General features: G+C 68.0%; 74 protein-coding genes and 3 tRNA genes. 48 read left to right on the top strand and 29 right to left on the bottom strand.

Features of this window, described 5'->3' with window-relative positions:
* On the top strand, positions 1 to 317 hold a 317-nt coding region (locus A5706_RS20200; protein ID WP_068134268.1), incomplete at its 5' end, for a lipopolysaccharide assembly LapA domain-containing protein.
* Between the two features lie 102 nt (positions 318 to 419).
* Here A5706_RS20200 and A5706_RS20195 read toward each other — a convergent pair.
* Both A5706_RS20195 and A5706_RS20190 read right to left on the bottom strand, forming a co-directional pair.
* A complete protein-coding gene (locus A5706_RS20195) occupies positions 420 to 1,466 on the bottom strand; it encodes a phosphotransferase family protein (protein WP_068134305.1) in 1,047 nt (348 codons plus the stop codon).
* Positions 1,467 to 1,564: 98 nt separating this feature from the next.
* A complete protein-coding gene (locus A5706_RS20190; RefSeq protein ID WP_068134265.1) occupies positions 1,565 to 2,203 on the bottom strand; it encodes a histidine phosphatase family protein in 639 nt (212 codons plus the stop codon).
* Between the two features lie 77 nt (positions 2,204 to 2,280).
* Here A5706_RS20190 and A5706_RS20185 point away from each other — a divergent pair, with 77 nt between their 5' ends.
* From A5706_RS20185 to A5706_RS20160, 6 genes are all read left to right on the top strand, one after another.
* The gene (locus A5706_RS20185) at positions 2,281 to 2,952 is read left to right on the top strand and encodes a class I SAM-dependent methyltransferase (RefSeq protein WP_068134262.1); all 672 of its coding nucleotides are present in this window, start codon (positions 2,281 to 2,283) and stop codon (positions 2,950 to 2,952) included.
* 67 nt (positions 2,953 to 3,019) lie between these two features.
* A complete protein-coding gene (locus A5706_RS20180; RefSeq protein ID WP_068134258.1) occupies positions 3,020 to 4,051 on the top strand; it encodes a phosphotransferase family protein in 1,032 nt (343 codons plus the stop codon).
* Position 4,052: 1 nt separating this feature from the next.
* Positions 4,053 to 4,817 carry an SDR family NAD(P)-dependent oxidoreductase gene (locus A5706_RS20175; RefSeq protein WP_068134253.1) on the top strand — a complete coding sequence of 255 codons (765 nt, stop codon included), beginning with the start codon at positions 4,053 to 4,055 and terminating at the stop codon, positions 4,815 to 4,817.
* Positions 4,818 to 4,892: 75 nt separating this feature from the next.
* Entirely contained in the window at positions 4,893 to 6,176 is a 1,284-nt protein-coding gene (locus A5706_RS20170) for an acyl-CoA dehydrogenase family protein (RefSeq protein ID WP_068134249.1), read from the top strand.
* Complete coding sequence (locus A5706_RS20165; protein WP_068134246.1) at positions 6,157 to 6,777, top strand: TetR/AcrR family transcriptional regulator; 621 nt, start codon at positions 6,157 to 6,159, stop codon at positions 6,775 to 6,777. Before A5706_RS20170 ends, A5706_RS20165 begins: the two co-directional genes overlap by 20 nt.
* The gene (locus tag A5706_RS20160) at positions 6,777 to 7,751 is read left to right on the top strand and encodes an NADPH:quinone oxidoreductase family protein (protein WP_068134243.1); all 975 of its coding nucleotides are present in this window, start codon (positions 6,777 to 6,779) and stop codon (positions 7,749 to 7,751) included. The genes A5706_RS20165 and A5706_RS20160 overlap by 1 nt, the downstream gene beginning before the upstream one ends.
* A 96-nt stretch (positions 7,752 to 7,847) precedes the next feature.
* Here the strand turns inward: A5706_RS20160 and A5706_RS20155 are convergent, their stop codons facing one another.
* On the bottom strand, positions 7,848 to 9,722 hold the full coding sequence (locus tag A5706_RS20155) for an alkyl/aryl-sulfatase (RefSeq protein ID WP_068134241.1): 1,875 nt from the start codon (positions 9,720 to 9,722) through the stop codon (positions 7,848 to 7,850).
* 172 nt (positions 9,723 to 9,894) lie between these two features.
* Between A5706_RS20155 and A5706_RS20150 the strand changes: the two genes are divergently transcribed.
* Entirely contained in the window at positions 9,895 to 10,368 is a 474-nt protein-coding gene (locus A5706_RS20150) for a lipoprotein LpqH (protein WP_068134238.1), read from the top strand.
* 165 nt (positions 10,369 to 10,533) lie between these two features.
* Here the strand turns inward: A5706_RS20150 and A5706_RS20145 are convergent, their stop codons facing one another.
* From A5706_RS20145 to A5706_RS20135, 5 genes are all read right to left on the bottom strand, one after another.
* Entirely contained in the window at positions 10,534 to 12,048 is a 1,515-nt protein-coding gene (locus tag A5706_RS20145; protein WP_068134235.1) for a cell wall metabolism sensor histidine kinase WalK, read from the bottom strand.
* Entirely contained in the window at positions 12,026 to 12,730 is a 705-nt protein-coding gene (locus A5706_RS20140; protein ID WP_067154759.1) for a response regulator transcription factor, read from the bottom strand. Before A5706_RS20140 ends, A5706_RS20145 begins: the two co-directional genes overlap by 23 nt.
* Positions 12,731 to 12,878: 148 nt before the next feature.
* On the bottom strand, positions 12,879 to 13,034 hold the full coding sequence (locus A5706_RS33740) for a hypothetical protein (protein WP_173817459.1): 156 nt from the start codon (positions 13,032 to 13,034) through the stop codon (positions 12,879 to 12,881).
* A 46-nt stretch (positions 13,035 to 13,080) separates the two neighbouring features.
* Positions 13,081 to 13,326, bottom strand: coding sequence for a hypothetical protein (locus tag A5706_RS32460; RefSeq protein WP_068179979.1), 246 nt, complete (start codon positions 13,324 to 13,326; stop codon positions 13,081 to 13,083).
* A gap of 90 nt (positions 13,327 to 13,416) precedes the next feature.
* Complete coding sequence (locus A5706_RS20135) at positions 13,417 to 13,827, bottom strand: MmcQ/YjbR family DNA-binding protein (protein WP_068134232.1); 411 nt, start codon at positions 13,825 to 13,827, stop codon at positions 13,417 to 13,419.
* Between the two features lie 99 nt (positions 13,828 to 13,926).
* Here A5706_RS20135 and A5706_RS20130 point away from each other — a divergent pair, with 99 nt between their 5' ends.
* Together A5706_RS20130 and A5706_RS33155 are read left to right on the top strand one after the other, a co-directional pair.
* Positions 13,927 to 14,763 carry a hypothetical protein gene (locus A5706_RS20130; protein WP_068134230.1) on the top strand — a complete coding sequence of 279 codons (837 nt, stop codon included), beginning with the start codon at positions 13,927 to 13,929 and terminating at the stop codon, positions 14,761 to 14,763.
* A gap of 104 nt (positions 14,764 to 14,867) precedes the next feature.
* Complete coding sequence (locus tag A5706_RS33155) at positions 14,868 to 15,257, top strand: hypothetical protein (RefSeq protein ID WP_156767245.1); 390 nt, start codon at positions 14,868 to 14,870, stop codon at positions 15,255 to 15,257.
* A gap of 42 nt (positions 15,258 to 15,299) precedes the next feature.
* Here A5706_RS33155 and A5706_RS20120 read toward each other — a convergent pair whose 3' ends face one another.
* Positions 15,300 to 16,244, bottom strand: coding sequence for a class I SAM-dependent methyltransferase (locus A5706_RS20120; RefSeq protein WP_068134228.1), 945 nt, complete (start codon positions 16,242 to 16,244; stop codon positions 15,300 to 15,302).
* Between the two features lie 103 nt (positions 16,245 to 16,347).
* Between A5706_RS20120 and A5706_RS20115 the strand changes: the two genes are divergently transcribed.
* The 4 genes from A5706_RS20115 (at position 16,348) to A5706_RS20100 (ending at position 19,079) form a co-directional block, all read left to right on the top strand.
* Complete coding sequence (locus A5706_RS20115; protein ID WP_068134226.1) at positions 16,348 to 16,695, top strand: nuclear transport factor 2 family protein; 348 nt, start codon at positions 16,348 to 16,350, stop codon at positions 16,693 to 16,695.
* A gap of 47 nt (positions 16,696 to 16,742) precedes the next feature.
* The gene (locus A5706_RS20110) at positions 16,743 to 17,741 is read left to right on the top strand and encodes a phosphotransferase family protein (protein ID WP_068134301.1); all 999 of its coding nucleotides are present in this window, start codon (positions 16,743 to 16,745) and stop codon (positions 17,739 to 17,741) included.
* A gap of 19 nt (positions 17,742 to 17,760) precedes the next feature.
* The gene (locus A5706_RS32455; protein ID WP_082964505.1) at positions 17,761 to 18,261 is read left to right on the top strand and encodes a hypothetical protein; all 501 of its coding nucleotides are present in this window, start codon (positions 17,761 to 17,763) and stop codon (positions 18,259 to 18,261) included.
* A gap of 275 nt (positions 18,262 to 18,536) precedes the next feature.
* Complete coding sequence (locus A5706_RS20100; RefSeq protein ID WP_068134221.1) at positions 18,537 to 19,079, top strand: GNAT family N-acetyltransferase; 543 nt, start codon at positions 18,537 to 18,539, stop codon at positions 19,077 to 19,079.
* 30 nt (positions 19,080 to 19,109) lie between these two features.
* On the opposite strand, the gene A5706_RS20095 is transcribed toward A5706_RS20100, so the two are convergent.
* Positions 19,110 to 19,295 (bottom strand): hypothetical protein, encoded by a 186-nt coding sequence (locus A5706_RS20095; RefSeq protein ID WP_068134218.1) that lies wholly within the window; start codon positions 19,293 to 19,295, stop codon positions 19,110 to 19,112.
* A 309-nt stretch (positions 19,296 to 19,604) separates the two neighbouring features.
* Here A5706_RS20095 and A5706_RS20090 point away from each other — a divergent pair, with 309 nt between their 5' ends.
* From A5706_RS20090 to A5706_RS20080, 3 genes are read left to right on the top strand one after another with little or no spacing between them, the layout of a single operon-like run.
* On the top strand, positions 19,605 to 20,354 hold the full coding sequence (locus A5706_RS20090; RefSeq protein ID WP_068134214.1) for a hypothetical protein: 750 nt from the start codon (positions 19,605 to 19,607) through the stop codon (positions 20,352 to 20,354).
* Positions 20,351 to 21,193 carry a uracil-DNA glycosylase family protein gene (locus tag A5706_RS20085; RefSeq protein ID WP_197517901.1) on the top strand — a complete coding sequence of 281 codons (843 nt, stop codon included), beginning with the start codon at positions 20,351 to 20,353 and terminating at the stop codon, positions 21,191 to 21,193. The genes A5706_RS20090 and A5706_RS20085 overlap by 4 nt, the downstream gene beginning before the upstream one ends.
* A 27-nt stretch (positions 21,194 to 21,220) precedes the next feature.
* On the top strand, positions 21,221 to 22,810 hold the full coding sequence (locus A5706_RS20080) for an amidohydrolase family protein (RefSeq protein ID WP_068134211.1): 1,590 nt from the start codon (positions 21,221 to 21,223) through the stop codon (positions 22,808 to 22,810).
* 79 nt (positions 22,811 to 22,889) lie between these two features.
* On the opposite strand, the gene A5706_RS20075 is transcribed toward A5706_RS20080, so the two are convergent.
* Together A5706_RS20075 and A5706_RS20070 are read right to left on the bottom strand one after the other, a co-directional pair.
* Positions 22,890 to 22,962: transfer RNA gene (locus tag A5706_RS20075), tRNA-Arg, on the bottom strand.
* A gap of 32 nt (positions 22,963 to 22,994) precedes the next feature.
* Positions 22,995 to 23,086 (bottom strand) — tRNA-Ser (locus A5706_RS20070).
* An 89-nt stretch (positions 23,087 to 23,175) separates the two neighbouring features.
* Between A5706_RS20070 and hisC the strand changes: the two genes are divergently transcribed.
* Together hisC and A5706_RS20060 are read left to right on the top strand one after the other, a co-directional pair.
* Entirely contained in the window at positions 23,176 to 24,252 is a 1,077-nt protein-coding gene (gene hisC / locus A5706_RS20065; RefSeq protein ID WP_068134208.1) for a histidinol-phosphate transaminase, read from the top strand.
* Entirely contained in the window at positions 24,249 to 24,710 is a 462-nt protein-coding gene (locus tag A5706_RS20060; protein WP_068134205.1) for a DUF4334 domain-containing protein, read from the top strand. The genes hisC and A5706_RS20060 overlap by 4 nt, the downstream gene beginning before the upstream one ends.
* 173 nt (positions 24,711 to 24,883) lie before the next feature.
* On the opposite strand, the gene A5706_RS20055 is transcribed toward A5706_RS20060, so the two are convergent.
* Positions 24,884 to 25,468, bottom strand: a complete 585-nt coding sequence (locus A5706_RS20055; RefSeq protein WP_197517900.1) for a TIGR03086 family metal-binding protein — start codon at positions 25,466 to 25,468, stop codon at positions 24,884 to 24,886.
* Positions 25,469 to 25,491: 23 nt separating this feature from the next.
* Here A5706_RS20055 and A5706_RS20050 point away from each other — a divergent pair, with 23 nt between their 5' ends.
* The 4 genes from A5706_RS20050 to A5706_RS20035 are packed head-to-tail and all read left to right on the top strand — an operon-like array spanning position 25,492 to position 28,944.
* Positions 25,492 to 26,316, top strand: coding sequence for a crotonase/enoyl-CoA hydratase family protein (locus tag A5706_RS20050; RefSeq protein WP_068134200.1), 825 nt, complete (start codon positions 25,492 to 25,494; stop codon positions 26,314 to 26,316).
* A gap of 25 nt (positions 26,317 to 26,341) precedes the next feature.
* A complete protein-coding gene (gene lipE, locus A5706_RS20045; RefSeq protein WP_068134197.1) occupies positions 26,342 to 27,580 on the top strand; it encodes a lipase LipE in 1,239 nt (412 codons plus the stop codon).
* Between the two features lie 30 nt (positions 27,581 to 27,610).
* Positions 27,611 to 27,802 carry a hypothetical protein gene (locus A5706_RS20040; protein ID WP_066941663.1) on the top strand — a complete coding sequence of 64 codons (192 nt, stop codon included), beginning with the start codon at positions 27,611 to 27,613 and terminating at the stop codon, positions 27,800 to 27,802.
* 35 nt (positions 27,803 to 27,837) lie between these two features.
* Positions 27,838 to 28,944 carry a hypothetical protein gene (locus A5706_RS20035; RefSeq protein WP_068134298.1) on the top strand — a complete coding sequence of 369 codons (1,107 nt, stop codon included), beginning with the start codon at positions 27,838 to 27,840 and terminating at the stop codon, positions 28,942 to 28,944.
* 4 nt (positions 28,945 to 28,948) lie between these two features.
* Here the strand turns inward: A5706_RS20035 and A5706_RS20030 are convergent.
* Positions 28,949 to 29,035, bottom strand: a tRNA-Ser gene (locus A5706_RS20030).
* Positions 29,036 to 29,072: 37 nt separating this feature from the next.
* On the opposite strand from A5706_RS20030, the gene A5706_RS20025 reads away from it, so the two are divergent.
* A complete protein-coding gene (locus A5706_RS20025; RefSeq protein ID WP_068134194.1) occupies positions 29,073 to 30,041 on the top strand; it encodes an NAD(P)H-quinone oxidoreductase in 969 nt (322 codons plus the stop codon).
* A gap of 78 nt (positions 30,042 to 30,119) precedes the next feature.
* On the opposite strand, the gene A5706_RS20020 is transcribed toward A5706_RS20025, so the two are convergent.
* A complete protein-coding gene (locus A5706_RS20020; RefSeq protein WP_068134191.1) occupies positions 30,120 to 31,316 on the bottom strand; it encodes a cysteine desulfurase-like protein in 1,197 nt (398 codons plus the stop codon).
* Positions 31,317 to 31,438: 122 nt separating this feature from the next.
* On the opposite strand from A5706_RS20020, the gene A5706_RS20015 reads away from it, so the two are divergent.
* Genes A5706_RS20015 through A5706_RS19995 form a run of 5 tightly spaced genes read left to right on the top strand, consistent with a single transcriptional unit; the run spans position 31,439 to position 36,538 of the window.
* Positions 31,439 to 33,415 carry a DUF6541 family protein gene (locus A5706_RS20015; protein ID WP_068134189.1) on the top strand — a complete coding sequence of 659 codons (1,977 nt, stop codon included), beginning with the start codon at positions 31,439 to 31,441 and terminating at the stop codon, positions 33,413 to 33,415.
* Between the two features lie 12 nt (positions 33,416 to 33,427).
* Entirely contained in the window at positions 33,428 to 33,973 is a 546-nt protein-coding gene (locus A5706_RS20010) for a bacterial proteasome activator family protein (RefSeq protein ID WP_156767244.1), read from the top strand.
* Between the two features lie 5 nt (positions 33,974 to 33,978).
* Positions 33,979 to 34,788, top strand: coding sequence for an ABC transporter ATP-binding protein (locus A5706_RS20005; protein ID WP_068102519.1), 810 nt, complete (start codon positions 33,979 to 33,981; stop codon positions 34,786 to 34,788).
* A complete protein-coding gene (locus A5706_RS20000; RefSeq protein ID WP_068134185.1) occupies positions 34,785 to 35,711 on the top strand; it encodes a glycosyltransferase in 927 nt (308 codons plus the stop codon). The genes A5706_RS20005 and A5706_RS20000 overlap by 4 nt, the downstream gene beginning before the upstream one ends.
* Positions 35,708 to 36,538, top strand: a complete 831-nt coding sequence (locus tag A5706_RS19995) for an ABC transporter permease (RefSeq protein ID WP_068102515.1) — start codon at positions 35,708 to 35,710, stop codon at positions 36,536 to 36,538. Before A5706_RS20000 ends, A5706_RS19995 begins: the two co-directional genes overlap by 4 nt.
* Positions 36,539 to 36,574: 36 nt before the next feature.
* Here A5706_RS19995 and A5706_RS19990 read toward each other — a convergent pair whose 3' ends face one another.
* Positions 36,575 to 38,089 carry an arylsulfatase gene (locus tag A5706_RS19990; RefSeq protein ID WP_068134181.1) on the bottom strand — a complete coding sequence of 505 codons (1,515 nt, stop codon included), beginning with the start codon at positions 38,087 to 38,089 and terminating at the stop codon, positions 36,575 to 36,577.
* Positions 38,090 to 38,394: 305 nt separating this feature from the next.
* On the opposite strand from A5706_RS19990, the gene A5706_RS19985 reads away from it, so the two are divergent.
* The 12 genes from A5706_RS19985 (at position 38,395) to A5706_RS19930 (ending at position 49,789) form a co-directional block, all read left to right on the top strand.
* A complete protein-coding gene (locus A5706_RS19985) occupies positions 38,395 to 38,937 on the top strand; it encodes a 6-carboxytetrahydropterin synthase (protein WP_082964503.1) in 543 nt (180 codons plus the stop codon).
* A gap of 170 nt (positions 38,938 to 39,107) precedes the next feature.
* Positions 39,108 to 39,587, top strand: coding sequence for a GreA/GreB family elongation factor (locus A5706_RS19980; RefSeq protein WP_068102513.1), 480 nt, complete (start codon positions 39,108 to 39,110; stop codon positions 39,585 to 39,587).
* A gap of 102 nt (positions 39,588 to 39,689) precedes the next feature.
* The gene (locus A5706_RS19975) at positions 39,690 to 40,055 is read left to right on the top strand and encodes a GtrA family protein (RefSeq protein ID WP_156766441.1); all 366 of its coding nucleotides are present in this window, start codon (positions 39,690 to 39,692) and stop codon (positions 40,053 to 40,055) included.
* A gap of 87 nt (positions 40,056 to 40,142) precedes the next feature.
* Positions 40,143 to 41,507 (top strand): FAD-binding oxidoreductase, encoded by a 1,365-nt coding sequence (locus A5706_RS19970; protein WP_068134180.1) that lies wholly within the window; start codon positions 40,143 to 40,145, stop codon positions 41,505 to 41,507.
* 11 nt (positions 41,508 to 41,518) lie between these two features.
* Positions 41,519 to 42,301 (top strand): decaprenylphospho-beta-D-erythro-pentofuranosid-2-ulose 2-reductase, encoded by a 783-nt coding sequence (locus tag A5706_RS19965; protein WP_068134179.1) that lies wholly within the window; start codon positions 41,519 to 41,521, stop codon positions 42,299 to 42,301.
* 2 nt (positions 42,302 to 42,303) lie between these two features.
* Positions 42,304 to 44,238, top strand: coding sequence for a galactan 5-O-arabinofuranosyltransferase (locus A5706_RS19960; protein ID WP_068134178.1), 1,935 nt, complete (start codon positions 42,304 to 42,306; stop codon positions 44,236 to 44,238).
* Positions 44,238 to 47,504, top strand: a complete 3,267-nt coding sequence (locus tag A5706_RS19955) for an arabinosyltransferase domain-containing protein (RefSeq protein ID WP_068134177.1) — start codon at positions 44,238 to 44,240, stop codon at positions 47,502 to 47,504. Before A5706_RS19960 ends, A5706_RS19955 begins: the two co-directional genes overlap by 1 nt.
* Before the next feature lie 52 nt (positions 47,505 to 47,556).
* Positions 47,557 to 47,811, top strand: a complete 255-nt coding sequence (locus A5706_RS19950) for a type II toxin-antitoxin system Phd/YefM family antitoxin (RefSeq protein WP_156767243.1) — start codon at positions 47,557 to 47,559, stop codon at positions 47,809 to 47,811.
* The gene (locus A5706_RS19945; RefSeq protein WP_068134170.1) at positions 47,804 to 48,217 is read left to right on the top strand and encodes a type II toxin-antitoxin system VapC family toxin; all 414 of its coding nucleotides are present in this window, start codon (positions 47,804 to 47,806) and stop codon (positions 48,215 to 48,217) included. Before A5706_RS19950 ends, A5706_RS19945 begins: the two co-directional genes overlap by 8 nt.
* A 140-nt stretch (positions 48,218 to 48,357) precedes the next feature.
* A complete protein-coding gene (locus A5706_RS19940) occupies positions 48,358 to 48,690 on the top strand; it encodes a helix-turn-helix transcriptional regulator (RefSeq protein WP_068134169.1) in 333 nt (110 codons plus the stop codon).
* A complete protein-coding gene (locus A5706_RS19935) occupies positions 48,687 to 49,169 on the top strand; it encodes an SRPBCC family protein (RefSeq protein ID WP_068134166.1) in 483 nt (160 codons plus the stop codon). The genes A5706_RS19940 and A5706_RS19935 overlap by 4 nt, the downstream gene beginning before the upstream one ends.
* Positions 49,166 to 49,789, top strand: a complete 624-nt coding sequence (locus tag A5706_RS19930; protein ID WP_068134164.1) for a maleylpyruvate isomerase family mycothiol-dependent enzyme — start codon at positions 49,166 to 49,168, stop codon at positions 49,787 to 49,789. Before A5706_RS19935 ends, A5706_RS19930 begins: the two co-directional genes overlap by 4 nt.
* 7 nt (positions 49,790 to 49,796) lie before the next feature.
* Here the strand turns inward: A5706_RS19930 and A5706_RS19925 are convergent, their stop codons facing one another.
* The gene (locus tag A5706_RS19925; protein WP_068134162.1) at positions 49,797 to 50,936 is read right to left on the bottom strand and encodes a BTAD domain-containing putative transcriptional regulator; all 1,140 of its coding nucleotides are present in this window, start codon (positions 50,934 to 50,936) and stop codon (positions 49,797 to 49,799) included.
* Between the two features lie 141 nt (positions 50,937 to 51,077).
* Between A5706_RS19925 and A5706_RS19920 the strand changes: the two genes are divergently transcribed.
* From A5706_RS19920 to A5706_RS19910, 3 genes are all read left to right on the top strand, one after another.
* Positions 51,078 to 54,353 (top strand): arabinosyltransferase domain-containing protein, encoded by a 3,276-nt coding sequence (locus A5706_RS19920; protein ID WP_068134152.1) that lies wholly within the window; start codon positions 51,078 to 51,080, stop codon positions 54,351 to 54,353.
* On the top strand, positions 54,350 to 57,598 hold the full coding sequence (locus A5706_RS19915; RefSeq protein WP_068134150.1) for an arabinosyltransferase domain-containing protein: 3,249 nt from the start codon (positions 54,350 to 54,352) through the stop codon (positions 57,596 to 57,598). Before A5706_RS19920 ends, A5706_RS19915 begins: the two co-directional genes overlap by 4 nt.
* 165 nt (positions 57,599 to 57,763) lie before the next feature.
* Positions 57,764 to 58,270, top strand: coding sequence for a hypothetical protein (locus A5706_RS19910; RefSeq protein WP_068134148.1), 507 nt, complete (start codon positions 57,764 to 57,766; stop codon positions 58,268 to 58,270).
* On the opposite strand, the gene A5706_RS19905 is transcribed toward A5706_RS19910, so the two are convergent.
* Complete coding sequence (locus tag A5706_RS19905; RefSeq protein ID WP_068134283.1) at positions 58,240 to 58,476, bottom strand: DUF1918 domain-containing protein; 237 nt, start codon at positions 58,474 to 58,476, stop codon at positions 58,240 to 58,242. The two genes, A5706_RS19910 and A5706_RS19905, sit on opposite strands and share 31 nt — an antisense overlap.
* 173 nt (positions 58,477 to 58,649) lie before the next feature.
* Between A5706_RS19905 and A5706_RS19900 the strand changes: the two genes are divergently transcribed.
* The 3 genes from A5706_RS19900 to A5706_RS19890 are packed head-to-tail and all read left to right on the top strand — an operon-like array spanning position 58,650 to position 61,333.
* Positions 58,650 to 59,111: a hypothetical protein gene (locus A5706_RS19900; protein WP_068134146.1), complete on the top strand. Its 462-nt coding sequence runs from the start codon at positions 58,650 to 58,652 to the stop codon at positions 59,109 to 59,111.
* Entirely contained in the window at positions 59,108 to 59,524 is a 417-nt protein-coding gene (locus A5706_RS19895) for an FHA domain-containing protein (protein ID WP_068134144.1), read from the top strand. Before A5706_RS19900 ends, A5706_RS19895 begins: the two co-directional genes overlap by 4 nt.
* Positions 59,525 to 59,536: 12 nt before the next feature.
* Entirely contained in the window at positions 59,537 to 61,333 is a 1,797-nt protein-coding gene (locus A5706_RS19890) for an acyl-CoA dehydrogenase family protein (RefSeq protein ID WP_068134141.1), read from the top strand.
* Positions 61,334 to 61,401: 68 nt separating this feature from the next.
* Here A5706_RS19890 and A5706_RS19885 read toward each other — a convergent pair whose 3' ends face one another.
* From A5706_RS19885 to glf, 11 genes are all read right to left on the bottom strand, one after another.
* A complete protein-coding gene (locus A5706_RS19885) occupies positions 61,402 to 62,970 on the bottom strand; it encodes an acyl-CoA carboxylase subunit beta (RefSeq protein ID WP_068134281.1) in 1,569 nt (522 codons plus the stop codon).
* 19 nt (positions 62,971 to 62,989) lie between these two features.
* Positions 62,990 to 68,314 carry a polyketide synthase Pks13 gene (gene pks13 / locus A5706_RS19880; protein WP_068134138.1) on the bottom strand — a complete coding sequence of 1,775 codons (5,325 nt, stop codon included), beginning with the start codon at positions 68,312 to 68,314 and terminating at the stop codon, positions 62,990 to 62,992.
* A gap of 10 nt (positions 68,315 to 68,324) precedes the next feature.
* Positions 68,325 to 70,223, bottom strand: coding sequence for a long-chain-fatty-acid--AMP ligase FadD32 (gene fadD32, locus A5706_RS19875; RefSeq protein ID WP_068134271.1), 1,899 nt, complete (start codon positions 70,221 to 70,223; stop codon positions 68,325 to 68,327).
* Positions 70,224 to 70,548: 325 nt separating this feature from the next.
* Positions 70,549 to 71,559: a cutinase family protein gene (locus A5706_RS19870; protein WP_068134135.1), complete on the bottom strand. Its 1,011-nt coding sequence runs from the start codon at positions 71,557 to 71,559 to the stop codon at positions 70,549 to 70,551.
* Between the two features lie 121 nt (positions 71,560 to 71,680).
* Positions 71,681 to 72,601 carry an esterase family protein gene (locus A5706_RS19865; RefSeq protein WP_068134131.1) on the bottom strand — a complete coding sequence of 307 codons (921 nt, stop codon included), beginning with the start codon at positions 72,599 to 72,601 and terminating at the stop codon, positions 71,681 to 71,683.
* Positions 72,602 to 72,754: 153 nt separating this feature from the next.
* Positions 72,755 to 73,807, bottom strand: a complete 1,053-nt coding sequence (locus tag A5706_RS19860) for an esterase family protein (protein WP_068134128.1) — start codon at positions 73,805 to 73,807, stop codon at positions 72,755 to 72,757.
* A gap of 329 nt (positions 73,808 to 74,136) precedes the next feature.
* On the bottom strand, positions 74,137 to 76,119 hold the full coding sequence (gene aftB, locus A5706_RS19855) for a terminal beta-(1->2)-arabinofuranosyltransferase (protein ID WP_304528402.1): 1,983 nt from the start codon (positions 76,117 to 76,119) through the stop codon (positions 74,137 to 74,139).
* Positions 76,106 to 77,014, bottom strand: coding sequence for a decaprenyl-phosphate phosphoribosyltransferase (locus A5706_RS19850; protein WP_068103426.1), 909 nt, complete (start codon positions 77,012 to 77,014; stop codon positions 76,106 to 76,108). The genes aftB and A5706_RS19850 overlap by 14 nt, the downstream gene beginning before the upstream one ends.
* Entirely contained in the window at positions 77,011 to 77,547 is a 537-nt protein-coding gene (locus A5706_RS19845) for a phosphatase PAP2 family protein (protein WP_068134123.1), read from the bottom strand. Before A5706_RS19845 ends, A5706_RS19850 begins: the two co-directional genes overlap by 4 nt.
* Positions 77,540 to 79,432 (bottom strand): glycosyltransferase, encoded by a 1,893-nt coding sequence (locus A5706_RS19840; protein WP_068134121.1) that lies wholly within the window; start codon positions 79,430 to 79,432, stop codon positions 77,540 to 77,542. Before A5706_RS19840 ends, A5706_RS19845 begins: the two co-directional genes overlap by 8 nt.
* A complete protein-coding gene (gene glf / locus A5706_RS19835; RefSeq protein WP_068134120.1) occupies positions 79,429 to 80,628 on the bottom strand; it encodes a UDP-galactopyranose mutase in 1,200 nt (399 codons plus the stop codon). Before glf ends, A5706_RS19840 begins: the two co-directional genes overlap by 4 nt.
* Positions 80,629 to 80,896: 268 nt before the next feature.
* Here glf and A5706_RS19830 point away from each other — a divergent pair, with 268 nt between their 5' ends.
* Positions 80,897 to 81,850 (top strand): PirG, encoded by a 954-nt coding sequence (locus A5706_RS19830; RefSeq protein ID WP_197517899.1) that lies wholly within the window; start codon positions 80,897 to 80,899, stop codon positions 81,848 to 81,850.
* Positions 81,851 to 81,856: the final 6 nt, after the last annotated feature.

Genomic DNA, 81,856 nt, shown 5'->3' with positions numbered 1-81,856 from the left:
GGACCCCGCCGCCGCCGGAGCCGCACGTCGGCGCGACGCCGAAGGAACCGGCCGTCGGGTTTACCCGCGCCGGCGCTTTATGGTCATTCCTGATCGTCGGCTTCCTGATCCTGATCCTGCTGTTGATCTTCATAGCCCAGAACACGGATTCGGCGCGGTTTACGTTCTTGACTTGGCATTGGAGCCTGCCGCTGGGCGTCGCCTTTTTGCTGGGCGCCGTGGTGGGCGGCCTGATCACCGTGGCCGTCGGCACCGCGCGGATTCTCCAGCTGCGCCGCGTGGCCAAGAAACACCACGCGGCCGCTCAGAACTTCTAGCGCCGGCTTTCGGTGTGAATCGAGGGCGTTCCGTGTGAGCCGACGGCGGAAAAATCGCCGAAATCCCGCCCTGGACACACACCGAAAACCGTCAGCGCACACTCAGCCGGGCAGCTTGGCCAGCTCCGCCAGCCCGCGGGAGATCAGCGGCGCGACCACCTCGGGCGTGTGCTCGGATTCTTTTCCGCTGGCCAGGTCCGACATGCGTCGGCGGAAGTCGATGCCGGCGGCGATGATGGCGAGCTTGAAGTAAGCCAGCGCCATGTAGAACTCCCAATGCGCCAACGGCAACCCGGCCACCAGCGAGTAGCGGTCGGCCAGCTCGTCGGCTGTAGGCAACAGCGGCGAGGTCCAGGCCGCCTGCGCGTTGACGATCAGGTCCAGCGCCGGATCGCGGTAGACGCACATCAGGGCGGCGTCGGACAGCGGGTCGCCCAGCGTCGAGAGCTCCCAGTCCACCACCGCGCGCACCTTCGTCGGGTCGTCGGAGTCCAGGATGGTGTTGTCGATCCGGTAGTCGCCGTGCACGATCGAGGTCCGGCTCTGCTGCGGAATGGATTGGCGCAGGCCGGAATGCAGCCGTTCGACGTCGGCGTCGCGGTGGTCGTCGGGCAGCCGCACCAGCTCCCATTGCGAACCCCAGCGTCGCACCTGACGCTCGAGGTAACCGCTGGGCTTGCCAAAGTCGGCCAGTCCCACGGCGTTCGGGTCGACGCTGTGCAGATCGACGAGGACCCGGATCAACGAGTCGACGCAGGCGTCGATGACGGTGTGACTGAACGCTTCGAGCTGCGCGCGCCGGCGCACCACCTGCCCGGCAACGAATTCGACGATCTGAAATGGAGCGCCCAGCACCGAGTCGTCCTCACACAGCGCGATCGCGCGGGCCACCGGAACCGGCGTGTCCTGCAGCGCGGCGACGACCTTGAATTCGCGGGCCATGTCGTGGGCCGACGGCGTTAGCCCGTGCAGCGGCGGGCGGCGAACCAGCCAGCTGGTCGCGTCGTCGTACACCCGGAACGTCAGATTCGAGCGGCCACCGGAGATGAACTCGGCCCGAAGTTCGCCGTCGCGGCCTATCCCGAGCGAACGCAGGTACCGGTCCAGCGAGTCCAGGTCGAGCCCGTCGAGTCGGTCAACTGAAGTCACTCGAACTTGTTTACCACCGCTGATGTCGGTCAACTTCACCACCACCGATTTGCCCGACTCTCCCCCTTCGCCGCTACGCGGCTGGGGGTTCCCCCACCTCAGGCCGTTCCACGGCCTGCATCGTCGCCGGGCAGCCGCTGGTTTCGCGGCAACAGATCCCACACATGCTCGACGGTGTTGACCCCCGCCACCGTCGCCTGACCCGTCCGCGAGAACAGCAGCCGGGTCACCGACGCGTAGTCGACGGGGAAGGACAACAGCCGCGTCGTGCCCAGGATTTCGTGCAGCAGCACGTTGATCACTCCGCCATGGCTGAACACCGCGACGGTGTCCTCGGGTTCGGCGGCGGCGACGAGGTCGTCGACCCCCGCGCGGACGCGCGCACGAAACGCGTCCTCGTCCACCGCGCTGGGCAGATGCCCCTCGGCCAGGCGGGCCCATTCCTCCGGTCGTTCGGCTTTGATCTGCTCGACCGGGATGTAGACGGGAAGGTCGCGGTCGTATTCGGCGAATCGGTCGTCGATTTCGACTCGGAGCCGGCGCGCGGCCGCGACGGGTTCGGCGGTCTGAATGGCGCGCCGCTGCGGGCTGCTCACCACCCGCGCGATGGGAAACCGGGCGAGCGCGTCGGGCAGGCGATCGACCTGCGCCCACCCCTGCTCCGACAGGTCCGGGTCGGAACCCTCACCGTGTTCGCTGCGCAGCGGTAGCGCATGCCGGACCAAGAGCACTTGCATGTTTGTTCCCGTCGTCGGATGGTGGGCAGCGCCCAGTTTCTCATCGCGCCCCGCGACACCGATCCCGAGGAGGAGAGATGACCCAGCCGCAGATGGATTGGGACGCCGCCTACCGGCAGGAAACACCGCCGCCGTGGAGTATCGGCCGGCCGCAACCCGAGCTGGCGGCGCTGATCGACGAGGGCAAGATCCGCAGCGATGTCCTGGACTCCGGCTGCGGCCACGCCGCCCTGTCGCTCGCCCTCGCCGCGCGCGGGTACACGGTCGTCGGCCTGGACGCCAGTGCGGCTGCGGTCGAGGCGGCAGCCGCCGCGGCCGCCGAACGAGGCCTGGCGACAGCGACTTTCGCGCAGGCCGACGTCACCAAGTTCCGGGGCTACGACGGTCGCTTCTCCACCATCCTCGACAGCGGACTGTTCCACGCGCTGCCGCCCGAGAGCCGCCAGGACTACCTGCAGTCGATCTTCCGGGCCGCCGCGCCGGGGGCGGCGCTGTACATCCTGGCGTTCGCCGCGGGGGCCCTGGGCCCTCAGAGCGCCGACCGGCCCGGCCCACGCGGCTTCACCGAGATCGAGCTGCACGACGCCGTCGCAAAGCTCTGGCAAGTCGACGACCTCCGCCCCGCCAGGCTCTACGGCAACGCCGGCGCGCTCGCGATTTCCGTTGATCCGTTGCCGGACGTCGGATTCGACGACGACGGCCACTTCATCGCGCCCGGCTTCCTGCTGAGCGCGCACAAGCCCGGATAACGGTCGAGGGCTTTGCGCACCGTGCGGAGAATAGCATTCTCCGCACGGAGAGCGGGGTGTGCAGCCTATGGCGAGTGTCAGCGAAACCCAACTGGACCCGGGCGTCCTTGCCCGTTGGCTCGATGCGAGCGGCGCACCCGGCGCCGGAGAGCAACCGGTGCTGAACCAGCTCAAGGGCGGTTCCCAGAACACCCTGTACCTGATCGAACGCGGCGGCGAACGCATGGTGCTGCGGATGCCGGGCGCGCGCGCCGACGCGGCCCGCATCGACGGACTGCTCCGCGAGATCCGGCTGGTCCGCGCGCTGTCGGGCACCGACGTGCCACACGCGGCGCTGATCGCCGCCGACGACACCGGCACCGTGCTGGGCATGCCGTTCTACGTGATGCAGGCGATCGACGGGTGGAGCCCGATGGACGGCGGGTGGCAGGCGCCGTTCGACACCGACCTGGAGGCCCGGCGCGGGCTGGCGTTCCAACTTGTCGAGGGCGCCGCCAAGCTCGGCCGGGTGGATTGGCGCGAGCAAGGCCTCGAGGGCTTCGGGCGCCCGGACGGCTTCCACGAACGACAGGTCGATCGCTGGCTGACGTTCCTCGACGCCTACAAGGTGCGCGAGCTGCCCGGGCTGCACGAGGCCGCCGACTGGTTGCGCAACCACCGGCCCGACCACTACAAGCCCGGCATCATGCACGGCGACTACCAGTTCGCCAACGTGATGTTCGCGCACGGCGCGCCCGCGCGGTTGGCCGCGATCGTGGACTGGGAGATGACGACGGTCGGTGACCCGCTGCTCGATCTCGCCTGGGCGCTGCTGGGCTACGACGGCGAAGAGCCCAGCACCGACGGGTTCTATCTGGACATGCGCGGCATGCCGACGCGCAGCGAATTGCTCGAGCACTACGAGAAGATCAGCGGGCTGTCCACCGAGAACATCGACTATTACCTGGTGCTGGCCAACTGGAAGCTCGGCATCGTGCTGGAGAAGACCTATGCGGCGGGGGTCAAGACCGGAAAGGTCGACCCGAACATCCAGGACACCTTCGGGGCGATGATCCCGCGGCTCATCGCCACCGCGGCCGAGCTGGCCGGGGCGCGCTGAAATGGGCTATGCGGAGCAGCTTTTCGACCTCACCGACCGGGTGGTGCTGATCACCGGCGGCAGCCGCGGGCTGGGACGCGAGATGGCGTTCGCCGTCGCCCACTGCGGCGCCGACGTGGTGATCGCCAGCCGCAACATGGACAACTGCGTGTCGACGGCCAAGGAGATCGAGGCCGAGACCGGCCGCTCCGCGATGCCCTACCAGGTACACGTCGGGCGGTGGGACCAACTCGACGGCCTGGTCGAGGCCACTTACGAACGGTTCGGCAGGGTCGACACGTTGATCAACAACGCGGGCATGTCGCCCTTGTACGACAAGCTGACCGACGTCACCGAGAAGCTCTTCGACGCGGTGCTCAACCTGAACCTCAAGGGGCCCTTCCGGTTATCGGCGTTGGTGGGCGAGCGGATGGTCGCGGCCGGGCGCGGATCGATCATCAACGTGAGCACGGCCGGTTCGCTGCGGCCGGCCCCCGACATCGTCCCGTACGCCTCGGCCAAGGCGGGCCTGAATGCCATGACCGAGGCGCTGGCAAAGGCGTTCGGACCGGATGTCCGGGTCAACACGCTGATGGCCGGGCCGTTCCTGACCGACGTCAGCAAGGCCTGGAACCTCGAGAGGGCCAAAGGCAAGCCGTTCGGGCACCTGGCGTTGCAGCGCGCCGGCGACCCTCGCGAAATCGTCGGCGCCGCACTGTTTCTGGCGTCCGACGCCTCCAGTTTCACCACCGGCTCGATCCTGCGCGCCGACGGCGGAATTCCGTAGCAGACGTGGCGATCGCAAGCGCGGCGCAGCCGGGCGCCGCGGGTCGCCACCAAATGAACGAATAGGAGCATTCGAATGTCCTGGGACTTCTCCACCGAACCGGAGTTCGAAAAGAAGCTGACCTGGATCCGCGAGTTCGTGCGCGAGGAGGTTGAGCCCCTCGAGGTGCTATTCGGAGGCTGTGAGTTCCTGCCGCTCAACGACGAGCGGCGCCGGATCGTCGATCCGCTCAAGCAGCAGGTCCGCGACAACGGCCTGTGGGCGCCGCATTTGGGGCCGGAGCTCGGCGGGCAGGGGTTCGGCGCGGTCAAGCTGACGCTGATCAACGAGATCCTCGGGCGCAGCCCGTGGGCGCCGATCGTGTTCGGAACCCAGGCGCCCGACACCGGCAACGCGGAGATCATCGCCCGCTTCGGAACCCAGGACCAGAAGGACCGCTATCTGTCCGGGCTGCTGTCCGGGGAGATCTTTTCCTGCTTCTCGATGACCGAACCGCAGGGCGGCGCGGACCCGCGCGTCTTCACCACCCGGGCGGTCCGCGACGGGGACGACTGGATCATCACCGGGCGAAAGTACTTCTCCTCCAACGCGTCCGTCGCGTCGTTCTTCATCGTCGTGGCGATCACGGACCCCGACGTGCCCGTCCACCAGGGCGCCTCAACGTTCCTCATCCCGGCCGGCACCCCCGGCCTGAACGTGGAGGCCACCCACCACCTCGTCGGCGCCGATCCCCACGAGCCGGGGCATTCCCTGGTCCACTACGACGGGGTGCGGGTGCCTTCGGAGGCGCTGCTCGGCGAACCCGGTCAGGGCTTCCTGATCCTGCAGACCCGCCTGGCCGGCGGCCGGCTGCACCACGCGATGCGCTCGATCGGGATGGCGCAGCGAGCCGTCGAGATGATGTCGCGGCGCGCGAAAAGCCGCTTCACCCAGGGCAGCTCGCTGGCCGACAAGCAGTTGGTGCAGGAGTTCGTCGCCGACTCATACACGGAGCTGATCCCGTTCCGGCTGACCGTGCTGCACGCTGCCTGGCTGATCGACAACGGCGACGAGCGCGCCGCCCGCGCCGAGATCGCCGCCTGCAAGATCCTGGCGTCGCAGGTGTTGAAATCGATTGCGCTGCGGGCGATTCAGGTCCATGGTGCCCTCGGGCTCACCGACCAGCTGCCACTGGTCAACGTGCTGCTCGGCGGCATCGCGCTCGGCCTGGCCGACGGTCCGACCGAGGCGCACAAGGTCAACCTGGCGCGGATGCTGCTCAAGGGCTACGACGCCGAAGAGGGCGACTGGCCGAGCGAGATGCTGGACGTACGACTCGAGGCCGCGCGCGCCAAATACGGTGAGCTCGTTGGCCAGTAGCAGGGTCACCGCGGCGGTCGAGCGCGCCCTGGACGACCGCCAGCGTGAGGCGACCGAGGAGGTCGAGCGGATCCTGGCCGCGGCGGTGCGGGTGATGGAACGCGTCGCGCCCGAAGAGCCACGGGTAAGCGACATCGTCGCCGAGGCCGGCTCGTCGAACAAGGCGTTCTACCGGTATTTCGCCGGCAAGGACGAGCTCATCCTGGCGGTCATGGAACGCGGCGTGGCCATCGTCGAGTCCTACCTGCAGCACCAGATGGCCAAGGAATCCATGCCGGAAGACCAGGTTGCGCGCTGGATCGAGGGCACGCTGGCCCAGGTGGCCGACCCGCACCTGATCAGCATGAGCCGCGCGGCGGCCGGGCAGATGTCGGCGCCCAATTGGCGAGTGGCCGACACGGAAATGCTGCGGCCGCTACGGGATCTTCTCATCGAGCCCATCGAGACGCTGGGCAGCACCGACGTCGACCGCGACGTCGAGGCGGTGTTCTCCTGCACCGCCGCGACCATGCGTCGATACGTGGGATCCGGCGACCGCCCCCAGCCCGACGACATCGCACACCTGGTGGGCTTCTGCCTGCGCGGCCTGGGGATCGGGTAATGCGCGCCGTCGTCTGCCGGTCGTATGGCACACCGGAGGACCTGGTCTTCGACGACCTCCCCGATCCGGTCCCCGGACCCGGCCAGCTGGTGGTTCGGGTGCACGCCGCGGCGGTCAACTTCCCCGACGTGCTGTTGATCGCGGGCAAGTATCAGGTGAAGATTCCGGTTCCGTTCGTCCCGGGCAGTGAGCTGGCCGGTGAGGTGGTGGCGGTCGGCGAGGGCAGCCCGTTTCGCTTGGGGCAGCGGGTCTCCGCGACCACCCCGACCGGCGCGTTCGCCGAGCGGGCGCTGCTCGATTCGAGAGCGGCCGCGCTCATACCCGACGGCGCCGACTTCGCGGCGGCCGCGGCGTTCGGTGTCACCTATCGCACCGCTTATCACGCGCTGCGGTCGATTGCCGAAGTAGCACAGGGTGATTGGGTGGTGGTGCTGGGCGCCGCCGGTGGTGTGGGGCTGGCGGCCGTCGACCTGGCGGTCGCGATGGGCGCCCGCGTGCTGGCCGCCGCCTCGAGTCCCGAAAAACTCGAGCTGTGCCGGCGGCGCGGCGCCGAGGCCACCGTCGACTACGACCACGAGGACCTCAAAACGCGCATCCGCGAGCTCACAGGCGACTCCGCCCGGGTGGTCCTGGACCCCGTCGGCGGTCCGTACTCGGAGCCCGCGCTGCGCGGCCTGGCCCGCGGCGGCAGCTTCATCACCCTCGGCTACGCGTCGGGCACCATCCCGTCCATCCCGCTGAACCTGGTCCTGCTCAAGGGAATCACGATCCGCGGCATGGAGATCCGCACTTTCATGGGCGACCGGCCCGACGACGCCGCGCGCGACATGCGCGAGCTGGAGCAGATGTTCGCCGCCGGCACGATCCGGCCCTACATCGGCGCCCGCTTCCCACTTTCCGAGGCCCCGGCCGCGCTGCGACATGTTGCCGAGCGAAAGGTGCTCGGCAAGGTGGTCATCGACGTGGCACCTTAGTAGCGCGAGCAGACGCAAAAGCACCCAATTCAGCGCCATTTGAGGGGCTTTTGCTGGGGGCACCTCCCGCTTGCGGGGGACTGCTCGCGGTATCGATTACGGCGTGACGATGTTGAAAGCCGGGTCGGGCTCGTCGAGCGCGCCGAGGAAGGCCTGCAGCGCCGACTGGTCACCAGAAACGTCCAGACCGGGCGAGGCGAAGTCGCCCATCGCCGCCGCCAGCAGGCGAAACTTGCTGTCGGCGTTCACCGTAACCGTCGCCGTCGCCGGGTCGGGCGCCACTCGGCGGTGCACGAGCACCCCGTTGCGCAGGCTGAGCCGGTAGTTGGCGGCCGCGTCGGCGAACGCGATGTCGACGGCGATGTCAAGGTCCCAGCTGCGCGGTCCGTTGACCCGGATGGCGAGGCTGTCGAAGATCTGCTCGGGTGTCAGCTGAGAAAGCATTGTGGGAGAAGCGACTTGGGCCGCGGTGCCGAAGTTGCCCTCGCGCAGTTCGACGGCCCCACTCAGGAAGAAGTTGCGCCACGTGGCGTTCTCGGCACCGTAGGCCAGCTGTTCCAACACATCGGAGTACAGCGAGCGGGCGGCCGCGTGCCCGCTGTCGGTGAAGACGGCATGATCGAGCAGCGTTGCCGCCCAACGGAAGTCACCGACATCGAACGCCGCCTGGGCGAGCTCGACGACCCGGTCGATGCCGCCCATCGCGTCGACGTAGCGAGGGGAGATCGCCTCCGGCGGATGGGGCCACAGCCGCGCCGGGTTGCCGTCGAACCAACCCATGTAGCGCTGGTAGACCGCCTTGACGTTGTGGCTGACCGAGCCGTAGTACCCGTGGGTGTGCCATGCGCGCTCCAGCGCGGGCGGCATTTGAAACGCCTCGGCGATCTCGGCGCCGGTGTGCCCCTGGTTGAGCAGGCGCAGCGTCTGGTCGTGCAGGTAGGCGTACAGATCGCGTTGCAGCGAAAGGAATTCGACGATGTCCGCCCGGCCCCAGGTGGGCCAGTGGTGGGAGGCGAACACCACGTCGGCGCGATCGGCGAACGCGTCGATGGCCTCGGTCAGGTAGCCCGACCAGGCGTGCGGGTCGCGCACCAGCGCGCCGCGCAGGGTCAGCAGGTTGTGCAGGTTGTGGGTGGCGTTCTCGGCCATGCACAGCGCGCGGAACCGCGGGAAGTAGAAGTGCATTTCGGCCGGCGCCTCGGTGCCGGGCGCCATCTGGAACTCGATCTCCACACCGTCGATGGTGTGCTTCTCGCCGGTCTCCCGGATGTCGACGGTAGGGACGATGATGCCGATCTCGCCGGTGGACGCGGCCTGACCCAGGCCGCAACCGACGTGGGCCTGCGGTCCGCGCGCCAGCATGGAGCCGTACATGTAGGTCGCGCGCCGCGTCATCGCCGGGCCGGCATAGACGTTCTCCTGGACAGCGTGCGCGGTGAAGCCCTCCGGGGCCAGCACCGCCACCGCGCCGCTGTCCACGTCGGCCTGCGTGGTGACGCCGAGAACGCCGCCGAAGTGATCGACGTGGCTGTGGGTGTAGATCACCGCGACGACGGGACGGTCTCCGCCGCGGTGGGTGCGATACAGGTTTAGCGCCGCCGCCGCGACCTCGGTGGATATCAGCGGGTCGATGACGATGACGCCGGTGTCGCCCTCGACGAAGGTGACGTTCGAGATGTCAAGGCCGCGGACCTGGTAGATGCCCGGGACCACCTCGTACAGCCCCTGCTTGGCGGCCAACGTCGATTGGCGCCAAAGGCTCGGATGCACGGACGTCGGCGCGTCACCGGTGAGGAAGGAGTAAGCGTCGTTGTCCCAAACCACGCGCCCGTCGGCCGCTGTGATGACGCACGGGGACAGGGCCGCGATGAAGCCGCGATCGGCGCTCTCGAAGTCCCTCGTGTCGTCGAATGGCAGAGCATGGTCGCGATGGGCCGACTCGATGACGGCGGCGGGGGGTTTGTGATCCACGGCAACACAGTGCCATTAATGCGTCCTTTGGTGGAAGGACGTGTGCAGAGCTGGTGGGTTAACCGATGCGAAACAATTTCGCCGTACCTCTTTCCTGCGGCACGGCAAACTTGCATACTGCCTTGACGGTTCTCAATGCCGAGGACCGCAACAATCGGGCAAAGGAGAACAGGTGAAGCGTGGACTGACTGTCGCGGTAGCCGGAGCGGCGATTCTGGCCGCCGGCATTTCCGGGTGTTCGAGCAACAAGTCGAGCACGAGCGGTAGTGCGAACGGCACGTCCGTCGCGGTTGCCACCCCCGGAAGCGGCGCGGCAGCGCCGACGGTGACCATCGATGGCAAGAACCAGAACGTGACCGGGTCCGTCGTGTGCACGACGGTCGGCGGCAATACGACCATCGCGGTCGGTGGTGCGGCGACCGGTATCTCCGTCGTGCTCGCAGGTGACAATACGGTGAAGTCCGTCGGGCTCGGCAATGTCAACGGTGTGACCCTCGCGTACGCGCAGGGTTCCGGCCAGGGCAACGCCTCGGCGACCAAGAACGGCAACAGCTACAAGGTCACCGGCACCGCCACCGGGGTCGACATGGCCAACCCGACGCAGCCGGTGAACAAGCCGTTCGAAATCGACGTGACTTGCTCTTAGCCCGGTGACGATGCGGGCCGGAATGGCCCGCTGAGGAGGCGGGCAATCGGTCCTAGCCCGGTGACGATGCGGCGCGGCACGCGCCGCTGAGGAGGCGGGCAATCGGTCCTAGCCCGGTGACGATGCGGGCCGGAATGGCCCGCTGAGGAGGCGGGCAATCCAGCCTCAGCTGATTGATGCGGGCGGTTGCCACCCGTTGAGTGGCAACCGCACCGTGAACTCGGTGTGACCGGGTGCGCTGTCAACCGTGATCGTCCCGTGGTGCGCCTTGACCACCGCGGAGACGATCGCCAACCCGAGCCCGGTGCTGCCGCCTTTGCGCGAGCGCGAGGAATCACCGCGGGCGAACCGCTCGAAGACCTCGGACTGCAGCCCCGCCGGAATGCCGGGGCCGTTGTCGATGACCGACAGCACGGTCTGCGTCGGCTCGGTGCTCAACCGGGTCGTCACGACGGTGCCGGGCGCGGTGTGGACCCGGGCATTGGCCAGCAGGTTGGTCAGCACCTGCTGCAGCCGCGCCGCGTCACCGGTGACGACCACCGGCTCCTCCGGCAGGTCCAGCTCCCACTGGTGATCCGGCCCGGCGACGTGCGCGTCGCTGACGGCGTCGACCGCCAGCCGCGACAGATCCACCGGTTGGCGTTCCAGCGGCCGGCCGGAGTCGAGGCGGGCGAGCAACAGCAGGTCCTCGACGAGGCGCGTGATCCGCTCGGTCTCGGATGCCACCCGGCTCATCGCGTGCGCGACGGCCTCGCGGTCGTCACCCATGCGCTGGGTGAGCTCGGTGTAGCCGCGGATCGCGGCCAGCGGCGTGCGCAGTTCGTGGCTGGCGTCGGCGACGAACTGGCGTACCCGGGTCTCGCTGGCCTGCCGGGCCGACAGCGCCGCCGCGATGTGGTCGAGCATCCGGTTCAGCGCCGACCCGAGCTGGCCCACCTCGGTGGACGGATTCGCGTCGGACTCCGCCACCCGCACCGGCAACTCGACCTCGCCGCGGTCCAACGGCAGTTCGACGACCTCGCTCGCGGTTTGCGCGACCCGACGCAGCGGGGCCAGCGCCCTCCGGATGATCACGACGCCGGCACTGGTCGCGGCAACCAGCGCGATCACCGTGACGATCCCGAGGATGACCAGCATCCGGATCATGGTGGCGTCGATGTTCGACATCGACAGGCCGGTGACGATCACGTCCCCGCCACTGCGGCTCGGGGCGGCGACGACGCGGTACCGGCCGAGTCCGTCCAGTTCGAGCGTCACCGGCTTGCGGCTGCCGGCGATGTGTTCAAGTTGCGTCTGCGCCGCCTGGGTCAACGCGGCCCGCGCGCCGTCGCTGGTCAGGTATCCGGCGTCGACGATCTTGCCGTCGGTGATGACCGCGGCGACCATGCCCGCGGGCTGGCCCGGGGCATCGAGGAACCGCGGGCCGGGACCCGGTCTGGGATAGAAGTGCGACTCGTGGCGCCAGCCCGGGCGTTTCGGTTCGGGGTACATCAGCGCGGAGCGGTACGAGGTCCCCGCGAGTTGCCCGTCGAGCTGCGCGACCAGGTGGTGCAGCAACGCCAGTTCGGTCGCCGCGGTGATGCCGATGCAGACGACGGCGAGCACGACGATCTGGCCGACCAGCAGCCGGAGCCGAAGTGACCAGACCCGCCGCGTCCTAGCGGGCCGGCTTGAGGACATAGCCCGCGCCGCGCAGCGTGTGGATCATGGGTTCACGACCGTTGTCGATCTTCTTGCGCAGGTAGGAAATGTAGAGCTCGACGATGTTCGACCGCCCGCCGAAGTCGTAACTCCACACCCGGTCCAGGATTTGGGCCTTGCTCAGCACCCGCTTGGAGTTGCGCATCATGAACCGCAGCAGCTCGAATTCGGTGGAGGTCAACGAGATTGGTTCGCCCGCGCGGGTCACCTCGTGACTGTCCTCATCCAGCACCAGGTCCCCGACCACCAGCTGCGCCCCGCTGTCCACGGTCGTCACCCCGGTACGACGAAGCAGCGCCCGGAGCCGCAGCACGACCTCTTCGATGCTGAAGGGCTTGGTCACATAGTCGTCGCCGCCGGCGGTCAGACCCGCGATGCGGTCCTCGACGGCGTCCTTGGCCGTGAGCAACAACACCGGCAGTTGCGGATTGTCCTCGCGCAGCTTGTGCAGCACGTCCAGCCCGCTCATGTCGGGCAGCATCACATCGAGTACGACTACGTCGGGACGCTGGGCCCTGGCCGCTGCGATAGCCGATGCGCCGTCGCCCGCGGTGGAAATGGTCCAGCCCTCGTATCGCAGCGCCATGGAGACCATTTCCGCCAGCACCGCTTCGTCGTCAACGACGAGGACATTGATCGGGTTGCCGTCCGCGCGGCACATGACAACCCGCTCTACCGAGGCCCGGGACTGCGTCACGAGTTCCAGTATCCGCACCGGGCTGAGGCAACGCTATGGCGTTCCTTTGCGTCACCTGTGAAAAGATCGCGTGACTGTCGGGCAGTCACGCGATCCGATTTCACGGGGGTGCCTAGTACCAATACCGCCTGCCGGCGACCGGCCGGCCGACGGAGCCCATGATCCACAGCACCGCGCCGATAACGAGCACGACGATGCCGATCTCCCACAACAGCGGGAGGCTAAACACAAACCCGAGAATGAGTAGCACTACGCCGAGGATGATCATGACAACTTCCTTTTTGTGAGGGGTCTACGTTGTTTCGTGGCCGTTTCTAGACCACTGCTAGACCACTGGGCATTGAACTGGGCTGCGGGACATGGCAATCCTTGACTTTGGGATTGACGCCCGCGTAATTCAGGGGACCGGCGATAACCGTCAACGCAATGTTTCCCGCGGTGACACAATTTGTTGCGCCGCCCTTGAAGTAGTCGCGCTGAAAAGCCGCGAAGACTCCGATGAGTAACCAGATCAGGACAATCCCGCCGATCACTCCGCGACCACCCATGGTGACCTCCATTGTGTTCGAGAAAAAATCTCGTGGACCTAGCGTTACCCGTTGGACTTGCGTCTAAACGTGGTCCACGACGACGCCTTAACGCTTCCGTTATCAGGAACGCTCCGCGAGCCAGGCCTCCGCGCGTCGCCTGGAGGCGCGGGATAGCCACGCGTCCTGAATCAGCTCCGCGAGTTCGGTCCTGGTGATATCGGCCAGCCGGCTGGCCCGCACCAGCACCGAGGGATGCCCGTCGAAATGGCTTGTGGTGAAGAACGGCGACGCGGGGTCCTGGACGAGCGCGAGCTTGTCGCTTTCCGACTCCACCCACAGCATGATCACGTCGTCGTAGCGCTCACCGGTGTCCGGATCCGTCGCGTCGGGCTGTGGAGTGCGGAAGAACACGAACGACTTTCCGCCGACCTGATAGATGGGGTTGCCCTTCGGGCCCTCCAAGCGCTTAACGTGTGGCATCGACGCGGCGATCCGATGCACGTCGCTGACCCGGGCCGGCCGCTCAGCCATAACCGCGAGATTACCGCGGTCGGTAGCATGGCGAGTGGGGTTGCGGTGAAGGGGGATTGAGATGGGTCGCTCTCGGCTGAGCTCTCGAGGCGATGCGCCGTGACCGACACCCTGTTCGCCGACGTCTCCGAATTCCAAGTGCCCGTGGACGATTCCTATCCGTACCCGGTGCTTTCCATCCGGGTGTGCGACGGCACCTATCGAGATCACAACTTCGCGGTGAATTACGCATGGATGCGCGCGGCCTTGGACAGCGGGCGCCTGACCTTCGGGATCGTTTACACCTATGTGCGGCCGAACTGGTTGGACAACGCCAACACCGTGCGCTCGACGATCGGTGCCGCGGGCGGACTGCACCCGCGGGTCGCGCTGATGCTCGACGTCGAAGCCGGCGGCAACCCACCCGGAGACGGCTCGAGCTGGATCAACAGCCTGTACTGGAACCTGGCCGACTACGCCGGGTCCCCGGCGCGAATCATCGGGTACGCCAACGCATACGACTTCGACAACATGTGGCGCACGCGGCCCGCGGGCCTACGCGTCATCGCGGCCGCCTACGGGTCCGACCCGAACCTTCCGGGTCAAGTCGCGCACCAGTACACCGACGGCACGGGCTACAGCCCCAACCTGCCGCAGGGGTGCCCACCGTTCGGCAGTTGCGACATGAACTCCGCCGACGGGCTGACACCGCAAGAATTCGCCGCCGCATGCGGCATCAGTACGAACGGAGGATGGCTGATGGCACTCACCGACGACGAACAAGCCGAACTGCTGAGCAAGGTCCGCGACATCTGGGACCAGCTGCGAGGGCCCGGCGGCGCGGGCTGGCCGCAACTCGGTCAGAACAGCGAGGGCCAGGACCTGACACCGGTCGACGCGCTCGCGGCGATCAAGCGCGACGTGGAAAGTTCGGCGGGCCTGCAGGCTTCGAAATAGCCTTCGCCTCGCCGCACGGCCGCTTACGAGTAACCCGGGGCCCTATCCCACGGAGAGTCGTTCCCATTCAAGGGTGCGAACCGACCAGGAGGGTTACCACCGTTATGCGCCAGCCTCATCGCTCGCTCGCCGCGCTGCCGGCCGTCGCCGCGACGGCTGCGGCTGTCGCGTTGGCCTCCGGCTGCTCCCACTCCGATTCGGCGGCTCAGCGCCAACCGTCGGTCGCCGTCGGTTCGGAAGCCACCACGAGTCAGCCCTTGCCGGGTGCCGGCGAGGAAGTCCTATTCGAGCGCAATATCAAACCGCTCTTCCGGGCGGACGACCGAGACTCGATGAAGTGGGCGTTCGACCTGTGGTCCTACAACGACGTCAAGTCGCACGCGGCGGCTATCGTCCAACGCCTTCGCGACGGTTCGATGCCGTGCGACGGGGCCTGGCCGGCCCAGAAGGTCGACGTCTTTCAGCGCTGGATCGACTCCGGCATGTCCCCCTAGCAGTTCACCACTGAAAGTGGTTGACTCTCAACGAGATCGCGGTCAGCCCGCTCGCCGCTGCGCCGACACGTAGAGAGTGGGCGGCATAGCGCTCGCCCCGTCCTGCGGAATGGTGCGGCCGTAGCGGGCCATCAGCTCAGCGAAGGTCGCGGTGGACACGTCCCAGCCGTGCTCGCGCAGCCAGCCGTCGACGGGCGTGCGCTCCTCCGGGTACCAGAGGTCGTCAAAGTCGGTGATCTCGGCGTCGACCAGCCTGGCCGCCGCGGCCCGCATCCGCTGCATGTCCTCGCGCTGTCGACGAACGAGCTCGGGGTCGGTGAAGCCCTCGCCGGGGACGTTGGAGGCGAGCCAACTACCCCGCGCGCTGAGCGCATGTATGCGCTCGAACAGCAGGTCCTGGGCCTGCGCCGGCAGATAACGGACGAGGCCCTCGGCCGACCACACCGCCGGGCGTGACGCGTCGAACCCGGCTTCCTGCAACGCGTTTGGCCAATCCTGACGCAGATCGATCGCCACGTTCACCAGCCGCGCGTTCGGCTGAGCGCCGTGCTCGCGCAACGTGTTGGACTTGAACTCCAGCACCTTGGGCTGGTCGAGCTCGTACACGACGGTGCCGTCGGGCCAGGGCAGCCGCCAGGTGCGCGCGTCCAGGCCGGCAGCCAGGATCACCACCTGGCGAACGCCCGCGTCGGCCGCGCCCATGAAGAATTCGTCGAAAAACGCTGTGCGCGTGGCCATGAAGTCGATCATCAGCTGAATCCGCGACCGAACCTCCGGTTCGAGCTCGACCGCCTTGGCGAGCCGGTCGGGGTCGGCGTAGATGCTCCACATCCCCTCGCCCGCCGCGTCGACGAACACCCGCGCAAACGGGTCGTTGATGAGGGGATTCTCGCTCTCGGTCTCGGCGGCACGCGCCGCCGCGACGCCCAGCGCGGTGGCTCCCACGCTTTGGGTGATGTCCCAGGAATCGTTGTCGGTACGCGGCATCGCGGTTTCCCTTCCCAGCCTCAAGTTCGTTAGTTGCCCACACTATTGTTCCAGGGCTCTGGCCCCGCCGGCATCCCACCGCCAGTGACCTACGCTTCATCCCATGACCCGTACGCCGCAGGAGATATTTGCCCACCACGGGCAGGCGCTCGGCGCAGGCGACCTGGACGGAATCGTCGCCGACTACACAGAGGATTCAGTGGTCATCACCCCGGCAGGCGTCGCGCGCGGCCGGGACGCGATTCGCGGGGTCTTCGCCAAATTGCTCGACGACCTGCCCGACGCGGCATGGGATCTCAAGAACCAGATCTTCGAGGGCAACGTGCTGTTCCTGGAGTGGGCGGCCGATTCACCGCTCAACCGGGTCGACGACGGCGTCGATACATTCGTGTTTCGCGACGGCATGATCTGGACGCAGACCGTTCGCTACACCCCGCGGCCCAAGGGTTGAAAGTGGAGCCCACCAACGTCGGGGCCCTCGATGCCGTAGCGGAATGGATGTCCGAGCAGGGGCTCGGTGAGGGCCCGCTGGAGGACGTCACCACCGTCACCGGCGGCACCCAGAACGTTATGCTGCGATTCACCCGGGCCGGGCGCCCCTACGTGTTGCGGCGCGGACCGCGGCATCTGCGCCCGCGGAGCAACAGCGTGATCCTGCGCGAGACGAAAGTCCTTGCCGCGCTCGCCGGTTCCGATGTGCCGCACCCGCACCTGATCGCCACCTGCGACGACACCAGCGTGCTCGGCGACGCGGTCTTCTACCTGATGGAGCCGGTCGACGGATTCAACGCCGGCGAGGGGCTACCGCCGTTACACGCGGGCGACGCCAGCGTGCGGTTCGGGATGGGCCTGTCGATGGCCGACGCGCTGGCGAGGCTCGGCGCCGTCGATCACGTGGCCGTCGGGCTTGCCGACTTCGGCAAGCCGGAGGGCTTCCTGGAGCGGCAGGTGCCGCGTTGGCTTTCCGAGCTGGACTCCTACAGCGAGTACGACGGGTACCCCGGACCCGACATCCCGGGGATCAAGGAAGTCTCCGCCTGGCTGGAGCGCCGGCGACCGACGACCTGGACCCCCGGCATCATGCACGGCGACTACCACGCCGCCAACGTGATGTTTTCCCGCACCGGACCCGAGGTGGTCGCGATCGTCGACTGGGAGATGTGCACGATCGGTGACCCGCTGCTGGACCTGGGCTGGCTGCTGGCGACCTGGCGCCAGCCCGACGGTTCCAGCGTGTTCAGTCACGCCCTGGGCGGCCAGGACGGGCTGGCCAGTACCGACGACCTGTTCCAGCGGTACGCCGCCAACACCACCCGCGACCTGTCGAACATCACCTGGTACACCGTGCTGGCCTGCTTCAAGCTCGGCATCGTGATCGAGGGGACGCTGGCCCGGGCCTGCGCCGGAAAGGCCGAAAAAGCGGTCGGCGACCAGCTACACGCCGCCACGGTGCACCTGTTCGAGCGGGCGCTGACGCTTATCGGCGACGAATCCTGACCCACTAACATCTCCCTTCGTGCCGCCCTACCCCGAGAACCCCGACTTCTACTCCGAGCCGACCCAGGCCGCCTACGGCGGTTATTACGACGAACCGTCCCCAGAGCCGCCCGAGCCGCCGACTCCCTGGTATCGCCGCCCGGCAGCGCTGGTCGCCGCCGGCGCTCTCGGGGTGATCGTGCTCGGCCTGGCGGCGTACGCGGTGGTCAAGCTGGTGGCCGGTTCGCCGTCCCCGGCCCCGACCACCACCACGACGACACCGGCTCCCACCACCACCGCTTCGGCGGCAACCACCACGACGGAGCCGCCGCACCACCACGGCGGCGGCGGTGGCGCGCCGACCCAGACCGTCACCGAGACCGCCCCGCCGGCGAATACGGACACGGGAACCCCGAGCACCGACACTCCGACGACGACGGTTCCGCCGAGCACGGTCACCGTTTCCCCGAGCACGGAAACCAGCACGGTGACCCAGACCGTGACCATCCCGCCCCGCCGGCCGTTCCAACCACGCCCATAATCCAGCTTCCCGCCTCGACGGTGATCGGGTTGTTGGCCGTCGCCCTTGTTCTCCCCCGAGAACAAGGGCGAGGACATCCCCGATGGGTATCAGCTCAGCTGGCACCAGTACGTCTTCCACATCTGCATGTGGTGGGTTGGCAGGACCACTTTCGCGAGATCATCGCCTCCACCTAGATCCCGCGGACGACTCTCGACTACGCCGGGTCCTGGGACGACTGGTCGCCGGTGTAGTGGCCAAAGTCGCTCGCCGGCAAGCAGTGACAGACTGCTTACATGCAAACGAGCATCGGCCTGGTGCGCACCGCTTCCGCGCACGACGCGGCCGCCTGCGTCGCGATCTACCGTCCGTATGTGCTGGAGACGGCGATCAGCTGGGAGCTCGAAGTCCCGAGCGAAGCCGAGATGTCGGCGCGGATCACCGCCGCCCGCGAGACCCACGAGTGGCTCGTCCTCGAACGCGACGATCGGGTTGTCGGATTCGCCTTCGGGCACACGCTCAATCGCCTGCCCTCCTACCGGTGGACGGCCGAGACCGGACTCTATGTCCATCCGGACCACCACCGCGCCGGCGCCGGCCGCGCGCTCTACACCCGGCTACTGCGCCGGCTCACGGAACGTGGCTACCGGCAGGCCCTCGCCGGCATCACCCAACCCAACGAGGCCAGCAACCGTTTCCATCGATCCTTCGGATTCGAAGAGGCCGGGCTATACCGGCGCGTCGAATGGAAACACGGCCGCTGGCACGACGTCGCGTGGATGCAGCTCGATCTGGCCGGTTCGGCCGACACGGAAGCGCCGCCCGGCCCGATCGTCTGAGCCGGGGGCGCCTTTACCGAATGAAAAAAGTTAGGGGCTAGCGACCGCCGGCGCCGCCGCCGAGGCGGCCACCCGCGCCACCGCCCACGCGGCCACCCGCGCCACCGCCCACGCGGCCACCCGCGCCACCGCCGAGGCGTCCACCGGCACCACCCCCGACACGTCCACCGGCGCCGCCACCCACGAAGCCGCCGCCACCACCACCGATTCGCGCAATCCCGTTAGTCATGTGCGAAAGGTAGCGCCGAAACCGCGCACCCACAAGGAACTGAGTCTTAACGATTCAAATCGTTTCGGGAAGGTGAGCGCACCCCGCGTCCGCGCCCCCACTCCGCGGGATGCCGACGGAAGTGGGGTAGCGCACTACGCATGTGTTCGGCGTGACCCCGCGTAATAGTTCTGACACCGCATCGGTGCAACCGAAACGAGCAAATTGTTCGATGGTGTCTCGGTCCGCTCGACGGACCACGAGGTGGACGCCTTAGCGGTCGCGCCGTTTGCTTTTCAAATTCCAAGGAGAAACTGATGGCAAGCCAGACCCACATCGTCCGCAAGCGACTCGCCGAGACCGTCGTGCCAACTCGGCGCCTGGGACGACACATCGAACACGACCCGCGGTCGCGTGACTTCCCGGCCGAGAGGGCGCAGGCCATAGTCTCGGTCGACCATCGTGCGACCGGCTTGCCACTCGACCAGGGCCAGATCGGCTCCTGCACCGCAAATGCATTGTGCGGGGCGCTAAATTCCGCGCCCGACTACACCGGCGCTAAGTCCTACACCGAATCCGATGCGGTCATGCTCTACGAATTGGAAACCAAACTCGAGGGCCAGCCGTATCCGCCCAACGACCCCGGCGGCTCGGGGCTCATGGTGTGCAAGGCCGCCCAACAGCTTGGCTGGATCTCCTCGTACCGGCACGCATTTGGGCTTCAACACGCTTTGACGGCGCTAGTGATCCAGCCGGTGATCACCGGCTTCAACTGGTATACCAGCTTCGACGAGCCCGACCCGGACACCGGCCTGGTCACGATCACTGACGATGCCATCGTGCGCGGCGGCCACGAGGTGGTGGTCGACGGCATCGACGCCGACAACCAATTGATCTGGTTATGGAATAGCTGGGGGACCAACTTCGGTCGCAGCGGACGGTTCTGCATGTCGTTTGGCACCTGGGAACAACTACTCGCCGAGAGCGGCGACGTTACTGTCCCGGTCACTGCTTCCCAGACGCCCGCGACATCGCACAAAACCCGGCAAGAACGGGGCAACCAGTGACGCTCAGTCTGATGCCCCAGACCTTTGATCCCGGTTACGTCGGCGAGCCGTTTCTGACCCTCTGCGATCAGGCACCGGCGGCACCGGTGTATCCCTACGACGCATTCCGCGTCGAATGGGGCCCGATCTTCCATCGGGGCCGCCTCGACGGTACGGCGCGTCTCCTCTGCATCGGCCAGGATCCGGCCCAGCACGAGGCGGTGGTCCGCCGGATCCTGGTCGGCACGGCGGGACATCGCGTCCAGGGCTTTCTGGCGAAGCTCGGCCTCGATCGAAGCTATGTGATGGTCAATACCTTCCTCTACAGCGTCTACGGTCAGAGCGGGGGTAACCAGCATGTCAGCGACCCGCCAATCGTCCAGTACCGCAACCGGTGGCTCTCCGCGCTGCTGGCCCCGGGGACGGTCGAGGCGGTCGTGGCGTTCGGCTCCCTCGCGGATCAAGCCTGGCGTGACTTTCTTCAGGATCCCGCCAATGCGGCCTACAAGGCACTCGCGTATCAGCATGTGCCCCACCCGACTTCGCCGGAGGGCACGGGCGGGACGCCGGCACAGATCGCCGCCGCGACCACGGCCATGCTGGTCCAATGGAACGCGGCGCTGCAGATTCTCCGCAGCGCCGTAACCGAGCCCGACGCGGCACGCCAGTTCGTTCCCTATGGCGCCACATTCCTTCCGGCCGAACTGCCGCCCATTCCGGCATTCGACCTGCCGGCGGGAACGCCGGCCTGGATGCAGGGCGATAGCGGATGGGCGACGCGTACCGGCACGACGGCGGCGCTGAAGCGGCGCACCATCACCGTCGAGGTCCCCGACGGCATCGTCCCGGCCACCCCTTAAGGCGACCCTCCCGGAGGGAGTAGACCCATGAAATTCGTCCTGCACGGCTCTGTGGTCACGATGAACGCCGCCTTCGATACCTGGCCGAACGGTGCGGTCTACATCGACGGCAACCAGATCGTTTCGGCCGGCGACCGTGGCGCCGCGGCGCCCCCGGGGTTCGCCGGAGCCCCGGTCGTCGAGACGGGCGGGTTCATTTTCCCGGGGCTGATCGAGCTGCACAATCACCTGAGCTACGACGCCTTGCCGATGTGGCAGGTTCCGAAGCTCTACACGAACCGCGGCCAATGGCAGAGCGACACGGACTATGTCCGCTCGGTGTCGGCCCCGATGACGACAATCGCGAATTCCAAGGACCCGCACCTGCTTGCGGCGGTCGCGCGCTACGCCGAAACCAAGTGCCTCCTAGGAGGTGTGACGACCAGCGAGGGCATCTCGCTCAAGTCCGAACAGCTGCAGGCGTACTACCACGGCACCCTACGGGCGGTCGACGATCCCAACGACGCCGCGTTTCATCGAGCCACGACGCACATTCCCGACGTGGAAGCGTCGCAATGGTCGCAATTCAAGAAGGAGGTCGACAAAGCCTCCTGTCTGCTGCTCCACCTGAGCGAAGGCCTGGACGACGAAGCGCGCAACGCCTTCCTCGCGCTGAACAATGGCACGCAATGGGCGATCGGTCCCGCACTGGCCGGCATCCATTGCGCCGCGCTCAAACCAGAGGACTTCGCCGTGCTGGCCCAGAACCATGGGTCGATGGTGTGGTCGCCTTTGAGCAACCTTCTGCTCTACGGCGGCACCGCCAACGTCAAGTCCGCCCGCGCCGCCGGAGTGCCCGTCGCCCTCGGTTCGGACTGGTCGCCCTCGGGCAGCAAGAACCTGCTGAACGAGCTCAAGGTTGCCAAGATCGTCAATGAGATCGATCAGATAGGGCTCTCCGACCGCGACATTGTCGCGATGGCGACGAGCACACCGGCGGCGATCGTGAAGTGGGGCGCACTGATCGGCAGCATCGAGCCGTCCAAGCGCGCCGACGTCACCGTGATTGCGGCGGCGCCCTCGGCCGATCCTTATGCGGCCTTGATCGGCGCCAACGAAACCGACGTCGTGCTGGTGCTGGTCGACGGGAGCCCGGTCATCGGAACCAAGGCCCTCATGTCCGGCTTAGGCGTCGCCGGCGAGGCCTTGGCGCTCGGGACCGATACGCGCGTGGTCAACTACGGGGCGGCTGATCCGAATGTCCCGCCCATCACTTTTGCCGACGCCCGGGCCGCCCTGACCGACGCGCTGCAGCGGTTGCCGACGCTGCTCGCGGACGAAAAGCGCGGGCAGGGTGTCGGCGGGCGAAGCCTGACGGCCGCCGCGGAACCCGAGATGCGCCTGGCACTCGATGAGGAGCACTTGAGCGGGTTTGCCCTCCGTCCCAGCCTGCCCCTTGCCGGGCAGCAGACGGGGCCGGACGCGCGGTTGCCGGCGTTGGCGGCAGCGCCACTTCCGCCCAAGTCGCTCAGCCTCGACCCCGTGTGCGTGGCGGTTGACGCCGCGTACGGCGAAGGCCTGCAAGGCCAGCTGAATCTGCCCGCTGAGGTCAAGCAGGCTCTAAAGGCCTACTACTGACCGCCGCGGCACAGCGCTGAATTGTGACTGAATGTGAAGGCCGGGCGTCGCTTTCACCGGCATCCGATGCGGAAATGAGCGCGCCCGAAGGGATTCGAACCCCTAACCTTCTGATCCGTAGTCAGATGCTCTATCCGTTGAGCTACGGGCGCCTGTCTTCAGTTGTCTCGCCCCCGAAAGGACGTGGCGGAGGCGAGAGGATTTGAACCTCCGGTCCCCTTTGAGGGGGACAACTCATTAGCAGTGAGCCCCATTCGGCCGCTCTGGCACGCCTCCATCGGACTTCCTGAGGGTACCCGAACCCTTACAGCCGTCCCTGAACCGCCGGAGGCATAGCGTACACAGCGCCGACATATGCTGTCGAAGTGACCGCCCGCCTGCGACCCGAGCTGGCGGGGCTTCCCGTCTACGTCCCCGGCAAGACGGTGCCGGGTTCGATCAAACTGGCCAGCAACGAAACGGTGCACGGGCCGCTGCCCAGCGTCCGCGCGGCGATCGAACGGGCCACCGACACGATCCACCGCTACCCGGACAGCGCGAACCTGCAACTCAAGGCGGCGCTGGCCAAGCACCTCAGCTCGGCGAGCTCCGCGGACTTCGCGCCGGAGCAGGTCGCGGTGAGCTGCGGTTCGGTCAGTCTGTGCCAGCAGGTCATCCAGATCACTTCCGCCGCGGGCGACGAGGTGGTGATGGGGTGGCACAGCTTCGAGCTGTACCCGCCCATGGTTCAGGTGGCCGGCGCCACCGCCGTCAAGGTGCCGTTGACCGACCACACGCACGACCTGTACGCGATGCTCGCCGCGGTCACCGAGCGCACCCGGCTGATCTTCGTGTGCAACCCCAACAATCCGACCTCGACGGTCGTCGACCCGGATGCGCTGGCCCGTTTCGTCGAGGCCGTGCCGCCGCACATCCTGATCGCCATCGACGAGGCTTACGTCGAGTACATCCGCGACGGCATGCTGCCCGACAGCCTGCAGCTGGCCCGCACCCGCAGCAATGTCGTTGTGCTGCGCACGTTTTCGAAGGCGTACGGGCTGGCGGGCCTACGCGTGGGCTACGCGGTCGGGCATCCCGACCTGATCACCGCGCTGGACCAGGTCTACGTGCCGTTCGCGGTGACGAGCATCTCGCAGGCCGCCGCCATCGCCTCGCTGGACGCCGCCGACGAGCTGCTTGCCCGCACCGACGCCGTGGTCGCCGAGCGCGCCCGCGTCAGCGCCGGCCTGCGCGACGCCGGGTTCGCCCTGCCGCCGTCGCAGGCCAACTTCGTCTGGCTGCCCTTGGGAACACGGACACAGGACTTCGTCGCGCGAGCGGCCGAGGCGCGCATCGTGGTCCGCCCGTTCGCGCCGGACGGGGTGCGGGTCACCATCGGGGCGCCGGAGGAAAACGACGCGCTGCTGCGGTTTGCCCGCGACTGGATCAAGGAGAACCAATGAGCCTGGCCCGCAAGAAGTTCACCGACTTCAAGGAACGCGCCGGCGACATCGCCGATGCCGAGCTCGACGACTTCTGGGCGACGCTGCAGCCGGCAGCCATCGACGAGATGATGGGCGAGTGGAAGGGCGGCGAGTTCGTCACCGGCCACAAGATGAACGGCCAGTTGGAAAAGGCCGGCTGGTACGGCAAGACCTTCAAGTCGGCCGGCGACGTGCAGCCGCTGGTGTGCCTGGACGCCGACGGGAACAAGTTCTCGAACAAGGAGATGGGCAAGGGCGAGGCCAGCCTGTGGCTGGAGGAGTTCCGCGGCGAAGTCACCGCGACGATGGTCTATGACGGCCAGCCCGTCCACGACCACTTCAAGAAGATCGACGACGACGCGGTGATGGGCATCATGAACGGCAAGGGCGTGCTGGACGCCGGCCGCTACTACTACTTCTACCTCGAGCGGGTGTAGATCCCGCCCGTTGACTGTATGCATTGGTGGCTATGGATCGCCCCACATCGGGCGCGAGGGCTTTGAGGCCCATTAGTGTGCGCTCACGGCTTTTCGTGTGAGCCTAGAGCGGGAATCCGGGCCGAATCGCGCTACCAGTACACACGGAACGCCCTGGGTACACACTCAGTGAGCTACGCGGCCGGGTCTCGGCCCGTGAACGCGATCAGCTGCTCGAGGGCGCCGGCGTCGGCCGGCACGTCGACGGGCTCGTCGAACCCGCCGCGGCCGCGTTGCTCCGGGCGGATGATCTGGTGCGCCAGCCCCAGCACGTATTCGGCCAACGGCTCCGGGGCGTCGATATCGTGTCCCACGGCCTTGGCGTAATCCCAGGCGTGAACCAGGAATTCGAGCGACAGGATGCCGCAGGCCCCCCGGGCCGGCATCTCGCCCTTGCCGAACGGCACGGTGCCGTCCAGCCCGTGGCGATGCCAGGCATCCAGGGCCGGCCGCGCGGCTGCCACGACCTGCCGCTCCACCGAATCGCTGGCGTCGCGCTCCGGAAGTTCCGCACCCACCATGCCGCCGAGCCCCTTGATCGAGTTCAGCAAGTGCTCCGTTAGCCGTGTCACGTCGAACTCGCGGCACGGCGTCTGCCGGGTCAGGTCGTCGCTCGCGATGGGATGCAGGACACGCTGCAAGACCGCCAGCGTGCGCTCGGCGCTGCGCAGCTCGTCGGTGGGTGGCGAATCAGGGCCAGGTCGCAAGTCAGCATCCATATTTGCCACGCTACGGTCTCGATATGGGCGAGACATACGAATCCGTCACCATCGAGACCAAAGACAACGTCGCACAGGTGACGCTGATCGGCCCCGGCAAGGGCAACGCCATGGGCCCGGCGTTCTGGTCGGAGATGCCCGAGGTGTTCGCGGCGCTGGACGCCGACCCCGACGTGCGGGCCATCGTAATCACCGGATCGGGCAAGAACTTCAGCTACGGCCTGGACGTGCCCGCGATGGGCGGTTCGTTCGCCCCGCTGTTGTCGGGCGACGCGCTCGCCGGCCCCCGCGCCGTCTTCCACCGCGAGGTCAAGCGCATGCAGGGCGCGATCAGCGCCGTCGCCGACTGCCGCACCCCCACCATCGCGTCGGTGCACGGCTGGTGCATCGGCGGCGGGGTCGACCTGATCTCCGCGGTCGACATCCGCTACGCCAGCGCCGACGCCAAGTTCTCGGTCCGGGAGGTCAAGCTCGCGATTGTGGCCGACGTCGGCAGCCTCGCCAGGCTGCCGCTGATCCTCAACGACGGGCACCTGCGCGAGCTCGCGTTGACCGGCAAGGACATCGACGCGGCCCGGGCCGAGAAGATCGGCCTGGTCAACGACGTGTACGACGACGCCGACGCCACGCTGGCGGCCGCCCACGCCACCGCGGCCGAGATCGCCGCCAACCCGCCGCTGACCGTCCACGGCGTCAAGGACGTCCTCGACCAGCAGCGCATTGCCGCCGTCTCGGACAGCCTGCGCTACGTCGCCGCCTGGAACGCCGCCTTCCTGCCGTCCAAGGACTTGACCGAAGGCATCGCCGCGACGTTCGAGAAGCGTCCGCCGCGGTTCACCGGGGAGTAGCGTGCCCTTGGCTACTCTCGCTGGGGTGACCACCACCGACGGAAGAATCCGCGTCCCGGCCGACCTGGACTCCGTGACGGCCATCGGCGCAGAGGATCACTCCGAGATCGACAGCGCGGCGGTCGAACGGATCTGGCGGGCCGCGCGGCACTGGTATGAGGCCGGCCTGCATCCGGCGATCCAGGTGTGCATCCGCCAGCACGGGCGCGTCGTGCTCAACCGCGCGATCGGCCACGGCTGGGGCAACGCGCCCACCGACCCACCCGACGCCGAGAAGGTCCCCGTCACCACGGACACACCCTTCTGCGTGTACTCGGCGGCCAAGGGCATCACCGCGACCGTCGTGCACATGCTCGTCGAGCGGGGCGTCTTCTCGCTGGACGACCGGGTCTGCGAATACCTGCCCACCTTCACCAGCCACGGCAAGGACCGCATCACGATCCGGCACGTGATGACCCACAGCGCGGGCCTGCCCTTCCCCACCGGGCCCAGGCCGGACATCAAGCGCGCCGACGACCACGAATACGCGCAGCAGAAACTCGGCGAGCTGCGGCCCCTCTACCGCCCCGGGCTGGTGCACATGTACCACGCGCTGACGTGGGGTCCGCTGATGCGCGAGATCATCTACGCGGCCACCGGCAAGGAGATTCGCGAAATCCTCGCCGCGGAGATCCTCGACCCGCTGGGTTTCCGGTGGACCAACTTCGGCGTCGCCAAGCAAGACGTCCCGCTGGTCGCACCCAGTCACCCCACCGGCCGCACCCTGCCGCCGGTGATCGCCCAGATCTTCCGCAAGGCGATCGGCGGAACCGTGCACGAGATCATCCCGTACACGAACAGCCCGATGTTCCTCACCACGATCGTCCCGTCGTCCAACACCATTTCGACCGCCGACGAGCTGTCCCGGTTCGCCGAAATCTGGCGCCGCGGAGGCGAACTCGACGGTGTGCGGGTGATGAGCCCGGAGACGATGCGGGGCGCGGCGGCCGAATGCCGGCGCTTGCGACCGGATTTCGCGATCGGCCTGATGCCGGCCCGCTGGGGCACCGGCTTCATCCTGGGAACCAAGCGGTTCGGACCGTTCGGCCGCGGCGCGACGGCGGCGTTCGGTCACCTCGGTCTGACGAACATCGCCGTCTGGGCCGACCCGGAGCGCGACATGGCCGCCGGCGTGATCAGCAGCGGCAAGCCCGGCCGCGACCCGGAAGCCCGCCGATATACCGCACTGATGGACACCATCGCCGCGGAGATTCGCACCGGTTGAGGCCGCGCGGCGGTGGAAACACTGCCACGCATGGCTACATATCGAGTGCTCAACCCGAAGGGCGACGTCGTCGCGACCGAGGACATCGAAAGCGCCGACAAGGCGCACGCGTGGTTCGCCGACAACAAGGTCGAGGGCAACGAACTCGGCTGGCGCATGGAGGTCGAGCGCGACGGCGAATGGCACTTCTTCGACGACAGCGAGGGTGATCGAAGCTACTAGTTTTGCCTGCCGACGGGCGGGGCAACCAACTACGCATGCAATCTGAACGCTTCCGCAAGCTGCTGGACGCACCGGGGCCGTTCGCCTCGGTCTACTTCGAGGACTCGCACGACACCCACGACGCCGAGGCCCAGCTCGAGCTCAAGTGGCGGGCGGCGCGCGAGGAGCTCGAGCAGAAGGGCGCCGCCCAACCGGTGATCGACGAGATCGAAACCGCCGTCATGGACCTGCGGCCGCCGATCGGCCGTAGCGGGCGCGCGGTGGTCGCCAGCGCCGACGGCGTGGTGATCAACGAGCATCTGGCGCGGCCCACTGCGACGACCGTCGTCCGTGTGTCCGAATTGCCTTATCTGGTACCGATTCTCGAGCAGAGCTTCGATCACCCCGACTACGTGCTGGTGGTCGTCGACCACAGCGGTGCCGACATCACCACCCAGCTCGGCGGCACGCTGCATTCGGAAACCGTCGACGGCGGTGGCCACCCCGTGCACAAGGCCGCCGGCGCCGAGACCGCGGGTTACGGCGACCCGCAGTTGCGCACCGAAGAGGCCGCCCGCAAGAACATGCGCGCGGTCGCCGACCGCGTCGCCGAACTCGTCGACGACAAGGGCATCGACGTGATCTTCGTCGTCGGCGAGGTGCGGTCGCGCTCGGACCTGCTCGCTGCGTTGCCGGAACGGTTGCGCGACCGGGCGGTCCCGCTCGAGGTCGGGGCGCGGCACAGCGGTCACGACTTCGGCGAGATCGAGCAGGCCATCGAGGACGAATTCGTCAACCGCCAGTTGCGCACGATCGACGCCGCCGCGCAGCGCTTCAACGCCGAGATCGGCCGCGAATCCGGCCTGGCCGCCGAGGGATTGGGCCCGGTGTGCTCCGCGCTGCGCCAGGGCGCGGTCGAGACTCTGATCATCGGCGAAATCGGGGACGCCACCGTGGTCGCCGACGAAGGCCTGACGACGGTCGCCCCCGACGAGAACGTGCTGTCCGAACAGGGCGCCGCACCCGACAAAACGTTGCGCGCCGACGAGGCGCTGCCCATGTTCGCGGTTTCGGTCGGGGCGTCGCTGGTGCGCACCGACGAACGGATCACCCCGGCCGACGGCGTCGGCGCCGTGCTGCGCTACGCGCCGACCCTGCACTGACCGGCGGTGGCGGAGGGATTTGAACCCCCGGACGGTTTTAGCCGTCTCTCGCTTTCAAGGCGAGTGCATTAGGCCGCTCTGCCACGCCACCGCCCATAAGGGTAACGGGGACTAGTAACGTCGCCTCCATGCGCGCGATTGTCGCCGAATCCCCCGACCAACTGTCCTGGCAAGAGGTGCCCGATGTCACCGCCGGCCCGGGCGAGGTGCTGATCAAGGTCGCCGCGGCCGGCGTCAACCGCGCCGACGTGCTGCAGGCCGCCGGCAAGTATCCGCCTCCGCCGGGGGCCAGCGAGATCATCGGCATGGAGGTGTCCGGCGTCGTCGCCGACGCCGGCTCGGGTGTGACGGAATGGCCCGTCGGACAACAGGTTTGCGCGCTGCTCGCGGGCGGCGGCTACGCCGAATACGTCGCCGTCCCCGCCGGGCAGGTGATGCCGCTCCCCGACGGGGTGGACCTGGTCGACGCCGCGGGGTTGCCGGAGGTCGCGTGCACGGTGTGGTCGAACCTGGTGATGGTCGCCCACCTGGGCAAGGGGCAGCTGCTGCTGATGCACGGCGGAGCCAGCGGTATCGGCAGCCACGCGATCCAGGTCGCGCGGGCGCTGGGGGCGCGGGTGGCCATCACGGCCGGGTCGGCGGAGAAGCTGGAGTTCTGCCGGCAGCTGGGCGCCGAGATCACCATCAACTATCGCGACGAGGACTTCGTCGCGCGGCTGCAGGAAAACGGCGGTGCTGACGTGATTTTCGACATCATGGGCGCCGCGTACCTGGACCGCAATATCGACGCGCTGGCCACCGACGGCCAGCTGGTCATCATCGGCATGCAGGGCGGGATCAAGGGCGAGCTCAACATCGGCAAGCTGCTGGCCAAGCGGGCGCGGGTGATCGGCACCACGCTGCGGGCCCGGCCGGTGACCGGCCCGAACAGCAAGACCGAGATCGTGCAGGCCGTGACGGCCTCGGTGTGGCCGATGATCGCCGAGGGCAGGGTCCGGCCGATCATCGGCGCGCGCATGCCCATCCAGCAGGCCGCCGAGGCGCACCAGCAGCTGGTGGCGGGCAAGATCACCGGAAAGATCGTGCTGACCGTCTAGGCCTGTTCGCGAACCCAACCTGGCTGCGAATTCTGGCCCGGATTTTCGCAGTGTGGTTCGGCTCGCGGCCTAAATGAGTCAGCCCAGCGACGCGAGCGCCCGCACCAGCTGGTCGACCTCGGCCGTCGTCGAGTAATGCGCCAGGCCGACGGTGACGGCGCCACCCACGTCGTTGACGCCCAGCACATCCAGCGCGCGGGAGCTCTCGTTGGTGACGGCGAGAATCCCGTTGTCCGCCAAGCGTTGCACCACCCGCTCGGCGGGGACGTCCTGCACCGCGAAGCTGACCACCGGGATCTGCGCCTCGGGGCGGCCGATCACCATCACCAGCGGCAGCGACCGCAAGGACACCATGAGGTAGTCGAAGACCCGGTTCAGATACGCGGCGGCCGACTGCGTCGAAACCGACAGGCGTTCGCGCCGGCTGCCGCGGGCCGACTCGTCGAGCGACGCGAGGTACTCGATGCTGGCGACCAACCCGGCCAGCAGGCCGAATTGATGCGCGCCGACCTCGAGGCGCGCCGGGCCGACGGCCTGGGGATCGGACGAGACGGCGCTGAACGAGTTGATCAGCGCCGGATCGCGAAGGACCATCGCACCGATCGGGGGACCGCCCCACGCCAGGGCGTTGACTGCGACGACGTCGGCGTCGGTCTCCTTGACGTCGAGCAGTCGGTACGGCGCCGCGGCGGAATGGTCGACGACAACCAGCCCGCCCACTTCGTGCACCAGCTTGGTCATCGCCCGCAGATCGGTGACCGTGCCCAGCGTCGCCGACGCCGACGCGACGGCGACCAGCCGCGTCGACTTCCCGATCAGGCTCTCCCACTGCCAGGTCGGCAGCTCACCGGTCTCGATGTCGATCTCGGCCCATTTCACCTTGGCGCCGTAGCGGTGTGCCGCGCGCAGCCAGGGCGCGATGTTGGCCTCGTCGTCGAGTCGGCTGACGATCACCTCGTAGCCCAGGCCGGCCCGTGACGACGACGCCTCGGCCAACGACGACAGCAGGATGGCGCGATCGGCGCCGAGCACGACGCCCGCCGGGTCCGCGTTGAACAGGTCGGCGACGGCAGCGCGCGCGGCCTCCAGCACGGCGGCGCTGCGCCGCGCCGACGGGTGCGCCCCGACCATGGTGGCGGCGGACCGGCGGAAGGCCGTCGACACCGTCGTCGCCACGGAGTCCGGGATGAGCATGCCGACCGGCGCGTCGAAGTGCACCCACCCGTCACCCAACGACGGATGCAGTCCGCGCACCCGGGCGACGTCGTAAGCCATGACAGCCACCTTAAGGCTTCCGCAATTTCGCGAAAATTGTGACGGTAGCGGGTGCCCCCTCGGCGATCCAAGCCGGATGGTGGCTTGGCGAGCCGAGTCACCCGGGCAGCCATACTAGTCCAGTGGGCCTGTGGACCGGAACGCTGATCGCACTGTTCTTGCTGATCGCGCCGGGTGTGATAGTCGCGCGCATCACACAGCTGACGTGGCCGGTGGCCATCGCGGTGGGTCCTGCGCTGACGTACGGCGTTGTGGCGCTGGCAATTATCCCGCTCGGTGCGCTCGGCGTCCCGTGGAACGGATGGACTGCGCTCGCCGCGCTGGCGGTGGTGTGCGTGGTGGCGACGGGTTTGCAGTTGGCGCTCGCCCGTTATCGCGATCCCGAGGCCGAGGCTCGCGGGGTCAGCCGCTGGCCCGCGGTGACGGTGGCCGCCGGTGTGCTGTTGGGCGCGGCGCTGATCATGTGGGCCGGCTATCGCGGCCTCACGCACTGGCAGTCCATCCCGAGCACCTGGGACGCCGTCTGGCACGCCAACGAGGTGCGCTTCATGCTCGACACCGGTCAGGCGTCCTCGACCCACATGGGCGAACTCCGCAACGTCGAGACCCATCAACCGCTCTACTACCCATCGGTGTTCCACGCGCTGACCGCCGTCTACTGTCAGCTCACCGGCGCGGCGCCCACCACCGGCTACACCCTGAATTCGTTGGCCGCGTCGGTCTGGCTGTTTCCCTCCAGCGCCGCCACCCTCACCTGGTTCCTGCTGCGCCCCATCAGCAGCCAGTGGCGCGCCGCGAGCGTGTCCGCCACCGCCGCCGCGCTGTCGGCGTCGTTCACGTCGGTGCCCTACGTCGAGTTCGGCGTCGCGGCGATGCCCAACCTGGCCGCGTACGGCGTCGCGATCCCGACGTTCGTGCTGATCGCCTCGACGCTGCGGCACCGCGACCGCATCCCGGCGGCCGTGCTGGCGCTGGTGGGTGTCCTCTCGGTGCACCTGACCGGGGGGTTCATCGTCATCCTCTTCCTGCTCGCCTGGTGGCTGCTGGACGCGCTGTGGCATCCGGTGCGCGGCCGCCTCACCGACGCGCTGACCCTGGCCGCCGTGGCCGTGCCCACCGCCGCGATCCTGGCTCCGCAATTCCTCGGTGTGCTGCGGCAGGCCGACATCATCGCCGGGCACGCGTTCCCCAGCTTCAAGAGCGTGAAGCAGGGGGTGATCGATGCGCTGCTGCTGCACACCCGCCACCTCAACGACTTCCCGACCCAATACAGCCTGGTGTTTTTGGCGTTCATCGGCATGGCGATCCTGCTGTACAAGAGGATCTGGTGGCCACCCGCCGTCTGGCTGGTGCTGACCGTGGCGACGATCTACTCTGGGGCGCCCTTTCGCAATCCGCTCGGCCGGGCGATCGAGGTGTTCAGCCAGTTCTTCTACAACGATCCGCGCCGGCTCTCGGCGGTGGTGACGATGCTGGCGACCCCGATGGCGGGCATCGCGTTGTTCGCGATCGTCGTGGGCTTCGTCGCCCTCGCGAAGCGGCTCACCGAGCGGTTCACCCGGCTGCCCGCCCCCGTCTGGACCGCGGCGACGGCGTTCCTGCTGGTGGCGGCCGTCCTGGTGGCCGGCCGGCAATACCTCTACCGGCACCTGGTGTTGTTCGGCGACAAGTACGACTCGGTGATCATCGACCAGCGAGACCTGATGGCGATGGCGTATCTGGCCAAGCTGCCCGGTGCCCGCAACACCCTGATCGGCAACTCCAACGTCGACGGCACCGCGTGGATGTACGCGGTGGCCGACCTGCACCCGTTGTGGACCCACTACGACTTCCCGCAGCAGACGGGTCCGGGCTACTACCGCTACATCTTCTGGATCTCGGCACGCAGGGGTGAATCCGATCCCAAGGTGGTCGAGGCGATTAAAGCGCTCAATATCAGGTACATCTTGACCAGCGCGCCCAACGTCAGAGGGTTTGCCACACCCGAAGGACTAGTGTCTCTGGATAAGTCGAAGTCGTGGACGATGATCTACGACAATGGCGGGGCTCGAATCTTCGAATGGCGCGCGGACCGCGAGGACAGCGCGCCGCCCCCATAGCCGCACAAGAGGATGGTGAACGGATTGAGTAACGGCAACGACGGCCCGGACGCCGACGGCATCGAGGTGATCGGCGGCGTCGACCCCCGGATCATGGCGCTTCACGACGCCGACAGTGACGCCGACTCCGACGAGCGCTCCCTTACCGATCTCGTCGAGCAGCCCGCCAAGGTGATGCGGATCGGCACGATGATCAAGCAGCTGCTGGAAGAGGTGCGCGCCGCACCGCTGGACGAGGCCAGCCGAAACCGGCTGCGCGACATCCACGCCACCAGCATCCGCGAGCTCGAGGACGGCCTGGCGCCGGAACTGCGTGAGGAGCTCGATCGGCTCACCCTGCCGTTCAACGAGGACGCCGCGCCGTCGGACGCCGAGTTGCGCATCGCGCAGGCGCAGCTGGTCGGGTGGCTGGAAGGGCTGTTCCACGGCATCCAGACCGCGCTGTTCGCCCAGCAGATGGCCGCCCGCGCGCAGCTGGAGCAGATGCGCCAGGGGGCGCTTCCGCCGGGTATCAGGTCGGGCCACGGCCCGGGTTCGGGCACCGGCCAATACCTGTAACCACAATGACGCTGCCGGGGCCGGGTCCGCACATCGAGACGCGCGACGCGTGGGTGGAATTTCCCATCTTCGACGCCAAATCGCGGTCGTTGAAGAAGGCGTTCCTGGGCAAGGCGGGTGGCACGATCGGTCGCAACAGTTCCAACGTCGTCGTCGTTGAGGCGTTGCGCGACATCACGATGAAGCTCGAGCTCGGCGACCGGGTCGGTCTCGTCGGCCACAACGGGGCCGGGAAATCGACTCTGCTGCGCCTACTTTCGGGCATCTACGAGCCCACCCGCGGCTGGGCGAAGGTCACCGGCCGGGTCGCGCCGGTGTTCGACCTCGGGGTGGGCATGGACCCGGAGATCTCGGGCTACGAGAACATCATCATCCGTGGCCTGTTTCTCGGGCAGACCCGAAAGCAGATGATGTCCAAGGTCGACGAGATCGCCGAGTTCACCGAGCTCGGCGACTACCTGTCGATGCCGCTGCGCACCTACTCCACCGGTATGCGGGTCCGCCTGGCGATGGGCGTGGTCACCAGCATCGACCCCGAGATCCTGCTACTGGACGAGGGCATCGGTGCGGTGGACGCCGACTTCCTGAAGAAGGCCCAGACCCGGCTGCAGCGCCTGGTGGAGCGCTCCGGAATCCTGGTGTTCGCAAGCCATTCCAATGAGTTCTTGGCCCGGCTGTGCAAGACGGCGATGTGGATCGACCACGGCGTCATCCGCATGTCGGGTGGCATCGAGGACGTGGTGCGCGCGTACGAGGGCGAGGACGCGGCCCGGCATGTGCGCGAGGTGCTGGCCGAGACTGCCGGACAGCCATGAGCGACAGCGTCTTCGCCGTCGTGGTCACCCACCGGCGCCCCGACGAGCTCGCCAAATCGCTGGACGCGCTCAGCAGCCAGACGCGGTTGCCGGATCACCTGATCGTGGTCGACAATGATTTTTCCGGCGAAGGCGCCGGGTCCGGCCATGTCCGGGATCTGGTTGCCGGCCAACCCATTTCGACGACCTACCTGGGCTCGCGCCGAAACCTCGGCGGCGCGGGCGGTTTCGCGCTGGGCATGCTGCACGCGCTGGCGCAGGGCGCCGACTGGGTGTGGCTCGCCGACGACGACGGGCGGCCCCAGGACTCGAACGTGCTGGCGACGCTGCTGGCCTGCGCCGAGAAGTACGGCCTGGCCGAGGTGTCGCCGATGGTGTGCAACATGGACGATCCGGAGCGGCTGGCGTTCCCGCTGCGCCGCGGCCTGGTATGGCGCAGGCGGACAAGCGAATTGCGCACCGAGGCCGGGCAGGATCTGCTGCGCGGGATCGCGTCGTTGTTCAACGGGGCGCTGTTCAAGGCGTCGACGCTGGAGTCGATCGGCGTGCCGGACCTGCGGCTGTTCGTGCGCGGCGACGAGGTGGAGATGCACCGCCGGCTGGTTCGCTCCGGCCTGCCGTTCGGCACCTGCCTGGACGCGGTCTATCTGCATCCGTGCGGATCGGATGAGTTCAAGCCGATCCTGGGCGGCCGGATGCACACGCAGTATCCCGACGACGCCACCAAGCGGTTCTTCACCTACCGCAACCGCGGCTACCTGATGGCGCAGCCGGGCCTGCGCAAGCTGCTGTTCCAGGAGTGGGTCCGGTTCGGCTGGTTCTTCCTGGTGACCCGCCGCGACCCCAAGGGCCTGTCTGATTGGATTCGGTTGCGCCGCTTGGGGCGTCGCGAGCGCTTCGGCAAGCCGGGAGGGACTCCATGACCTTCATTGACGCCGCCGCGCAGTCCCGGACCTTTACCCGCGCCCGCAACGACCTGGTCGACGGTTTCCGTCGGCACGAGCTGTGGCTGCACCTGGGCTGGCAGGACATCAAGCAGCGCTACCGCCGCTCGGTGCTGGGACCGTTCTGGATCACCATCGCCACCGGGACGACGGCCGTGGCGATGGGTGGCCTGTATTCGAAGCTGTTCCACCTGGACCTGGCGGTCCACCTGCCCTACGTCACGCTCGGGCTGATTATCTGGAACCTGATCAACGCCTCGATCCTGGAGGGCGCCGACGTGTTCGTCGCCAACGAGGGGCTGATCAAGCAGCTGCCCACGCCGCTTTCCGTGCACGTCTACCGGCTGGTGTGGCGGCAGATGCTGTTGTTCGCGCACAACATCGTGATCTACGTCGTCGTCGCCATCATCTTCCCCAAGCCGTGGTCGTGGGCCGACCTCTCGGTCATCCCGGCTTTGGCGCTGATCGTGCTCAATTCCATTTGGGTGTCACTGTGTTTCGGCATCCTGGCCACCCGCTACCGCGACATCGGTCCGTTGTTGTTCTCGGTCGTGCAGCTGCTGTTCTTCATGACGCCAATCATCTGGAACGACGACACGCTGCGGCAGCAGGGCGCCGGACACTGGGCGAGCATCGTCGAACTCAATCCGCTGCTGCATTACCTCGACATCGTTCGCGCGCCGCTGCTGGGCGCCCACCAGGAGCTGCGGCACTGGGTGGTGGTCCTGATCCTGACCGTCGTCGGGTGGCTGCTGGCGGCCTTCGGGATGCGGCAGTACCGCGCCCGGGTGCCCTACTGGGTTTAGCGCGGACTACGCGCTCGCCCGGACTCGGCGCATCCCTTAGCTTTTCGGCATTAGTTGTTCCATCACTTTGTCGATCGAGAAGCTGGCCGCTTTGGCCCGTGGCGGGAAGTCCTTGAAGCTTTCCAACCATTGTGCGACGAGGGCTTGGGCGGGGTAGAGCAGGAAGGTGCGCTCGGCTGCCCACTTGGCGTAGTACACGTCGCTTTCGTCGCCGCGCTCGAACGGGTCGGAGCGCAGGTCGAACGTTTTTGGCCACCGCAGATGCGAGAAAGGTTCGCGCCATACCGCCATCCCGGTGCTGCGCTGCTCGGCGAACACCACCTTCCAGCGCCTTACCCGCAACGCCAGCAAGTCGCCGTCATCGCTCCAGTAAACGAATCCCTCGCGTGGGCAGTCTTCTTGCTCACCGCTCAGGAATGGCAGCATGTTGATCCCGTCCATGTGCACCCTGAACATCCGGTCGCCAATCTGATAGCCCTTCTTCACCTTTTCGACCAGGTCCGGCTCTCCGGCAGCGGCGGCGAAAGTGGGTATGAAGTCCTGCAACGAGACGATGTCATTGATCACTCGGCCGGGCTCGATCACACCGGGCCAGCGCATCACGCACGGCATGCGCCAACCGCCTTCCCAATTGGTATCCTTCTCGCCGCGAAACGGCGTGGTGCCCCCGTCCGGCCACGACAGCACCTCCGCGCCGTTGTCGGTGGTGAACACCACGACCGTGTTGTCAGCCGCGCCCAGCTCGTCGAGCTTTGCCAGCATTTGCCCGACGTAGTCGTCCAGTTCCACCATTCCGTCGGGGTAGACGCCTAGCCCCGTCTTGCCCTCCGACTCGGGCTTCAGATGCGTGAAGACATGCATACGCGTGGTGTTCCAGTAGCAGAACCAGGGCACCTCTTCTCGCGTGTTGAGCTCAACGAAATTGATTGCGGCGGAGAGGAATTCCTCATCGACCGTCTCCATGCGCTTGCGGGTCAGCGGGCCGGTGTCCTCGATCACCTGCTTGCCGACCCTGCCGAAGCGGTCGTCGACGGTCGGGTCGTCGGTGTCGCTGGCCTTGCAGCGGAGGACGCCGCGTGGGCCGAATCGCTCCCGAAACGCCGGGTCCTTCGGATAGTCGACGTTCTCGGGTTCCTCCTCGGCGTTGAGGTGATACAGGTTGCCGAAGAACTCGTCAAAGCCATGCACCGTGGGCAGATGCTCGTTGCGATCACCAAGATGGTTCTTGCCGAACTGGCCTGTCGCATAGCCGAAATTCTTCAAAAACTGCGCGATGGTTGGGTCCTCGGCGCTCAGCCCTTCTTTGGCACCGGGCATCCCAACCTTAGTTAGTCCGGTGCGGATCGGTTGCTGGCCGGTGATGAAGGCGGCGCGTCCGGCGGTGCAGCTTTGTTGGCCGTAGAAGTCGGTGAACATCGCCCCCCCAGCGGCGATGCGGTCGATGTTCGGGGTTCGATACCCCATGATTCCGTGGTTGTAGCAGCTGACATTAAACCAACCGATGTCATCGCTCATGATGAACAAGATGTTCGGCTTATCCGTCGCAGGCATGGCGATCCTCCATTCGATCTCAGAACAGAACCCGCTGATCTGCTCCGCCTGACGGACGCTACGCCCGACCTTGATCCCCAAGGAAGTTTCTCCAAGACGACCATCTCACCGGCCAAGGAGTGTTCTGCTGACGTTTACTTCTCGTCCCGTCAGCGACCCTGCTCGGGCGAGAGGCATCAACTGGGCCCGCTTCGCCGCAGAACCGGCGCACCGAGCGCTTCGCGGCGTGCAGCGATCCGCCGCCCTTCTAGGCGCGCCAAGAATCCTCCAAGGATCCGTCGAGGCGGCGACCCGACGCTGGGCCCATGAGTTACACGGCTTTCGGCGACGACGTCTACGTCGCCACCACCATTCATCGCGCGGACACCCCGATCGGCCGGGCGGCGCGGTTCCACATGCGCAAGCTGTTCGACGAGTTCCCGTGCTGCCATCGCTCGTGGGCCAATCGGGGCAAGCGTTTCTTCCTGCACGGCTACGAGCGGGCCTTCGAAGTTGAGTTCGCTTGCGCCGAGACCGAACCCGGCACCGGCCTGGTGGTGGACGGCAGCGCGATCGCCGAAGTCCGGTCGGCACTGCAATACCAGTTCGACCACACCACCCTGATCGCACAGGACGACCCGCAGCGCGACCTGTTCGAGCTGCTGGCCGAGCGGGGCGTCGTCGACCTGCGGATCATGGATAACACCGGCATGGAGGGCTCGGCGGCCTGGGTGTTCGAGACCGCCGAACGGATCGTCGCGCTGGCGACCGGCGGCCGGGTGTGGGTATCACGGATCGAGGCGCGGGAAAGCCGCAACAACGTGGTCACCCTCACGGCAGGACCGATCCGGGCCGCAGGCTGGGCGTGACCGCGCGAAATGAGCGCCGACCAGCAAACGAGGATAGATTCACCGCACTACTGGGTATGTGTACAACAACCAAGTTTCCCTGCGCGTAAGGTGGCGGCTGCCTGGCGGTGGTGCAACACTGTAGCGCTACAGGTCAGCAAGTGACGGCAGACAGGATCGGGTCGACTGACGTGAGCAAAAAAGCCAAGTCGGCGGCGGATGAGGCGCGGGAAAACCTCGCCGCGGAGCTGGACCGCCTCAAGCAGCGGCGTGATCGCCTCGAGGTCGAGGTCAAAAACGACCGCGGCATGGTCGGCGACCACGGAGACGCGGCCGAGGCGATACAACGCGCGGACGAGCTCGTCGTGCTCGGCGACCGGATCAACGAACTGGACCGCCGCTTGCGCAGCGGACCGTCGCCCTCGGACGACTCCGAAACGCTGCCCGGCGGCACCGAGGTCACGCTGCGGTTCCCCGACGGTGAAGTCGTCACCATGCACGTGATTTCCATCGTCGAAGAGACCCCCATCGGCCGCGAGGCCGAGACGTTGACCGCCCGTAGCCCGTTGGGGCAGGCCCTGGCGGGCCGCAAAGCCGGCGACACGGTGACTTACACGACGCCGCAAGGGGAAAACCAGGTCGAGCTCATCGCGGTGAAGCTGCCCCGCTAGTCCGCTGCGGGCGGCGCCGGCCCCGATAGACTCGCCGCAATGATCCCGCCGGACCCGGAAGCCGCCCCTGCGCGCCCACACGTGGGTTTGACGACGCAGGTGATGCGCTTCGTCGCTACCGGCGGTATGGCCGCGATCGTCGACTTCGGCCTCTACCTGGTGCTCTACAAGCTGGTGGGACTGCAGGTCGACCTGTCCAAGGCGACGAGCTTCATCGTCGGCACCATCACCGCCTACCTGATCAACCGCCGATGGACGTTTCAGGCGGCGCCCAGCACCGCGCGATTCGTCGCGGTCATGGTCCTCTACGCGATCACGTTCTCGGTGCAGGTCGGCCTTAACCACCTCTGCCTGTCGCTTTTGCACTATCGCAGCTCGGCGATACCCGTCGCGTTCGTGATCGCGCAGGGCACGGCCACAGTGATCAACTTCATCGTGCAGCGAGCCGTTATCTTCCGCCTCCGCTGACTGACCTGGCCAAGAGGATTGTCCGCCTCCTCAGCGGGACGCAAGCGTCCCGCATCGTCGCCGAACCAGGCGGTACCCTCTTTGACGATGTTCACCACCAAGCGGCTCGCGGGCTGGGGGCGTACCGCGCCCTCTTTGGCGACGGTGCTTTCCACGCCGGACCCGGAGGAGATCGCGAAAGCCGTGGCCAACACGGCCGACGCCGGCGGGCGCGGTGTGATCGCCCGCGGGCTGGGCCGTTCCTACGGCGACAACGCGCAGAACGGCGGCGGCCTGGTGATCGACATGACCGAGCTGAACACCATTCACTCGATCAGCGCCGACACCAAGCTGGCCGATCTTGACGCCGGGGTCAACCTCGACCAGTTGATGAAGGCCGCGCTGCCGTTCGGCCTCTGGGTGCCGGTGCTGCCCGGCACCCGACAGGTCACCATCGGCGGCGCGATCGCCTGCGACATCCACGGCAAGAACCATCACAGCGCGGGCAGCTTCGGCAACCACGTGCGCAGCATGGACCTGCTGACCGCCGACGGCCAGATACGCCACCTCACTGGAACCGGCGAGGACTCCGAGCTGTTCTGGGCCACGGTCGGGGGCAACGGTCTGACCGGGATCATCCTGCGGGCCACCATCGAGATGACGCCGACGGAGACCGCGTATTTCATCGCCGACGGCGACGTCACCGCCAGCCTGGACGAAACGATCGCATTTCACAGCGACGGCAGCGAGGCCGACTACACCTATTCCAGCGCCTGGTTCGACGCGATCAGCGCGCCGCCGAAACTCGGTCGCGCGGCGATTTCGCGCGGCTCGCTGGCCAAGCTCGACCAGTTGCCGCCAAAGCTCCGTCGCAATCCTCTGAAATTCGATGCGCCGCAACTGCTTACGTTTCCCGACGCATTCCCGAACGGAATGGCCAACAAATACACGTTCGGGCCGATCGGCGAGTTGTGGTACCGCAAGTCCGGGACCTACCGCGGCAAGGTTCAGAACCTGACGCAGTTCTACCACCCTCTGGACATGTTCGGCGAATGGAACCGGGCGTACGGTCCTGCCGGCTTCACTCAGTACCAATTCGTGGTGCCCACCACCGCCGTGGAGGAGTTCAAGGGCATCATCCGGGACATCCAGAAGTCCGGGCACTATTCATTTCTCAATGTGTTCAAGCTGTTCGGACCGGGCAATGAGGCCCCGCTGAGCTTTCCCATTCCGGGCTGGAATGTGTGCGTCGACTTTCCCATCAAGCCGGGGCTGAACGAGTTCCTCAACGAACTCGACCGCAGAGTCCTGGAATTCGGCGGCCGGGTGTATACGGCCAAGGATTCGCGAGTGAACGCCGAAACCTTCCACGCCATGTACCCGCGCATCGACGAGTGGATCGCTTTGCGCCGCAAGGTCGATCCCCTGCGGGTGTTCGCCTCCGACATGGCCCGACGCTTGGAGTTGTTGTAGATGGTGCTCCAATGGTTCTAGATGCCGTGGGAAATCCGCAGACCATCCTGCTGCTCGGTGGCACCTCCGAGATCGGGCTGGCCATCTGCGAACGCTACCTGCAGAACGCACATGCGCGAATCGTGTTGGCGGACTTACCCGAGCATCCGCGCAAGGCTGACGCCATCGCGGCGATGACGGCGGCCGGCGCCAAGTCTGTCGAATGGATCGACTTCGACGGCACCAAGAGCGACACCCATCCGACGGTCATCGACCGGGCCTTCGCCGGAGGCGATGTGGACGTCGCAATCGTGGCATTCGGCGTACTAGGGGATGCCGAAGAGCTGTGGCAAAACCAGCGCAAGGCGGTGCTGGCCGCCGAGATCAACTACACCGCAGCCGTTTCCGTGGGTGTGCTGGTGGGCCAGAAGATGCGCGCCCAGGGCTTCGGCCAGATCATCGCAATGAGCAGCGCGGCAGGTGAGCGGGTGCGGCGGTCCAACTTCGTGTACGGCTCCACCAAGGCCGGCCTCGACGGCTTCTACCTGGGCCTCGGGGAAGCACTGCGCGAGTTCGGCGTTCGGGTTCTGGTGATCAGGCCCGGCCAGGTTCGCACGTCAACGACGATCGCGCACTGGAAGGCGACTGGCGCCAAGGAGGCCCCGCTCACCGTCGACAAGGAGTACGTCGCCAACCTCGCGGTGACCGCGGCGGCACAAGGTAAGGAATTGGTTTGGGCACCAGCAGCATTCCGTTACGTGATGATGGTGTTGCGACACGTCCCGCGGAGGATCTTCCGCAAGCTGCCAATCTGACGATGCGCAACGCGCTGGCCACCCTGGGCCAGATGGCCGCCGCGGTGGCGGCCGCCGTGATCGTGGCCGTGCCGTCGCTGATCGCGATCGCGGGCGTGCAATGGCCGGCCTTCCCGTCGTCGAACCAGCTGCACGCGCTGACCACCGTCGGGCAGGTCGGTTGCCTGGCCGGGCTCGTCGCCGTCGGCTGGCTGTGGCGGCGAGGGCGCCGCGCGCTGGCCCGGCTGGGCGGGCTCATGTTCCTGTCGGCGTTCACCGTGGTGACGCTGGGCATGCCGCTGGGTGCCACCAAGCTGTATCTATTCGGCATCTCGGTAGACCAGCAGTTCCGCACCGAATACCTCACGCGGCTCGCGGACAGCCCGGCTCTGCACGACATGACCTACCTCGGACTGCCGACGTTCTATCCGCCGGGCTGGTTCTGGATCGGCGGCCGCGTCGCGGCGCTCACCGGGACGCCGGCCTGGGAGATGTACAAGCCGTGGGCCATCACCTCGATCACCATCGCGGTCGCGGTGGCGCTGGTGCTGTGGTGGCGGATGATCCGCTTCGAGTACGCGCTGATCGTCACCACCGCCACCGCCGCGGTGACATTGGCCTACGGCTCGCCGGAGCCCTACGCCGCGATGATCACGGTGCTGTTGCCGCCCGTGCTGGTGTTGACGTGGTCGGGCTTGCGCGCCGGCGAGCGTGCGGCCGGCCGCACACTCGAGCCCGAGCGTGAAGCTAGCCGCACGATCGGCGACGCACCGGCGGCGCAAGGATGGGCCGCGGTCGTTGGCGCCGGGCTGTTCCTCGGCTGGGCGGCCACCTGGTACACGCTGCTGTTCGGGTTCAGCGCGTTCACGGTGCTCCTGATGGCGATGCTGCTGGCCGGCGCGCGCTGGCGGCGCGGCGGCTTCGGCGCCGCGCTCGACCCGCTGCGCCGGCTGGCCGTGATCGCCGCCATCGCGGCGGCCATCGCCAGCATCACCTGGCTACCGTTCCTGGTGCGCGTGGCGAGCAGCCCGGTCAGCAACAGCGGCAGCGCCTTCCACTACCTGCCGGCCGACGGCGCCGTGCTGACCTTCCCGATGCTGCAGTTCTCGCTGCTCGGGGCGGTCTGCCTGCTGGGCGCCCTGTGGCTGGTGGTGCGTGCGCGGTCGTCGATGCGGGCGGGCGCGCTGGCCATCGGCGTGCTGGCGGTCTACCTGTGGTCGCTGCTGTCGATGCTGACCACGCTGGCGCGCACCACGCTGCTGTCGTTCCGGCTGCAGCCCACCCTGACCGTGCTGCTGGTCGCGGCCGGGGCGTTCGGCTTCGTGGAGGCCGTCAACGCGCTTGCCCCACGCAGCCGCGCGATCGCCCCGGTGGCCGGCGCCCTCGGCCTGGCCGCCGCGATCGCGTTCAGCCAGGACATCCCCGACGTGCTGCGGCCGGACCTGACGATCGCCTACACGGACACCGACGGCTACGGCCAGCGCGGCGATCGCCGGCCGCCGAGTTCCGAGAAGTTCTACCCGGCCATCGACGCGGCCATCCTCAAGGTCACCGGCAAGCCGCGCGACCAGACCGTGGTCATGACCGCCGACTACAGCTTCCTGTCCTACTACCCCTACTGGGGGTACCAGGGGCTGACGTCGCATTACGCCAACCCGCTGGCGCAGTTCGACCTGCGGGCCGCGCAGATCGAGAAGTGGTCCAAGCTCAAGACCCCCGACGAGTTCATCCACGCGCTGGACACGTCGCCGTGGCCCCCGCCGACCGTGTTCCTCATGCGCCGCGGCGCGAACAGCAACTACACGTTGCGGTTGGCCCAGGACGTCTACCCGAACCAGCCCAACGTGCGCCGCTACACCGTGGACTTGCCGGCGGCCCTGTTCGCCGATCCGCGTTTCGCCGTCGACACCGTCGGCCCCTTCGTGTTGGCCGTCCGCAAGCCTGTGACGAGCGGCTGATGGCCACCGAAACCACGGCTGACTTGGCCGCACAACTACCATCAACCCCCGTGGACGACGCGGGAGGTAACCACCGGATCGCCCGGCTCGTTGCTACCGTCGCCGGTCTGCTGGGCGCCCTGCTGGCGATCGCCACCCCGGTGCTGCCGGTCAACCAGACCACCGCCCAACTGAACTGGCCGCAGAACGGCACGTTCGAGAGCGTCGATGCGCCGCTGATCGGTTACGTGGCAACCGATTTGAACGTCAGCGTGCCGTGTCAGGCCGCCGCCGGACTGGCCGGCCCGCAGAACGCCGGCAAGACGGTGCTGCTGTCGACCGTGCCCAAACAGGCGCCCAAGGCCGTCGACCGGGGACTGCTAATCCAGCGCGCCAACGACTATCTGGTGCTGGTGGTGCGCAACGTCGCGGTGGTCACGGCCCCGTTGAGCCAGGTGCTCGGCCCGGCCTGCCAGCGGCTGACGTTCACCGCACACGCCGACCGCGTCACCGCCGAGTTCGTCGGGCTGACCCAGGGGCCCAACACCGAGCATCCCGGCGCGCCGCTGCGCGGCGAGAAAAGCGGATACGACTTCCGGCCGCAGATCGTAGGTGTGTTCACCGACCTCGCCGGACCGGCGCCGCCGGGCCTGAGCTTCTCGGCCACCGTCGACACCCGCTACAGCAGCAGCCCGACCCAGCTGAAGATGGCGGCGATGATCCTCGGGGTGGTGCTGACCGCCGCCGCCCTGGTGGCGCTGCACGTCCTGGACACCGCCGACGGCACCAGGCACCGGCGCTTCCTGCCGGCCCGATGGTGGTCGATCGGCGGCCTGGACGCGCTGGTCATCGCGGTGTTGACGTGGTGGCATTTCGTCGGCGCCAACACCTCCGACGACGGCTACATCCTGACCATGGCCCGGGTGTCCGAGCACGCCGGCTACATGGCCAACTACTACCGCTGGTTGGGCACGCCCGAGGCCCCGTTCGGCTGGTACTACGACCTGCTGGCCGTGTGGGCCCATGTCAGCACCACCAGCATCTGGATGCGGCTGCCGACCCTGGCGATGGCGCTGACGTGCTGGTGGGTGATCAGCCGTGAGGTCATGCCCCGCCTGGGCCACGCCGTGAAGACCAACCGGGCCGCGGCGTGGACCGCGGCGGGGCTGTTCCTGGCGACCTGGTTGCCGCTCGACAACGGGCTTCGCCCCGAACCGATCATCGCCCTGGGCATCCTGCTCACCTGGTGCTCGGTGGAGCGCGCGGTGGCAACCAACCGGTTGCTGCCGGTGGCGATCGCCTGCATCATCGGCGCGCTGACCTTGTTCTCCGGGCCGACGGGCATCGCTTCGATCGGCGCGCTGCTGGTCGCGATCGGGCCCCTGCGCACCATCATCCACCGACGATCCACCCGGTTCGGTGCGCTACCGCTGGTGGCGCCGCTGCTGGCCGCGGCCACCGTCACCGTGATCCTGATCTTCCGCGACCAGACCCTGGCCGGCGAAATGCAGGCGACCGCGCTCAAGCGCGCGCTGGGACCCAGCCTGAGCTGGTTCGACGAACACCTCCGCTACGAGCGGCTGTTCATGGCCAGCCCCGACGGGTCGGTCGCCCGCCGTTTCGCCGTGCTCGCCCTGGTGCTGGCGCTGGCGATAACGGTCGCAATGTCGTTGCGCAAGGGCCGAATTCCCGGCACGGCGGCCGGGCCGAGCCGCCGCATCGTCGGGATCACCATCATCTCGTTCGTCGCGATGATGTTCACACCCACCAAGTGGACCCACCACTTCGGGGTGTTCGCGGGGCTGGCCGGCCCGTTGGGCGCGCTGGCCGCGGTCGCCGCGACCTCCGTGGCCATGCGATCCCGGCGTAACCGCACCGTATACGCCGCCGTGGTGGTGTTCTTGGTGGCACTGTCGTTCGCCAGCGTCAACGGCTGGTGGTACGTGTCCAATTTCGGTGTGCCGTGGTCGAATTCGTTTCCGGCATGGCATTACGCCTTCGCCACGGCCCTGCTCGGGCTGGCGCTGTTGGTGCTGCTGCTAGCGGCGTGGTTCCACTTCGTCAACCCGGACAACGGGCCGCCCAAGACCCGCCTGGGCGCACGCGTGGCCGGAATCGTCCAGTCCCCCTTGGCAATTGCGTCGTGGATCCTGGTGATCTTCGAGGTCGCATCGCTGACCCTGGCCATGACAGCCCAATACCCCGCGTGGTCGGTGGGTCGCTCCAACCTCGAGGCGCTGACCGGCAAGTCCTGCGGGCTGGCCGAGGACGTGCTGGTGGAGCCGGATCCCAACGCCGGCATGCTGACCCCCGTCGGCGCTTCGGTGGCCGACGCACTAGGGGCCGGGCTCTCGGAAGCCTTCACCCCCAACGGTATTCCGGCCGACGTACGCGCCGACCCGGTGATGGAACGCCCCGGCGACCGTAGCTTCATCAACGAGGACAGGCTGACCACCGGCGCCGAGCCCGGCACCGAGGGCGGCACCAACCCGGCACCGGGAATCAACGGGTCGGTCGCGCAGCTGCCCTACAACCTCGACCCGGCCCGCACACCGGTTCTCGGCAGCTGGCGCGCGGGCATCCAGGTCCCGGCGCACCTGCGGTCGGGCTGGTACAGGCTGCCCGCCCGCGAGCAGGCGCGCCCGCTGCTGGTGGTCAGCGCGGCGGGCCGCTTCGACCCCCGCGAGGTTCAGGTGCAGTGGGCCACCGACGACGAAGCGGCGGCCGGACACGCCGGCGGGTCGTTCCAGTTGTCGGACGTCGGCGCCTCCCCGGCCTGGCGCAATCTGCGGCTGCCGCTGTCGGCCATCCCGAGCACCGCGACCCAGATCCGCCTCGTCGCCGACGACGAAGACCTGGCGCCGCAGCACTGGATCGCACTGACGCCGCCGCGGATTCCGCAACTGCGCACGCTGCAAGACGTCGTCGGGTCCAAGGACCCCGTGTTCCTGGATTGGCTTGTCGGACTGGCCTTTCCGTGCCAGCGCCCGTTCGGCCACCAAAACGGCGTCGACGAGACGCCGAAGTGGCGCATCCTGCCCGACCGCTTCGGCGCCGAGGCCAACTCACCGGTGATGGACAACAACGGTGGCGGCCCGCTGGGCGTCACCGAGCTGCTGGTGAAGGCGACCACCATGGCGACGTATCTGAAGGACGACTGGTCGCGCGACTGGGGCTCGCTGCAACGGTTGACGCCGTACTACCCCAACGCGCAGCCAGCCCAATTGCAGCTGGGAATCGCGACACGTAGCGGCCTGTGGAACCCGGCGCCCTTGCGGAAGACTTAGCGGACTCGCCGGTGCGGTCCGTGCGGCGTAGCACGCGTGCTACGCTGTGGGCGTGGCCAAGCAGATCACCCAGCGGGAGCTGCGCAACAACAGCGGCGACATTATGCGCCAGCTGGACGGAGGCGAGTCGTTCGTCGTGACCAGGAACGGAATCCCGGTCGGCGAGCTTTCCCCGGTGCGCCGGCATCGATTCATCAGCGCCGAGGCAGCGGTCGCCGCGTTCAGGGGGGCTCCGCGGGTGGAGTTCGACCGGTTCCGAGCAGATCTCGATCGAGTCGCCGGCCAGGAGATTGCGCCGCGTGGCTGAGGCTCCTCGCACACCGCAGGGACTCATCGACACCTCGGTCGTGATCGATCTGGACCACATCGACGCAGAGCAGCTCCCGATGGAACTCGCGATCAGCGCCCTTACCATGGCTGAGCTGGCCGCCGGCCCACACGCGACGGCCGATGCTGGCGAACGAGCACGGCGTCAAGATCGCCTGCAAAGAGCCGAGGCCAGCTTCGATCCGCTCCCGTTCGATAGCGACTCGGCGAGGGCCTATGGACGGGTCTACGCCGCGATCGTCGTGACCGGGCGTAAGGCACGTGGCCCCCGAGCCGTCGATCTGTTGATCGCCGCGGCCGCCCTGGCCGCCGACCTGCCGCTCTACACGCGCAACGTCGATGACTTCCGCGGGCTCGAACACCTCTTGACCATCGTCGGCGTCTGATCCCAACGGGTTCAGCGGGCGTCGATCCATTCGAGGCTGACTGCGTTGGGCACGGTCACCGTCGATGCCGGGGTTGCTCTTTGGCCCGCCCCTCCTTGAGGGTCGATGTCACGCGATCGGTAAGTCTAAACTTACGGTTCGTGGCCACTTACCGAGCCGCCCGCGACGGTGACGCCTGGCTGGCGCTGGCCGACGGGACGCGGCGCTCCATCGTGGAACGCCTTGCCCACGGCCCGGCGGCGGTCAACGAGTTGGCCCGCGACCTGCCCGTCAGCCGGCCCGCCGTATCGCAGCACCTGAAGGTGCTCAAGTCCGCGGGCCTGGTTCGCGACCGCGCCGCCGGAACGCGTCGCGTCTACCACCTCGACCCGACCGGTCTCGAGGCGCTGCGCGCCGAGCTCGACCGGTTCTGGTCCCAGGCGCTGGCCGCCTACGCGAAAACAATCGATGAAAGCGAGGGGGAACCGTCATGACTAGAACACCCAACGTCGCCCACCACGTCGTCGTCAACGCGCCAATCGAGCGCGCGTTCGCCGTCTTTACCGAACGGTTCGGCGACTTCAAGCCGCGCGAGCACAACCTGCTCGCCGTCCCGATCGCCGAGACCGTGTTCGAGCCCCGCGTGGGCGGGCACATCTTCGACCGCGGCGTCGACGGCAGCGTCTGCCGATGGGCGCGCATCCTCGCCTACGAGCCGCCGCATCGGGTGATGTTCAGTTGGGACATCGGCCCGACCTGGCAGGTGGAGTCCGATCCGGCCAAGACCAGCGAGGTCGAGGTCCGATTCACCGCCGAGCCCGACGACCGCACGCGCGTCGAGCTCGAACACCGCCACCTCGACCGGCACGGCCCGGGTTGGGAGTCGGTCGCCGACGGCGTCGCCGGCGACGCCGGCTGGCCGCTGTACCTGGACCGCTACGGCCGCCTGCTCAGCATCGAGGCGCATCGATGACGATCACGCTGATGACCATGGCGCACGCCGAGCGCGCCGACCTCGCCGACTTCCTGTCCACCCTCGCGCCGCGGGACTGGGAGGCGCCCAGCCTGTGCACGAAGTGGACCGTGAAAGACGTTGTCGCACATGTGATCAGCTACGAGGAGCTGGGCGCCGCCGGGCTGCTGAAGCGGTTCGCCAAGGGCTGGGTCGTGCGGGCCAACCAGGTCGGCGTCGACGAGTTCTCCCGGCTGAGCCCCGAGCAGCTGCTCGAATTCCTCCGCGGCCATCTGGAACCCCGCGGCCTGACGGCGGGTTTCGGCGGAATGATCGCGCTCGTCGACGGCACCGTCCACCACCAGGACATCCGCCGCTCGCTCTGCCGGCCACGCACGATTCCCCCCGATCGGCTGCAGCGGGTGCTCGGGCTGGTGCCCGGCAACCCCCGGCTCGGGGCGGGGCGGCGGATCCGTGGCCTGCGCCTGCGCGCCTCCGACGTCGACTGGGCACACGGCGCCGGTCCCGAGGTCAGCGGCCCGGGAGAGGCGCTGCTCATGGCGATGACCGGGCGCCCCGCCGCGCTCGCGGAGCTCGGGGGTCCCGGGCGGGACACGCTGGCGCACCGGCTGGGTCGGTAGCCGACCGTCAGCCCGCGCCGACTTCGAAGGTGAACTCGTGGCCTCCGATGCGAATGCGGTCGCCGTTGGCCAGGATGGCGCTGCCGCGGATGCGCTGGCCCTGCACTTCTACCCCGTTGGTGGACCGCAGGTCGGTCATCATGAAACCGGTTCCGGTGTCGGTGATGACGGCGTGGTGGCGGCTGACGTCGTGGTCGTCGAGAACGACGTCGTTGTCGGTGAAGCGTCCGATCCGGGTGGTCGCGCCGGTCAGCGGATGAGCCCGCCCGGTCTGGTCGATCAGCCGGGCGAGGGCGGATTCCGCCAGCTGGATCCCGGCGGTCGTCGACTCCTGCTTGTAGGCGCCGCGCTTGTGGGTGGTCAGGTCGGCCCGCCGCAAACCCAGCGGCTCTTGGCGCAGGATCCGCTCGTGCAGCGCGCTCACGGTGCGGCCGGGGTCGATGCCGAGCCCCTCCGCCAGGGCCGTCTTCAGCCGTCGGTAGGCGCCGAGCGCGTCGGACTGGCGCTCGGTTACGTAGTAGGCGGTGATGAGCTGAGCCCACAGCGGTTCGCGGTAGGGATGCTCGGCGGTGAGCGCCTCCAGCTCGCCGATGACCTCACCGGCGCGCCCGCACGCGATCTCGGCCTCGGCGCGTGCGGTATGGGTGGCCACCTTTTCTTCCATCAGCGCGGTGGCGAAGGCGTCGACGAACGCGAAGTCGCGCAGGTCGTCGAGCACCGGCCCGCGCCATTCGCCCAGCGCCAGCGAGAAATGCCGGCTGGCGTCCTCGAAGCGTCCAGCCGCGGCGGCCTGGTTTCCCGCGAGCTTCGCGGCCATGAAGCGCCCCAGGTCGCAGTCGGCGTCGGCGACGCTGAGCTGGTAACCCGGCGGGGCGCTCGACAGCACCTGGTACGGGTCGGCCCCGGCGTCGCGCAGCAGCCGGCGCAGGTTCGAGATGTGGGCCTGGATGCTGGTGCGCGCCGCCGGCACCGGATCCTCGTCCCACACCGCGTTGATCAGCGAATCGACGGAAACCGGCCGGTTGCGGTTGATCAGCAGCATGGCGAGGACCGCCCGTTGCTTGGGCGCTCCCACCGACACCCGCACCCCGTGGCTGGTCATCAGCAACGGTCCCAAGACGCCAAACCCGAGACCTGTGTTCGTCATCGCGCTGCCAGCCTCCTGGGTTATCGGGGCCGTTCTTGGAACGAGAGTCTATTTCGGAGCCCGGGCGCGGCAAATTAGCACGCCGTCAAGGCGGCCCTGCGTCCGAACCGCACTAAGCAGCGTCCCTTACGATCGAGCCTCGTGCCCCCCGACCGTAATGAGCGATCGCTGCGCGTCCCGCGGTTGATCGCCGTGGTCGCGGGCCTGGCCGGTCTGCTGCTGTGCCTCGTCGTCCCGCTGCTTCCGGTGAGGCAGACGACGGCGACGGTGCTGTGGCCCCAGGGCGTGGCCGACGGGCACGTCACCCAGATCACCGCCCCGCTGGTGTCGGGGGCGCCGCGAGCGCTGGACATCTCGATCCCGTGTGCGGCCATCGCCACGCTGCCGCCCAGCGGCGGATTGGTCGTCTCGACGCTGCCGGCCGGTGGCGTGGACACCGGCAAGAACGGGCTTTTCGTGCGTGCCGACAAGGACATCGTCGTCGTGGCGTTCCGCGACACCGTGGCCGCGGTGGCCAAACGCGCGGCCGTCGCGGCCGGCGCCTGCAGCGTCCTGCACATGTGGGCCGGCGCGGGGGCGGCCGGAGCCGACTTCGTCGGCATCCCCGGCGCGTCGGGAACGCTGCCGTCGGAGAAGAAGCCTCAGGTCGGCGGCATCTTCACCGACCTGAAGGTGCAGCCGCAGCCGGGACTGTCGGCCCGCGTCGACGTCGATACCCGGTTCATCACCGCGCCCACGACGCTCAAGATGCTCGTGATGGCCGTGGGGACCCTGGCGGTCCTGACCGCCATCGCCGCGATGGCGGTGCTGGATCGCCGCGGCCGGCAATCCCGGTATCGCCCGCGGTTCCATTGGGCCCGGGTCGGGGCCGCGACCTGGCTCGCCGACGTCGGCGTGATCGGAACGCTGCTGGTCTGGCACGTCATCGGCGCGACGTCGTCGGACGACGGCTACAACCTGACCATCGCCCGGGTCGCCCCGAGGGCCGGGTACGTCGTCGACTACTACCGGTACTTCGGGACGACGGACGCGCCGTTCGACTGGTATCTCGCGGTGTTGGCCAAGCTGGCGGCGGTCAGCACCGCCGGTGTTTGGATGCGGCTGCCGGCCACGCTGGCCGGGATCGCCTGCTGGCTGATCATCGGCCACTGGGTGCTGCGGCGGCTGGGGCCCGGCCGCGGCGGATTGGCGGGCAACCGGGTGGCGGTATTGACCGCGGGTGCGGTCTTCCTGGCCGCCTGGCTGCCGTTCAACAACGGCCTGCGACCGGAGCCGATCATCGCGCTGGGCGTGATCGTGACCTGGGTGCTGGTGGAACGCGCGATCGCGCTGGGCCGGCTGGCTCCGGCGGCGGTCGCGATCATCGTCGCGATGCTGACCGCGACGCTGGCTCCGCAGGGCCTGATCGCCGTCGCCGCGCTGCTGACCGGGGCCCGGGCCATCGCCCAGACCATCCGGCGCCGTCGCGCGACCGACGGGCTGCTGGCCCCGCTGATGGTGTTGGCGGCGTCGCTGTCGCTGATCACCGTGGTGGTGTTCCGCAGCCAAACGCTGGCCACGGTGGCCGAGTCGGCGCGGATCAAATACAAGGTCGGCCCGACGATCGCCTGGTACCAGGACTGGCTGCGCTACTACTTCCTCACCGTGGAGTCCAACCCGGACGGGTCGATGGCGCGGCGCTTCGCCGTGCTGGTGCTGCTGCTTTGCATGTTCGTCATGCTGGTGGTGTTGCTGCGCCGCGGTCGGGTGCAGGGTGTGGCCAGCGGACCGGCGTGGCGGTTGATCGGCACCACCGCGGTCGGCCTGCTGCTGCTGACCTTCACGCCGACGAAGTGGGCCGTGCAGTTCGGCGCGTTCGCCGGGTTGGCCGCCCCGCTGGGTGCGCTCACCGCGTTCGCGTTCGCCCGCATCGGGCTGCACAACCGCCGCAACCTGACGCTGTACGTGACGGCGCTGCTGTTCGTGCTGGCGGTCGCGACGTCCGGGGTCAACGGCTGGTTCTACGTCGGCAACTACGGGGTGCCGTGGTGGGACATCCAGCCCGTCATCGCCAGCCACCCGGTGACGTCGATGTTCCTGACGCTGTCGATCCTGACCGGGCTGCTGGGCGCCTGGCAGCACTTCCGGATGGACTACGCCGGGCACACCGAGGTCAAGGACAGCCGGCGCAACCGCGTGCTGGCCTCCACGCCGCTGCTGGTGGTGGCCACGATCATGGTGCTCGGCGAGGTCGGCTCGCTGGCCAAGGGGGCGGTGGTCCGCTACCCGCTCTACACCACCGGCAAGGCCAACCTCGCCGCGATCACCTCGGGCCTTTCGAAGACGAGCTGCGCCATGGCCGACGACGTGTTGGCCGAGCCCGATCCCAATGCCGGTTTGCTGCAACCGGTTCCGGGGCAGACGTTCGGGCCGGACGGACCGCTCGGCGGCCTGAACCCGGTCGGCTTCAAACCCGAGGGGGTGGGCGAGGACTTGCGGTCGAACCCCGTGGTCACCAAGCCGGGGGTGGTGAATTCCGACGCCTCGCCGAATAAGCCCAACGCCGCCATGAGTGACTCCGCGGGCACGGCCGGCGGGAAGGGCCCGGCCGGAATCAACGGGTCGCACGCGGCGCTGCCGTTCGGTCTGGATCCGGCCCGCACCCCGGTGATGGGCAGCTACGGCGAGAACTCGCTGGCCGCCACCGCCACGTCGTCCTGGTACCAACTGCCGCCGCGAACGCCGGACCGGCCGCTGGTGGTTGTCTCGGCCGCGGGCGCCATCTGGTCGTACAAGGAGGACGGCACCTTCACCTATGGCCAATCGCTCAAACTGCAGTGGGGCGTGAGTCGCCCCGACGGCACCACCCAGCCGCTCGGCGAGGTGCAGCCGATCGACATCGGTCCGGAGCCGGCGTGGCGCAACCTGAGGTTCCCGCTGGCCTGGGCGCCGCCGGAGGCTAACGTGGCACGCATCGTCGCCTACGACCCCAATCTCAGTTCCGAGCAGTGGTTCTCGTTCACGCCGCCGCGCGTGCCGGTGCTGCAGACCCTGCAGCAGCTGATCGGGTCGCAGGCCCCGGTGCTGATGGACATCGCGACCGCCGCCAACTTCCCCTGCCAGCGGCCGTTCTCCGAACACCTTGGCGTGGCCGAACTTCCGCAGTACCGCATCCTGCCCGATCACAAACAGACGGCGTCGTCGTCCAACGGCTGGGAGGCCAGCGAGACGGGCGGCCCGTTCTTGATCACCCAGGCGATGCTGCGCACCTCGACGATCTCGACCTACCTGCGCGGCGACTGGTATCGCGACTGGGGATCGGTCGAGCAGTTTCACGCGTTGGTGCCGGCCGATCAGGCGCCGGTAGCCGTCGTCGACCAGGGCGTGACCACCGTTGGCGGCTGGAGCCGCCCCGGACCCGTTAGGGCGCTGCCATGAGCGTGACCGACCACGAGCGCCCGGTGGCCACCCCTGCGTCGGACGCGGTTCGGGACGTGCGGGTGACGCGCTGGGTCGCGACGATCGCGGGGCTGATCGGTTTCGTGCTGTCGGTCGCCACGCCGCTGCTGCCCGTCGTGCAGACCACCGCGATGCTGAACTGGCCGCAAAACGGCCAGTTGAACAACGTTACGGCGCCGCTGATTTCGCTGACGCCGGTCGACGTGTCGGTGACCGTGCCGTGCTCGGTGGTGCGCAGCTTGCCGCCCGAGGGCGGGGTAGTGCTGAGCACCGCGCCGAAGAAGGGTAAGGACGCCGCGCTCAACGCGCTGTTCGTGGTCGTCAGCAGCCAGCGCGTCGACGTGACCGACCGCAATGTGGTCATTGCCAGCGTGCCCCGCGATCAGGCTTCGTCGCCGCAATGTCAGCGCATCGAGATCACCTCGACGCTCGCCGGCACGTTCGCCACCTTCGTCGGGCTGACCGATCCGGCGGGCAAGCCGGTGCGCGGCGGTTTCCCCGATCCCAACCTGCGCCCGCAGATCGTCGGGGTGTTCACGGATCTGACCGGTCCGGCCCCGGCGGGTCTGCGGTTTTCGGCGACCATCGACACCCGGTTCTCCACCACGCCAACGACTTTGAAGCTGGCCGCGATGGTGCTGGCGATCGTCTCCACGATCGTCGCGCTGATCGCGCTGTGGCGCCTCGACCAGCTCGACGGCCGGCGCATGCACCGGTTGATCCCCACGCGCTGGCGCAAGTTCACCCTCGTCGACGCCACGGTGATCTTCGTCTTCCTGCTGTGGCATCTGATCGGCGCCAATTCCTCCGACGACGGCTACATCCTCGGCATGGCCCGGGTCGCCGACCACGCCGGCTACATGTCCAACTACTTCCGCTGGTTCGGCAGCCCGGAGGACCCGTTCGGCTGGTACTACAACCTGCTGGCGCTGATGACCCACGTGAGCGACGGCAGCCTGTGGATGCGGCTGCCCGACCTGGTCGCGGGACTGGTCTGCTGGCTGCTGCTGTCGCGTGAGGTGTTGCCGCGGCTGGGGCCGGCGGTGACGTCGAGCACCGCCGCCAACTGGGCGGCCGGCATGGTCCTGCTGACCGGGTGGATGCCGTTCAACAACGGGCTGCGTCCCGAACCGATCATCGCGCTGGGTTCGCTGATCACCTACGTACTGATCGAGCGCTCGATGTGCGCCTCCCGGCTGACGCCGGCGGCGTTGGCGGTCATCACCGCGGCGTTCACGCTCGGCGTGCAACCCACCGGCCTGATCGCGGTGGCCGCGCTGGTCGCCGGTGGCCGGCCGATCCTGCGGATCCTGGTGAAGCGTCATCGCCTGGTCGGCACCTGGCCGCTGGTGGCCCCGATGCTGGCGGCCGGCACGGTGATCCTCACCGTGGTGTTCGCCGACCAGACGCTGTCAACGGTGTTGGAGGCCACCAGGATTCGCACGGCGATCGGCCCGAGCCAGGCCTGGTACACCGAGAACCTGCGCTATTACTACCTAATCCTGCCCACGGTCGACGGTTCGCTGTCGCGCCGATTCGGCTTCCTGATCAGCGCGCTGTGCCTGTTCACGGCGGTGTTCATCATGTTGCGCCGCAAGCGAATCCCTGGGGTGGCCCGCGGCCCGGCGTGGCGGCTGATGGGCGTCATGTTCGGCACCATGTTCTTCCTGATGTTCACGCCCACCAAGTGGGTGCACCACTTCGGGCTGTTCGCCGCGGTGGGCGCGGCGGTGGCCGCGCTGACTACGGTGCTGGTGTCGCCGAAGGTGCTGCGCTGGTCGCGCAACCGGATGGCGTTCACGGCCGCGGTGCTGTTCCTGCTGGCCCTGTGTTTCGCCACCACCAACGGTTGGTGGTACGTCTCCAGTTACGGCGTCCCGTTCAACAACGTCATGCCGCGGTTCGCCGGAATCAGCGTCAGCACGGTGTTTTTCGTCCTGTTCGCGATCACAGCGATCTGGGCTTTCTGGCTGCATTTCGCGCCGCGGGAGCGCGGCGAGGGGCGCCTGGCGCGGGCGGTGACGGCGGCGCCGGTGCCAATCGCGGCCGGATTCATGGTACTGGTGTTCATCGCCTCGATGGTCGCCGGGATCGTGCGTCAGTACCCCACCTACTCCAACGGCTGGGACAACTTGCGCGAATTCGCCGGCGGCTGCGCGCTGGCCGACGACGTGCTCGTCGAGCCGGACAGCAACGCCGGCTTCATGGCGCCACTCCCGGGCGATTACGGCCCGCTCGGTCCGCTGGGCGGCGTCAACCCGACGGGGTTCTCCCCCAACGGCGTGCCCGACCACACCGTGGCGGAGGCGGTTCAGGAGACGGCGGTGCCGCAGCCCGGCACCGATTACGACTGGTATGCGTTCGACTGGCGGGCGCCGACCAAGCTGAAGGCGCCTGGCATCAACGGGTCCCTGGTTCCCCTGCCGTACGGCCTCAACCCCGACCAGGTTCCGCTGGCGGGCAGCTACACCACCGGTGCCCAGCAGCAGAGCATTCTGACCTCGGCGTGGTATCAGCTGCCCAAGCGCGACGACGGACATCCCCTGCTGGTGGTGACCGCCGCCGGGACCATCGCCGGCAACAGCGTGTTGCACGGGCACACCAGCGGGCAGACCGTGGTGCTCGAATACGGCCGGCCGGGCCCCGGCGGTGAGATCGTGCCGTCCGGGCGGCTGGTGCCCTACGACCTGAACGGCGAGCAGCCCAAGGCGTGGCGCAACCTGCGCTTCGCCCGGGACAAGATGGCCGCGGACGCGGTCGCGGTCCGGGTGGTCGCCGAGGACCTTTCGCTGACGCCGGACGACTGGATCGCGGTGACCCCGCCGCGGGTGCCGGAACTGCGGTCCCTGCAGGAGTATGTCGGCTCGTCGCAGCCGGTGCTGATGGACTGGGCGGTGGGACTGGCGTTCCCGTGCCAGCATCCGATGCTGCACGCTTACGGCGTCACCGAGATCCCCAAGTTCCGCATCACGCCGGACTACAACGCCAAGAAGCAGGACACCGACACCTGGGAGGACGGCGTCAACGGCGGCCTGCTGGGCATCACGGACCTGCTGCTGCGGGCCCACGTGATGTCCACCTACCTGTCCCGGGACTGGGGCCGCGACTGGGGCTCGTTGCGCAAGTTCGACACCATCGCCGACGCGCATCCCGCGCAACTGGACCTGGGCACCGCGACCCGCAGCGGCTTGTGGTCGCCGGGACCGATCCGAATCAAGCCGTAATTAAACGGTTTTGCGGTCGCCTGCCATTAATTTGCCATTAGTCAAATAGCGCGCTCGGAATTTACGTTTGAGTAATTCCGCAGCAAATGTTTAATTTCGCGCGCCGCGTGTCAATAACTACTGCCCCTGTGAGGTAACTAACACAACCGTTAAAAAGGTGACCCGATGCACACGCTGACACGCTTAGGGACATTTACCGCGGCGATTGCCGTCGTGATCTCCCCGGCGGCGACATTCGAAATCGCCGCCGCGACTGCCGAAAGCGGCACCCGGGTCGCGCTGGACAGCTCCGAGCGGCGTTGCGATTTCAGCCTGGTGACCACGGCGCCGACGGTGCCGCGGGCGCTGCTTGGTGACGGTGCGGCCGTCATAAGCACCACGGGGTCAAGGGCCGTCGCTCAGGTGCACGTGACGGTTCCCAACGAGCCGGGCACCCATTTCGACGTCGGCCTCATCCAGGAGCCCCGCCCATCGTCGGCCACGTGTGGCCCCGGTGACCCCGGCACCGCGTTCAGCGGAATGGACGCCGACGCGGCGGGCAACGCAACGGTCACCGTTTCGGACAGCATTCGGCCCGGCACGACGGGCGTCTGGGTGATTGTCGAGCGGGCAAACCCGAACTCGCAAAACCCGGCCGAGTTCTATACGTCAGAATTCCTGGCGCCGGTATAACCCCTTCGGTCGGCGTGTTGTTCGGCCGCGCTGACGACGAGCGCGTCGGAGCCGGGAAACACCGTGGCCACGTGGCCGCTCGTCCAGCGCACCACGTACGGCGGCGCGCCGTCGGCGCCGCGGACCTCCGTGATTTCGCCGCGCTGATCCGCCAATTCGGTCGTGGTGCCCTTGATCACGAGCCAGTCACCCACATCGGCTTTCATCATCGACCTCCCTGATCGCTGACCGAGTAGTCCGATGGTGCCGATCATGCGCCGCGGCCGGCTTTCAGGGAAGGGGCAGCGGGGACGAACGCCCCGGGCGGACGGGACTTCGGTCCCTATCTCGGCGTTCGGCCGGATGGTCGGATACAGAAATCGGGAACGGAGGCACGATCATGGACGCTTCAACGCAGGCCCGGACGCGCCTGTTCGCCCGCGCGTTGGGTCCATTCCTGGTCATCGTCGACGCCACAGCCATCGCCCGGGCCGGCGACATGCAGACGCTGCTGTCGCAGTTCGAGGCGAATTCGCTGTGGACCTGGGTGACCGGCGCGTTCATCCTGCTGTTCGGTCTCTTCGTCGTCGCCGCACATCCCTACTGGCGCGGCGCCGCGGCGGTCACCGTCTCCCTGCTGGGGTGGCTGATCACCCTGCGCGGACTCCTGCTGTTCGCCTTTCCCCAGGTGTTTGTGTCTGCGGCCAACCGGATGATCGGCGAGCAAGGCTGGTGGGTGGCGGCCTGCGTGGCCTTCGCACTGGTCGGACTGTATCTGACCTACGCCGGCTGGGCCCCGGTCGCCGACAAGCCAAAGCACCAGGGGGCGACGACGAACCCCGATCTTCGGCGCGCCGCGTGACCGAGCCCGCGCCCGACGAAACCACGGGGCATCTTGCCTCGCCGCTGCGCACCGACGCGTTCGACGCGGTCGCCGACGCGGTGGTGGAGGACATGCAAACGCTGCAGAGCGGCATCGGCATGCTCATCGTGAAGCGGGGTCCCAACGCCGGATCGCAATACCAGCTGGATCGGGCGGTGATGTCCGCCGGCCGCCATCCCGCCAGCGACATCTTCCTCGACGACATCACCGTCAGCCGCCGCCACGCCGAATTTCGAAGAGAGCACGGCAAATTCCACGTCGTCGACTTGGGCAGCCTGAACAAGACCTACCTCAACCGCAAGCCCGTCGACACCGCGGTGCTGACCAACGGTGACGAGGTCCGGATCGGCAATTTCCGCCTGATTTTCGTGGCGGGACCGGCGCCGGGGTAATACCGTCGCGGAATGAGCGAATACGACCCGCAGTACGGGTCAGAGGGCGTGGACCGGCTGCCCTTCTCCAGCGAGGAAAAGTCGCGCCGCTACCGGACCGAGAACTACAGAGGCGCGGTGGGCCTAAATTGGTATCGCACGGATCCGACCCTGCAGTCCACGATGGCCTACTACCTACAGGCCAACGAATTGGCTGTGGTGGAGCCTCATTTGGCGCGGATGGGCGACCTGATGGGCGGCCCGGTGGCGCGGTGGGCCGAGGAGACCGACCGCAACCCGCCGCGGCTCGAGCGCTACGACCGGTGGGGACACGACATCAGCCAGGTGGTCATGCCGACGTCGTTCACGCAGTCCAAGCGCGCGGTGCTGGACGCCCAGCAGGCCCTGCGCAGCGACGCGCGGGCCGCCAAGGTCAGCTCGGGCCTGGCCCTGTTCGCGTCCAACTACCTGTTGAACCAGGCCGACATCGGGATGGGCTGCGCCCTGGGCACCGGGGGCGGCATGGTCCAATCCCTGGTGGCCGCGTACGCGCCGGCCGACGTGCGCGAGCACGTGCTGGCCAAGTTCGCCTCCGGTGAGTGGGCGGGGGAGACGGCGCAGTTGCTGACCGAACGCACCGGCGGGTCTGACCTGGGCGCGCTGGAGACGACGGCTCGACGCGGCAGCGGCGAAAACGGGGGAGCCTGGATTCTCAACGGGTTCAAGTGGTTCGCGTCCAATTGCGCGGGCGAGGCGTTCGTGGTGCTGGCCAAACCGGAAGGCGCCCCGGACAATTCGCGCGGCGTCGCGAATTTCCTCGTGTTGCGCAACCGCCGCGACGGTTCGCGCAACGGGGTCCGGGTGCGCCGGCTCAAGGACAAGCTCGGCACCCGGTCGGTGGCCTCGGGCGAGGTCGAGTTCGTCGACGCGGAGGCGTTCCTGCTGTCCGACGAACCCAGCTCGGACGCGGGGCCATCCGACGGCAAGGGGCTCGGCCGCATGATGGAGCTGACCAACGCCGCGCGCCTCGGCATCGCCCTGTTCGGTCTCGCCAATGCCCGTCGCGCCCTGGTGGAATCGCTGTGTTATGCCCGGCAGCGGCACGCGTTCGGCGGGGCGCTCATCGACAAACCGTTGATGCGGCGCAAGCTCGCCGAGATGATCGTGGACGTCGAGGCCGCACTCGCGCTCGTCTTCGACGGCACCGGCGCCACCAACCATCGGCAGCCCCGCGGCATGCGCCAGCGCATCGCGGTGCCCGTCACCAAACTCAAGGTGTGCCGGCTGGGCATCACCGCGGCATCGGACGCGATCGAAATCCACGGCGGCAACGGCTATATCGAGACCTGGCCGGTGGCCCGGCTGCTGCGCGACGCGCAGGTGAACACGATCTGGGAGGGTCCCGACAACATCCTGTGCCTCGATGTGCGGCGCGGCATCGAGCAGTCCCGCGCGCACGAGACGCTGCTGGCGCGGCTGCGCGACGCGGTGTCGGTTTCCGACGACGACGAGACCACCCGCCTGGTGGCCGGGCGCATCGAGGACCTGGACGCGGCGATCACGGCGTGGAGCAAGCTCGACCGGCAAGTCGCCGAGGCGCGGCTGTTCCCGCTGGCCCAATTCATGGGCGACGTCTACGCGGGCGCGCTGCTCACCGAGCAGGCCGCGTGGGAACGGGAGACCCGCGGCGGGGAGCGCAAGGCGCTCGTCGCGCGGCTGTACTCGCGGCGCTACCTCGCCGACCGGGGCCCGCTGCGCGGCATCGAGGACGAACCCGACGAGGCGCTGGATCGGTTCGAGGAGTTAGTGGACGGGGCGCTGCGGATATAGCGCGAGCAGACGCAAAATCGCACAATTTCGTTGTCGAATGGGCGATTTTGCGTCTGCTCGCCGAAGACCTAGACCGGGATCAGGCCGTGCTTGCGTGCGACGCGGAACCACAACTGCTTGTCGCGCAGCAGGTGCATCGACTTGCGCAGCAGCAGCCGCGTCTGGTGCGGATCGATGACCGCGTCGATGAAGCCTCGCTCGGCGGCGGTCCACGGGATCGCCATGTTGAGGTTGTAGCCCTCGATGAAGTCCTTCTTGATCTGCTGCGCCTCGGGCGTCGTCGGGTCCGGGAACCGCTTCATCAACAGCTGGGCGGCGCCCTCGGCGCCGATCACCGCGATGCGGGCGGTCGGCCAGGCGAAGTTGAAGTCCGCGGTCAGCTGCCGGGAACCCATCACGGCGTAGGCGCCGCCATAGGACTTGCGGATCGTGATCGTCACCTTCGGCACGTCGGCCTCGACGACCGAGTACAGGAACCGGCCGCCGCGCTTGATGATGCCCCGCTTCTCCTCTTCGGCGCCCGGCAGGAAGCCCGGCGTGTCCACGACGAAGACCAGCGGAATGTTGAACGCGTCGCAGAACCGGATGAACCGGGCCGCCTTGTCGGAGGCCTCGTTGTCGATGGATCCGGACAGGTGCATCGGTTGGTTGGCGACCACGCCGACCGGGCGCCCGTCGACCCGGGCGTAGCCGGTGATGATGGCCGGCCCGTGCTGCGCGGCAACCTCGAGGAAGTCGCCGTCGTCGAAGATCCGCAGCAGGATCTCGTGCATGTCGTAGGCCATGTTGTCGGAGTCCGGCACGATCGAGTCGAGCTCCAGATCGGTCGGCGTGATCTCCGGCTCCAGCCCGGGGTTGACGATCGGCGGCTTGTCGAAGCAGTTGGACGGCAGGAACGACAGGAAGTCGCGCACGTACTGGAACGCCTCGGCCTCGGAGTCGACGACCTGGTGGATGTTGCCGTAGCGGGCCTGCGCGTCGGAGCCGCCGAGCTCGTCGAGGGTGACGTCCTCGCCGGTGACCTCCCGGATCACGTCCGGCCCCGTCACGAAGAAGTAGCCCTGATCGCGCACCGAGACGAGCAGGTCATCCTGGATCGGCGAATACACCGCTCCCCCAGCGCATTTGCCGAAGATGAGGGAGATCTGCGGCACTAGGCCGGACAGCGCCTCGTGGCGCCGGCCCAGCTCGGCGTACCACGCCAGCGAGGTGACCGCGTCCTGGATGCGGGCGCCGCCGGAGTCCTGGATGCCGATGATCGGGCACCCGACCATCGCGCACCATTCCATCAGCCGGGCCACCTTGCGGCCGAACATCTCGCCGACGGTGCCCTGGAACACGGTCTGGTCGTGGGAGAACACTCCCACCGGGCGGCCGTCGATCATGCCGTGGCCGGTGACGCAGCCGTCGCCGTAGAGCGCGTTCGGGTCGTTAGGCGTCTTGGCCAGCGCCCCGACTTCGAAGAAGGTGCCGGGATCGACCAGCGCGTGTACCCGCGCGCGGGCGCTCGGGATGCCCTTCTTGTCGCGCTTGGCGGCGGCCTTCTCGCCGCCGGGTTCCTTGGCGAGTTCGAGGCGAGCGTGCAGCTCGGCCAACTTCTCCGCAGTGGTGTGCTGAACGGGCGCTGGAGCTGGCACGGTCTCCGTCACTACTTGCCTACCTAACCTGTTCGGACTTGTCCTGCTGCCGTTCGGCGTCGATCTTGTTCAGCGCCTGGGTCATGTGCGCACCGACCTTCGCGATGATCGGCTCGTCGATGGCCTGGATGTGCTCGCCACCGATCGGCACGATCTCGAGGTCGGACACGTACTCCCCCCAACCGCCGTCCGGCTTGCGGGTGGCGTAGCGCGGCTCGAACATGATCGCGTCGTCATGGTAGCGATCGGCCATGTAGAGCGTGACGTGCCCGTCGTACGGCTGGATCTGGGCGGTGTCGATTGCCCGGTTGTCCAGGTACGACGTGCGCTGGTGCTCGATGATCCCGGCCGGGATCTGCACCCCGCTCTGGCTGACTGCCTCCAGCACGAACTTGATCTGGCCCTCGTCGTCGAGCTGCTCGAGATGCTCGTAGGGGATCTCCGGAATGGTGACGTTGAACGTCTTCTCGGCGAACCGGGCGTAGCGGTCCCAGCGCTTGCGGATCTCCTCCTTGGTCTGCGGAACCTCCTCGCCCGCACGCACCGCGTCGATCAGGCCGACCCACTCGACGTCCTTGCCCAGTCGCTTCAGCCCGATCGCGCACGCGTAGGCCAGCACGCCGCCCAGAGACCAACCGGCCAGGATGTAGGGTCCGTCGCCCTGCATCTCGATCAGCTTCGGAACGTATTGCGCCGCACGCTCTTCGATCGTGCCCTCGACCCGCTCAAGCCCGTACATCGGCGTGTCCGCCGGCAACCGGTTGAGCAGCGGCTCGTAGACCACCGTCGAGCCGCCGGCCGGGTGGAACACGAACACCGGTGTCCGCGTGCTGCCCTCCGGGCGCGCCCGCAGGGTGCGCACGAAACCGTCGACCACGCCCGCCTCCAGGTGCTCGCGCACCTTCTCGGCCAGCGCCTCGATGTTCTCCGACGCCAGCACGTCCTCGGCGGTGATCGGCCCCTCGGCGCGCTCCGAAAGCCGTTGCGCCATCTTGGCGGCGGCGTCGGCGTCCAGCTTGGGCAGCGGGTTGAAGATGCCGCCCGGGGACTTGCCGGTCACGATCGCCCACGTGGCGAACGCGACCCGCTCGGCCGCGTCGCGCGGCGGCACATCGGAGTTGAGCGCCTGCGCGACCGCCTGCTGGTTGAGCGCCTCGGCCGCGCCGGCCAGGTTCGGCTGGCCGCCGTTGGTTGTCCCATTCCCGGCCGGCCCGGCCGGTCCAGACGGGTTGGTCGGCGGCGGTGGGATCGGAAGGTCCGAGGCCGGGGGCGCTTGCGTCTGCGGCTCGGCCTGCGGGTCCGGGGCCGGCGCCACCACCGACGCGGGCGTCGCGCCGCTGAGCAATTCGGCCTGCTCCCTGGCGATCTCCTCGGCCGTCTGCGTCTTCTGGTGCTCGGCCAGCTGCTGCACCTCGTCGCGGTGCTCGACGGCGTACTCGATCAGCTTCTCGACGGCGTAGAGGTTGGCGTCGCGCACCGCGGTCAACTGGATCGGCGGCAGGTCGAAGTCGTACTCGACGCGGTTCTTGATTCGCACCGCCATCAGCGAGTCCAGGCCCAGCTCGATCAGCGGCACCTCCCACGGCAGGTCCTCGGGCTCGTAACCCATGGCTGCGCCGACGATGGCGCCGAGCCGATCGGCGATGGTCTCGCCCGAGTCCGGTGACCATTTGGTGAAGCCGGCCGGCATGTACCGGTTGGTGAGGCTGTCGCTGAGCGCTTCCTCCTCCGGACCTTCGGAGGGAGCCTCCGGCGTGGCTGCCCCCGTGGCCTCGATCGCCGTACCGGCGCCTACCGCTACCGGCAGCACGGACTCGGCACCGCCCCGCGTCACCAGCGCGTCGTACACCAGGGTGAACGACTCGTCGATGCGGGCGTGCACCTGAACCGACGCGCCGCCGGGGTGCCGCGTCAGGGTGGTCACCAGCCGGGAGCCCTCCCCCGGCCTGGCCCGCTCCTCGGCGGCGGTCAACTTGGCGTCCGGAAGCACTTCGGCCGCAGCGGCTTTCACCAACGACGCGAGATCCGTCAGGCCCTTGGGCGCGTACTCCCACACGTGGCGGCCGTCCGGCAGCGCGACGTGGTTGCCCGGCATGATGATCGCGCCGCTGCCCGAGGCGACCTGCACGTCGAGCCAGTGCTCCTTGCGCTTGAACCGGGTCGGCGGGATGTTCGCGTAATCCTGCGGCCCCGCGGCCCGGGTGAACAGCGTGCGGGGGTCCAGGTCGTGGCCGTAGACGTAGAGCTGGGCCAGCGTCGAGATGATCGACTCGACCTCGTCCTGCTTGCGGGCCAGCGTCGGGATCAGCTGGGCGTCGTGCAGCCCGGCGTCCGCCGTGGTCAGGCCGACCTGCATCAGCGCGACGGGGTTGGGCGCCAGCTCGACGAAGGTGGTGTGCCCGCTGTCGACGGCGTTGCGGATTCCGTGGGTGAAGTAGACGGAATGACGCAGCCCCTTCTTCCAGTAGTCCACGTCGTGGATCGGCTCGCTGCCCGGCTTGATGTAGCTGCCCTCGTGCACCGTCGAGTAGATGCCGCACGTCGGGCTCATCGGCTTGATGCCCTGCAGCTCGGCGGCCAGCTCCCCGAGCAGGGGATCCATCTGCTGGGTGTGGCTGGCGCCCTTGGTCTGGAACTTGCGGGCGAACTTGCCCTCGGCCTCCGCGCGGGCGATGATCGCGTCCACCTGGTCGGGCGGCCCGCCGATGACGGTCTGGGTGGGTGCGGCGTAGACGCACACCTCCAGGTCGGGGTAGTCGGAGAACACCGTCTTGATCTCGTCGGCGGAGTATTCCACCAGCGCCATCAGCCGGATGTACTCACCGAACAGCATCGCCTCGCCCTCGCCCATCAGGTGCGAGCGCGAGCAGATGGCCCGGGTGGCGTCGCGCAGCGACAGGCCGCCGGCGAAGTACGCCGACGCCGCCTCGCCCAGCGACTGGCCGACAACGGCGGCGGGCTTGGCGCCGTGATGCTTGAGCAGCTCGCCCAGCGCGATCTGGATCGCGAAGATGGTGACCTGGGTGGTCTCGATGCCGTAGTCCTGCGAGTCGTCCAGGATCAGCTCGAGCACCGAGTAGCCCAGCTCGTCCTGGACCAGCGCGTCGACCTTCTCGATCCACTTGGCGAAGACCTCGTTGCGCAGGTAGAGGCTCTTGCCCATCTTGCGGTGCTGCGCGCCGAAACCGGCCAACACCCACACCGGTCCGTTGCTCACCGGGCCGTCGACGCTGAACACGTTCGGCCGCTGCTTGCCCTCGGCGATCGCGCGCAGGCCCTTGATGGCCTCTTCGTGGTCGTGGGCCAGCACCACCGCGCGGGAGCGGCCGTGGTTGCGACGCGAGAGCGACCGGCCGATCGATTCCAGCGACGACGCCTGGCCCTCGGGGCTTTCCATCCAGTCCGCGAGCTCGGCAGCAGCGGCCTTCTTGCGGGAGGTCAGGAACCCCGACACGACCAGCGGGATGAGCGGTGGCGGAAGCTCTTGCGCCGCAAGCTCTTCCAATGCGGCGGCTTTGAGCTCCAGCGCCTCCTCGGTGACCTCCGGCAGGTCGGGCTCTTCCTCCTCGGCCGCGGGCGCGTCGGGGATGATGTTGCCGAAGTCGTCGAACCGCAGCGAGTGCGCCTCGAACGTGGGCGCCTGAGCGGTTTCCGAGGCCCCCTCGGCGACGGCCTCGGGCTGCGGCTCCGGCTCCTTCTCGATCACGTCGCGGGGCAGGACCTCGCGCACCACCACGTGCGCGTTGGCCCCACCGAAGCCGAAGCTGGACACCCCAGCCAGCGCGTAGCCACCGTAGCGCGGCCAATCGGTCGCCTTGTCAATCACTTTCAGGCGCATCGCGTCGAAGTCGATGTAAGGGCTGGGCCCGGCGAAGTTGAGCGAGGGCGGCAGCTTGTCGTGCTGCAGTGCCAGCACCACCTTGGCCATGCTGGCCGCGCCGGCGGCCGACTCCATGTGTCCCACATTGGTTTTCACCGCGCCCAGCAGCGCCGGACGGTCGGCCGGGCGGCCCCTGCCCACGACGCGGCCCAGCGCCTCGGCCTCGATCGGGTCACCGAGGACGGTGCCGGTGCCGTGCGCCTCGATGTAGTCGACGTTGCGTGGATCGATGCCGGCGTCCTTGTAGGCCCGCCGCAGCACGTCCGCCTGCGCGTCTTGGTTGGGCGCGATCAGGCCGTTGGACCGGCCGTCGTGGTTGACCGCGGTGCCGGCGATCACGGCCAGGATCTGGTCGCCGTCGCGGCGGGCGTCGTCGACCCGCTTGAGCACCAGCATGCCGGCGCCCTCCGAGCGGGTGTAGCCGTCGGCGTCCGACGAGAACGACTTGATCCGGCCGTCGGGGGCCAGCACCGCGCCGATCTCGTCGAAACCGAGCGTCACCGCGGGCGTGATCAGCGCGTTGACGCCGCCGGCCACCGCGACGTCGGCCTCGCCGTTGCGCAGCGCCTGCACCGCCTGGTGGATCGCCACCAGCGAGCTCGAGCACGCGGTGTCGACGGCGACGGAAGGCCCGCGGAAGTCGTAGAAGTAGGACACCCGGTTCGCGATGATCGACGGCGAGTTACCGGTGATCGCATACGGGTGCGCGGCGGTCGGGTCGGAGATGGCCAAGAAGCCGTAGTCATGGTTAGAAACGCCGACGAAGACGCCGACCGCCTCGCCGCGCAGACTCGACGCCGGGATGCGCGCGTGCTCGAGCGCCTCCCAGGTCAGCTCGAGCGCCATCCGCTGCTGCGGGTCGATGTTGTCGGCCTCGGTCTTGGCGATGGCGAAGAACTCGGAGTCGAAGCCCTTGATGTCCTTCAGGTAGCCACCCTTGGTGCGGGCCTTGGCGATCCGCTCGGCCAGCCGCGGCTCGTCGAGGAATTCCTCCCAGCGGCCCTCGGGCAAATCGGTGATGGCGTCGCGGCCCTCGATCAGCGCCTGCCAGGTTTCCTCGGGGCTGTTCATGTCGCCGGGCAGGCGGGTCGCCAGGCCCACGACGGCGATGTCGACGCGCTCAGCGGGGCCTTTGCGCGACCAGTCGACGACGTCGTCGTCCGACAGGTCCGGTTCGGGCTCGCCCTCGATGATCCGGGTCGCCAGCGACTCGATGGTCGGATGCTGGAACGCCACCGCGACCGACAGCGTGACACCGGTCATGTCTTCGATGTCGGCGGCCATCGCCACCGCGTCGCGTGACGACAGGCCCAGCTCGACCATCGGCACCGACTCGTCGATCGAATCGGGCGACTGCCCGGTGGCCTTGGCGACGTAGTTGCGCAGCCATTGGCGCATCTCGGGGACGGTCAACTCGGCCTTTTTGGCGGGCAGGTTCTCCTGGGATTCGTCTATGTCAGTCATGATTCCTGGTTCAGTCGTTCGCGCCCGCGAAGGCGGTCGGGGAACCGATGCCGCTGCGCAGGCTTCCGTCGAGGTAGGCGGCGCGGCAAGCGCGGCGCCCGATCTTGCCGCTCGAGGTGCGCGGAATGGTTCCCGCCTGCACCAGCAGCAGGTCGCGCACGGTAACGCCGTGCCGCACGGCGATGGCCGCGCGGATGTCGTCGGCGATGGGCTGGTAGTCGAGCTTGTGCGTGCCGGCGGCGCGCTCGGCGACGATCACGAGCTGCTCGGAGGTGTCCTCGGGGTCGTGCTTGATGCCGGCGTGCGGGTTGTCGAACACGACCTGCGGCAGCTGGTTGGCCGGGACCGAGAAGGCGGCCACGTAGCCGGTGCGCAGCGCGCGGCTGGCTTCCTGCGCCGAGTACTCGAGGTCCTGCGGGTAGTGGTTGCGCCCGTCGATGATGACCAGGTCCTTGATGCGGCCGACGATATAGAGGTGGCCGTCGTGGTAGGTGCCGTAGTCACCGGTGCGCACCCACAGCCCGTCGTCCGCGGCGCCCTCGGCGTGCGACTCGGTGATGCGGGACTTCAGGATGTTGCGGAAGGTGTGCTGGGTTTCCTCTTCCTTGCCCCAGTACCCGGTGCCGAGGTTGTTGCCGTGCAGCCAGATCTCGCCGACGTGCCCGTCCGGCAGCTCGCTGGCCGTGTCCGGATCGACGATGACGGCCCACTCGTCGACACCGATGATGCCGGCGGACACCTGGGGGACCGCGTTCGGCGCGTCGGCGGGGACCTCGACGAAGCGTTGGTTGTTCATCTCGTCGCGGTCGACGTGGATGACCCGGGGCGCCTGGTCCATCGGCGTCGTGGAGACGAACAATGTCGCCTCGGCCAGGCCATAGGACGGCTTGATCGCCGTCTCCCGCAGGCCGTACGGCGCGAACGCCTCGTAGAACTTGCGCATCGACGCCGGGGACACCGGCTCGCTGCCGTTGAGGATGCCCTTCACGTTGCTGAGGTCCAGGGGCGGCTCACCTTCCTTGGGCGCGCCGCGCACCGCGGCGTGCTCAAAGGCGAAGTTCGGCGCGACGGTGAAGACCTCGCACTCCGGGGCGTCGTCGGGCTTGCGCGCCATCTCCCGGATCCACCGGCCCGGCCGTCGCACGAACGCGGCCGGGGTCATGAAGGTGAAACTCTGGCCGAGCACCGGTGACAGCAGCGCGGTGATCAGGCCCATGTCGTGGAAGAAGGGCAGCCAGGACAACCCGCGGTCGCCCTCTTTGCCCTCGAGGCCGTTGAGCACCTGCAGGACGTTGGTCGGCAGGTTCAGGTGGGTGATCTGCACGCCGGTCGGGGTGCGCGTGGAGCCGGAGGTGTACTGCAGGTAGGCGATGGTGTTCTCGTCGGCCACCGGCTCTTCCCAGGTGGCGGCGACCTCGTTCGGCACGGCGTCGACGGCGATGACGCGCGGGCGCTCCTTGGCCGAGCGGGCGCGGATGAACTTGCGGACTCCCTCGGCGGCCTCGGTGGTGGTCAGGATGGTCGACGGGGTGCAGTCGTCGAGCACGGCGTGCAGACGGCCGACGTGGCCCGGTTCGCTCGGGTCGAACAGCGGCACGGCGATCCTGCAGGAATACAGCGCGCCGAAGAACGCGACCAGGTAGTTGAGGTTCTGCGGGCACAGGATGGCGATGCGGTCGCCGGGCTGGGTGACCTGTTGCAGGCGAGCGCCGACGGCCCGGTTGCGGGCGCTGAACTCCGACCACGAGATGTCGCGGTACTCGCCGTCGCGCTCGGTGGAGTAGTCGATGAACCGATAGGCGAGCTTGTCGCCGCGAACCTTCGCCCACTTCTCAACGTGACGAACCAGGTTCGTGTTGTCCGGGAACCTGATCTTTCCATTCACGATGAACGGGTTGTGGTACGCCATGCCGTCTTCTCCTGTCACAACCATCTCGGTCGGCTTGGCCGACTCAATGCCTTGCCGGCTTCGCCGACTGGTCCTCTATACACGAGCCGGCTGTGCACGACACCCGGCTGGGAGCGCCGGTCCGTGCCAGTCCCCGCCAGCTTCGGCCCCGATCGGGACCGCAACCAAGTGCTGATTGCTCTTAATTTTCTCTTAATGTTAAGGGCCGCCCCGCGGCAGACCAAATCACAAGGTACCGCCGATCCCGTCACGGATTCGCCTACGTCGTGGCTGTGTCTAGTGCCCTGTTCCTCGGGCCGACCCGACCCATCCTCATCCGGCGGAGTCACCCATGTTTGGGGTGCGGCGCGTTTTCGATCAGCCCGCGGGCCCAATTCAGCGTCCAATCGGTCGCCGGCGCCCCGTCGAGGTTCCAGAACTGCGTCGTGGCGTACAGCGCGTGGACCGGCTGCCCGGCGCCACCGGCCAGGGTGTTCAACGTGTCCGGCAGCTTGGCGACGCTGAACGCTTCGTTCGGCGCCGCGCAGATGAGGTCACCCGGCGCGCAGATCTCGTTGGTCTTGCCGTTCAGCGCGCCGAAGCCGCCCGGCCGCGCCCCCGTCATGGTCAGGCCGAGCCCGGACAGCACCGGCACCTCGTGCAGCGTGATCTCCGCGCCCTCGCCCGGCGGGTTGGGCCCGATGTCATTGCCCACCCCGTCCTGGCGACGGCCGTCGGCGATCAACGTCACACCGAGCACCAGGTCGTCGTCGACGGGTCCGCGGCCGTTGCCGATGTCGCTGGCGATGTCGCCGATGATCACCGCGCCCTGGGAGAAGCCCATCAGCACGTAACTGGTCAGCGGGCACTTGTTGTTCATGTCGGTCATCGCCTGGACGGTCGCGCGGGTGCCCTCTGCCCGGCTTTCGTTGTAGGACATCTGCGTGTCGCCGCTCAACGGGTTGTGGAACTGCGCCGTGTAGGGGGTGGTGTACGTCTGCACCCGCGACGACGGGAACTGCTGGGAGATCTCGTTTGTCACCTTGTGCAGCAACGCATTCGGGAACTGCCCCGGGTTGAGGGGGTCGTCCTGCGGAGCGGACTCCCACGTCCCCGGCACGTTGATCAGCTGCACGTCGGGGCACGAGGCGTCCTGCGACGCCGGCCGCGGCTTGTGCGGATGGGTCGACGTGGCGGGCGGCGGCAGGATGCCGGGGGGCACGGCGCTGGGCGGCGATTCGCGGTTGCGCAGCAGCGTGACGACGGCCACCACCACCAGCAACACGACGCCCGCCACGGCAAGGGCGGCAATCCAGGCGAGGATCCGGTGGCGTTTGCGCCGCGCGCTCGTCGTCATGGTCTCCTGCCAGCAGAGTCGGTCGATCGCAGCTCGGTTTCAGGCAAGCGGACGTCCCGCCCCCTGCTGCACTTTCCTACACGGTACCGGCGTTTCGCGCGGCACCCTGGGCCTCGCCGTCCTAGCGGATCGCGCCCACGATGTCGCCCGACATGGCGCCCAGCTGGCCCGACCACGAGCCCCAGCCGTTGTCACCGCCGCCGGGGAAGTCGAAGTGGCCGTTGTGCCCGCCGACGCTGCGGTACTGCTGGTAGAACATCCGGCTGTTGCCCATCGCCTCGCCGGCCTGGCCGATCATGGCGGCGGGGTCGCTGGCCGCGTCAGTGGTCGGGCTCCACACCCAGACGCGGGTGTTGTTCTGCGCCAACAGCGACGCGTGCACCCACGGGTCGTGCCACTTCCACCGGCCCAGCTGCGGCGCGCCCCACATGCCGTTGCCGTCGACGCCGCCGAACTGCTGCAGGCCGGCCAGGATCGAACCGTTCGTCGTGGTGTTCGACGGGTACAGGAAACCGGACAGCGAACCGGCGAAGCCGAAGCGGTCGGGGTGGAAGCAAGCCAGCGCCATCGCGGCGTAGCCGCCCTGGGATGCGCCGACGGCGGCGTGGCCGCCGGGTGCCAGGCCCTTGTTCGCGGCCAGCCAGTTCGGCAGCTCACTGGACAGGAACGTGTCCCACTGCTTGCTGCCGTCGTTCTCCCAGTTGGTGTACATGCTGTAGGCGCCGCCGGCGGGAGCCACCACCGAGATGCCCTTGCCGGCCAGCGTGTTCATCGCGTTTCCGGCGGTGACCCAGTTGCTGACGTCCGGGGCGGCGTCGAAGGGGTCCAGCAGATACACCGCGTGCGGACCGCCGGCCAGGAAGGCCACCGGGATGTCGCGGCCCATCGCCGCCGACGGGACCATTAGGCTTTCGTAACCCGCGGCCCTGGCCTTGCCGGCGGTTGCCGTCGTCACCAAGGCGAAGGTCACCCCCAGCCCGACGGACAGCGCGGTGACGCCAAACATCCGCAGAAGCGCTGACAGACCCCGTACGACCCTCATGTCCACCCTCCATCGTCTAGTCGCTGTGTCTGCACATTAGCCAGCGCGGCATCGGGGGCGGCTAGCAGGGTAGTGATATAGGCCACACTCGGCGCGGACAAACCAACGGCGGCGACCCGAATGGGTCGCCGCCGCCAGTCGCGTTGCTCGTTCTTAGGTGCCGGTGCCGGAGCCTGTGCCCTGGTTGCCCGCGGCCGCGGCCGTGGCCGGACCTGCGCCCGGGGTGGCGCCCAGCGTCGACTGCAGGTCACCCTTCATCGCCTGCAGCTGCGCGCCCCAGTAGGGCCAGTCGTGGGTGCCGTTGGCGTCGAAGTTCCACACCGCGTTGTGGCCGCCGGCCTGGTTGTATGCGTCCTGGAACTTCAGGTTGCTGCTGCGCACGAAGCCCTCGAGGAACTTGGCGGGCAGGTTGTCGCCACCCAGGTCCGACGGCTTGCCGTTACCGCAGTACACCCAGATGCGGGTGTTGTTCGCGACCAGCTTGCCGACCTGCAGCGACGGGTCGTTGCGCTGCCAGGCCGGGTCCTCCTTCGGGCCCCACATGTCCTTGGTCTTGTAGCCACCCGCGTCGCCCATGGCCAACCCGATCAGCGACGGGCCCATCCCCTGCGACGGGTCCAGCAGCGCCGACAGCGAGCCGGCGTAGACGAACTGGTTCGGGTGGTAGGCGGCCAGGATCAGCGCCGACGACCCGGCCATCGACAGACCGACCGCGGCGTTGTTGGTGGACCGGACCTGCTTGTTGGCCGACAGGTACGCCGGCAGCTCGCTGGTCAGGAAGGTCTCCCACTTGTAGGTGGTGCAGCCGGCCTTACCGCAGGCGGGCGCATACCAGTCGGAGTAGAAGCTGGACTGCCCGCCGACCGGCATGACCACGGCGATGCCCGACTGGTTGTACCACTCGAACGCCGGGGTGTTGATGTCCCAGCCGTTGTAGTCGTCCTGCGCGCGCATGCCGTCGAGCAGGTAGAGCGCCGGCGCGTTGGCCCCACCGCTTTGGAACTGAACCTTGATGTCGCGGCCCATAGCGGCCGAGGGAACCTGCAGGTACTCCACCGGCAGACCCGGGCGCGAGAACGCCCCGGCGGTCGCCGAGCCCCCCACGGCGCCAATCAGACCCGAGAGCAGGGCCGCGCCAACGGCCCCCACCACGAGTCGTCGTGGCATGCGAGCCACGGCGCCGCGAAACCTGTCGACAAGCGTCATCCTTGCTTCCTCATCCTTTCGGCGCGCCCTTAGTACAGGCGCATCGTCGAATTGGGTCGTACTGCATACGATCTGCGCAGCAGTGCTCGTGTAGTCAACCACACCATCGGCCATCCCCTCTCATCGAGCGGGTCAGGCAAACAGCCATTCGGCCCATTTTTGCAACCAATTTCGGGTCGAACGGTGCGTTCGAGAATCGCGTTTCCGCATGTGCTTGGCCGCCGTCGATCACTGGTGAGAGCACAGATGTGAAGTTGCTGGCAATATGCCGCACAGGCACCGACAGCGCCGGTTTCAAGATGTGCCGAAAAAAATCCGGATGCGCCGCTTCATTCGCGGGGAGGTGGCGGGATCGCCTGCGGAACCGGCAGCCCACACCTGGCGAGCTCGTAGAGCGGAACGCGATCGATTCGGTACTTGGTGAACTCGAAGCTGTGTACGACGTTGGAAACGAAGCGATGCAAGGTCATTGGGGCTCGCACCGAGCTCAGCATCGCCTTCGTCTCGGGGCATTGCAGCGCCGCGACGGCCTGCGCGACCCAGTTCACGTCCAAATAGCCTGGAATTCCCGGATACAACTTCACCCACGGGCCGTCGGCGATGACCCAGTCGGGGAAGAGGTTCTTGTCGTGCCCGATTCGGCCGTGCTTCAGCCGCTCCGTGTGCTGGGCGAGCGGGTTTGCCAGCCCGATCTGGTCGATCACCCGTACGTCAAGTCCGACGTTCATCCCCAGCATGCCCAGGTTGGTGAAAAACACGGCGTGCTGCGGTTTTTGCGGGGCCTTGGCGTCGCCGGGCGCGGGCGGCAGCATCGGCACCAGGTCCCACTGGGTGTAGTTGCCAGACGGCAGCAACAACGCGCCCTCCGGGGTGTTGTCGAGCGCAGTCAGGACGGCGGCCATCCTCGGGTAGTCCAGGTAGTCGGCGGCCGTCAGCGGGTGCGCATGCCCGGTGGCCTGTGCGTAGAAGCGGCGCTCGTCGACGATGCCCGAGTAGGTGACGTGGGTGGCGTCGTCGCCCATCCCGGGCGAGTTTGCTGCCCACAGCGACCAGCCCGCGACGCCCAGCCACAGCACCCCGGCGGCACCCGCCGCCCAGTAGCCGGTCTCCCGCGAATAGTCCTGCCCGTCGGGAAGAGCAACCGGGACGACGGCCACCGGCGCCAGCAAACAAAATAGCGGCGCCAGCAACACCCTCGCGTGCATGAAATCGCCGCCCTGCCGGATCCAGTAGAGCCCCTGCAGCAGGCCGCTGACGAGGACGAATGCGACGACCGCCGACGGGCTCTGCACCGCCCGCGCCAGGCGCCCGTAATCCGGCGACAGCGCCGGGCGCAGGAACGACGGGCGCCGCCGGGCCACCACCACGAGCACGCCGAGCGGCACCAGCAGCAGCACCGGAACCCACACGGCGTAGGGCGCATTGAAGTTCGTGAGGTAGATCATTCCCTGCGACCACTTGTCGCCGGCCGCGTCCTTGGCCAACGCCGTGCCGGGCACCAGCAGGCCGTAGTAGCCCATCCGGAAGATCTCGTAGGCGACGGGCAGGAATCCGCCGGCCACCACGACCAGCGCCCGGCGCTGCCAGGTACGGGCGGCGATGAGCATCATGATCAGCGCCAGCCCGCCCATCAGCGCCAGCTCAGGCCGGACGAGAACGCTGAACCCGGCGACGAAGGCCAGCGCGCCGACGAAGGCCGGGCCACCCGGACGCCCGCGCACCGGCTGCGCCCAGCACACCATCATCCACCACAGCAGCCCCAGGTAGGCCAGCGCCAGGCCGCTCTCCAGACCCGATGTGGCAAAGTCGCGGGCGGGCGGCAACGCGATGTAGACCAGTGCGCCGGCGGGCAGCATGATCGCCCGGCGGCCCCGCAGGCTGGGCGCGTACAACCGGCCGGCGCCCAGCATCAAAAATGCGACGCCCAGCACCGAAAGCGTCAGGGCCAGCGCCAAAGCCACGTACTCCATGCGCATCGGGCCGCCGACCCAGCTACCCAGATACATCAGATAGGTCCACGCCGTGGAGGTGTTCGCCTCGACTCGTTCGCCCTGGTTGAAGACCGGGCCGTTGCCGGCCAGCAAATTGCGCACCGTGCGCAGCACGATGAGCCCGTCGTCGGCGATCCAGCGCCGCTGCCACGCGCCCCACCCGAACAGGACGGCGACCACCGCCACGCTGATCCACAGGCTGACCCGCACCGCGGTGACATAGGGAAATAGCGGCCGGCCGGGCCGCCTGATCACCGGCCGGCGCAGCACCCCCACCCCCAGCGCCTTCAGGCCTTCCAGACGGGGGCTAGCCGAAGGCAACGGCGGCCCCAACTGTTGCGATCCACGCCAGCGCCAACAGCTGCAGCACCCGGTCGCGCAACGCAATGTCTTCGGGCTCCCCGGCCAGCCCGCCGTCGACGTCGACCGCGTAGCGCAGGATCGCGATGGTGAACGGGACCATGGACACCACGAACCAGCCCGCCTCGCCGTGTTCGCGCTCGAACGCCCACAGCCCGTAGCACAGCACCACCGCGGTGGCCGACATCGTCCAGACGAAGCGCAGGTAGGTGCTGGTGTAGCTCTCCAGCGCCTTGCGGATCGCCGCGCCGGTGCGTTCGGCCAGTTGCAGTTCGGCGTAGCGCTTGCCGGCCACCATGAACAACGACGCGAATGCCGCCATGAGCAAAAACCACTGCGACAGCCGGGTGTCGGTGGCCGCACCCCCGGCGATGGCCCGCAGCAGGTACGCCGACGACACGATGCAGATGTCCATCACCGCCTGGTGCTTGAGGCCGAAGCAGTAGCCCAGCTGCATGGCGATGTAGACCGCCATCACGACCGCCAGGTTCGGCGTCAGCCACCACGCCAGGCCGAGCGACGCCACCCCGAGCACCACCGCCAGGGCATAGGCCAGCCATTCCGGCACCACGCCGGCGGCGATCGGGCGGAACCGTTTGGTGGGGTGTTCGCGGTCGGCCTCGACGTCGCGGACGTCGTTGATCAGGTACACCGCGGAGGCCGCCAGGCTGAACACCGCGAAGGCCACCGCCACCTGAATTCCGAGCTGGCCGTAGTCATATCGGTGGCCGCGTCCCGCCGCGCTCAGCGGCGCGGCCAGAACGAGCACGTTCTTCACCCATTGGCGCGGGCGGATCGCCTTGACCACTCCGACGATCAGGTTCGCCGGAGGCCCGACCACCACGTCTTCGCTCATTCGGCGCACCTCTTTCGGCACCACTCGTCGCTGCGGTCGGCGACTCCCGCGACGGCGGCACCGAGGGCGATGCCGAAGGCTACGTCGCTGGGATAGTGCACGCCCAGCAGTATCCGCGACAGCGCCATCGGAGGGACGAGCAACACGGGTAAGGGGAGCCCGGTTGCGCGACTCATCAGGATGGCCGCCGCGGTGGTGGAGGTGGCGTGCGCGGAGGGGAAGCTCAGTTGGCTCGGCGTGCCGACGTTCACCGCGACCGACGGGTGATGGGGCCGCTTGCGCCGCACCAGGCGCTTGACCAGCACGGCGGCGGCGTGCGCGACGAACGCGCCGGCCCCGGCCACCAGCCACTCGCGGCGACGGCTCGGCATCAGCACCGCACCGAGCAGCGCCACCACCAGCCAGCCGATGCTGTGCTCGCCGAAATGGGACAGCCCTCGCGCCGCGCCCAGCAGTCCGGGCCTATCGGCCAGCGCCGACTGGACGGCCACCAGCGCGGCCACCTCACCGCGCGGGGCGGCCGATTCAACCATGTTTTGACTCGCCGGCCGGCAACAACGCCGTCTCCCACTTCTGCTTGCTGGACAGCACGGGCAGCGCCTCCCGGTAGACCCGGCGCATCTCGTCGAACCGGCCCAGCAACTTACGCTGGCGGCGTAGCGATTTCAGCAACAGCGACATCATCTTTCGCCGGTCGCGCTGGCGGTAGACCACGCCGCACCCGTCGGCGGTCGTGACCGTCACGCCGTCGACCGTGCAGAGCCGGAACCAGCGCGCGTCCTGGGTCGGCACGTTGTACTCCGGACGCGTGTGGGCTTCGGGGTCGGCCGCGGTCATGTTGTGCAATATCCCGCGCGCCAGCCGGTAGCTGATGGAAACGGGGTTCACCGGCGGCTTCATCGCCTTGGTCTTGTTCTGCGGCGGCGGCAGCTCGCTCGCGGCCGGCAGCACGACGGCGTCCGGGTACTCCTTGCGGATGCGGTGCACTTCCGGCAGCGCCGATTCCAGGATCGAGAAGATGTGCTCGGGACCGGCCAGAAAGTCGTCGATCGCCCTGTTCTGGATCGCGACCGTCGAGTATTCAAGGCAGGCAAGGTGTTTCAGCGTCGCCTTGAGGTGGCTGCGGACCAGCCCCGTGATATCGCCGTCCCAGTGCAGCGCCGCGACCACCAGTCGGTTGCGCAAGTGGAAATAGGCCTGCCAGTCGATGGCGTCGTCCTTGTCGCTCCACGCCATGTGCCAGATCGCGGCTCCGGGCAGGGTGACCGTGGGATAGCCGTGCTCGCCGGCGCGCAGGCCGTATTCGGCGTCGTCCCATTTGATGAACAACGGCACCGGCTGGCCGATCTCCTCGGCGACCTGCCGCGGGATCATGCACGTCCACCAGCCGTTGAAGTCGACGTCGATGCGCCGGTGCAGCAGCGCGCTTCGATCGTTGTTGTCGTTCAACGGGAATTGCGCGAAGTCGTGGTCGTACTCGGCGTGCGGCGCGGCCGTCCACATAAAGTTCGACTGGTTGACGACCTCGCCCATGATGTGCAGGTGCGACGGCTCCTGCAGGTTGAGCATCTGACCGCCGATCAGCATCGGCGCCTTGGCGAAGCGGTGCAGCGCCAGCACCCGCAGGATGGTGTCCGGCTCGATGCGGATGTCGTCGTCCATGAACAGGATCTGTTGGCAGTCCGTGTTTTTCAGCGCCTCGTACATCACCCGGCTGTAACCGCCGGAGCCGCCGAGGTTGGGCTGGTCGTGAATGGACAGCCGGTTGCCCAGCCGCGCCGCCGCCGCGGGGAAGTTCGGGTGGTCGCGCACCTTACGGACGCCCTGGTCGGGGACGATCACCGCCCCAATCACCTCGTCCACCAACGGATCTGCGGTGAGGTCGGCCAACGCGGTGGCGCAGTCCGCGGGGCGGTTGAACGTCGGGATGCCGACGGCGATGTTGGCGGTGCCCGGTGCCGGCTCGGTCGCATACCAGCCGCCGCTGAGCAGGGTGACATTGCTGTCGGTGGTGACGTCGAACCAGATCCAGCCGCCGTCCTCGAACGCCTTGAGGGGCACCTCGATCTCGACGACGGCCGGCTGGTCGTCGGTGCCGACGAACTGGCGGCCCTCCACCGAGATCCGCACCCCGGTGGCCTTGCTGCGGTAGACGTCGACGCGGCCCGCGCCGATCAGCTCGACCCGCAACACCACCGATTTACATATCGACCAACGGCGCCAGTAGCTGGCCGGGAACGCGTTGAAGTACGTCGCGAACGACACCTCCGACTCGGCGCCGATCTGCAGCGAGGTGCGCGTCGTCGCGTGCGCGCGGCGCGCGTTGGTGGTCGACTCCTCGAGGTAGAGCTTGCGCACGTCGAGGGGTTCGCCCGGACGGGGCAGGATGATTCGGGACAGCAGGCTAACGGCGCTCATGCCCGCGCACCCTCCTCTTCGACTAGGGGCACGCCGTCGCGCAGGTGCGGCGCAAGGATGTTGTCGTACATGCTCAGCGCGCTGGCGATGGCCATGTGCATGTCCAGGTATTGGTAGGTGCCCAGCCGGCCGCCGAACAGGACCTTCGACGACGCCGTCTCGGCCCTCGCCCGTTCACGATAGGCGCCCAACAGGGCGCGGTCGGCCTCGGTGTTGATCGGGTAGTAGGGCTCGTCATCGTCTTCGGCGAAGCGGGAGTACTCGCGCATGATCACCGTCTTGTCGGTCGGGTAGTCACGCTCGAGGTGGAAGTGACGGAACTCGTGGATCCGGGTGTAGGGCACGTCGAGGTCGTTGTAGTTCATCACCGGCGTCCCCTGGAAATCCCCGATCGGCAGCACTTCCACCTCGAAGTCCAGCGTTCGCCAGCCCAGGCGGCCCTCGGCGTAGTCGAAGTAGCGGTCCAGCGGCCCCGTGTACACGACGGGGGCGTCCGGTGACTCCGCGCGCAGTTGGTCGCGCACGTCGAACCAGTCGGTGTTCAGCCTGACCTCGATGCGGTCGTCGTCGGCCATCCGCTGCAGCCACGCCGTGTAGCCGTCCACCGGCAGGCCCTCGTAGGTGTCGCTGAAGTATCGGTTGTCGAACGTGTAGCGCACCGGCAGCCGATTGATGACGGCGGCGGGCAGCGAGGCCGGGTCGGTCTGCCACTGCTTGGCCGTGTAGCCCTTGACGAACGCCTCGTACAGGGGCCGGCCGATCAGCGAGATCGCCTTCTCCTCCAGGTTTTGCGCGTCCGCCGTGTTGATCTCGGCGGCCTGCTCGGCGATCAACTGCCGCGCCTCGTCCGGGGTGAAGTACCGGCCGAAGAACTGCGACACCAGTCCCAGCCCCATGGGGAACTGGTAGGCCTGCCCGTTGTGCATCGCGAAGACGCGGTGGCGGTAGTCGGTGAAGTCGGTGAACTGGCGCACGTAATCCCAGACCCTCTTATTAGAGGTGTGGAACAGGTGTGCGCCGTACTTGTGCACCTCGATGCCGGTCTGGGGCTCGGCCTCGGAGTACGCATTGCCGCCCAGATGCGGGCGCCGGTCGAGGACGAGCACGCGCTTCCCGAGTTGGGTAGCCGCGCGCTCGGCAATGGTCAGGCCGAAGAATCCGGAGCCGACGACGAGGAGGTCGAAACGAGCTGTCATCGGTTGCTTAGGGTATCCGACCGCGCGGGCCTAACCCATTTGGCGAGGCCACGGCGCCGGGGTTGGTCGAGGTAACGACTGCTTTGGCATGGTCGGAATCCGGGGTCACAGTCGGACTCTCAATTACCTCACGATTCAATATCAGCACTCTAGTCACAACAATCTCACTCGTACCATCGACTCTGTGTGCATCACGCCAGCTAGGACCGGCAGGGCACGCCGATACAAAAAGCAGTTCAAATAGTTGTCCAGATACGAGGAGACTTCCGTGCCGAATCGACGCCGACGCAAGGTTTCGACAGCCATGAGCGCGGTCGCCGCTGTGGCAGTGGCGAGTCCTTGCGCATACTTCCTGGTCTACGAATCGACCGCCGGCAGCAAGCCGGCCGAGCACCACGAGTTCAAGCAGGCCGCGGTGATGTCCGACCTGCCCGGAGAGCTGATGGGCGCGCTGTCGCAGGGCCTGTCGCAATTCGGGATCAACCTGCCGCCGGTGCCCGCGCTCAGCGGAGCCGGTGCCAGCACACCGGGTCTGACCAGTCCGGGCCTCACCAGCCCAGGGCTGACCAGCCCAGGCTTGACGAGCCCGGGGCTGACCAGCCCAGGCTTGACGAGCCCGGGGCTGACCAGTCCGGGCCTGACCAGCCCGGGCTTGACCAGCCCGGCCCTGGCGAACCCGGGCCTGCCGCCCACGACGCCGGGCACGCCCGGGGTCACCACGCCGGGCGCGCTGCCGACGACGCCGGCCGCGGGGCTCAACCCCGCGCTGTCCAACCCCGGGCTGACCAGCCCGGCCGGGGTCACACCCGGGCTGGCGAGCCCCGGCCTGTCGCCCAGCGAGGTGCCGATCGACTCGACGACGGCCGGATTGGACCCGGGCGCCGGCGGCACCTACCCGATCCTGGGTGACCCGTCGACGCTGGGCGGCGCTTCGCCGATCGCGTCCGGCGGGACCGGCGGGACCGGCTCCTCTGGCGGCGGCGGTCTGATGAACGACCTGATGCAGGCCGCCAACCAGCTGGGCCTCAACCAGGCCATCGACCTGCTCAAGGGCCTGGCGATGCCGGCCATCACGCAGGGTATCCAGCAGAGCGCCGCGGGTGGTGCGCCGGGTGCCGCGTTGCCGGCCGCCGCGGGTGCGCTGCCGGGCGCCGCGGGTGCGCTGCCGGGCGCAGCTGGCGTGATGCACACAGAGTCGATGGTACGAGTGAGATTGTTGTGACTAGAG

This window comes from Mycobacterium sp. E796, from assembly GCF_001672815.1.
In the GTDB taxonomy this organism is placed as follows: Bacteria; Actinomycetota; Actinomycetes; order Mycobacteriales; family Mycobacteriaceae; genus Mycobacterium.
This window is presented reverse-complemented; position numbering and strand designations above follow the sequence as displayed.

Bases quoted from the DNA above. Each gene is read 5' to 3' on its own strand.
- A5706_RS20190 (WP_068134265.1), bottom strand. From the start codon at position 2,203: ATGCAAGTGCTCTTGGTCCGGCATGCGCTACCGCTGCGCAGCGAACAC.
- A5706_RS20185 (WP_068134262.1), top strand. From the start codon at position 2,281: ATGACCCAGCCGCAGATGGATTGGGACGCCGCCTACCGGCAGGAAACA.
- A5706_RS20180 (WP_068134258.1), top strand. From the start codon at position 3,020: ATGGCGAGTGTCAGCGAAACCCAACTGGACCCGGGCGTCCTTGCCCGT.
- A5706_RS20175 (WP_068134253.1), top strand. From the start codon at position 4,053: ATGGGCTATGCGGAGCAGCTTTTCGACCTCACCGACCGGGTGGTGCTG.
- A5706_RS20170 (WP_068134249.1), top strand. From the start codon at position 4,893: ATGTCCTGGGACTTCTCCACCGAACCGGAGTTCGAAAAGAAGCTGACC.
- A5706_RS20160 (WP_068134243.1), top strand. From the start codon at position 6,777: ATGCGCGCCGTCGTCTGCCGGTCGTATGGCACACCGGAGGACCTGGTC.
- A5706_RS20145 (WP_068134235.1), bottom strand. From the start codon at position 12,048: ATGTCCTCAAGCCGGCCCGCTAGGACGCGGCGGGTCTGGTCACTTCGG.
- A5706_RS20140 (WP_067154759.1), bottom strand. From the start codon at position 12,730: ATGTGCCGCGCGGACGGCAACCCGATCAATGTCCTCGTCGTTGACGAC.
- A5706_RS33740 (WP_173817459.1), bottom strand. From the start codon at position 13,034: ATGATCATCCTCGGCGTAGTGCTACTCATTCTCGGGTTTGTGTTTAGC.
- A5706_RS32460 (WP_068179979.1), bottom strand. From the start codon at position 13,326: ATGGAGGTCACCATGGGTGGTCGCGGAGTGATCGGCGGGATTGTCCTG.
- A5706_RS20135 (WP_068134232.1), bottom strand. From the start codon at position 13,827: ATGGCTGAGCGGCCGGCCCGGGTCAGCGACGTGCATCGGATCGCCGCG.
- A5706_RS33155 (WP_156767245.1), top strand. From the start codon at position 14,868: ATGCGCCAGCCTCATCGCTCGCTCGCCGCGCTGCCGGCCGTCGCCGCG.
- A5706_RS20120 (WP_068134228.1), bottom strand. From the start codon at position 16,244: ATGCCGCGTACCGACAACGATTCCTGGGACATCACCCAAAGCGTGGGA.
- A5706_RS20115 (WP_068134226.1), top strand. From the start codon at position 16,348: ATGACCCGTACGCCGCAGGAGATATTTGCCCACCACGGGCAGGCGCTC.
- A5706_RS20110 (WP_068134301.1), top strand. From the start codon at position 16,743: ATGTCCGAGCAGGGGCTCGGTGAGGGCCCGCTGGAGGACGTCACCACC.
- A5706_RS20100 (WP_068134221.1), top strand. From the start codon at position 18,537: ATGCAAACGAGCATCGGCCTGGTGCGCACCGCTTCCGCGCACGACGCG.
- A5706_RS20090 (WP_068134214.1), top strand. From the start codon at position 19,605: ATGGCAAGCCAGACCCACATCGTCCGCAAGCGACTCGCCGAGACCGTC.
- A5706_RS20080 (WP_068134211.1), top strand. From the start codon at position 21,221: ATGAAATTCGTCCTGCACGGCTCTGTGGTCACGATGAACGCCGCCTTC.
- A5706_RS20060 (WP_068134205.1), top strand. From the start codon at position 24,249: ATGAGCCTGGCCCGCAAGAAGTTCACCGACTTCAAGGAACGCGCCGGC.
- A5706_RS20055 (WP_197517900.1), bottom strand. From the start codon at position 25,468: ATGGATGCTGACTTGCGACCTGGCCCTGATTCGCCACCCACCGACGAG.
- A5706_RS20050 (WP_068134200.1), top strand. From the start codon at position 25,492: ATGGGCGAGACATACGAATCCGTCACCATCGAGACCAAAGACAACGTC.
- A5706_RS20040 (WP_066941663.1), top strand. From the start codon at position 27,611: ATGGCTACATATCGAGTGCTCAACCCGAAGGGCGACGTCGTCGCGACC.
- A5706_RS20035 (WP_068134298.1), top strand. From the start codon at position 27,838: ATGCAATCTGAACGCTTCCGCAAGCTGCTGGACGCACCGGGGCCGTTC.
- A5706_RS20025 (WP_068134194.1), top strand. From the start codon at position 29,073: ATGCGCGCGATTGTCGCCGAATCCCCCGACCAACTGTCCTGGCAAGAG.
- A5706_RS20020 (WP_068134191.1), bottom strand. From the start codon at position 31,316: ATGGCTTACGACGTCGCCCGGGTGCGCGGACTGCATCCGTCGTTGGGT.
- A5706_RS20010 (WP_156767244.1), top strand. From the start codon at position 33,428: ATGGTGAACGGATTGAGTAACGGCAACGACGGCCCGGACGCCGACGGC.
- A5706_RS20005 (WP_068102519.1), top strand. From the start codon at position 33,979: ATGACGCTGCCGGGGCCGGGTCCGCACATCGAGACGCGCGACGCGTGG.
- A5706_RS20000 (WP_068134185.1), top strand. From the start codon at position 34,785: ATGAGCGACAGCGTCTTCGCCGTCGTGGTCACCCACCGGCGCCCCGAC.
- A5706_RS19995 (WP_068102515.1), top strand. From the start codon at position 35,708: ATGACCTTCATTGACGCCGCCGCGCAGTCCCGGACCTTTACCCGCGCC.
- A5706_RS19990 (WP_068134181.1), bottom strand. From the start codon at position 38,089: ATGCCTGCGACGGATAAGCCGAACATCTTGTTCATCATGAGCGATGAC.
- A5706_RS19985 (WP_082964503.1), top strand. From the start codon at position 38,395: ATGAGTTACACGGCTTTCGGCGACGACGTCTACGTCGCCACCACCATT.
- A5706_RS19975 (WP_156766441.1), top strand. From the start codon at position 39,690: ATGCGCTTCGTCGCTACCGGCGGTATGGCCGCGATCGTCGACTTCGGC.
- A5706_RS19970 (WP_068134180.1), top strand. From the start codon at position 40,143: ATGTTCACCACCAAGCGGCTCGCGGGCTGGGGGCGTACCGCGCCCTCT.
- A5706_RS19965 (WP_068134179.1), top strand. From the start codon at position 41,519: ATGGTTCTAGATGCCGTGGGAAATCCGCAGACCATCCTGCTGCTCGGT.
- A5706_RS19960 (WP_068134178.1), top strand. From the start codon at position 42,304: ATGCGCAACGCGCTGGCCACCCTGGGCCAGATGGCCGCCGCGGTGGCG.
- A5706_RS19955 (WP_068134177.1), top strand. From the start codon at position 44,238: ATGGCCACCGAAACCACGGCTGACTTGGCCGCACAACTACCATCAACC.
- A5706_RS19935 (WP_068134166.1), top strand. From the start codon at position 48,687: ATGACTAGAACACCCAACGTCGCCCACCACGTCGTCGTCAACGCGCCA.
- A5706_RS19930 (WP_068134164.1), top strand. From the start codon at position 49,166: ATGACGATCACGCTGATGACCATGGCGCACGCCGAGCGCGCCGACCTC.
- A5706_RS19925 (WP_068134162.1), bottom strand. From the start codon at position 50,936: ATGACGAACACAGGTCTCGGGTTTGGCGTCTTGGGACCGTTGCTGATG.
- A5706_RS19915 (WP_068134150.1), top strand. From the start codon at position 54,350: ATGAGCGTGACCGACCACGAGCGCCCGGTGGCCACCCCTGCGTCGGAC.
- A5706_RS19910 (WP_068134148.1), top strand. From the start codon at position 57,764: ATGCACACGCTGACACGCTTAGGGACATTTACCGCGGCGATTGCCGTC.
- A5706_RS19905 (WP_068134283.1), bottom strand. From the start codon at position 58,476: ATGAAAGCCGATGTGGGTGACTGGCTCGTGATCAAGGGCACCACGACC.
- A5706_RS19900 (WP_068134146.1), top strand. From the start codon at position 58,650: ATGGACGCTTCAACGCAGGCCCGGACGCGCCTGTTCGCCCGCGCGTTG.
- A5706_RS19890 (WP_068134141.1), top strand. From the start codon at position 59,537: ATGAGCGAATACGACCCGCAGTACGGGTCAGAGGGCGTGGACCGGCTG.
- pks13 (WP_068134138.1), bottom strand. From the start codon at position 68,314: ATGACTGACATAGACGAATCCCAGGAGAACCTGCCCGCCAAAAAGGCC.
- fadD32 (WP_068134271.1), bottom strand. From the start codon at position 70,223: ATGGCGTACCACAACCCGTTCATCGTGAATGGAAAGATCAGGTTCCCG.
- A5706_RS19870 (WP_068134135.1), bottom strand. From the start codon at position 71,559: ATGACGACGAGCGCGCGGCGCAAACGCCACCGGATCCTCGCCTGGATT.
- A5706_RS19865 (WP_068134131.1), bottom strand. From the start codon at position 72,601: ATGAGGGTCGTACGGGGTCTGTCAGCGCTTCTGCGGATGTTTGGCGTC.
- A5706_RS19860 (WP_068134128.1), bottom strand. From the start codon at position 73,807: ATGACGCTTGTCGACAGGTTTCGCGGCGCCGTGGCTCGCATGCCACGA.
- A5706_RS19850 (WP_068103426.1), bottom strand. From the start codon at position 77,014: ATGAGCGAAGACGTGGTGGTCGGGCCTCCGGCGAACCTGATCGTCGGA.
- A5706_RS19845 (WP_068134123.1), bottom strand. From the start codon at position 77,547: ATGGTTGAATCGGCCGCCCCGCGCGGTGAGGTGGCCGCGCTGGTGGCC.
- A5706_RS19840 (WP_068134121.1), bottom strand. From the start codon at position 79,432: ATGAGCGCCGTTAGCCTGCTGTCCCGAATCATCCTGCCCCGTCCGGGC.
- glf (WP_068134120.1), bottom strand. From the start codon at position 80,628: ATGACAGCTCGTTTCGACCTCCTCGTCGTCGGCTCCGGATTCTTCGGC.